This window comes from Amycolatopsis sp. NPDC047767 (assembly GCF_040704195.1).
In the GTDB taxonomy this organism is placed as follows: domain Bacteria; phylum Actinomycetota; class Actinomycetes; order Mycobacteriales; family Pseudonocardiaceae; genus Amycolatopsis.
In genome coordinates this window covers 56,766-166,332 of the sequence record NZ_JBEYSJ010000006.1, presented here as the reverse complement: position 1 = coordinate 166,332, position 109,567 = coordinate 56,766, and the positions used below count along the sequence as shown (strand labels likewise).

Here is a 109,567-nt window from a genome sequence, read left to right as displayed (position 1 = left end):
ATACCGGCACCGGCACCAGATCCGCACTTGCGCCAGGCCCGCACGGGCGTCCGGCCTGCATCGGCATACCGGCACCGGCACCAGATCCGCACTTGCGCCCGGCCCGCACGGGCGTCCGGCCTGCATCGGCATACCGGCACCGGCACCAGATCCGCACTTGCACCAGATTCGCACTTGCGCCAGGCTCGCACGGGCGTCCGGCCTGCACCGGCACGAGGCCCGCACACGGTCCCCGCCGCGCGCACGAGGAGTGGCACCGCAGCGACGTCCCGACTGCTCTCTACCTTTGCTCACGACTCCAGAGAACTCTCGCCTGCAGAACGCAGATCGCTCCCGGCACAACCCCCGCGCGACGGCATAGCCCACCCTCCCCAAGGGGGCTGCCCAGGATTCATTCTATCGGTCGTCGGCGACAAAACCCTGTGCTCAGGCGGAGTTGTCCACAGCAGGCCAGGTCGGTTCGGAGTTGTCCACAGCACCCGATCGTGGAACCTCGACGGGTCGAGTTCGTCGGCCCCGCAGCACGTTGGTGATCCGGGGCGAGCGGGGAAGGCGCGCCTAGCGAACGAGAACACCCTGAGCGAGCGGCCAAAAGCCGTCGATCAAGGTGAGCGCACGAACGACCACCCCGCCATCCTCCGCGAACCACCGACCTCAGCCGATCAAAGCGAACAAAAAGGAAGAGGCGCCCCACCAAGGGACGCCCCTTCCGAACGAACAGAACCGAACGAACAGAACAGATCAGCCGATCGCCGACGTCAACGGGTTGTAGTACCCGCCCCGCTGCCCGGCCGCGGTCGGGTGGTACGACTCGTCCACCGGCCAGGTGAGGCTGTGGAGGTAGTCGCTCGCCGAGGAGCAGATGTTGTGGCCCACGAAAGCCGAGCGCACGTCCACGAACTGGGCACCGGCGGCGGCCGCGCGGGAAGCCAGGACCGAGGCCAGCGTGTCGGCGCCGGAGTTGATCGCGGAGCGCTTGGTGTCGCTCAGGCCGACGCTGCAGGAGCCCGGCACGGTGTAGAAGCGCGGGTAGGACAGCACCACGAGCTTCGCGTTGGGCGCCTTGGACTTCACGGCGCGGTAGACGTTGTCGAGCAGGCTCGGCAGGGTGTTCTGCACGTAGGTCTTGGCGGTGTTGACCCGGTCGATGCAGGTCTGGTCGCTGTTGAGGGTGCAGGTGGTGATCACGTCGGTGAAGCCGGCGTCGTTGCCGCCCACCGTGAGGGTGACCAGGCTGGCGCTGGACGGCATCGAGTTGATCTGGTTGAGCACGTCACCGGTCTTCGCGCCCGAGCAGGCGAGGAAGGTGAACGTGGTGCCGGCGTGGGCGTTGGCCCACAGCTGGCCGTAGGCGTTGGCGCTGCGCTTGCAGCTGCCCGAGCTGCCGTAGCTCCCGGCGCCCACCCCGGAGGAGTAGGAGTCGCCGAGTGCGACGTAGCTCTGTGCAGCGTTGGCGGTGCCCACAATGCCCAGAGAGGCGAGAACAGCGACCCCCAGGGCCGCGCACATCCGGAGGAACGATCGTGAGGTGGGACGGGTGGCTTCAGCCATGGGTCACTCCTGGTCGTGACGGCTCGACGAGGAATACGAATACCAGGTGGAATCCCCACACGACACCCCAGAATCCGCAGGTGACTCCACTTGGCCCAAGCACTAAGTAGGGCCGGAAGTTAGCGCTCGCTAACCGCCCGTCCTACTATGACCGAATGCCGGCGAACCCCACCCCACTCGTGAACGGCGAGAAGGCGAACAGGCGTGAACAGATCATGGCCGCCGCCGCCGAGCTGTTCGCCCACCACGGCTTCCACGGTGTCGGGATCGACGACATCGGCGCGGCCGTCGGCATCTCGGGACCGGCGCTCTACCGCCACTTCCGCAGCAAGGACGCCATCCTCGGCGAGATGCTGAACTCGATCAGCCACTACCTGCTCGAAGGCGGCACCGACCGCGCCGAGACGGGCGGCACGCCGCTCGAGCTCCTCGAAGCGCTGGTGCGTTTCCACGTCGGCTTCGCCCTCGACCACCCGGCGCTGATCACCGTGCAGGAGCGCAACCTCGCGAACCTCACCGACAGTGACCGCAAGCAGGTACGTGCGCTCCAGCGGCAGTACGTCGAGGTGTGGGTGCGCGCGATCCGCGACGCGATCCCCGGCCTCGAAGAGCGCGAAGCCCGCTCGGCGGCACACGCCGTGTTCGGCTTGATCAACTCGACGCCGTACAACCGCCATCTCGGTGACGCAGAGCTGTCCGAACTGCTCTGCCGGCTCGCTCTGGGCGCACTTTCCGCGGCGGGCTGATCACCCGGATTCGGGGTATCCCCACGGAAGCCGGTGCTGGTGTTTGATAGGCACGTGACCCCGGACCGGAGCGAGGACGAGCAGCGGCTCGTGGAGAAGGCGCAGCGCGCGCTCGTCGCCATCAGCCTCGGCGAGGACGCCGAGGCGCTCGAAGAGGTCACCCCGTCGTCCGACGAGCCGCAGGCGCGCTCTGAGGAGACCAAGGAGCTCATGCTGCTGTTGTTCGGCGAGTGCAGCGCCATGGTGTCCACGCTCGGTGACGGCGGCACGGCACCCGTGAAGGTCCAGGTCTTCGACGAGGACGGCGAAGAGGTTTCCATCGACCAGGCCGACCCGCCCGTGCGCACCGCCGTGCGCACGCTGCTCGCCGAGGTGCACGGCAACACCGCCGCCGCGCGCGAGCAGGTGGAGATCGCGCTGGCCAGCGCCGCGCCCAACGAGGTCGACAGCCTCGTGCTCCAAGCGCTGCGCTGGACGATCCGGCTGTCGGTCGAATGCCTCGACCGCGATCTCCCGGTCGCCGACTGGATCTCCGACGCCGTCACCGGCTGAGCCTCGTCTTCCGGACAAACGCCCGCCGCGCTGGCAGGATCACGGCCATGGAACGCGTGCTCGGCATCGGCGGCTACTTCATCCGCGCCTCGGACCCCGCGGCGCTGGGCGCCTGGTACCGCGACTGCCTCGGCCTCGACGCCGACGAAAACGGGGTGTGGCGCCAAGATCCCGGCCCGACGGTCTTCGCGCCCTTCGAGGCCGGCACGGACTACTTCGGCTCGAAGTCGCAGCAGACCATGCTCAACTTCCGCGTCCGCGACCTCGACGCCATGCTCGCCCAGCTGCGCGACAAGGGTGCCGAAGTGGCCGAGGAGACGCAGGAGATGGCCGGCATCGGGCGGTTCGGCTGGGTCACCGACCCGGAGGGCAACCGCATCGAGCTGTGGCAGTCCGCGTGACGCCCGGCCGGCCGCGGTGAACCGGGCGATACTCGGAGAATGACGACGCCCGGAAGCGTCGCCGTGGTCGGCCCCGGAGCGATCGGGACGACCATCGCGGCCGCACTGCACCAGGTCGGCCGCACACCCCGGCTGTACGGCCGCACCGCCCGCGACCGGCTCGAGCTGCACGCTCCGGGGGAGCACCTCGTGGTGCCCGGCCCGGTCCAGGTCGAGGTGACGCCGGACGTCACCCCGGTCGATCTCCTTTTCCTGGCCGTCAAAGCGACCCAGGTGGCGGCAGCCGCGCCCTGGCTGGCCGCGCTGTGCCGGGCCGGCACGATCGTCTGCGTGCTCCAGAACGGCGTCGAGCAGGAAGCCGTCGTCGCGGAACATGCGAACCTCGGCCGGGTGCTGCCCAGCGTCGTGTGGTTCCCGGCGCAGACCCGGGCCGACGGGTCGGTGTGGCTGCGCGCCCCGGCCCGCTTGACCGTGCCCGACACCGAGGCGGGCCGCGCGGTGTCCGAGACGCTGGCCGGGAGCTTGTGCACCGTCGAACCGGTCGCCGAGTTCCGCTCGCTGGCCTGGCGCAAGCTCATGCAGAACGCGCTCGCGGGCCTGATGGCCCTCACCGGCCGGCGCGCCGGCATGTTCGCGCGGGCCGACATCGCTGAGCTCGGGCTCGTGTACCTGCGGGAGTGCCTCGCCGTGGCCCGGGCCGAGGGCGCCGACCTCGATGACGACGTGCCCCGGGAAATCATCGACGCGTTCCGGGCCTACCCGGCGGACATGGGCACGTCGATCCTGGCCGATCGCGAAGCCGGCCGGCCGCTGGAATGGGACGTCCGCAACGGGGTCGTGCTGCGTCGCGGGCGCCACCACGGCATCCCCACACCCGTCAGCGAAATCGTGGTCCCGCTGCTCGCGGCCACCGGAGACGGGCCCGGCTGACGCGAGTGTGAGCCGCGGGACCCTGGGTGGACACTCCGGTTAGCGGTCGCTAACATCCGAAGGGGAGTTAACGACCGCTAACATCTTGGATCACCAACGTCTCGACGGGGAGTCATGGACACGCCGGTACTGAGCAGTTCCGCGGATCCGCGCAGCGACGGGTTCGCCCGCAGCGTCACCTCGCACGGCGAGCTCGTCGAGGACCTGCGCAAGCGCCTGGACACCGCCCGCCTCGGCGGGCCCGAGAAGTCCCGGGCCCGGCACGTCGAGCGCGGCAAGCTGCTGCCGCGCGACCGCGTCGACACGTTGCTGGACCCGGGTTCGCCGTTCCTGGAGCTCTCGCCGCTCGCGGCCAACGGCCTCTACGACGACGAGGCGCCGAGCGCCGGCATCATCACCGGCGTCGGGCGCGTCTCCGGGCGCGAGTGCGTGATCGTGGCCAACGACGCCACCGTCAAGGGCGGCACCTACTACCCGCTCACGGTCAAGAAGCACCTGCGCGCCCAGGAAGTGGCGCTGCACAACAACCTTCCGTGCATCTACCTCGTCGACTCAGGCGGCGCGTTCCTGCCGCACCAGGACGACGTGTTCCCCGACCGCGAGCACTTCGGGCGCATCTTCTACAACCAGGCCACGATGTCCGCACGCGGTATCCCGCAGATCGCCGCCGTGCTCGGCTCGTGCACCGCGGGTGGCGCGTACGTGCCGGCCATGAGCGACGAAGCGGTGATCGTCCGCAACCAGGGCACGATCTTCCTGGGCGGCCCGCCGCTGGTGAAGGCCGCCACGGGTGAGGTCGTCACGGCCGAGGAGCTGGGCGGCGGCGACGTGCACTCGCGCCAGTCCGGCGTCACCGACCACCTCGCCGACGACGACGCCCACGCGCTGCGCATCGTCCGCGACATCGTCTCCACACTCGGCCCGCGCCCGCCGCGGCCGTGGGACGTGCGGCCCGTCGAGGAACCGGCCGTGGACCCGCGAGAGCTCTACGGTGTGGTGCCCACGGACTCGCGCACCCCCTATGACGTGCGCGAGGTGATCGCGCGCGTGGTCGACGGCAGCCGGTTCTCCGAGTTCAAGAAGGAGTACGGCGCCACGCTCGTCACGGGCTTCGCGCACATCCACGGCCACCCGGTGGGCATCATCGCCAACAACGGCGTGCTGTTCGCCGAGTCGGCCATGAAGGGCGCGCACTTCATCGAGCTGTGCGACCGCCGCTCGATTCCCTTGGTGTTCCTGCAGAACATCACCGGGTTCATGGTCGGCAAGGCCTACGAGGCCGGCGGCATCGCGAAGCACGGCGCGAAGATGGTCACCGCCGTCGCGTGCGCGCGGGTGCCGAAGTTCACTGTGATCATCGGCGGCTCGTTCGGCGCCGGCAACTACTCGATGTGCGGGCGGGCGTACTCGCCGCGGTTCCTGTGGATGTGGCCCAACGCGCGGATCTCCGTGATGGGCGGCGAGCAGGCGGCGTCGGTGCTTTCGACGGTCCGCCGCGACGCGATCGAGGCCCGCGGCGGCGAGTGGTCGGCCGAGGACGAGGACGCGTTCAAGGCGCCGATCCGCGAGCAGTACGAGCACCAGGGCAGCCCGTACTACTCCACCGCTCGGCTGTGGGACGACGGCGTGATCGACCCGGCGGACACCCGCACGGTGCTCGGGCTCGCGCTGTCGGCCGCCGCCAACGCACCCCTGCCCGAGGTCAACTACGGCGTCTTCCGGATGTGAGTGAGCATGTCTTCGTTCGACACCGTTCTGGTCGCCAACCGCGGGGAGATCGCGGTCCGCGTCATCCGCTCGCTGCGTGAGCTGGGCATCCGCTCCGTCGCGGTGTACAGCGACGCGGACGCCGACGCCAAGCACGTGCGCGAGGCCGACACCGCGGTGCGCCTCGGCCCGGCCGAGGCGGCGAAAAGCTATTTGTCGATCCCGGCCATCGTCTCCGCGGCTCAGGTGACGGGCGCGCAGGCCGTGCACCCGGGTTACGGCTTCCTCGCCGAGAACGCGGCGTTCGCGCGAGCGTGTGAAGAGGCGGGGCTGGTGTTCATCGGCCCGCCCGTCGCCGCGATCGAGCAGATGGGCGACAAGATCCGGGCCAAGGCCACGGTGTCCGCGGCCGGTGTGCCGGTCGTCCCCGGGGTGTCCGATGTGGACATTCCGGAGGGCGGGTTCGCCGAGGCCGTGGCCGGGGTGGGCTATCCGGTGCTGCTGAAGCCGTCGGCGGGCGGTGGCGGCAAGGGCATGCGGCTCGTGCACGAGGAGTCGGAGCTCGCCGCCGCGATCGAGTCCGCGCGCCGCGAGGCCCGGGGCTCCTTCGGTGACGACACGCTGCTGGTGGAGCGGTTCGTCACCACGCCGCGGCACATCGAGATCCAGGTGCTGGCCGACAAACACGGGAACGTTCTGCACCTCGGCGAACGCGAGTGCAGCCTGCAGCGGCGGCACCAGAAGATCATCGAAGAGGCCCCGTCGGTGCTGCTCGACGAGGCCACACGCCAGAAGATGGGCGCCGCCGCGGCCGAGGCCGCGCGGTCGGTGGGTTACGTCGGCGCGGGCACCGTCGAGTTCATCATGTCCGCGCACGACCCGGACGAGTTCTTCTTCATGGAGATGAACACGCGGCTGCAGGTGGAGCACCCCGTCACGGAGATGGTGACCGGGCTCGACCTCGTGGCGTGGCAGGTCCGCGTGGCCGCCGGTGAGTCGTTGACGGTGAAGCAGGAGGACGTGCGCCTCGAAGGCCACGCCATCGAAGCCCGGGTGTACGCCGAGGACCCCGCGCGCGGCTTCATCCCGACGGGCGGCACGGTGCTGGCCGTGCACGAACCTTCGGGCGACGGCGTGCGCGTGGACTCGTGGATGACCGAGGGCGCGGTGGTCGGGTCGAACTACGACCCGATGCTGGCCAAGGTGATCGCCTACGGTCCCGACCGCGCGGCCGCGTTGCGCAAGCTCGACCGCGCGCTGGCGGACACGGCGTTGCTGGGGCTGGGCACGAACATCGCGTTCCTGCGCAGCCTGCTCGCCGACGAGGACGTGCGCGCGGGCCGGCTCGACACGGAGCTGGTGGACCGGCGGCTGTCGTCGCTGGTGTCGTTGGAGGTGCCCGAAGGGTTCTTCGTGGCGGCGGCGCTCGACCGGCTGCTTTCGTTGCAGCCGAAGGGTCCCGTGGTGGATCCGTGGGACGTGCCCAACGGGTGGCGCATCGGTGGCGGTGGCGGGGTCACGTTCCGGCTGCGGGCCGGCGAGGTCCAGGCCGTGGTCCGCGTGACGGGTTCGACCGTGCAGGTCGACGACAACGAACCGGTCGAGGCCACCGCGACCCGCGTCGGCGATGTGCTGGAAGTCCGGCGGGACAGCGGGATCGAGCGCTACCGCCGCGCCGACGGTCCACAACGGACGGTCTGGCTCGCGCGCGACGGCTTCGGTTTCGCGTTCGCGGACCAGGAAGTGCGCCTGGCCGCCCGCGGTGAGGCCGCGGGCGCCGGGCCGGTGAAGAGCCCGATGCCGGGCACGGTGCTCGTGGTCAAGGTCGCTCAAGGCGACGTCGTCGCGGCCGGCACGCCGTTGCTGGTCGTGGAAGCGATGAAGATGGAACACACCGTGACCGCGCCGATCGACGGCGTGGTGAGCGAGCTTTCGGCGCGCGCGGGCCAGCAGGTGGCGTTGGACGAAACCCTGGCCGTGGTCAGCCCGAACGAGGAGCAACGATGATCGACTTCCGGCTGGACGAAGAGTACGAAGCGCTCCGCAAGACGGTCGAGGACTTCGCGCACAACGAGGTCGCGCCGGTGATCGGGCCGCTGTACGAGAAGGAAGAGTTCCCCTACGAGCTCGTCGCCAAGATGGGCGAGATGGGCCTGTTCGGCCTGCCGTTCGCCGAGGAGTTCGGCGGCATGGGCGGTGACTACTTCGCGCTGTGCCTGGCGCTGGAGGAGCTGGCGCGGGTCGACTCGTCGGTGGCGATCACGCTGGAAGCCGGCGTTTCCCTCGGTGCGATGCCGATCTACCGCTTCGGCACGCAGGAGCAGAAGGAAACCTGGCTGCCCGCGCTGTGCTCCGGCGAGGCCCTCGGCGGTTTCGGCCTCACGGAACCGGGTGGCGGCTCCGACGCCGGCGCCACGCGTACCCGGGCCAAGCTCGACGGCGACCAGTGGGTGATCAACGGCAGCAAGGCGTTCATCACCAACTCCGGTACCGACATCACGCGGCTGGTCACCGTCACGGCCGTCACCGACGTGATGGAGAACGGCCGCAAGGAGATCTCCGCGATCCTCGTGCCCTCGGGCACGCCGGGCTTCGCCGTGGCGCCCAAGTACTCCAAGGTCGGCTGGAACTGCTCGGACACGCACGAGCTGTCCTTCGCCGACGTCCGCGTGCCGGCCGAGAACCTGGTCGGCATCCGCGGCCGCGGCTACGCGCAGTTCCTGTCCATTCTGGACGAAGGCCGCGTCGCGATCGCCGCCCTGAGCGTCGGTCTGGCCCAGGGGTGCGTCGACGAATGCCTCAAGTACGTGAAGGACCGCGTTGCGTTCGGGCACCGCATCGGCGAGTACCAGGCGATCCAGTTCAAGATCGCCGACATGGAGGTGCGCACCCACACCGCGCGCCTCGCGTACTACCAGGCGGCGTCGAAGATGCTGCGCGGCGAACCCTTCAAGAAGGAAGCGTCCATCGCGAAGCTCGTCGCCTCCAACGCCGCCATGGACAACGCCCGCGACGCCACCCAGATCCACGGCGGCTACGGCTTCATGAACGAGTACCCGGTCAGCCGCTTCTACCGCGACGCGAAGATCCTGGAGATCGGCGAGGGGACGAGCGAGGTGCAGCGGATGCTCATCGCTCGTCACCTCGGCGTCGCCGGGTAGCGCTTACCGAGCGGTCAGCACGAAGAACAGGAAACTCGGGCTGATCGTGAGCAGCCGGTAGTCCTCGGGCCACAGCTCGCGGGCTTCCGGTGCGGGCATGGGTTCGCTGAGCACGGAGATCTCGAAGCCCGCCGCGGTGAAGGCCGCGGTCATGGCGTGCAGTGGCCGGATCCAGAACGACATCGGGATGGTTTGCTCACCGAACGTCCAGTCTTCGGTCCACCTGTAGGTTTCGAAGTAGTTGGTCTTGAGGCCGTCCAGGCGCTGCAGCGCGTGGATCGCGAACGGGTGGTCGACCGAGATCAACAGCCGACCGCCCGGTTTGAGGATGCGCTTCAGCTCGGCGAGTGACGGGCCCCAGTCCTCCAGGTAGTGCAGCACGAGGGACGCAATGACGTCGTCGAACGCGTTGTCGGCGTAGGGCAGCGGCTCGGCCAGATCGGCGACGCGCAGGTCGGCTTCGGGGCCGAGGCGGCGGCGGGCCAGCTCCAGCATGCCGGCGCTGAGGTCGAACCCGGACATGATCGCGCCGCGGTCGCGCAGCATCGCGGACAGGGGGCCGGCCCCGCAGCCGGCGTCGAGGATCCGTCTCCCCGCGACGTCTCCGGCGAGCTCCAGCATCGCGGGCTGCTCGTAGTAGGCGTTCTGGATGCCGCCCTCGTTCTGGGCCGCGTATGCCTCGGCGAAGCTGTCGTAGTGGTTGTCCGGCAGGGTGTGGTTGTCCGGGGTCATGCGACCGATCATGGCAGAAAACGCCGGACCGCCGGTCGATCCCCTTTCACCATAACCCGGGTGGCAAGCCGGAAACATCGGTCTTCGGAGCGATGTTTCCGCGCCGCCGAATGATTATTGTGGTCGGCATGTCTGAGGAACTCGCGCTGAACGTCGGCCCGTCCGGAATCGAGCTGGCGTACGAATGCTTCGGTGATCCTGGAATGCCGCCGGTCGTGCTGATCATGGGCGGTGGCGCGCAGATGATCAATTGGCCTGAGGAGTTCTGCCGGGAACTGGTGGACCGCGGCCTGTACGTGATCCGCTTCGACAACCGCGATTCCGGCCGGTCTACGCATTTCGACGACGCGCCCGTGCCGGATTTCGCAGCCGTTCTCGCGGGGGATTTCGCGACGGCGTCCTACACGCTGTCGGATCTCGCGGGTGACACGGTCGGCCTGCTCGATCTGCTCGGGCTGGAAAGCGCGCACCTCGTCGGAGCGTCGCTCGGCGGGATGATCGCGCAGATGGTCGCCATCGAGCACCCCGATCGGGTGCGGACGCTGACGTCGATCATGTCCACGACCGGCGCCCCGGAGGTGGGCGCGCCCGACCCGTCGATCCTGGTCGAGATGGGACAGCCGCCGAGCGAGCGGGAGGCGTTCGTGGCGTGGCAGGTGCGCGCGTCGGGGATCACGGGGTCACCGGGGTTCGAGTTCGACGAGGATGCCATTGCCGAGCGAGCGGGGCGGACGTTCGACCGGGGCTACCCCGCGCTGGGCATGCCGCGGCAGGCCGTCGCCGTGGTGGCGTCGGGCGACCGCACGGACCGGCTGCGGCGGCTGGACGTGCCCACCCTGGTCATCCACGGCGACGCCGACCGCATGTGCGACCTCAGCGGCGGCCGCGCCACGGCGGCGGCCATACCCGGCGCGGAGCTCGTGGTGGTGCCCGGCATGGGGCACAGCCTGCCGCGCGAGTTGTGGGCGGACTTTGCGACGAGGATCGCCGCGCTGGTCAAGACGCGATGACCGCGGCGAGTTCCCGAGGCGCGGTGCGCTGCGCGAAGTGCTGCTGACCGTCCAGCACCCGCACCTGCGCGCCGAGCCGCGCGGCGTAGTGGCGCACACCGTCGGCCATCCGGGCCGGGCTGGCGCCACCCAGCACGAACCGGGCCGGCACGGAGACCTCGGGTAACCCCGCCTCGACGATCGCCGCGTCGTACGCAGTGGTGTGGGCGAGCGCAAGATCTTCTTGCCACTGCGGGGTTTTCCGCATCGACGCGACCACGTCGGCCGGCATCCCCACCGCCTCTGCGCGGAAGGAGGTCAACGCGCCGTCGAGATCACCGGCGTCGACCAGTGCCCGCAGCCGCTGGGCGACACCCGCCGTGACCACTGGTGGCGGCTCATACGCGACCACCCGCCGCACCACGTCCGGCCGCACCGCCGCCGCCCGCAATGCCAGCAGCGCCCCCGACGAATGCCCGGCCACCACGGCATCACCGCCGGCCGCAACCGCCGTGGCGACGACGTCGGCGACCTCGTCCGCCACCTCCGACCCGGCCCGATCGCCGCTGCCCCCACGCCCGCGGCGGTCCAGTGCGTACACCGTGAACTCGTCGCCGAGGAACGGCACCACCGCGCCCCATGCCCTGCGGTCGCCCCCCGGCGCCGCCGACCAGCACCAGTGGTGGGCCGGAGCCGGTGCGTTCGACGGCGAGCCGCACGCCGTCGGGGGAGGTCAGCGTCAAGAGCGCCATAACGTCAGGGTACCTGACGATTAGACTCGACGCATGACGCCACGTCGATCCCTTGCCGAAACCCCCAGCTCAGGCCAGGGTCCGCTGCTCGGTCCGCTCGCGCGCCGGATGACGCGCTGGTTCGAGGACGGCATCCTCACGGAGCTGGCCGCGCGCGGCGAGGCGCGGCTGACGATGACGCAGATCGACATCGTCGCGAAGCTCGACGCCGAGGGCATCACGATCGCGGAGCTGGCGCGTCGCGCGGGGGTGGCGCGGCAGTCGGCGCACCAGGCGGTCGGTGAGCTGACCAGGGCGGGGCTGGTGCGCGTGGACCCGGACCCGGCGTCGGCGCGCAACAAGCTCGTCCGGCCGACGGAGGCCGGCGTCGCGCGGCTGAACTTGGCGCGCGAAGTGCTCGAAGACCTCGAACGCAAACTCGGCGAACGCGTGGGCGCGCGCCGGCTGGAGCAACTGCGGGCCGCACTGGACCTCGACTGGGAGGCCATCGACTGAATCTCTCGAACCGGGCCACCTCCGAGGATTATCGTCAGGTAACCTGACAGCGGAGGTGGGGGTCATGGACGAGGTGCTGGTCGCCGGCGCGGGCCCGGTGGGGCTGCTGGCCGCGATCGAGCTGCGGCGCCGCGACGTGCCGGTGAGGATCGTCGACGCGGCCGCTGGGCCGGCGCGCATCAGCCGCGCGCTGGGCAACCTGGGGCGCACGATGGAGATCTACGACGAGCTCGGCGTGCTCGACGAGCTGCTCGCGAACGGCGTGCGCGTCACGAAGTTCGTGCGGCACCTCGCCGGCCAAGAGCCACTTGCGTACGGCATCGGCTACAGCGAAGTGCCTTCGCGCTTCCCGTTCGTGCTGTTGGTCGACCAGTGCGTCACCGAGCGCGTGCTGCGCGAACGTCTCGCGAAGCTGGGCACGCGCGTCGAATGGTCGACGCGGCTGGAATCCCTGACACAGGACGCCGACGCCGTTCGCACCGTGCTCGTCCGTGACGGCACCAGGGAAACCGTGTCCACGCCGTGGCTCGTCGGCTGCGACGGCGCGCACAGCGTCGTGCGCAAGCAGCTGGGAATCCCGCTGCGCGGCGAGTCCGGCCACACGTGGCTGGTCGTCGACGCGGAGGTCGAGAGCGCTCTCGACCCCGTCGCCATGCACTGGCTTTCGGCCGACGACGCCGCGATGCTCGCGTTCCCCCTGCCCGAGCCGGCGCGCTGGCGCCTGACCGACACCGCGTGGACCGCCGGCGGCGTCGAGACTCCGGGCGCCGTCGCCGAACGCTTCCGCGGCCGCCTCGCCGCGGCGACGGGCGCCCGGGCGCGGGTGCGCATCCGCGACTGGATCAACCCGTTCACCATCCAGCAGCGCGCGGTGCCGGCCATGCGGTCCGGCCGCTGCTTCGTCGCGGGCGACGCCGCCCACGTCCACAGCCCGGCCGGCGGCCAGGGCATGAACACCGGGCTGCAGGACGCGTTCAACCTGGGCTGGAAACTCGCGGCCGTCTGCGCGGGCGAGGCCGGCGTGGCCCTGCTGGACACGTACTCTCGCGAACGCGTCCCGGTCGGTACCGCGCTGCTCGACGCCACCGCGATGATCACCGACTACGTGATGCACGGCGACTTCTCCGATCAGTCCGGAGTGGACGGTGCGGGCCGCGAGATCATCGGTAGCACGCAGGCACTCGCTTCGCGCTACGCCGACAGCCCGCTCACCACGCCCGGTCCGGGAGTTCCGGCACCCGGCGAGCGCGTCACCCGTGTCGATCCTCCAGGTGCGACGACGCCCGGCTGGCGCGACTTCCTCGACCGGCTGCGTGATCCGCGCTGGCTGCTTGTCCACCGCGCCACCGTGCGTCACTCGGCGCTCGGGATGACGGCCTGCCCCGTGGCTGAATCGGTGGCCGATGACCTGCAACTCGACGACGGCTGGCTGCTCGTGCGCCCCGACGGCTACGTCGCCGCCCGTGGCACCGGGACTCCCGCGCGATTCGGGTACGCCGGCGCTTAGTCGATCGCCACTTCCGCCTCGATCTCCACCGGAATGCCGAACGGCAGCTCCGCGAGGCCGACCGCCGAGCGCGCGTGGTCGCCCGCGTCCGCGCCCCACAGCTGCACGATGAGATCGGAGAACCCGTTGACCACGGCGGGGGTGCGGGCGAACCCCGGCGCGGTGTTGACCATGCCGAACACGCGCAGCCACGCCGTGACGCGGTCGAGGTCGCCGAGCGCGAGCTTCAGCGAGCTGAGCACCGCGAGCGCGGTCAGGCGGGCGGCCGCGTACGCCTGCTCCTCGGTGACCTCGGTGACCTCGGCGCCGACCTTGCCGAACGGGCCGGCGAGCGACCCGTCGGGCAGCAGTGGGCCGTGGCCCGAAACGAACGCGCGGTCCCGGAAGACGCGGACCCACGGGAAGGAGAGTGTGACGCCGGGCGGCGGGGTCATCGGCTCCGGCAGCCGGAGGCCGAGCTCGGCCAGGCGGGTTTCGATGTGCACAGCGGCAGCCTACGGACCTGGATAGTAATACCGGTATAGTTATCCGCATGGTGGAGCTGAAGACCGCGACCGAGCTCGCGGTGATGCGGGAGGCGGGCCGCGTGGTGGCCCGGGCGCTGGCGGCCGTGCGGGAGTCCGCGGACATCGGCGTGTCGCTGGCCGAGCTGGACGCCGTTGCCGCGCAAGTGATGGCCGACGCGGGGGCGAAGCCGTCGTTCCTCGGCTACCACCCGAACTGGGCGCCGACGCCGTACCCGGGCGTGATCTGCACGAGCGTGAACGACGCCATCGTCCACGGCATCCCCGGCCGGTACCGCCTGCGCGACGGCGACCTGGTGAGCATCGACTGCGGCGCGGCCATCGACAGCTGGCACGGCGACGCCGCCGTGAGCTTCGTCGTCGGCGCCGAGGACCCGGCCGACCTCGCCCTGATCGCGGCGACGGACCAGGCGCTCGCGGCCGGCATCGCGGCGGCGCAGCCGGGCGCGAAGATGGGTGACATCTCCGCTGCCATCGCCACGATCGGCCGCGCCGCGGGCTACGGCGTCACCGAAGACCACGGCGGCCACGGCATCGGCCGCGCGATGCACGAGGACCCGCCGGTGCCCAACGACGGCCGCCCCGGCCGCGGCCTGCGCCTGCGGCCCGGCCTCGTCCTCGCCCTCGAGCCGATGTTCACCCGCGGCGGCCGCGACGACTACCGGCACGCCGACGACGGCTGGACCGTCCACACCACCGACGGCACCCGCGCGTCGCACTCGGAGCACACCGTCGCGATCACCGAGGCCGGGCCGGTGGTCCTGACGCTGCCCTAGGGGTACAACGTCGGGGATGGGGACGTTCACGATCCGCCCGGGCGAGCCCGGCGACGCCGACACGTTGCTGCGCTTCTTCGACGAGGCCGTCGAGTGGCTGGTGGCGCGCGGCAGCGCCGGGCAGTGGGGTGATCGGCCGTGGAGCGGCATTCCGCACCGGGCCTCGCGCGTGGCCGACATGACGAAGGAGCCGGGCCTGCGCCTCGCGGAGGTGGACGGGGAGCCCGCGGGGGCGCTGATCGTTCAGGACGAATGCCCGAAGCACGTGCCGCCGGCCGGGGAGCGGGAGCTGTACATCGGGCTGCTCATCACGTCGCGCCGGTTCGCGGGGCATCGCGTGGGTGCGCGGCTGCTGGAGTACGCGCTGGCGGAGGCCTGGAAACGCGGCATCGGCCTGGTGCGCGTCGACTGCTGGGCCGGCGGAGACGGCGAGCTGCAGCGCTACTACGAGGGCCAAGGCTTCACGCCGACGGTCCGCTTCGACGTCGACGGCTGGATCGGTCAGGTCTTCGAGCAACGCCCCTGATCGGGGCAGTCGACTGGCGCTCGGCGCCACGCCGGGGCACCATATTGACACGACGCCAACAGTGTTCCGTCTCCGTCGACGCAGGAGGAGCCCCGTCATGGCCAAGCAGCCGTGTTCGCTCGCCGGGAAGGTCATCGTCATCACCGGTGGCGCGCAGGGCATCGGGGCCGCCACGGCCACCGCGCTCAAGCGGCTCGGCGCGCGGGTGGTGCTGGGCGATCTCGACCACGTCCGCGCGGAGAAGACGGCCGGTGAGCTGGGGCCCGAAGCCGTCGCACTGCCGCTGGACGTCACCGACACCCGAGCGTTCACCGAGTTCCTCGACGAGGTCGAACGCCAGGTCGGGCCCATCGACGTGCTGATCAACAACGCCGGCATCATGCCGCTCGCGCCGCTCGACGAGGAGGACGACGCGGCCACGCGCCGGATGCTGGAGATCAACCTGCACGCCGTCATCCACGGCACGCGCGAAGCCGTGAAGCGGATGAAGCCGCGGGGGACCGGGCACATCGTGAACGTCGCTTCGATGGCCGGGAAGTCCGGGTTCCCGGGCGCGGCCACGTACTGCGCGACCAAGCACGCCGTGGTCGGCCTGTCGGAGGCGGTGCACCTGGAGCTGCGCGGCACGGGCGTGTCGGTGTCCTGTGTGATGCCGGCGGTCGTGCGCACGGAGCTGGCGTCGGGGCTCGGCGAGGCGAAGTTCATCAAGTCGGTGGGCCCCGAAGACGTCGCCGCGGCGATCGCGGATGCCCTGAAATACCCGAAGTTCGATGTTTTCGTGCCGAAATCCCTGGATTTCACGGGCCGGATCACGCGGCTGTTCCCGCGTGCGTTCGGCGAATGGTTCGTCCGCGCGCTCGGCGGCGATCAGCTGCTGGCTTCGGCCGCGCATTCCCCGGCCCGGGCGGAATACGAGTCCCGCGCTGCTCAGAGCGCTCCGGCTGCCGACTCGGGGAACTAGCTTCCCGGTCACCGGGCACTGTCCGAAATGGACGTGCTTGCCGGGTGCTTGCAAGTGTGGCGGTGTTGATGCCGCCCGCGGCCCCGGGCAAGATTGCCTCCGAGAGGTCGAGCTCAGGAGGCACGCATGGTTTCACCCACGGCACGGCTGGCCGCAGCGGCGTCGAACGTCGTGGGGAAGGTGCTGCACGGTGGCGTCGCCGACCTGCGCCCGATGCCGCGGGTGCTCATCGACCAGGGTCCGAACCGCTCGTTGTACCGGATGACCCACAGCGGCGCGCCGGTGTCGGGGCCGCCGATCCTGCTCGTGCCGCCGCTGGCCGCGCCCGCGCTGTGCTTCGACCTGCGCCGCGGCTGCAGCCTGATCGAGCACCTCGTGGAGGCCGGGCGCAACGTCTACCTCGTCGACTACGGCAACGTGGCGTTCTCCGACCGGCGCCTCGGCATCGAGCACTGGATCGACGAGGTGCTGCCGCGCGCGATCCGCAAGGTGAGCGAAGACGCGGGTGGTGAGGGCGTGCACCTGGTGTCGTGGTCGCTGGGCGGGATCTTCTCGCTGCTGGTGAACGCCGACCAGCCGGAGCTGCCGATCGAGTCCGTCACCGCCATCGCGTCGCCGGTCGACTTCGCGGCGATCCCGATCGTCGCGCCGTTCCGCCCGCTCGTCGACCTCACCGGCGGTCACCTGCTCACGCCGGTCTACCGCGCGTTCGGCGGCGCACCGTCCTATTTGGTCAGCCGCGTGTTCCGCGCGACGGGCATCAGCAAGGAGATCACGAAACCCATCGCGATCCTCAAGAACCTCGACGACCGCGACTACCTCGCGCAGATCGAGGCCGTGGACCACTTCATGGACAACATGTACGCATACCCGGGCCGCACGTTCGGGCAGCTCTACCACCGCCTGTTCCGTACCAACGACCTCGCCGAGGGCACCGTCGACCTCAACGGGCGCAAGATCAGCCTGGCCGACGTGAAGGCCCCGGTGCTCGTCGTCGCGGGCGAGAACGACACGATCGCCCCGCAGCCTTCGGTGGAACGCGTGGTGCGGCTGCTGGAGAACGCGCCGGAGGTGCGCTTCCGTACCGCACCCGGCGGCCACCTCGGTGTGCTCACCGGGCGCAAGGCGCGGGGCAACACGTGGACTTATCTGGACGAGTTCCTCGACGATCGCATCTGACGGCGTTGGGAAGCGGGCCACCCGGGGACTCCGAGTGGCCCGCTTTGCGTTGCCGTCAGATGGCGGGCGCGGGGCCGCGCTGGGCGGTGATCCACGCGCGGACGTCCTTGTGCAGCAGGCCGCGCAGCGCGAGGGCGGCGAACACGATCGGCAGGATGCCGGTCACGCCGGAACTGATGATGGTCACGATTCCGTTGATCACGACGATCGCCTCGACCACGATCGCCGTGACCCACGGCCACTGCTTGCCCGATTGCAGCGTGATCGCGCAGACGGCGAGGACCACCGCCATCAGGATGTTGATCACGATGATCACGACCAGCAGGCCCGCGACTCCGGTGTCGCCGACCGACGCGGCGGCCGCGGCGACCAGGAGCAGGAGGGAGCCCAGCACGTTGAAGGCGACCTGGATCCACATGAAGATCCGCGCCTGCCCCAGGCCCTTCGGCGGGCCGTAAACCCCAGGGTTCGTCATGCGGGGAAGGCTAGGGCAAAGGTGCGGAAAACGATCGTTCGGAGATCAATCCGATATTCTGCACCTTGGCCGCAAATTGCCGGACGAGTTGGGGAAAAACTCACTTGAGTGCGAAGAGTGCCTTTTGAATGCGCCGAGGGCGCCGCTGTAGCACGCTTCGGCGCCGGCGCCGCTCATGTCCCGCCACGGCACTTCGGAGTTCCTCGGGCACTTCCACGGGTCTACTTCAGCTGCGCCGACGTCTTCCCCAGCACCCGACGAGCCACGATCAGCTGCTGAATCTGCTGCGTCCCCTCGAAAATGTCCAGGATTTCTCAGCCCGATCTTGCCGACCTCGCGATCTTGGCCGTAAACGGCCTCTGAGCTGCGCTGATGCGTCTCGTTAATTCTCGTCGTCTGTCGCTGCTCCCTGGCCTCTGACGGCCTGGAGACGGCCTGGCGACCAGCCACACCTACCCCTGCATCCCGATACGAGGCCAAGCACGCGGCCGGTGGTGCCGGGTCAAGACACGCTTCACCGTCTTGACGCGGTGCTACCGGCCGTTGTCACGATCCGGCGTCGGGATGGAGGTCTCCCACGACGGTGCGTAACGGAGATCGAGTCACGAACGACTGGTCCGTCACTACCGCATGTAGAGGGAGGTCGACGTTGGCTCAGGGGACACGTGTGCCGCCGCCGCGCGGTGCTGCGCCAGGTGCCCCGCTGGCGGCCGCACCGCCCGGCCGGCGGGCGAAGCGGAGCGGCAGCCCGCCGTGTCGGAAGCGGATGCGGCCGCCAAGGCGAGGGGCTACGTAGGCGACAGGCGCGCCGCCAGCGGCGGCGCGCCCTTGATCCTGTAGAGGTAAATTCGGCAGTAGGCGGCGTCTGCTGAACGCAGAGAGGATGGGAATTGAGCAAGGTTCACGTGCGACACATCAAGGCTGCGCTGGTTCGTGACTTCGATCAGCTTATCGACATGTCTGACTATGCGAAGGCTAGCGACGAGCAGCGAGAGAAGGTGTTTTGTAAGAGAGCCTTGGCGGCATTCGCGCTTCAGCGGTTTGCGGATGTTGATCAGGTGCAGGCTGCAAGCTGTGTGGTCGACGGAAGTAATGACAACGGAATCGACGCCATCTACCTCGATCAGGCTAATTAAAAAGTAATAATTGTGCAGTCCAAGTGGGATTCTAATGGTACGGCAACTATAGGGCTGGGTGACTCTAGCAACTTCGTTTCCGGCTTCAAAGACCTAACTGACGAACGGTTTGACAGGTTCAACGATAAAATCGCTCGCCAGAAGGATCTCATAAGTGAAGCTCTAGGGGATCCAAGTGTTCGCTTTGTTCTGGTTGTAGCCACGACAGGTGCAAGTACACTTAACCCTGTCGTTCAGAATGTATTTGACGACACGCTTGAAGAGTTGAATAACCCCATTCCACTGGTGGACTTCCAGGTTCTAGGTCTGACTGAGTTTCATGCGCTGGTTTCTGAAGGGCTAGACGGGGGATCTGTAGACCTATCTGCAACCGTTGAGCACTGGGGAACTGTAACTGAGCCATACGAGGCATTCTATGGTGTAGTCGACGCGAAGACGGTGGGCGATTGGTATGCGTGATACGGAGATAAACTGTTCGCGCAGAATATTCGCGGATCGCTAGGTGCGACTGGGGTAAACAACGACCTTCGGGACACTCTTACTCGGGGGCCTGAGCATTTCTGGTACTTCAATAATGGTATCACTGTTCTTTGTCAAAAGATCGAAAAATCAGCGCGTGGAGCCACCACGCGAAACTATGGAGAATTCTCGCTATTCGGCGCGAGTGTAGTAAATGGTGCGCAGACGGTTGCAAGTATTCACAGGGCGTTGAAGGACTCAGAAGCTGCTGAAAATGCACGCGTATGGATCCGGTTCATCTCACTGGAAGCTTGTCCGCCGGAATTAGCGAAGGAAGTTACAAGGGCAACTAATACTCAGAATTCTGTTGAGGCCAGCGACTTCGTAGCTCTGGACCCTGAGCAAGCTAGGCTGCGTGTAGAGATGCTTCTTTCGTGCAGCAAAATCTATGCGATCAAGCGAGGTGACCAACCGCCAGATCAGGCTACGGGGTGCACGGTTTACGAAGCAACGGTTGCGCTCGCGTGCGCGTATCCGGACCCGTCGTTGGCGGTTCTTGCGAAAAGTGCCGTAGGACGTCTGTGGGAGTCAACGGACAGGGCGCCATATAAATCGCTTTTCAATTCCGGGGTCAGCGCGTTCAGGATTTGGCGTACCGTTGAAGTACTGCGTTCGGTTGATTCTGTGCTGAATCGTTTGCGTTACAGAAAAGAGGGACGAGAAAAGTCTATTGTCGTGCAAGGTAATAGAATAGTTGCACATCTAGTGTTTCATATGCTCGATATGAGCGAGGTGGATGATCCGGATCTCGATTGGTCGAAGATTTTAGACACCGTGCCAAAGCTTACGCTATCGATCGTAAAGATGCTGACTGAACGCGTAGAATCGATGTATGCCAACAACTACATTACTAGCCTGTTCAAGAATGCGTCTAGATGCAAAGACTTGGTTGGCAAGATCACTAAACAACTGGAGGCTTTGCAGTAAGAAAAACGTTGGGTAGCTGTCGCGCAATGGCGCAATACCTGACTTGGCTCAAGATCGCTGATCTTGGGTAGGGTGCTGGCTGTTGAGCTGCGGTTTCGTCGTGTGAACGGCGAAAATCTGCGCACTAAGCGGCCGGTTCTAGGGGTCTGCCCATCGCTTCCCGGTTACGGCTTCAGCGACAAGCCGGCCGCGCCGGGGTGGGGGATCGAGCGGATATCCGACGCGTGGTGCGAGCTGATGGCCCGGCTCGGCTACCGGCGGTTCGGCGCCCAGGGCAGCGACTGGGGCACCAGCATCGCCACGAGCATCGGTCAACGGCAACCCGATCGGGTCGCCGGCATCCATCTCATGCCGCCGCTCGCACCGCCCGATCCGGCCACGTTGGACGACCTCACCGGTGCCGAGCGGGCGGCGCTCGCGACACTGCGGGAGGCGGACGAATGGGGCTCCGGATACTCGGCGCAGCAGTCGACCCGGCCGCAGACGGTCGGCTACGGGCTGGTCGACTCGCCGGCCGCCCTCTGCGCCTGGGTCGTCGAGAAGTTCTGGTCGTGGACCGACTCCGGTGGCGACCTGCATCGGGTTATTACCCGGGATGAGCTGCTCGACAACCTGATGCTCTACTGGCTGCCCGGCACCGGTGCCTCATCCGCCTGGCTGTACTGGGAAAGCCTCCGGCAGGTCAACGAATGGATCTCCGGGTCGGCCGGCGCGCCGGTGACCGTACCCACCGACTGTTCGGTCTTCCCCAAGGAGCTGCAGCGCGCGTCTCGGCGGTGGGCGGAGCGCCGGTTCCCGAACATCCGGTACTGGAACGAGCCCGGCAAGGGCGGCCACTTCGCGGCGTCCGAGCAGCCGGCGTTGTTCGTCGACGAGGTCCGGTCATTCTTCCGGCTGGTCCGCTGATGGTCACCCCTACTCGGTAAGCGGCTGACTAAAGATCAACAAGTGCCCATCGGGTGTTCGTACGTTGAAGTCGCGCATCCCGTAGGGCCGGTCAGCCAGTGGCTCGACGATGTCGGCGCCGCGGGCGCGCAGCTCGTCGTGGCAGGAATCGACGTCGTCGACGACAACCGTCACCCTGGCCGGGCCGACGCTGCTTTCGGCGTACAGGTGGAACTCGGCGGTGTCGCGGATCACGGCCGCGTAGCTAGGTGGGGTCTCCCAGGTGAATATGGTGTCGAATCCGAGCACGTCCGTGAAGTACGACCGCGCTGCCTGCACATCTCGGCACGGCAGCACGGGAACCGCCACCCGCATGACCATTCCGTCACCTTACCTGACTTTGGCTCAAGATCGCTGACCTTGGGTCAGGGTGCCGGCTGTTGAGCTGCGGTTTCGTCGTGTGAACGGCGAAATCTGCGCACTAAGCGGCCGGTTCTAGGCTGTCTCTCGTGGCGTATGTGCGCACGGTGAAGACGGCGTCGGGGGCCAGGGCGGTGCAGATCGTGCACTCCTCGCGTCGCGGGTCGCGGGACATCGAGCACATCGGCTCGGCGCATGACGATGCGGCGTTGGAGGCGCTCAAGGCGGTGGCGAGGCAGCGTCTGGCTGTGGGGCAGCCCGAGCTCGACTTTGGCCCGGACTTCGCGGCGTTGCAGGCCGGCAGTGGTGCTGGTGGTGGGCCGCTTGCGATCACGTCGTCGCGGATGGGGTACCTGTGGGACGCGCTCGGCCACGCCTACCAGCTGTTGGAGTTCGAGGAGGCCGCTGGTGGTGACGAGGTGTTCCGATTACTGGTGCTGGCACGGATCGTCGAGCCGACCAGCAAGCTGGACAGTCTCCGGGTGGTCGAGGAGGCAGGTTTCGACCCGCCGGCGTACGCGACTCTCAAGCGGCGTCTGCCCGCGTTCGCGAAAGAGTCCTGGCGGCAGAAGTCGGCCGCGGCGTGCGCCCGCACCGCTGATCTGGGGCCGGCGTCACTGGTTCTCTACGATGTGTCCACCTTGTACTTCGAGACCGATGCCGGGGACGGGTTCCGTGAGCCCGGGTTCTCCAAAGAACGCCGCCTGGAGCCGCAGATCACGATCGGGCTGCTCACCGACGCAAGCGGGTTTCCGTTGATGGTTAACGCGTTCGAGGGCAATCGGGGCGAGACCACTACGATGCTGCCGACCATCCGTTCTGGACCGTCGAGGACGTCTCCGACTACCTCGGGGTCCCGGTGAAGACGCTCTACCAGTGGAAATGGCGCGGTGAGGGCCCGCCGGTGAAGAAGATCGGTCGGCACCTGCGCTATGACCCGGCCAAGCTGCGCGCCTGGGTCGACGCGGAGGCGGCCTGATGGGGCACATTCAAGACCGTTGGTTTCGCCCCGCGCGGGATGCGGTGACCGGGAAGGTCATCCTCAACGCGCGGGGCAAGCCCGTCATGGAACGGTCCGAGCTGTACGGCGTTGGGCTGCGGTACAAGGTCCGCTACCTCGACCCGGACAACAACGAACGCTCGAAGTCGTTCGCGGACAAGCAAAAGAAGCGCGCTGAGGACTCCCTCATCGGCGTCGAATCCGACAAGCGCGAAGACAAGTACATCGATCCGCGGGCCTCGATGACGACGTTCCGTCAGCAGGCGGAGAGCTGGGTGAAGAGCCAGTCTCCGGACCCGGGCACGCGGTCGACCATCCTCAGTCGACTCGAAAGCCAGATCTACCCCGTCTTCGAGACCAAGAAGGTCGGGCAGATCAAGCCGTCGACCATTCGTGACTGGGTCGGCTCGATGGAAGAGCGGAAGCTCTCGGACAACTATCAGGCGGTCTTGTTCAACACCGTCTCCGGCGTGATGGATTCGGCCGTGGACGACCGCCGGATTCGTGAGAACCCGTGCCACGCGAAGACCGTAAGGCGACCGGTCGCGAGTAGCCCGCCGATCGTCGTATGGCTGGAGGAACGTGTTCAGGCCGTGCGCTCGGGGCTCGCGGACCGGTTCAAGATCGCCGTCCCGCTCGGTGCCGGGTTCGGCCTGCGGCAGGGTGAGATTTCGGGTTTCTCACCCGATGACGTCAACCGGACGGCGATGACCGTGCGGATTCGTCGGCAGATCAAGACGGTCAGGAGTGTGATGATGTTCGCGCTCCCCAAGGGGGGCAAGGAGCGAACTATCCCGCTCTCGGCCGCCATGCTGGCCGAGATCGACGATCACGAGGACCGGTTTTCGTCCGTGGCCGTCACGCTGCCCTGGCAGAGCGCCGACGGCGATCCGGTGACGGCGCGGCTGCTGATGACCGGCGAAGGTGGCCGGCTGTACTCCGGAGACCTGTTCACGAAGGTTGTATGGCACGGAGCGTTCCGGGCTGCCGGGGTCAAGTACCGAGGTCGCGGGGACGGGATGCACGCACTCCGTCACTTCTACGCGTCGACGCTCCAGGCCCGTGCGGTCTCGATCGCGGAACTGGCCGAATACCTTGGGCACACGGACCCGGGCTTCACGCTCCGGACGTACACGCACCTCGTTCCGTCGAGCCACCAGCGGGCGCGGGAGGCCGTCGATGCGGTGTTCGGACAGCCTGCCCTCGATGACGGCCTGGAGGCGGCCTGATCATGAAATCGGTCCCCGCCGACGCGAGAGCCGCCCGGTCGCAGTGCCCCGAAAAGAGCAAGCGATCGGGCGGCTTTCGTTACGTCACAACTACTTCAGCTCGGCGGAGGACTTCCCCAGGATTCGGCGAGCGACGATCAACTGCTGAATCTGCTGCGTCCCCTCGAAGATGTCCAGGATTTTCGCGTCCCGGGCCCACTTCTCCAGCAAGGATTCCTCCGTGTACCCGTAAGCCCCCGCCAGCTCGACGCACTTCAGGGTCACGTCGACGACCGTCCGGCCGGCCTTGGCCTTCGCCATGGAGGCCTGCAGGGAGTTGGGCTTGCGGTTGTCCGCCATCCACGCGGATTGCAGCGTCAGGAGGTAGGCGGATTCGAAGTCGGCCTCCAGTTCGAGCCAGGTGGCGGCGGCCGGGTGCTGCGGGGGGCGGTCGTAGTCGATGGTGACGCCGGCCGAGGTCAGGATGCGGCGGGTTTCCTCCAGCGCGGCGCGGGCGACGCCCACCGCCATGGCCGCGACCAAGGGGCGGGTGTTGTCGAACGTCTGCATGACGCCCGCGAAGCCCTTGGCGGTGTCGATGTCCGGCGTGCCCAGCAGGTTTTCGCGGGGGACGCGGCAGTTCTCGAAGCGCAGCACGGCCGTGTCGGACGCGCGGATGCCCAGTTTGTGTTCCACGCGAACGACTTCGAAGCCCGGGGTGCCCTTCTCGACCACAAAGGACTTGATCGCGGCGCGGCCCTTCGAACGGTCCAAAGTGGCCCAGACGACCACGGCATCCGCGCGCTGGCCCGAAGTCACGAAGATCTTCTCGCCGTTGAGCACGTAGTCGTCGCCGTCGAGGACGGCGGTGGTGGTGATGGCGGCGGAGTCGGAGCCGCAGTCCGGTTCGGTGATGGCCATGGCGGCCCACAGGCCGGAGAACCGTTCGAGCTGCTCGTCCGTCGCGACGGAGCTGATGGCCGCGTTGCCGAGGCCCTGGCGGGGCATGGAAAGCAAGAGCCCGACGTCGCCCCAGCACATTTCGATGGTGCCGAGGACGACGTTGAGGTTGGCGCCGTTGCGGTTGCCCTTGGCGGTGTCCGGAGCGGACCGGCGCACGCCCGCCGCGCCGGCGCCGCCTTCGCCGGAGGAGTTGAGGCCGTCGAGCAGCGCGGCGAACATGTCGAGCTCGGCGGGGTAGGTGTGCTCGGCGCGGTCGTACTTGCGCGAGATCGGCCGGAACACTTCGGCCGCGGCCTGGTACGCCTGGTTGATCAGCGCGCCGGCCTTCTTCGGAACTTCGAGGTTGATCATCGAAAAGCCTTTCTAGAGGAGGACGGCGCCTTCCATCACGCCGATCGCTCGCAAGTCCCGGTACCAGCGCTCCACGGGGTGTTCCTTCACGAAGCCGTGCCCGCCCAGCAGCTGCACGCCCGCGTTGCCGATGCGCATGCCCTTGTCCACGGCCAGCTTGCGCGCCAGCGCGGCCTCCCGCGCGTAGTCCTTGCCCTGCTCGGCCCGCGCCGCCGCGCGCAGCGTGACCAGGCGCAGGCCCTCCAGCTCGATGGCGATGTCGGCGACGGAGAACGCCACCGCCTGCCGGTGGCTGATCGGCTCGCCGAACGCGGTGCGTTCGTTCACGTACGGCACCACGTAGTCGAGCACGGCCTTCGCCGTCCCGGCCGCGAGCGCCGCCCAGCCCAGCCGCGAGAGGCGCACGACCTCGGTGAACACGTCGGCCTTCCCGCCGCCGAGCAACGCACCCGCCGGCAGCGCGACCTTCTCCAGGTGCAGCTTGCCGGTCGCGGCGCCGCGCAGGCCCATCGCGGGCTCGGCCTCCACCGTGACGCCCGCCGACGACGATTCCACGAGGAACAGCGCCGGGCCGCGGCCTTCGAGATCGGCCGAGACGAGGAACAGCTCGGCCTCCGCCGCGCGCGGGACCAGCGACTTCACGCCGTCGAGCTGGTAGCCCTTCGGCGTGCGCTTGGCCTTGGTGGCGGGCTTGAACGGGTCGAACAGCGGCGTGCGCTCCAGCAGCGCCAGCGCCGCGGCCGGCACCTGGTCACCGGCGAACGCGGGCACGTAGTCGGCCTGCTGCTGCTCGTCGCCCCAGGCCACGAGCGCCGTGCTCACCGCGGACGGCGCCAGCACGGCCACGGCCAGCCCCATGTCGCCGTGCGCGAGGGCCTCGGCGACGAGCGCGTTGGTGACCACGGAACGTTCCGTGCCCGCGCCGCCCAGCTCCTCGGGGATGCTCAGGACGCTGATGCCCAGCTCCGCCGCCCGCGTGAGCAGGCCTTCGGGCGCCGCGAGCTTGGCGTCGGCGTCCGCGGCGGCGGGCCGCAGCTGCTCGGCGGCGAACTCGGTGACCGTTTCGGCGATGAGCTGCTGGTCTTCGCTCGGTGTGAGGTCGAACAGCCCGGTGTCGGTCGTCGGTGCGAGCCGCGCGGGTTTGCCCAGCCGTCGCATCGACTTGAACGACCGCGTGGCCGCCCCCGCCGCGCGGAAACCGTTGCGGGTGCCCGCTTTGACCAGGTTCTGCACGGGCCCGCGCAGCCCGGCCCCGTCGATCACGCCGCTCCCGGCCAGCCGGGTGAGCGCGGCCAGGCCGAAGCCCATCGCGTCTCGTTTCCTCGCCGCAGCCATGTGGCCTCTCCCTCAGGTTACCTACTCACGAGTAGGTTAGCACGGGCCGGGCGGCTTCGCGTGGCGGTGCGTCACCGGCGGTGGATCGAACGGCCGAACTGCTGCGCTTCTCCGGTGAATTCGCCCGGTGACGGCAATTGCACTCTTTAGTGTGGAAACGGTTTCATGGTTACCTGGGTCTCGGCACACTTCGATGTGGAATTTTCGCCGGAATGATGTGGGGAGTCATGGCCGTCACTGCCGAAGATCGGACCAAGGTTGTTTTCGAATTGTTCGACGTTGATCACAACGGATACCTCGAGGAGAGCGATTTCGCGGCGATGTCCACCCGCGTGGAGCAGGTGGCGGACGGCTCGAGCGATGCCGCGAAGGCCGCGTTGAGCGCCTCTTTCAGCAAGTGGTGGACCACCGTCGAGCGCGAACTCGATGCCAACCGCGACGGCAAGGTGAGCTACGACGAGTTCACCGCGTGCGTCCTCTCGCCCGAAAAGTTCGACGACACCGTCACCGACTTCGCCGACGCCCTCTCCGCCCTCGGCGACCCCGACGGCGACGGCCTCATCGAACGCCCGCTTTTCACCGCTTTGATGCTCGCCATCGGATTCAACCCGGCCAACGTCGACGCATTGTTTGATTTTTTCCAACCCAATTCCGAAGACCGGATCACCGTCCGCGTCTGGCGCGACGGCATCGTGGAGTACTACCACCCGACGAAATCCGATGTCGCCGGGAACTACCTGGTCCCCTGACGGTCATTGCGGCGGCAGGGGCACCTGCCGCCGCACCCAGGCCATCCGCTCGAACGCGACCAGCCCCAGCACCGCCACGGCCGCGGTGACCACCGCGGCCGCCGCGGGCGCGTGCTCCAGCAGCGGCGTGACCCCGAGCAGCACGGCGGCGAGCACGAGGCGCTGGATGTTCCAGCTGCCGACGTTCCGCCGCCGCAACGCGCTCAGTGCCACGAGGTACAGCGCGAGCCCACCGGTGAGCGTCCACATGGGCACGCCGTGCAGTGCTTCGCCGGGTGTGTGGTGCGCGGTGTCGGACAGGTAGAGGAACGCCTTCTTCAGACCCAGCGCCACGAGCACGATCCCCGCGATCAGGGGCAGGTGCAGGAACGTGTACGAGTCCGTCGCGAGCTTCGTGCGCTCCACGCCTGTCGCTCCCGCAAGCCGGTGCTCGGCGACGCGCGCGACCACGTCGAAGTACGTCCACCACATGCCCGCCGCGAGCGCGATCCCGCACAGCGCGCAGCCGGCGATCAGCCACGTCATGGGCACCGGCCCGATGCCGATCCCGATCGCCACGATCGACTCGCCGAGCGCGATGATCACGATCAGCCCGAACCGCTCCGCGAAATGCGCCGGCGAGTTGAGCCGCCAGCCGGCGGGGCCGGAGAAGTAGACGTTCAGGTAGTCCACGGTCAGCGCGACCACCCACAGCACCAGCTGCCACGGCCCGTTCAGGAACGCCGCCAGCACCAGCAACCCGATGCTCGGCACCAGCCCGCGCAACATCCGCAGCAGCACGCGTTGCAGCTCCGGGTCGTGCCGAGCAGCGCCCAGGTACGCGACCTCGTGCAGCACCCGCACGATCGCGTAACACCCGACGAACAGCAACGGCCCGTCCAGTCCGCCCGGCCGGTCCGTGAACGCTTCGGGCACCGTGAGCGAGAGCAGGAACATCACGCCCATCGCCCCGAACATCGCGAGCCGCGCGATGCCGTGGTCCACATGGATCGTCGTGCCGAGCCACGCGTAGCAGCACCAGCACCACCACAGCGCCGCCAGCACCAACAGCCCCTCGACGACCCCGAGGGGGCTCAGGTGGTCGGCCATCAGCTGGGTCGTCTGCGTGATCGCGTACACGAACACGAGGTCGAAGAACAGCTCGAGCGTCGACACTCGATGTCCCTCGTCCGCCGTGACCAGATGCAGCCTTCGTCCAGTGGGCACTCGGCATGCTCGCACGCCGAAGCGGCAACGGGCAGCGATTTCGCCCAGGACGGATATTTCAGGGGAGCTTCAGGACGTCCCGCGTGCCGGGCGGCGGAGTGGTGGTGCCAGCAGCCCTCACCGCGACTTCCGTCAAGTGGTAGAGGTCGACCCAATACCGGCCGTTCTGGAGCCACGTGGCGCCGGCGGCGAGCCAGACGTTGCTGAAGATCTTGTAGATGAGCCAACCGCCGCCGAGGGCGAGAACCCAGAAGAACGCCAGACCCGGCTTTTGCACCCGGCCGACACCGCCGCTGTTCGCGGTCGGCAACCCGAGAACGATCAGCGCCGTGACGACCCCGGCCCAGAGCGCACTCTTCGGCGTCTCCTGCCGCCATTCGAGCGCCGGCCCTCGTCCGTCCGGGGTCGGCGGGTGACTGCGCGGTTTTCGGTCGACCGGTGTCACGTCGGCGCCCCGAAACTCCGGGGCGCCCGCGGCGGCCGCGGCTCGCCCGTGGAGACGTCCGGCTGTGGAGGCAGCGGGCTCGTCACGGCTGGAAAATACTGGAGAAGAAGTGGCCGACGGCCTTGCCGGCGTTCTCCACGCCGTGGCCGATGTCTTGCGCGGTGTCGCCCGCCCCATGGGAGATCTCGGGCCAGTGGTTCACCACTTCGCCGACCCCGTACGCCACACCCACCCCGATTCCGACCGCCGCCAGAGTCACCGGGCCGCTTGAAAAGGTGCCGCGACGCTCAGCCCCGATCCGCAAATGTCGTGATAGCAAGCGACTTCGCCCAACAAACCGCAAGAACTCACGGAACCGGGCACTCCAGCACCACATGCAACAGAGCCGTCAACTCCGCCTCCAAATTCGCCCGCCCACTCACCCGGCGCGTCCGAGTCAGATCGTTGGCGATCGTCAACGCCGCATGCACCCGGATCTTCGCCTCGCGGGCCGGTAAAGAAGGCGAGATCGTCCCCAGCAAAGCCACCCACTGATCGACATAATCCCGTTGCACCCGAAGCAAATCGGCCTTGTCGCGGTCCGGCATGGTGACGCGGTCGGCGGTGAAGGACACGAGCAGTTCGGGCGTGTGCAGCAACGTGTGGACGTACGAAGCGGCAAGCCGGCGCAACGCCGAGAGTTCGTCCGGTGCCCGCAGCGCCTGTTCGGCAGCGAGGGCCAGCCGGTCCGCAGCCCGGTGACCGATGGCCGCCATCAAAGCCGCTTTGCTCGGAAAGTGCCGGTACACGCTGGGGCCGGCAATGCCGGCCGCGGCGCCGATGTCCTCCATGCTCACGGCGTGGAAGCCGCGTTCGCCGAACAACGCGGTCGCGGCGGCCAGGACCTGTTCGCGGCGGGAAGGTGTGCCGAGGCCGTCCCGCTCAAGCTCCGCGACGCCCCCGGCGGGGAGTGTGCTGTTCAACACAGCGGTGGCCAGCTCCACCAGCAACGGCACGAACCGGCGGCGGGCCACGGTCGTGTGGTGCACGGCCACGCTGCCGAAGACCGACAGCGCTCCCCAGCACAGGAACTCGGCGTCGTCCACGGCGAGGTCGGGGCGGGTGGCCAGGAGGGCCTTCGTCCACGCGTCGAGCACCGCGCCCGAGCGGTGGCGGATCTCGCGGCGCTCGTCGCGGGGCAGGTGGGGGCCCTCCCAGCGCCACAGGGCGGCGATCTCGCGCCGTTCGACGGCCTGCGTGGCCAGGCCCGTGAGCAGCACTTCCAGCTGGTCAGGCGCGCCCGACAGTGCCGAAGCGGTCACCGCCTCCATGTCGTCGATCCCGGCCAGCACGACGTACGCCAGGATCGCCTGCTTGTCCGCGAAGTGGCGGTACAGCGCCGGCCCCGTGACGCCCGCCGCGGCCGCGATGTCGTTGATGCCGACGCCGTGGAAGCCGCGCGCGCGGAACAGCCCGGCGGCGACCGCGGCGAGCTGGGCCTTGCGGTCGCGGGGGCGCGACCCGCGGGCTGGAGTACTCATGGTGAACCGACGATAGCGCTAATCGGAACACGGGCAACCCATTGACACCATCGGGTTCGCCGGGCTTATGTTAATGGGCATTAGCACCCATGGCCCGGTACGCTCGGCCGTGAGATACACCGAAGTGTCCAACCACGCCGCTGCGCGGAGGAGTGTTCAGTGAGTAGCGAGGCCTACATCTACGAGGCGATGCGCACGCCTCGAGGTAAGAACAAGGGCGGTGCCCTCCACGGCACCAAGCCGCTCGACCTGGTGGTCGGGCTGATCGAAGAGCTCAAGGTCCGCCACCCGAACCTCGACCCGAAGGCGATCGACGACATCGTGCTCGGCGTGGTCTCGCCGGTGGGTGAGCAGGGCGCCGACATCGCGCGCACCGCCGCCCTCGTGTCGGGCCTGCCGGAGACGGTCGCGGGCGTGCAGCTCAACCGCTTCTGCGCGTCGGGCCTGGAGGCCACCAACATCGCGGCCCAGAAGGTGCGCTCGGGCTGGGACCAGCTGATCATCGCCGGCGGCGTCGAATCGATGTCGCGCGTGCCGATGGGTTCCGACGGCGGCGCGCTGTTCATGGACCCGACCACGGCGTACGACGAGTACATCGTCCCGCAGGGCATCGGCGCCGACCTGATCGCGACGATGGAGGGCTTCAGCCGCGAGGACGTCGACCGGTTCGCGGTGCGTTCGCAGGAGAAGGCCGAGGCGGCCTGGTCCGGCGGCTACTTCGCGAAGTCCGTGGTGCCCGTGAAGGACCTCAACGGCGTCACGATCCTCGACCACGACGAGCACCGTCGCCCCGGCAGCACCGTCGAGGGCCTGGCGAAGCTCAAGCCCGCGTTCACCACGATCGGTGACATGGGCGGCTTCGACGCCGTCGCGCTGCAGAAGTACCACCAGGTCGAGAAGATCGACCACGTCCACACGGGCGGCAACTCCTCCGGCATCGTCGACGGCGCGGCCATCGTGCTCGTCGGCAGCGAAGAGGTCGGCAAGACCTTCGGCCTCACGCCGAAGGCGCGCATCGTCGCGACCGCCGCCATCGGCTCGGAGCCGACGATCATGCTCACCGGCCCCACGCCGGCCACGCAGAAGGTGCTCAAGACCGCGGGCCTGACCCCGGACGACATCGACCTGTGGGAGCTCAACGAGGCGTTCGCCTCCGTCGTGCTCAAGTGGATGAAGGACCTGCACCTGCCCGAGGAGAAGGTCAACGTCAACGGCGGCGCCATCGCCATGGGCCACCCGCTCGGCGCCACCGGCGCGATGCTGGTCGGCACCGTGGTCGACGAGCTGGAACGCCGCCAGGCGCGCCGCGCCCTGGTGACCCTGTGCATCGGCGGCGGCATGGGCGTCGCGACCATCATCGAGCGGGTGTGAGGATCCAGAATGGCTGAGAGCAAGACCATCCGCTGGGAGAAGGACGCGGACGGCATCGTCACGCTGACGCTGGACGACCCGAACCAGTCGGCCAACACGATGAACTCCGCGTTCCGCGAGTCGCTCGGCGTGACCGTCGACCGGCTGGAGGCGGAGAAGGACGACATCACCGGTGTCGTGATCACGTCGGCGAAGAAGACGTTCTTCGCCGGTGGCGACCTGCGCGACCTGATCCAGGCCAAGCCGGAGCAGGCCGAGGCGTTCACCGCGTCCAGCACGCTGATGAAGTCGCAGATGCGCCGCATCGAGCAGCTGGGCAAGCCGGTCGTCGCGGCGATCAACGGCGCCGCTCTGGGCGGTGGCCTCGAAATCGCGCTGGCGACGCACCACCGCATCGCGGCCGACGCGAAGGGCAGCCAGATCGGCCTGCCCGAGGTCACGCTGGGCCTGCTGCCCGGTGGCGGCGGCGTCGTGCGCACCGTGCGGCTGCTGGGCATTCAGAGCGCGCTGCTGAACGTGCTGCTGCAGGGCACGCGCCACAAGCCGCGCAAGGCGCTGGAGCTGGGCCTGGTCCACGAGGTCGTGGACACCGTCGAGGAGCTGGTGCCCGCCGCCAAGGCGTGGATCAAGGCCAACCCCGAGGGCGGCGTGCAGCCGTGGGACGTCAAGGGCTACAAGATCCCGGGCGGCACCCCGTCGAACCCGAGCTTCGCGGCGAACCTGCCCGCGTTCCCGGCGAATCTGCGCAAGCAGCTCAAGGGCGCGCCCATGCCGGCGCCGCGCGCGATCCTGGCCGCGGCCATCGAGGGCGCGCAGGTCGACTTCGACACCGCGATCCAGGTCGAGACCCGCTACTTCGTCAGCCTGGCCACCGGTCAGGTCTCGAAGAACATGACGAAGGCGTTCTTCTTCGACCTGCAGTCGATCAACTCGGGCGGCTCGCGTCCGGACGGCTTCGAGAAGTACACCGCTCGCAAGGTGGGTGTCCTGGGTGCCGGGATGATGGGCGCGGCGATCGCCTACGTGTCGGCGAAGGCCGGCATCGACGTCGTGCTCAAGGACGTCTCGCAGGAAGCCGCCGACAAGGGCAAGGGTTACGCCGTCAAGCTGGAGGAGAAGGCCCTCTCGCGCGGCAAGACCACGCAGGAGAAGTCCGACGAGCTGCTGGCCCGGATCAAGCCGACCGCCGACGCGGCCGACTTCGCCGGCGTCGACTTCGTGATCGAGGCCGTGTTCGAGAGCGTCGAGCTCAAGCACAAGGTCTTCGGCGAGATCGAGAGCGTCGTCAACTCCGACGCCGTGCTGGGTTCCAACACCTCGACCCTGCCGATCACCACCCTCGCCGAGGGCGTGAAGCGGACCGAGGACTTCATCGGGATCCACTTCTTCTCGCCCGTGGACAAGATGCCGCTGGTCGAGATCATCTGCGGTGAGAAGACCTCGCCCGCGACGCTGGCGAAGGTCTTCGACTACACCCTGCAGATCAAGAAGACCCCGATCGTCGTCAACGACAGCCGCGGCTTCTTCACCTCGCGCGTGATCGGCACGTTCATCAACGAGGCCGTCGCCGCGCTGGGCGAGGGCGTCGAGCCGGCGTCGATCGAGCAGGCGGGTTCGCAGGCCGGCTACCCGGCGCCGCCGCTGCAGCTGATGGACGAGCTCACGCTCACGCTGCCGCGCAAGATCCGCCTCGAAACGAAGAACGCCGTCGAGGCCGCCGGTGGCACCTGGACGCCGCACGCGTCCGAGGCCGTCATCGACCGCATGCTCGACGAGTACGACCGCAAGGGCCGCTCCACCGGCGCCGGCTTCTACGAGTACGACGAGAACGGCAAGCGCACCGGCCTCTGGCCCGGCCTGCGCGACGCCTTCAAGTCCGGCACCGGCGACGTCCCCTTCGAGGACCTCAAGGAGCGCATGCTCTTCGCCGAGGCCCTGGAAACGGTGAAGTGCTTCGACGAGGGCGTGCTCACCACCGTGGCCGACGCCAACATCGGCTCGATCTTCGGCATCGGCTTCCCCGCGTGGACCGGTGGCGTGATCCAGTACATCAACCAGTACGCCGGCGGCCTGCAGGGCTTCGTCGACCGCTCCCGCGAACTGGCCGCGCGCTACGGCGACCACTTCCTGCCGCCGGAGTCGCTGGTGGCGAAGGCCGCCAAGGGTGAGATCTACGAATAAGTTCTAGGCGCTGACCGAGAGGGGCTCTTTCCCGGATTCTTCCGGGGAAGAGCCCCTCTGGCTTTCGCGTACGGAGTCGTGCTCGGGCACCAGATCCAGCCGGATGGTGTAGCCGAGGAAACGGGCGTACATCAGGAACTCGCACAACGCCAAGTCGTGGACGGTCGGGCTGTACTCCAGGCACCAGATGTGGAGGGCGCTGGTGTCGAGGGCGTCGGCGAGATCGGTGCGGGAGCGGCCGGCGGCCATGCGGGCGTGGCGCAACTTCTCTTGCAGGCGACGGGGTTCGGCCATGGCGTCCGCGTCGGGGTCGGGGGTCGTGAAGTCGGTGTGGGGCATGCGTTCGCGCCAGGGCAGGGGGCGTTCGGCGGGGTCGTCCTCCACGATCAGCAGGCGGATGCCGTAGCCGAGTTCGCGGGCGTAGTCGGCGAGCCGGTGCAGACCCTTCGAGTGCGGGGCGCGGAACCACCAGCGGGCGGCGGTGACGCGGTTCGGGAGGCCGGTCATCTCCTGGATGTTCGAGAGAGTCCAGCCGCGGGAGTAGCGGATTTCCTCCAGCCGCGTCCGCGCCACCTCGATCTGCTCGGTCAACGAATCCATTGATGCCCACCCCTGACTTGTTATGATGTCCTGGCCACTAACGGTGACACAAGGTGGGCACCTGGTCAAGACAAGCTTACGAGTGCGACAATAGCCGCATGGTGGATCGCAGAAGCGGCGTACCCGCGTTCAGGCAGGTGGCGGCAGACCTGCGCGAGAAGATCACGGCCGGCCAGTACGCGCCGGGTGAGCAGCTGCCCAGCGAGCGTGAGCTCGTCGACGCTTACGGAGTGTCGCGCCCGACGGTGCGCGAAGCCGTGAACATGTTGCGCTCCGAGGGTTTGGTGACGTCGGAGCACGGCCGCGGCGTGTTCGTGCGGCCGCCGGCGAGCATCCAGCGTATCGGCCGGTCGCGGCTGTCTCGCGAAGCTCGGGAACGCAACCGTGGCGCCTTCCTCGCCGACGCCGCGGCGCGCGGCTTCACTCCGTCCACCTCGGTGAAGATCCGGTTCGAACAAGCCGATGCCCGCGCCGCCGCACACCTTGCGATCGACGAGGGTACCGAGGTCACGGTGAGGGATCGGGTGATGCGTGCCGATGGGCTGGTGGTCCAACTCGCGGTGTCGCGCCTGCCCCGGCAGTTCACGCGCGGCACCGCCATCGAAGAGGTCGACACCGGCTCCGGCGGCGCATACGCCCGGCTCGAAGAAGCCGGCCACACGCTCGGGTCGTTCGTGGAGCACGTTGGCGCCCGGATGCCGACTCCCGACGAAGCGTCGTTGTTGCAGCTCGCCGATGGTGTCCCCGTCATCACCGTCACGAGGGTGGCCTACGGGACCGACGGGACGCCGCTCGAGATGAACGACATGGTGCTGGCCGCGGATCGCTACGAGTTGTCCTACGAGTGGCCCGCTGACTAGACCATTCGGTAGGTGACGGCAGAAATGCCGGGAGCCCTCCCGTGCTGGCATGTGAAACTGGTTCATGACCACGACGACGCCCACCGAGGAGCGCGACCCGCTCGCGTTCGCGGGGTCCGACAAGCTGGTGAAGCTCGTCGGCGCGCTGTACCAACGGCCGCGGATGGGGGATCTGCCGCGGTCGTTGCACGCGGCGAACGTCGAGTGGGAGCCGGGCTACCAGCAGGAACGCGCGGGCCGCAAGGGTTTGCCGATGGTGTGCCTGGTGGGGCCGGCCGAGGGTGTGCTCGAGGAGTTCAAGCGGCGCCTGGGCACGGCGCGGCCCAGCGGCGGCGTGCGGTACGCGTACCTGCCGCTCGACCAGCGCAAAGACGCCGAGGGTCCCGCGACCGAGGCGAGCGTCCACGCGATCCGCGACATCCTGTGGGAAGCGCGCACCGAACTGCTGCGCAGCCCGCGTTCGCGGGGTTCCGGCCTCAGGTTCGGGCTGTTCACGCTCGTCGTGCAGCTGATGGCCGAGAAGCTGCCCGCGTCGGATCCGCCGGAGCGGACGTTGCTGCGGAAGCTGCAGGACAACGGCCTGCTGGTGCGGTTCCGGTCGGCGATCGAGAACGTCGGCAAGGAGCTGGTGCCGTCCAACGACGCGTGGAAGTACCCGTTGCTGGTGCTGCGGTTGCTGACGATGGCGACGTTCCGGCTCGCCGTCACCGGCCGCGTGCCGCTGCTTTCCGGGCGGTACCGGTGGTTCCTGCGCCAGCCGCACCTCGCGCCGGAGATGTCGGGCAGCTTCGTGCGCTTCGCGGTGCGCCTCACCGACGGCGAGTGGCAGCAGGAGTCGCCGGAGTTCGTCGCGCGGCTGCTGGTCAACGCGTTCCTCGAAGACCTGCGCCGCGGCTACCGGCGGCAGTTCTTCCGGCGCCGGCGCATGACCTATCCCGTGCTGCTGCTCGACCACGTCACCACCACCAACGGCGGCTACCGGCTGCTGGAGCTCATCAACGACGTGCGCAACCAGACCGGCCTGTTCGACCCGCTGCTGGTGGTCAGCACGAGCGACGCGCCGCCCCCGGACGACCGGCCGAGCCAGGACCGTCCACGGTGGACCGCGGCCGACGCGGGTGACGCCTACCGCTCGTGGCAGCACGAGCTGCTCCGCGACCGCCGCGCCCGCGACGCCGCCGCGTGGTACCTGCCGATCGGCCTCGACCCGGGCACGCCGGAGCAGCAGAGCCGGGCGCGCAAGCACTTGCAGTCGCTGGGGGACACGTATGTGTTGCGCCGCAGGCAGTCGAGTCCGCCGTGGTGGGCGACGCGGTGGATGCGGCTGGGGGTGCCGCTGCTGATCGTCGCGCTGGTGGCGAGTTTCGTCGGCGTGCGGTACCAGGACTACCGGACCAGTCACTGCGGCACGTCGAGCGAGTGGCTCACGTGGACGGGCACCGAGTGCGTGGGGATCTCCGACGGCTCGTTCTCGGTGTACCAGCCGGCCGACGACACCATCCGGCAGGTGCTTTCCGTGATCACGGACCAGAACCGGCGCGCGGCCGAGCTGCACGGCGCGCACCCGGAACGGCCGTACATCACGCTCGTCGACCTCGAAGCGCTGACGTCGCCCAACGGCACCGCCGAAGGTCTCACCGCCGAACGCGAGTCGCTGGAAGGGGTCGCGGTCGCGCAGCTCCGGCAGCTCACGGCGACGGCGACGGCGACGGCCGAGCCGATCGTGCGCGTGCTCGTGGCGAACGGCGGCCTCGGGATGCGGCAGGGCGTGGCCGTCGCGCGGCAGCTGAGCCGGATGGCCGAGCAGGACCGGAGCATCGTCGGCGTGGTGGGGCTGGACATGAGCAGCCTGCCGACGCAGCAGACCATCCGCGCCCTCGGCGACGCCGGCCTGCCGGTGGTGGCTTCGACGTTGTCGGCCGACGGCCTCGCCGACCAGAACCCGGTGTATTTCCAGGTGGCGCCGCAGAACCGTCGTGAGGCTGCGGTCGCCGCGGCTTTCGCTGCGACCAGGCCGGGTCCGAAGGTCTTGCGCGTGTACTACTCGGACGACGACTCCGACACCTACAGCACCAATTTGCGCGACGACGTCATGAAGTCGTTCGCGGACAAGGGCTTCTCGGTCGAGGCCAGGGCTTTCACGCCCGATGGCGGCCAGCAGGCCCCGTCGTCACACGACCGCTACGGCGAGCGCCTCGTCGGCAACGCCGCCGCGGCCGGCCGGGACACCTGCTCCTACAACGGTTTCGTCCTCTTCGCCGGCCGCGGCGTCCCGGACTTCGGCGACTTCGCCACCGGCGCCGCCCAGTGCGGCAGCACCGCCACGATCATCGGCGACGACGACGTGTCCCGATATGTGGCGGACCAGGTGGCGCGCGAGCAGAACCGGGCGCTGCCGTACTACTACCTGTCCTTCGCCAGCGAACCGGCGACCGACCCGCAAGGCCTGGCGCGGGACTTCTACACCACTTTGGACCGGACGCTGTTCCCGTTCGAGCAAACGGAACGCGGCCGCTCCTTCGACGGCCACGCCGCCCTGTCCTACGACGCCGCCTTGGTGATGATCACGGCGACGGCATATTTGCGCGAGACGTCCGCCGACATCCCCGTGACGCCGGGCGCGGTGTGGCGCGAGATCACCGCCATCCACACCTCCCGCCCCGACGACCACCAGACGAACAAATACATCGAAGGCGTCAGCGGCACCATCGACTACGGCGGCGACATCGGCCGCCACGTCCCGGAAGCCAAGCCCGTGTCCGTACTGCGCGTCGAGGGCGGCGAGGTCGTGCGTGGGCTGCAGGGCTTCTGCGGCATGGCGGCGGGGCGCACGTCGGACGCTTGGTGCCCGGCGGATTCGTGAGAGTTACTCGGAAGGCCAGTAGCGGACCGAGCGCGTAGTCGATCAGGCAGATCATCCGCTGGCGGGCTCCTGGCGGGGTGGTTTCCAGCGGTGCCTGGCGCAGCCGAGTTCAGCGCCTTCGTCGAGCCGCGCGGACTTGAACGTGGGTCGGCGGCCACGGCTCACCGCAGCGGGCGGTACCGGAGATCCACCGCCAGCGCCGGGTCGCCGTCGTGGATGCGGGCCCAGCGGACGGGCGGCGTGCCCGGGCTGTCGAAGAGGCGTACGCCCGAGCCGAGCATCACGGGGGCCAGGTGCACGCGGAACTCGTCGATCAGGCCGAGTTCGAGGCATTGGCGGGCGATGTCCTGGCTGTGGATCTCCAGGTCCTTGCCTTTCGCGGCGGCCAGGCCGATCTCGACGGCCTCGGCCAAACCGCAGTCGAGGAAGGTGATGCCGTCGTCCGGCGCCGCGTCTTCGGGATGGTGGGTGAGCACGAACACCGGGCCGGTCCACGCGCCGCCGTAGGGTTGGCGGCTCGCTTGGCCGGGGAATTGCTGCGCGAGCGCGTCGTAGCCGCGGCGGCCGCCGAGGACGGCGCCGAGGGTGGAGATGGCGTCGTGGTGGGTGGCGGGGTCGACTTTGGTGCCGGCCATCCAGTCCATCGAGTGGCCGGGGCCGGCGGCGAAGCCGTCGAGCGACATCATCAGGTGCCAGCGCACGTTGCCCATGGGGGCCTCCGTTCGTTTTCGGTGTGCCCGTACTGACTGCCGGGCGCCCGAAAACTCATCGGCCGAGCATCCACCTGACGAAGTCGAAGAACTCCTTGGCGTACAAGTGGGGTTCGTCGGCGGCCGCGGCGACCTCGTCGACCCAGCGGTAGACCTCGGCGTAACGCGGGAGCCGATCGGCTTCGTATGCGCGCAACGCGGCGGGGACGTCCGCCTGCGTGAGGTGGTCGGCGAGCACCAGCGCGTCCTCGATGCCCAGGGACGCGCCCGACGTGATGTGCGGGGACACGGCGTGCGCCGAATCGCCGGCGAGGGCGACGTGGGCGGAGACCCAGCGGGACTGCAGGGGCAGCGCCATCACGCGGTTGCTGACCACGCGGTCCTCCGGCGTCGCGTCGATGGCTTCGCGCAGGGGAAACGGCCAGCCGCCGTCGTAGAGGTGGGGGACGCGGGCGAGGGCTTCCTCCTTCGCGGACCGCGTGGTGGGCGGCGAACCCAGCTGCGCGAGGACCCAGAACGCCGTGCCGCCGCCGCTGCGGACCACACCGCCGCGGGTGCGTTCGCGGCCGACGACGAAGCGTTCCACCGTGATCTCCGGGATCGCGCTCTCCGCGACGATCCCGCGCCACGCCAGGTGGCCCGGGTACTCCTGCGCGGCCGAGACGGGGGAGAGCTGCTCGCGGACGCGTGAGTACACGCCGTCGGCGCCGACGAGGAGGTCGGCTTCCTCGGTGGAACCGTCGGCGAACTCCACGGTGACGCCGTCATCGTGGTCCCGGTAGCCGGTCACGCGGGCGCCGGTGCGCAGTTCGTCGGCGCTCAGCGCGGCGGCGAGCAGCTCGTTGAGGCGCTGGCGGGTGACCATGAGGTAGTCGACGTCGGCGAGGTCGCCGTAGTACTCGTCCATGACCTGCCCGGCCGGGTCCTGGTAGCGGATCGCGCTCGGCGCGCCGGCCGCCCGGATGGTGCCACCCACGCCGAGCCGGTCGAACACCGCGAGCGCGTTGGCCCACAGCCCCAGCGCGGCGCCGACCCCGCGGATCTCGGATTCCTGTTCGCACACCAGAGTTTCGAACCCCGCCTGCCGGAGCGCGAGCCCCGTCGTCAGCCCGACGACGCCGCCCCCGGCCACCACAGCTCGTTTTCGCACGCGCCACATCTTCCTCGGGGAATCGGCGCCGTGACAACCCGGAAAAGGTGTCCAGACCTCTCAAGACCTTCCGGAACGGGGCTTACCGGCAGTTCATGAGGCGCGCCCGCACGGCCGCGAGTCAGGTCGGCGGCTGACACGTGGTCTGTCGCCGGGTGGCTTTAGTGGCCCGGCAAGGAATGGTGCTGGCTGCCGGACTGCTGGTCGCGGGCTGCGGGGCGGCACCGGCGCCGACCGGGAACACCGGTGTCGTCGTGCCGGCCACCACGACCTCGGCTCCGAGCAGTTCTGCGTTGCCGGAAAGCACTTCCGCGACGCCGAAGACGACCGATTCGCCCGTTTCGACCACTTCGGTGCCGGCTTACGTCACACCGGAAACCACAGCTGCGAAAACCACGGCTCCGAAAACCACGGCGAAAGCCAAAACCACTCCGAAAACCACCGCGGCGCCGCCGAAAACCAACTCGACTGCCTGCAGCGCCGACTACTACCGCAATTCGTCCGGCGTGTGCGTCCACCGCCCGTCGTCCAACCCCGCCGGTGCGACCGCCAAGTGCAAAGACGGCAGCTACAGCTACAGCCAGCACCGCTCCGGCACCTGCTCCGGCCACGGCGGGGTCCTCACCTGGATCGCCCGCCCCGCGAGCTGATTCCCGGTGCACCTGCGTCAATGGTGGTGCGTCACCGTGGTGTGGTGAGTCGTCGTCGAGTGGGTGGTCGACGAATGCGTCGATCCGCTGCTGTGGCCGCGGATCGCGACGAAGTAGACGATCGCCGCGACGACGATCAGCGCGATGAGGGCCGCGATGGCGATCTTCGCCTTGCTGTAGGGCCGTTGACCCTGCACTTCGCCGGTGCGGCCGTTGACGAGGATCCGCCAGTTCTTGCCGGCGTAGACGTAGGTGGCGACCCAGACCGGGAGCAGCATCAGTTTGAAGGTGACGTCGCGGTGCTGCGTGTTCATCGACTGCACGCGCTGCTCGTCGCCGCCGATGTCGTGGCGGCAGTCGTCCTCGATGACCGGCGTCATGCGGCGCTTCGCTTCCTCGAAGCCGGTTTCGGCCTCGATGTCGTAGCGCAGCGCGAAATGCCCGGCGAGGAACTGCGGCTGATACGGCTCGGCCTGCTCCAGCGGCCACGGCGCGAGCTTGTCGAGCTCTTTGGCCGGCAGCTGGGTACTGCCCGGCACCAGCACGTCGTCGAAGAACCGGGCGACCTGGCCGCCCGCCGGATACCAGCGCGTGTGCCGCACCCGGCGGGTCTTCTGCTGCCCGTTGTCGTAGTAGGTCTCGGTGACCCAGTAGTGCTCGCCGCGCTGTCCGGAGTAGACGGTGTCCGTCTGCGAATCGTAGGTCCAGTGCGGGATGTAGGTGCTCTTGGTGGACTCGGCCGTGCCGACCTTCTTCAGCGCGTTCGGCGCGAACCAGCGCGAGTTCGTCCACTTCTTCAGGTGCGTGCTCACCGCGCCCTTGTCGAACTGGAACGGCAGCACGCCTTCGGGCACGAGCTGCCCGGACGCGTGCGCGTCGATCACCAAGGGGGCACCGCAGAACTGGCACAGACTGGCGGTTTCGTTCGTCTCGGTGGTGGCGCCGCAGCGCTGGCACTTGAAGACGTACTGGCCGATCGTGGCCACCGGTTTGCGGGCCAGGTCGGTCAGCTCGGCGAACGCGATCTCGCGGATCTGCCGGTCGCCCGCCGTGATCTCCTGGCGGTACCCGCAGTACGGGCACTGCATCGACGTCGACCCCGGCGCGAACTCCAGGCGGGCGCCGCAGCCGCCGCACGGGTAGGTGCTCGCGGCCGTGTGTGCCGGCGCGAACGCGGGTGGCGGACCCGACTGCGCGGGACCGCCGGGCACGGGTCCGCCTGGCATTGGTGCGCCCGGCATGGGTCCGCCGGGCATCGGGCCACCCGACATGGGTGCCCCGGGCATCGGTCCGCTCGGCATCGGGCCACCGGACGCCGGTCCGCCGGGCATGGCGCCGTTCGGCATCGGGCCACCCGGCATGGGCGCGCCAGGCATCGGACCACCGGGCATCGGGCTACCGGGCATGGGCCCGCTCGGCATCGGGCCGTGGTGCGGGTAGTTCGGGTTGGTCATGGCGGCTCCCCTCCGCTGGACGAGTCAGGACGGCTCAGGACTGCGGCGGCAGCGGCGGCGGGGTCGCGCCGAACAGCGGCGAGACCTCCGGCACCTGCGCGGCCGGCGTCCATTGCGGCATTCCGGACTTCCACACGAGGGTCTCCCGGGTCAGCGTGCCCGAGGAGATCTGCTGCCCGAGCTGGCTCCGGTCGAACGGGCCGAGCTGCTGACCGTTGGCCCCGACGAACCACTGCTCGGACTGCGGCAGCGGCGGCGGCATCTGCGGCGTCGGCGCGGACGGCGGCTGCTGCTGGTACTGCTGCGGCTGCTGCTGGTACTGGGGCTGTTGGTACTGCTGCGGCTGCTGGTACTGCTGTGGCGCGCCCTGCGGCCCCGCGGCGCGCTGGCCGAGCGCCATGCCGAGGCCGATGCCCAGGCCTTCGCCCGCGCCGCCCTGGTTGTTCGCGGCCGCCTCGATCGCGTTGGCGGACTGGAACTTCGTGTACTGGTCGAGATCGCCGACCACGCCCATCTGGGTCCGCTTGTCCATCGCGGCCTCGACCTCGGGCGGGACCGAGATGTTCTCGATGATGAACTTCGAGATCTCGATGCCGTTGGCGTGCAGTTCGAGGTTGAGCGCGTTGGCGATCGCGCCGCCGATCCGGTCCTGTTGGGTGACCAGGTCGAGCATCGGCACCTTGGCCGCGGCGATGGCGGGGCCGAGCTTGCCGATGATCATCTGCCGGAGGTACTCGGAGACCTCCTCGGTGCGGAACTGCGGGTCGGTGCCCGCGAGCTCCTTGAGCAGCGCGACCGGCTCGACCACGCGCACCGCGTACCCGCCGAACGCGCGGAGCCGGACCATGCCGAACTCCGGGTCGCGCAGGATGATCGGGTTCTGCGTGCCCCACTTGAGGTCGGTGAACTGCCGGGTGCTGACGAAGTAGACCTCGGCCTTGAACGGCGAGTTGAACCCGTACTTCCAGCCCTTGAGCGTGGACATGATCGGCATGTTCTGCGTCTGCAGCGTGTGCATGCCCGGGGCGTAGGCGTCGGCGACCTGGCCCTCGTTGACGAAGACCGCCGCCTGCGATTCGCGGACGGTGAGCTTGGCGCCCATCTTGATCTCGTTCTCGTAGCGCGGGAAACGCCACACGATCGTGTCACGACTGTCGTCGGTCCACTCGATGATGTCGATGAACTCGCCGCGGATCTTGTCGAAAATCCCCACGTACTTGGCCCCCGTCGCCTCCGTCGTTCCGGGCGCTCCCCGGCCCGTCGACACAGTACCGCGCGCCCCGTCCGGACGCGGCCGGATGGGGCGGGCCTGTCGGGCGGCGGACCGCGGTGCCCGAAATCGGTCATCATGAGTGGCGGGAAGCGAGTCCTTCCGGCGGCGGCCGGAACCGCAGGCACACGGGAACGCGGAGGCACGGTGGCGCGCTGGACGACGGGCGAGTCGGTGCTCGCCAGAGGTGCGCGCGTGCTGGAGGCGTTCGACGAGGAGCATCGGGTCCTGACGGTCGCCGAGATCGCGCGGAAGGCGGGCCTGCCGGTGCCGACGGTGCACCGGCTCGTGGCGCAGCTGCTCGAGGTCGGGTTCCTGGAGCGCGCCGAGGACCACCGGGTCCGGATCGGGCTGCACCTGTGGGAGCTGGCCGCGCTGGGGGCCCGCGCGCTGGATCTGCGCGAGGCCGCGATGCCGTACCTGGAGGACGTGCACGTCGCGACCCGGCAGCACACGCAGCTGAGCGTGCTGGAGGGCAAAGACGTGCTCGTGGTCGAGTGGCTGAAGGCCCGCAACGTGCTGAAGGAGCTGATCCTGCACGCCGGACGGCGGGTGCCCGCGCACGTCGTGGCCGCGGGAGCGGTGCTGATGGCGCACGCGGGTGCCGAGCTGAGGGACGAGGTGCTCGCGGGACCGCTGGCGCGGTTCAACGAGAAGACCCCGACCGAGCCGGGTGAGCTACGGCGGCTGTGGGCGTACGCACGCAAGCACGGCTATGTCGTGTGCGACGGGTTCGTGAGCCCACGGGCGGTGAGCGTCGCGGTGCCGGTGACCGGCCGCGACGATGCCGTGGTGGCGGCGATCGGCGTGGTCGCCCCGACGAAGGGCATCCAGCCGATGGCGCTGGTGCCGGCGCTGCTCGCGGCGGCCCACGGGATCGGGCGGGCGTTGCGTTCGCCGGTGCCCGCGAGGCCGACGCGCATGTGGCCGGACCGACCGGCACTCCATTGATCGGAGCCGCCGTTGAGCGGCGGCGTTCCCGGGCGCTTGAGTGGGTTTTCACCACCACGAGCGAGGAGTTCCCATGGACGTCGGCACCGCCTACGGACGCCAGCCCGGTCAGTCCCTGCTGGAGCTGGCCCAGGTCGGACCCGGCACGCCGTACGGCGAGGTTCTGCGCCGCTACTGGCAGCCGATCGCACTGTCGGCCGACGCCACCACGACCCCCCAACGGCTGCGGATCCTCGGCGAGGATCTCGTGCTCTTCCGCACCCGCCGCGGGGCGCCCGGCCTGCTCGCGCCGGACTGCGCGCACCGGGGCGCGTCGCTGTTCTACGGCGGCGTCGAGGAAAACGGCATTCGCTGCTGCTACCACGGCTGGGTCTTCGACACCGAGGGTCACTGTCTCGAGCAGCCGTGCGAACCGGAGCTGGGCCGCCACCGCGACCGGGTGCGCCAGCCGTGGTACCCGCTGAAGGAGTACCACGGGCTCATCTTCGCCTACCTGGGCCCGCCGGATCGCAAACCCGCGTTCCCCGTCTACGACGTGCTGGAGAACCTCGGCGAAGGTGAAGCCGTGTATGCCGACGACAAGAGCTTCGGCGCCGGCGGACCGGCCGAAGTGGACTTCAACTGGCTCCAGCACTGGGAAAACGTGATGGACCCGTTCCACATCCCCATCCTGCACGCGCGCTTCTCCGGCAACCAGTTCATCCCGGAGATGGCGGTGCTGCCCGAATGCACGTTTTCCTGCACCGAGCAGGGCGTGCGCGTCACGGCGCTGCGCGATTTTCCCGGCGGCCGCGTGCTCACGCGGCTGACCGACGTGGTCTTCCCGAACGTCCGGCTGATCCCGGGGCCGCGCCTGCAGGTGCTGGGGCCGACGACGATCGTCGGGTGGGCGGTGCCGTTCGACGACACGCACTTCAAGGTCTTCACGTTGTTCCGGGCCGCCGACCCCGGCTACCTGCGCACCGAGGGCCTGAAGCTGGGCGACGACCAGTTCTGGCACGAGCTCACCAAAGACGAGCACCAGCGCTACCCCGGCGACTACGAGGCACAGAAATCGCAGGGCGCGATCGCCGTGCACTCGCGCGAGTTCCTGACGACGACCGACCAGGGTGTCGCGATGCTGCGGCGCATGATGGCCAAGCAGATCAAGGCGGTCGCCGACGGCCACGACCCGGTCGGTGTCGTACGCGAGGGCGAGACCACGACCTACCACGTCGTGGCCGGAAGCTACTTCGACGGCGTGCCGGCGGAAGCCGGGGCCACCCCGTGACGGAGCTGCGGGTGGTGAGCATGACGTGGGAGGCGGACGGTGTGCTCTCCCTGCTGCTGGCGGATCCCGGCGGTGCGCCCGTGCCCGCGTGGACGCCGGGCGCGCACCTCGACCTCGACCTCGGCCCGGGACTGCGGCGCAGCTATTCGCTGTGCGGTGACCCGGGTGATCTGCGGACGGCGAAGATCGCCGTGTCGCGCGACCCCGCGGGCCGCGGCGGCTCCGAGTTCGTCCACACGCGACTGCGTCCCGGCGCACTGGTGACGGTCTCCGCGCCCAGGAACAACTTCGAGCTGGCCGACGCACCGGCTTACCTGTTCCTGGCGGGCGGGATCGGCATCACGCCGTTGCTGCCGATGATCGCGGAGGTGGCCGCGTCCCGAGCGCGGTGGCGGCTGGTGTACGGCGGCAGGCGGCGCGCGTCGATGGCGTTCCTGGACGTTCTCGAGGGTCTCGGCCCGGCGGTCCTCGTTCGTCCCGAGGACGAGTTCGGGCTGCTGGACCTCGACGAGGCGCTGGAAGAGACCACTTCGGACACTCTCGTCTACTGCTGCGGCCCGGAACCGTTGCTGGCGGCGGTCGAAAAGCGGTGCGCGGAGCACGGGCGGCAGCTGCGGCTGGAACGCTTCGCCGCGCGGCCACCGGGCCCGCCGCGGCCGGCGGGCCCGTTCGAGGTCGTCTGCGCACGCTCGGGGCTGACCGTGACCGTCGGTCCCGGCCGCAGCGTGCTGTCGGTGCTGGAGGAAGCCGGGTTGCCCGTCGCGTACTCCTGCGAGGACGGCATCTGCGGCACCTGCGAAACCGGGGTGCTCGAGGGCGATCTCGACCACCGCGACTCCGTGCTCACCGACGCGGAACGGGAAGCCGGCGACACGATGTTCATCTGCGTGTCCCGCTGCACGTCGCCGCGGCTGGTTCTCGACCTGTAGGAGGAAATCGTGAGCTCACGCCCGATCGCGGTCGTGGAGGTCGACGGCGTGCTCGCGCTGGACGACCCGAAGGTGCCGGTCGTGGAGACGGTCGTCCACGCCTACGGCCACCGCTGGGCCAGGCCGATCAGCATCCCGGTCGGTGCGTCCGCCGTGCTGCGACAGCTGGCCGAGGAGTTCGACGTGGTGTGGGCGAGCTCGTGGTCCCACAACGCCCATCCCGCGTTGCGCGAGGTGCTCGAACTGCCCGCCGAGCCGTGGCCGTTCCTGCCGGTGCAGTTCCGCAAGCTGGGCGCCATCCGCGCCTACGCGGCCGGCCGCCCGTGGGTCTGGATCGACGACGCCATCCACGACCTCGGCCACCTCCCCGATCCACCGGACGGCCTGCTGGTTCCGGTGGACGCGGGCGAGGGGATCGTCTCGGTCGATCCGGCGGCGCTGCGGGAGCAGCTGGCCCGCCTGAGCGCTGTCCCCGGCGGACGGTGACGCGGGCGCGTCATTGCTTTACTGCTCCGGCGGCGACGGTACCTGGCCCTGATCCGCCGTTGACCGGAATGACTGCTCCGTTCAGCCCAATCCGGTAAGTCGGATCAATCACGTACCTCCCGTCGAGGCCGGTCTAAGCGGTAGCGTTCCTTCCGGTACGGCGTACGACTGAACCGGGGGCACAACGTGGCTCAGACAAGCGGACGAGCGATCGTTCCTGTGCTCGCTTCGTGCGGCCTTGTCGCGTCCTTCATGCAGACGTTGGTGGTGCCGCTCATCCCGGCGTTTCCGAAGCTGCTCAACGCATCCGCGACCGACGCGTCGTGGGTCGTCACCGTGACGTTGCTGGCGGGCGCGATCATCACGCCCGTCGCGGGGCGGCTCGGGGACCTCTACGGCAAGCGGCGCGTGCTGCTCGCGAGCCTGGCCGTGCTGGTCGCCGGCTCGGTGATCTCGGCGCTGACGAGCTCGCTGGCGCTGATGGTCGTCGGCCGCGGGTTGCAGGGCTGCGCGATGGGCGTGATCCCACTGGGGATCAGCATCATGCGCGACGAGCTGCCGCCCGAGCGCGTCAGCGGCGCGGTCGCGTTGATGAGCGCGACGCTGGGTGTCGGCGGCGCGATCGGCCTGCCGCTGGCGGCGGTCGTGGCGCAGAACGCCGACTGGCACGTGCTGTTCTGGAGCGCCGCCGCGCTCGGTGTGGTGTGTGCGGCGCTGATCCTGCGCTACGTCGGCGAATCGCCCGTGCACACGCCCGCGCCGTTCGACTACCTGGGCGCGTTCGGCCTGGTCGTCGGGCTGACGTGCCTGCTGTTGCCGATCGTCAAGGGCGGCGAATGGGGCTGGGGCAGCGCCGGCACGCTCGGCAGCGCGGCCGCGGCCGTCGTCGTGCTGCTCGGGTGGGGCTGGTACCAGCTGCGCCGCCGGGACCCGCTCGTGGACCTGCGCGTGTCGGCGCGGCGGCCGGTGCTGTTCACGAACCTGGCGTCGATCCTCGTCGGGTTTTCCATGTACGCCATGGCATTGTCCTTCCCGCAGCTGCTGCAGGCACCGTCGGCCACCGGCTACGGACTCGGCCAGACGATGGTGCAGGCCGGCCTCTGCCTCGCGCCCAACGGCCTGGTCATGATGGCCCTGTCACCTGTCTCCGCGCGCCTGACCAACCGCTACGGCGCACGCGTCACCCTCATGACCGGGTCGATCGTGATCGCGATCGGTTACGTCTTCGCGATCCTGCTGATGGGCAACGTCGTCGAGCTCATCACCGCGTCCGTGATCATCGGTGCGGGCGTCGGCATCGCCTACGCCGCCATGCCCGCGCTCATCATGGGTTCGGTGCCGGTGACGGAAACCGCGTCCGCCAACGGTCTCAACTCCCTCATGCGGTCGGTCGGCACCTCGACGTCCAGCGCGGTGATGGCCACGCTGCTCGCGAGCTTGACCATCACCGTCGGCGGGCTGACCGTCCCTTCGCTCACGGGCTTCCGCACGACGTTCGCGGTGGCGGCCGTCGCCGCGGTGATCGGGCTGGGCCTCACGGCCCTCGTGCCCCGGGTCCGCGCGAAGACGGCCGCCCCGGAACCCGCTGTCGTCTAGGGAAAGAGGGCGGCGCCGTGGTTGTGGGCGTATCCGCGTGCCGGATGTGGCGGCTCAGCCGAGGTTGTTGATGCCGAGGGAGAAGTCGAAGTTCCCCACGCCGTGGCGGGCCAAGCCCATCGTCAACAGGCCCGCTCCCTCCAGCCAGTGGGCCATGCTCAGATCGCCGGTGTCGCGCGGGCGCAGTCCGAGGCTCTCGATGAACGTCGACACGCTCGCCTTGGCCTGCGCATCGTCGCCGGCGAGGAACACGTCCACGGGGCCGCCTTGGGCCAGGACGTGGCGGAAAAGAGTGTTGAAGGCCTTCACGACCCGGGCGCTCGCGGGCGCGGCCTCGGCCACGCTTTGGGCGACGGAGGTGTCGTGGGGGAGCGCCAGCCCGGTGCCGGTGGCGTTGAAGGGGTTGGTGATGTCGACGATGATCTTGCCGGCCAGCGCGTCCCGGAACTCGCGGACGATCGGCACGGCGCTGTCGAACAGCACGGCGAGGAGGACGATGTCGCCGGCCGGGGTGGCACCGAATGTCCCGGCCGTGGTGCCGCCGCCGAGTGTCTTGGCCAGGGCCGCGGATTTGGCCGCGTCGCGGCCGATCACCTCGACGGTGTTGCCGCCCGCCACCGCGAGCGTGCCGATGGTGCGGGCCATGTTTCCCGTACCGATGAGGGTGATGCTGCTCATGAGGTGCGCTCTCTTCTGCGTGGGTCAGATTGCGGTCGCGCCGCCGTCGGTGACGAGTTCCAGGCCGTTGACGTAACTGGAGTCGTCGGAGGCGAGGAACAGCGCGACGGCGGCGATTTCTTCGGGGCGGCCCATCTTTCCGCGGGGGATGAGGGACTCGAATGCGGCTTTGGTGGCCTCGTCGAACAGTTCTTCCTGTTTGGCGGTGGCGACCTGGCCGGGGGTCAGGACGTTGACCCGGATATTGCGGTCGCGCAGTTCGTTGAGCCAGACGCGGGCCCAGGCCTGCTGAACGGCTTTGCTTCCCGCGTAGAGGCTCCAGCCGGGGAACGCGCCGAGTGAGGCGTTGGATCCGGTCATGAAGATCGACCCGTTGTCGTTGATCAGTGGCAGTGCCTTCTGGACGGTGAAAAGGGTGCCGCGCGCGTTGAGCCAGAAGGCGCGGTGGAACTGTTCCTCGGTGATCTCGCCGAGGACGGCGGGTTCACCCGTTCCGGCGCTGGCCCACACCACGTCGATCGAGCCCTTTTCCCGCTTGACGGTGTCGTACAAGCGGTCCAGGTCGGCCAGGTCGGCCGCGTCACCCTGTACGGCGGTGACGTTGCGGCCGATCAGCTTGACGGCGTCGTCCAATGCTTCCTGCCGCCGAGCCTGGATGAAGACGTGCGCGCCTTCCTCGACGAACAGCTTGGCGCCGGCCAGTGCCAAGCCGGTGGATCCGCCGGTGATCACCGCTACCTTGCCGTCGAGCTTTCCCACAGCCACTCCGTTTCAGTTGCCCAGTCGATGTTATGTACACCGATCTGAGTGCTTAACGTAGCGGGCAGGCGCGCGGGATGCAAGCTATGTACACCGGTCGGTACCCAAGTCGGCTACACTGAGCGCGTGACAGAGGTGGAGAAGGGGCCGCGAGGCCTGCGCCGCGGCAGGGGCGCACGAGAGCGCATCGTCAGCGCGTCACAGCAACTGTTCCGCGATCAGGGCATCAACACCACGGGCATGGACCAGCTGTGCGCGGTGGCTGAAGTATCCAAACGCACGCTGTACCAGCACTTCGCCGGCAAGGACGAGCTGATCGCCGAATGCCTGCACCGATTCGATCCCGACATCCTGCCGGAGGTGTTCGACCGCGCCGACCTCACACCGCGCGAACGACTCCTCGCCGTGTTCGAGGTGCACGCGCCCCTGTGCCCCTTCATCCAGGCGGCAGTCGAAATCCCCGACCCGGGCCACCCGGCACGCGTGTACGCCCGCGACTACAAGAAAGCCTTCGCCGCTCGGCTCACCGAAACCGCTCGCGAGGCCGGCGCCACCGACCCCGAGCAACTCGGCGAGCAACTGGCGCTGCTCCTGGACGGCGCCGCGGCCCGCACCCGAGTCCTGAACACCGACGTGTTCACGACCGCCGCGGCCATCGCTGCCGCCCTCATCGACAGCGCCATCCCCGCGACAGCCCGGTGATGACGGCGGCGAGGGCCAACCGTCGAGGGTGAACCGGGTCAGACAAGTCCATCCGTAACTGCCACGCCGTCACCGGGTTCAGCAACACGGCTTGACGCGGGCAACTCGGGGTTCAGAGGAGCGGCGCCACCGCGGCGTCGATCAGGTGCGGTCCCGGCTCCGCCAGCGCCCGGCGGAACTGCTCGGCCAGCTCCTCCGCCGTGGTCGCGCGCGTGGCGGGCACGCCCATGCCCTCGGCCATCTTCGCGAAGTCCATGTCGGGCCGGCTGAGGTCCAGCAGATCCTTGGCCTTCGGCCCGTCCGACGCCGCGCCGACGCGCTGCAGCTCCATGCGCAGGATCGCGTAGGCGTGGTTGTTGAGGATGACCGTGGTGACGTCGAGGTTTTCGCGCGCCTGCGTCCACAGCGCGGAGATCGTGTACATCGCGCTGCCGTCGGACTGCAGGTTGATCACCGGCCGCGACGGCGCGGCGATCGCGGCGCCCGTGGCCACCGGCATGCCGTAGCCGATCGCGCCGCCGGTCAGCGTCAGCACGTCGTGGCGCGGGGCGCCGGCCGTGGCGCCGGGCAGCAGCAGGCCGGACGTGTTGGCCTCGTCGGCGATGATCGCCTGCTCCGGCAGCAGCGCGCCGATCACCTCGACCCAGTTCTGTGCCGTCAGCGGTCCGCTCGGCAACTTCGGCCGCGAAGCCTCCTGCAACACCGGTTCGACGTCGGCGGCGACGATCGCGGCGACGTCGGCCAGTGCGGTCGCCACGTCCTGCCCGACCTCCGCCAGCACGTGGACCTTCGCGCCCTCGGGCACGAGCACGCTCGGCTTGCCGGGGTAGGCGAAGAACGACACCGGCGCGCGCGTGCCGGCCACGATCAGGTGCTTCACGCCGTCGAGCTGGTACATCGCCTGCTCCGACAGGTACCCGAGGCGCTCGATGTTCGGCAGGCCCGCGCCGCGTTCGAGACGCGCCGGGAACGTCTCGACCAATGCCTTGGCGCCCGTCGCGGCGGCGATGCGGCTGGTGGCCAGCAGCCCGGCCTCACGGCAGGCGGGTCCGCCGATGAGCAGCGCCACCGATTCGCCGCTGCGCAGCACCTCGGCGATGTTCTTCACGGTCGTCGCGTCCACCGCCTGCGGCGCGCGCGGCGGGATCGGCGCGCACGTCTCGCCGCCCTCGCCCCACGACGCGTCGGCGGGCAGGATCAGCGTGGCCACCCGGCCCGGCGCGTCCTGCGAAGCCGCGACGGCCGCGGCCGCGTCGGCACCGACGTCCTTGGTGTGCGAAGAGCGGCGCACCCAGCCTTCGAGCGAACCCGCGAGCGCGTCGATGTCCGACTCGAGCGGGGCGTCGTACTGCTTGTGGTAGGTGGCGTGGTCGCCGACGACGTTGACCACCGGCGTGTGCGCGCGGCGCGCGTTGTGCAGGTTGGCCAGCCCGTTGCCGAGCCCCGGGCCGAGGTGCAGCAGGGTCGCGGCGGGCTTCTCGGCGATGCGCGCGTAGCCGTCGGCCGCGCCGGTCACCACGCCCTCGAACAGCCCGAGCACCCCGCGCATCTCCGGCACGGAGTCGAGCGCGGCGACGAAGTGCATCTCCGACGTGCCGGGGTTCGAGAAGCAGACCTCCACCCCGGCGTCGACGAGGGTGCGGATCAGGGACTGGGCGCCGTTCATGCTGCTCACTTTCTGGGTCAGGCTCAGGGCTCAGGAGAAGAGGACACCGGGGTTGAGGATGCCGGCGGGGTCGAAGCCCTGCTTGATCCGCCGCAGCAGCTCGAGCTTCGCCGGGTCTTCGAGTTCCTTGTGGTACTTGGTTTTCGTGCGGCCGAGGCCGTGCTCGCCGGAGATCGCGCCGCCGAGGTCCATGGCACAGGTGAAGATGTCGGTGAGCAGTTTCGTGCGCACCTCGGGGTCTTTGCAGAAGATCGCGAGGTGGACGTTGCCGTCGCCGGCGTGCCCGCAGCCGATCGCGCCGGCGCCCGCGGCCTGTGCCAGCTCGCGCGCCTTCGTGAGGAACGGGGACATCGACGAGCGCGGCACGACCACGTCGATCACGTCGTCGGCGCCCGCGGACTTGGCCGACCAGAACGCCTTTTCCCGCGCCTCGATGAGCTTGCGCGCGGAGCCGCCTTCGAGCACGTACACGTCGATCGCGCCGAGTTCACCCAGCAGCTCGCCGAGCGTCTCGACGTCTTCGGCGAGCCGGCCGGTGTCGCGGTTTTCCAGCGCCACCACCAGATACGCCTGCACCCGGTCGCGGATCGCGTCGGGGACCCCGAGCTCGAGCTTCTCGTTGTAGACGAGCGCGGCCATCGTGAGGTTGTCGATGTACTCGAGGATGTGCGGCGCGAGGCCGCTGGTCACCACCTTCGGCACCGCGGCCATCACCTGGTCGAAGTCGTCGAACGGCGCGAGCACGGTGGCGCCGTGGGGCAGCCGCGGGTGCAGCTTCACCGTTACCTCGGTGGCGAGCGCGAGCGTGCCCTCCGAGCCGACGATCAGCTGCGTGAGGTCGTAGCCCGTGGAGATCTTCGACGTGCGCCCGCCCGTGCGGATGATCTCGCCGGTGGGCAGCACGGCTTGCAGGCCCAGGACGTTGCTGCGGGTCACGCCGTACTTGATCGCGCGCATGCCGCCCGCGTTGGTGCCGACGTTGCCGCCGACGCTCGCGCTCAGCTCCCCGGGGTACACGGGGTAGGTCAGGCCGGCCTCGGCCGTGCGCTGGTCCAGCTCCGCGAGCGTGACACCCGGCTGCACCACCGCGACGTGGTTCACGGTGTCGATTTCGAGGACGGAGTTCATTCGCTCGAACGACACGAGCAGACCGCCTTCGACGGGTCGCGCGGCGGCGGAGAGCCCGGTACCGGAGCCACGCGCGGTCACGGGCAGCCCGGCTTCCGACGCGGCCTTCAGCAGCTCCGCGACTTCCTCGGCGCTGTGCGGCTTCGCGACGTACGCGGGCTTCTGCTGCTGCACGCTGAGCGCTTCGTCGTGGGCGTAGTCGTCGGAGATCGCGTCGCCGACCAGCAGGTTCTCCGCCCCGACGATGTCCGCCAGCCGTGCCGCGACGGTACCCATCAGCTGCCACTCCCTCACGCGCCGGTGCCTGGTTACCGAAGCGTAGTACGTCGCGTGGAGGGCTCGCTATGAAACTTCTTCACGTTCGTCGGAGGGGTGTCGCGAAGGGACCGTTCGCGCCCCTGCGGCGACCGGTGGCCTCGGTGCCGCGTCTCCTTCGCCTGGAAATGAAAAAACGACCATTTCGGCGACGCCCCGCGAGTCGCCGAAAAATGGCCGGAAAGAAAACTGTGCCGCGCCGTTGCGCTCGGCGTGGCAGTTGATTCAGTAAAGCGCTGACCGAGGGGACCGGCCCGCGCCAACAGGCCGGCCCCCGGTGAAACCTTGCCGCCAGATCAGACAAGCCAGCCGAGCACGTGCGCCAGGTGGGCGAGCAGACCCGTGATCAGGTCGTGGCCGTGGTGCGCGTGCTGGATGAACGTGTGCATTGAGGGGCTCCTTGTTCTGATTTGTGTTCAGTTGTGCTCTCGCGAGGAGCGACCGAAGATTTTCACCGCCCTGGCGTGGTGTCAAAAAGCCATTCGCCGGCCGGGCCGGGCGTCACGAATCTTCCCACCATAAACGCGTAAGGCTTTCGTGTTCTGCGGCGGGGTGCCATTGTGGACGGACGGCCACCGTAGGTAGCCGAGAGTCGAGTTGATCACTCTGGGTAGCAGACCTGCGTTGCGACAACCGGGCGTCGTCGTTACCCGAACCGGTGACGGGGCTGCCACGAATGGTGAGTCTCGGAGGTTCACACGCCCGGGTGACGGAGGCGTGGTGTCAACGCCCGCGACGGCCGCGTCAAAGCTTCGTCAACGGCCCGAGTTCCTTGTGCCCGACCGCTTTAGCGTCGCGGGCGAAGGAGGTGTGCCGTGCCCGGACCGCTGCACGTGACCGGCTACCGCAAGGCCGTCGAGGTGATCGACGTGCTCACCGAGGGTGAGACGGGCTTCACCGAACTGCGCAGGCGCACCCGACTGTCGCGTCACTGGCTCACCCGGGTGCTGAGGGTGCTCGCCGCCGAAGGGCTCGTCCGGGGGACCGGTTCGTGGGACGAGCGCCCGGCGCCGGACACGCGGTTCGCGCTCACCGAAGAAGGCCGGTGCCTGGCCGACGAGCTCGCCGACCTCGACGTGTGGACGGCGCTGTACGAGAACTACCTCAACGGCGCCAACTGAGCTGGGGATGCTGGGGACGACGGAGGCCTCCGCGCCCGTCCGGACACCGGACGCGGAGGCCTCCGCCGGCGGGGCTACTCGGCGCGCGCGTACGTGAGCGTCTCGCCTTCGACGCCGCGCAGCCACAGGTCCTGCGCGGCCGCCGCCATCTCGGCGAGGCCCTCTTCGATCGTGGCGAACACGTTGCCCGGCACCCAGCCGGCGTCGCCGTTGATCAGGAGGTTGTTGCGCCCGTAGAAGATCGCGAGGTCCGTGGCGCCCTGGTCGCCGTGGGCCTCGCTGTCGTCGTCGTAGCCGTACGCGGGGTTGCCGATCTCCCACGCCTCGAACCCGAAGTACACGACGTCGCCCGGGATCGGCGTGATGGTCGGGTTTTCGCGGCCCGGCTTGGGGTTCGCGAAGGGCGGCACGAGCGTGTAGACCTCGTTGCGCGCGTACTTCGCGTGGTAGGCCGAGCCGCTCTGCGGCAGCGCGTCCCACACGGCCTGGCAGGTGCGCGGCGCCTCGGCGTCGAGCAGCCGCGCGCGGCAGGAGACGCCGCGCTTGTCGAGCGTGATCGTGATGTAGCGCGCCATTGCTCAGCTCCCCGCGGTGACGGAGGCGACCACGTCGCCCCAGATCTTCAGTGCGTCGTCGACCTGCTCGGCGTTCACGACGAGCGGCGGAACCATGCGGACCACGTTCGAGTAGGCGCCGCAGGTGAGCAGCAGCAGGCCGCTCTTCGACGCAAGCTGCTGGGCGGCCGCGGCCGTCGCGCCGTCGGGCTCGCCGTCGGCGGTGGTGAACTCGGTGCCCACGAGCAGGCCGAGGCCGCGGACGTCGCCGATCACCGGCGTCTTGTCCGCGATCAGCCGCGCGCCTTCGAGCAGCTGACGGCCGCGGTCGGCGGCGTTCTCCACCAGCTTCTCGTCGCGGATCACGTCGAGCGTCGCGATCGCCGCCGCGCACGACACCGCGTTGCCCCCGTACGTGCCGCCCTGCGAACCCGGGTACGCCTTCGCCATCAGCTCCTGCGAAGCGGCGATGCCGGACAGGGGGAAGCCGCTGGCGAGGCCCTTCGCGATGAGGACGACGTCGGGCGTGATGCCGAAGTGGTCGTGGCCCCAGAACTTGCCGGTGCGGCCGAAGCCGGCCTGCACCTCGTCGACCACGAGCACGATGCCGTGGCGGTCGGCGCGCTCGCGCAGGCCGGCCATGAACTCGCTGTTGGCCGGCACGTAGCCGCCCTCGCCGAGCACCGGCTCGACGAAGAACGCGGCGGTCTCGCTCGGCGCGGAGACGGTCTGGAACAGGTAGTCGAGCTCGCGCAATGCGAACTTCGTGGCGGTCTGCTCGTCCCAGCCGTAGTGGAAGGCGTAGGGGAACGGCGCCACGTGCACGCCGCCCATCAGCGGGCCGATGCCGGTGCTGAACCGGGTGCCCGACGTGGTCATGGTGGCCGCCGCGACCGTGCGGCCGTGGAATCCGCCCTGGAACACGATCACGTTGGGGCGCTTGGTCGCCTGGCGCGCGAGGCGCAGTGCGGCTTCGACGGCTTCGCTGCCGGAGTTGGCGTAGAACAGCGAGTCGAGACCCGTCGGCAGCACCTCGCCGAGGCGCTTCGTGAGCTCCAGCAACGGCTTGTGCATCACGGTCGTGTACTGCCCGTGGATGAGCTTGCCGATCTGGTCGCGCGCGGCCTCGACGACGCGCGGGTGGCAGTGGCCGGTACTGGTCACGCCGATCCCCGCGGTGAAGTCGAGGTGACGTTTCCCGTCGACGTCGTAGAGGTACACCCCTTCACCGTGGTCGACCACGACGGGAGTTGCCTGCTTGAGCAGCGGGGAAAGCTCGGCCATGCGGCGCTCCTGGTTCTTGGTGTGAGGTTGCTTGGGAAAGCACGGTAGCGGTTGTCGATTGTTGACAATATCCATAGCATGGCCTCGGGACAACACGGAGGAGCAAGCTGGATGAGCGCGATCACTGAAGCCGGCGTCGTCGGCGCGGTCGACAAGGAACTCTTCATCGGCGGCAAGTGGGTGCCCGCGAAGAGCGGGAAGACCTTCGAGGTGCAGGACCCGTCCACCGGCACCGCCCTGTGCGAGGTGGCCGACGCGGGCGCCGAGGACGGCATGGCGGCCCTCGACGCGGCCGTCGCCGCGCAGGCCGGCTGGGCCGCCGTCGCGCCCCGTGAACGAGGTGAAATTCTTCGCCGGGCCTACGACAAGCTGATCGAGCGCCGTGACGAGCTGGCGCTGCTGATGACCCTCGAGATGGGCAAGCCGCTGGCCGAGGCCGCCGGCGAGATCACCTACGCCGCCGAGTTCTTCCGCTGGTTCGCCGAGGAAGCCGTGCGCATCGACGGCGGGTACGCGACGGCGCCCAACGGCGCCGGCCGCTTCCTGATCACCAAGCAGCCCGTGGGTCCGACGCTGCTGATCACGCCGTGGAACTTCCCGATGGCGATGGGCACGCGCAAGATCGGCCCGGCCGTGGCCGCCGGCTGCACGATGGTGATCAAGCCGGCCGCGCAGACGCCGCTGTCGATGCTCGCGCTGGCGTCGATCCTGGCCGAGGCGGGGCTGCCCGAGGGCGTGCTGAACGTCGTCACGACCACCGACGCGGGTGGCGTGATGGAGCCGCTGATCCGCGACGGACGCGCGCGCAAGCTGTCGTTCACCGGGTCCACCGCGGTGGGGCGCAAGCTGCTGGAGCAGTGCGCGGAGAAGGTGCTGCGCACGTCGATGGAGCTGGGTGGCAACGCGCCGTTCCTGGTCTTCGACGACGCGGACCTCGACGCCGCCGTCGAAGGTGCGATGCAGGCGAAGATGCGCAACATCGGCGAAGCGTGCACGGCGGCCAACCGTTTCTACGTGCAGCGTGGCGTGGCCGAAGAGTTCTCCCGGCGGCTGACCGAGCGCATGCAGGCGCTGGCGATGGGCCGCGGCACCGAGGAGGGCGTGGTCGTCGGCCCGCTGATCGACGAAGCCGCCGTGAACAAGGTGACCGCGCTGGTCAAGGACGCCACCGACCGCGGCGCGCGGGTGCTCACCGGCGGCGCGACCGTGGACGGGCCCGGCCACTTCTACCAGGCCACGGTGCTCACGGACGTGCCGGTCGACGCGCGGATGGCGTCGGAGGAGATCTTCGGGCCGGTCGCGCCGATCACCTCGTTCGACACCGAGGACGAGGCGGTCGCGAAGGCCAACGACACCGAGTACGGCCTGGTGTCGTACGTGTTCACGAACGACGTGAAGCGGGCGCTGCGCGTGTCGGAGCGTCTCGAGGCCGGGATGATCGGGCTGAACCAGGGCATCGTGTCGAACCCGGCGGCGCCGTTCGGCGGCATCAAGCAGTCGGGCCTCGGGCGTGAGGGCGGCACGGTCGGCATCGAGGAGTTCCTCGAGACCAAGTACATCGCGGTGGGCCTGTGAGCGAGTACCGCATCGCGAGCATCCCGGGCGACGGGATCGGCGTCGACGTCACGGTCGAGGCGCGCAAGGTCCTGGACGCGGCCGCTGCTCGGCACGGCTTTTCCTTGCGGTGGACCGAGTTCGACTGGAGCTGCGAGCGCTACACGCAGACCGGCTCGATGATGCCGGACGACGGCGTGGCGCAGCTGGCGGCGTTCGACGGCATCCTGCTGGGTGCCGTCGGGTTCCCTGGCGTACCGGACCACATTTCCTTGTGGGGCTTGCTGATCCCGCTGCGGCGCGCGTTCCAGCAGTACGTGAACCTGCGGCCGGTGCGGCTGCTGCCGGGCACCACATCGGTGCTTTCGGGGCGGACGGCCGAAGAGCTGGAGATGGTGATCGTCCGCGAGAACTCTGAAGGCGAGTACTCGGCGATCGGCGGACGGCACAACTCCGGGCGGCCCGACGAGTTCGTGCTGCAGGAATCCGTGTTCACGCGGGTCGGGGTGGAGCGGATCATCCGGTACGCGTTCGAGCTGGCGCGTACGCGTTCTTCTCGCGTGACGTCGGCGACGAAATCCAACGGGCTGATCCACTCGATGCCGTTCTGGGACGAGATCTTCGCCGAGGTCGCGGCGAAGTACCCGGATGTCGAAAGTGGACAGATGCACGTGGACGCGTTGGCAGCGCGCATGGTTCAGGCGCCCGACCGGCTCGACGTCGTCGTCGGGTCGAACCTCTTCGGCGACATCCTGAGTGACCTGGCGGCCGCCGTCACGGGCGGACTGGGCATGGCACCGTCCGGAAACATCAACCCATCGGGTGAGTTTCCGTCGATGTTCGAAGCGGTCCACGGGAGCGCTCCGGACATCGCCGGGCAGGGCATCGCCAACCCGGTGGCCCAGATCCTGGCGGGCGCGATGCTGCTCGAACACCTGGGCGAAACCGTTGCCGCGCAAGCGATCCGCACGTCCGTCGACGAGGTGCTCACGGCCGGCGCCGAGCTCACCCCCGACCTCGGCGGCACCGCTACCACAACTCGCCTCGGCACGGCGGTGGCCGAAGCGCTCCGCTGATTTTTCGTCGGTGCTCCCCGCTTCACTACTCCTCGACCGACCGGCTCCCGCCGGACCGGTTTCGTCGAGCGAGGGGGAGCACCGATGTGCGAGCAGTGCGAGAACGGGAGAAGACCCGGGGCGAGTTACCTGGCGGAGGTCCTGGAACGGATCCAGGAGTACGGCTGGTGCGTCCAGGGCGTGCTGGGGGCGGGTCCCCGGCCGCCCTGGGCCTACACCGTCGGCCTGACGGCCCACGGGCTGCCGGAGCTGGTGGTCACCGGCCTGCCGCCGCACCCGTCCATCCTGCTGCTCGGCGCCGCCGCCGAACGCTCCTTCGACTCCGGCCCACCGCGGCCCGGCGAGATCTTTTCCTTGCGGGGCATGCCTTCCGTCGAGGTCGTCGCCCTCACGTCACCGTCGGCGCACCTGTCGGTCGCGGTTTCCCTGTACGGCCACGACATCCGCGCGCTCCAGCTCGTCCACGCCGACGAAGCCGGCCGCTTCCCGTGGTCCCCGTCCTACCGCGACGGCCTCGGCGGCCAGCCGGTGCTGGGGACGCGGTCCGATGACTGAGCGAGGATGGCCGCGTCTTCGCGCCGGGCGATTGTGCGGCATGGCAAGAGAATCGGGCTCCGGCAACCGCCGTCGGCGGATCACGGGCGTTCGCGCTGCCGTGGCGGCCGTGCCCCTCAGCCGGTCCGGCGGCTGCCGGTCGAAGGCTCGGCGGGCGTGGCGCCGTCTTGGCCGCGGACTGTCGGGTGCGGCTGTCCGCCGCTCTCGGTTTCTCCTTGCGGCGGCGGGTGAATCCCGGCAACGCGGCGTGCGGCGGCCCGTGAGCCGGGCTGCCGCACGCGGCTCGCGGTCAGGCCGGAGCCGGTGCTTCGCCTTCCTTCAGGCTCGTCCCCGGCACCAGCCGGCCGATCGCGTCGTCCATGTGGGCGTCCAGCAGGTGCAGGGCCGCGTCCGCGTCGCCGGTGCGCAGGGCGTCGATGATGCGCGTGTGCTCGTCCACGCGGTCTTCCACGCCCTGGTAGGTGCTTTGCAGCAGCGTCAGGCACATGCGCGTCTCGATGAGGAGGGTGCGGGCCATGCGCACGAGGCGTTTGCTGCCGGAGGCGTTGATGAGGGCCTCGTGGAAGGCGAGGTCGGCGGCCGACAGCGCGGCGGGGTCGTCGTCGTTCGCGGCGGTGGCCATGTCGGCCACGAACTGCTCCAGGGAGGCCGCGATGAGCTCGCGGTCGCCGCGCAGGGCGCACAGGAGGGCGGCGCGTTCGACGGCCGAGCGGGCGAGGTAGATGTCGAACACGTCGCTCGGTTCGAGGTCGATCACGAACAGGCCGCGGTGGCGCTCGCTGCGGAGCAGGCCTTCGGAGACGAGGTGTTGCATCGCCTCGCGCAGCGGGCCGCGCGAGACCTGGAAGCGGGAGGCGAGGTCGGTCTCGCCGAGCTGGGTGCCGGGAGGCAGCGCGCCGGTCATGATCGCGTCGCGCAGCTGGCGCGCGATCACCGCGGCGGTCGACTCCCGGCTGACCGGTTCGATGTCGGGCAGGACGACCACGGCTCAGCTCCTCACCCGGAACAACGCGCCCAGCGAACGCACCAGGCGCGTGGTGCCGGTGAGCCGCAGGCCTTCCCAGATCGTCACCTGGTTCGCGGTGAGCACGGGCTTGCCCAGCGCCGTCTCGATGGTGTTGATCTCGCCCAGTGTGCGCATCGCGGTGTCCGGCACGAGCACGGCGTCGGCCTCGGGCTGGTCGTTCTCCACGGCCAGGCGCACCACGGCTTCGGGCTCCAGGCGGCCGACCTCGGCGGCGGTGTCGATGCCCGCGCTCGCCATCGTGAGCACCTCGACGCCGCCGGCGGCGAGGAAGTCCACGAACAGGCGCGCCACGTCGTCGGGGTAGCTCGCGGCCACCGCGACCCGCTTCACGCCGAGGGCCTGCGCCGCGTGCACGAAGGCGAACGACGTGCTCGATGCCGGGACCCCGGCCACCGCGGCGAGGCGGTCGGCCTGGTCGCGCGCCCCGTCCCAGCCGTACACGAAGCTGCCGGACGTGCAGGCCCAGATCACCGCGTCGGGCTCGTGCTTGGCGAGCAGAGTGGCACCGTCGGCGAGCCGGGCCTCGCTGCCGAGGTCGAGCAGCTCGGGCACGGCGTGCAGGTCGGTGCCGTAGATGTGCTCGACCGGCAGCCGGATGTCGCCTTCGTCGGCGTCCGATCCGCCGAGCAGCTGCTCGGCGAGCGGGTAGTCGTCCTCGGCCGCATGGTCGGGGTAGATGAAGCCGATCGTGGTCACGAAACCTCCGGGATGAGCAGATTGTCGACAATCTTAGTCAGATGCGTCAAGAGACCTCCCGCAGCCACTTGCCGGGGCCGACGATCGGCAGGTGCATGCGGCGCAGGCACGCCCACATGGTCAGCTGGTTGGCCGTGAGCACGGGCTTGCCCAGCGCGGTCTCGAGGGGCTCGATCAAGTCGAACGTGGGGAGGTTGGTGCAGCTGACGAAGATCGCTTCGGCGTCGCTGTGATCGGCGGCGAGGATGCGCTCGGCGATGGTGCGGTAGCTGACCTTCCAGATGCCGCCGCCCAGGCCGAGGTGGTCGCTGGACACGGTGGTCACGCCGAGCTCGGCGAGGAAGTCGTGGAGCTTGCCGGTGAGGTCGGCGTCGTAGGGGGTGAGCACCGAGATCCGGTGCAGGTCGAGTTGCTGCAGCACCTCGGCCAGCGCCCCCGAGGTCGTCACGGCGTCGGGCGCGCCCGCGTCGCAGATCGCCTTGGTGAGGGAACGCTCGTAGTCGATGCCGTTGACGAAGCTGCCCGACGTGCAGAGGTAGGCGACCACCTCCGGCTCGACGTGAAGCACGTCGCGGGTCGCGGCCGCGAGGTGGCGGCTGTCGCTCACGAGCTGCGCCATCTCCATGCTCACGGGCACGGGCTCGTACGGCGTGCGGGCGAGGTGGAGGGAGACCTCCATCGGCACCCAACGCCAGAGTTCGCGTTCGAGGGCGAGGTCGAACGGCGCGATCACGCCGATGCCGCGCTGTGCGAGCGGGCCCTCGAACGCGAGGAAGTCAAGATCCAAGGCTCAGCCTCCGGAATACGCCTGTGCAGATGACACGTCCGGTGCTCCGGGGGTCGTTCCTCGGATTGTTGACAATCATACGAGCCACTTTTACGGTGTCAATGTGATCGCCTCGGAATTTCCCGTGCTGGCGGTGCTGTGCGGGTCGGCTCCACCACCGGACATGGCCGCTATCGAAGAGGCGGCGGTGGTTCGTTACACCGACGCGCGAGGACTACCCGAAGCGCTTACCGGAGCCCAGGGGCTGTTCGTCTACGATTTCCTCTCCACGGCCGTGCCCGGCGCGTGGCACGCGGCCGGCGACCTGCGCTGGTTGCACATCGCGAGCGCGGGCGTCGACCCGGTGCTGTTCCCGGGGCTGGTCGAGAGCGATGTCGTGCTCACGAACTCGCGGGGCGTCTTCGACGACGCCATCGCGGAGTACGTGCTGGGCGTGGTTCTGGCCTTCGCCAAGGACTTCGCGCGATCGCTGGACCTGCAGCGCGCCGGCACGTGGCAGCACCGCGAGACCGAACGCGTCACCGGCAAAGAGGTGCTCGTGGTCGGCACCGGGCCCATCGGCCGCTCGATCGCACGGCTGCTGCGCGCGGCCGGCCTGCGCGTGTCCGGGGCCGGGCGGCGTCCGCGCACGGGCGACCCCGACTTCGGCACGGTGCACGACTCCGCCGAGCTCACGAAGCACTTGCCGGTGTTCGACTACGTCGTGGCCGTCGCACCGCTGACCGAGCAGACGAAGGGCATGTTCGACGCGGAAGCGTTCGCGGCGATGAAGCCGTCGGCGCGGTTCGTGAACGTCGGGCGCGGCGAGCTGGTGGTCACGTCCGACCTGGTGGCGGCGTTGCGCGGCGGGCAGATCGCGGGCGCGGCCCTCGACGTGTTCGACACCGAGCCGCTGCCGGGCGACAGTCCACTCTGGACAATGCCGGACGTGCTGCTGTCGCCGCACATGTCGGGGGACTTCCTCGGCTGGCGCAGCACCCTGGTAGAGGTGTTCACGGCGAACTTCCGCCGCTGGGTGGCCGGGGAGCCGTTGCGCAACGTCGTGGACAAACGGCTCGGTTACGTGCCGTCGGAATCTCAGGGAGCAGCCGGATGAGCCACCGGGAACTGACCGCCAGCGAATTGGTCGCCGCCTACGCCACCGGGGAGCTTTCGCCGGTGGAGGCGACCGAGGACGCGCTGCAGGCCATCGAAGAACGCGACGGCGAGCTCAACGCCTACTGCCTGGTCGACGCCGACCGCGCGCTGGAACAGGCGAAGGCCGCCGAGATCCGCTGGCGCGACGGCAACCCGATCGGCTGGCTCGACGGCGTGCCCTCGTCGATCAAGGACATGTTCCTCACCGCCGGCTGGCCCACGCGGCGCGGTTCCACGAGCATCCCGGCCGAGGGGCCGTGGGACGTCGACAGCCCCGTGATGGCGCGGATGCGCGAGGCCGGCCTGGTGGTGCTGGGCAAGACGACCACGCCCGAGATCGCGTGGAAGGGCGTGACCGACAGCGCGCTCGCCGGCATCACGCGCAACCCCGTCGACCCGTCGAAGACCGCGGGCGGCTCCAGCGGTGGCAGCGCGGCGGCCGTCGCGGCGGACATGGGTGCGATCTCGGTCGGCACCGACGGCGGTGGCTCGGTGCGGATCCCCGCGTCGTTCTGCGGGATCGTCGGTCTGAAGCCGACCCACGGGCGGATTCCGTTGTACCCCGCGAGCCCGTTCGGCCCGCTGTCGCACGCCGGCCCGATGGCGCGCAGCGTCGACGACACCGCGCTGCTGCTCGACGTGATCGCCACGTCCGACCCGCGCGACCCGGCCGCGCTGGCGCCGCCCGTCAGCACCTACCGCGAGGCCGTGCGGCGTGACGTGCGCGGGCTGATCGCGGCGTTCTCGCCGACGCTCGGCTACGTGGACGTCGACCCGGAGGTCGCGGCGATCGTCGCGGCGGCCGTGAAGGCGCTGGACGACGCGGGGTTGCAGATCGAGGAGGCGGACCCGGGGTTCGAGGACCCGAAGCCGTCGTTCGACATCCTGTGGTCCACCGGCGCGGCGAAGATGCTGGACTCGTTCCCGCCGGGCAGCGAGGACCGCGTCGACCCCGGGCTGCGCCGCGTGTGGGAGCAGGGCAAGACCTACAGCGCGAGCGACTACCTCGACGCCACCGCGGCCCGCGCGGCGCTCGGCATCCTGATGGGCGAGTTCCACACGCGCTACGACGTGCTGATCACCCCGACCATCCCGATCCCGCCGTTCGAGGCCGGGCACGACGTGCCGCCGGGCAGCGGGCTGAGCGAGTGGCCGGAGTGGACGCCGTTCACCTACCCGTTCAACATGACGCAGCAGCCGGCGATCAGTGTCCCGGCCGGACGGACGTCGGCCGGATTGCCGGTGGGGCTGCAGATCGTGGGCCCGCGGCACTCCGACGACCTCGTGCTGGCCGTCGCGAAGCTGCTCGAAGAGGTGCGGCCCTGGGTGGTGCGCTGACCCGACGCACGTTGGGGTGAACTCCGGCCGCGAGCGCCGGAAACTGTGCCAGGGTCTGGCGCGTGCATTCCACGGGCTGGCGATACGAGCAGGCGATCGCCACTGTCGACATGACCGGTCAACCCACCCGCGTGATCGTGGGCCTCATCGAACGCGACGACCGTCTCTCGGCCGCCCTCCGCATCGAGGACGGCCCGACCGCACTGGTGCCGCTCGAAACGGGCGGCGAGCTGCTCAAGGCGCTGCGCCAGACCCTCGAGAGCTGGTGGAAGCTCGACGGCCACCGCGACGTCGCGCCCGAGCCGCGCTCGCCCGGGCTCTGACCACCGGTTACGCGGGCGACCGGAAACACTCATTACCGGAAGCGCACTACCGAAAGTGCTGACCACCGGAAGCGTCCACTGCCGGAAGTGCTCGCTACCGCAAGGGCTCGCCACCGGAGCCGCCGGCTATCGGAAGCGCTGGCGACCGGGGATGCTCACGACCGGAAACGTTCGCCGGCGGACGCGCCCACTGCCGGAAGCGCTCGCTACCGGGGTCGTTGGTCACGGAAGCGTCGACCGGCGGAAGTGCCCACTGCCGGATGCGCCGGCGCCCGGAAACGCCGGCTAGCGGAAGTGCCCACTGCCGGAAACGCCGGCTAGCGGAAGTGCCCACTGCCGGAAACGTTCGCTAGTGGAAGTGCCCACTGTCGGAAACGTTCGCCAGCGGAAGGGCCCACTGTCGGAGACGCCGGCGACCGGAAGCCGCTGGCTACCGGAAGCTCTGACCGGCGGACGCGCCGGCGACCGGAAATGCCAGCCGGGCCAAGCGGTCGCGGCCGGTCGGGGTGAGGCGCAGGGCTCGGCCGGCCGGGCGGCGGCGGACCCAGCCCGCGTCGAGGAGGCCGGTCAGCAGCGCGGCGCCGAGCGCGCCGGCGAGGTGGACGCGGCCCTGGGACCAGTCGAGGCAGGCGCGGACGGCTGGAGCCGCGGTGACGCCGGTGATCCCGAGTGCGGTGAGCAACGGATGGTCGAAGGTGCGCACGGCGTCGGTCTCGCCGGGGCCGAGGGTGTCAACAACGCCGTCGGCTTGCAGGCGGGCCGCGATGGTGACGCCGAGCCGGCCGCCGAGGTGGCCGTAGCAGACGCGGGCCTCGAGCAGCTCGCCCGTCGGCGGGTCCGGCTGCAGGTTCGCGGGCAGCCGCGGAGGCGCGAGCGCGGCGAGGGCCTCCACGAGCTGGGCGACCTCCGGCCCGGCGAGCCGGTGCAGCCGCTGCCGGCCGGACTCCGTCACGTGCACCAGGCCCGCCTCGCACAGCCTGCGCAAGTGCGCGCTCGCCGTGGACGGGGCGATGCCCGCGACCGTCGCGAGGACGCGCGCGGTGTGGGCGTCACCGTCCATGAGCTGCAGCAGCATCGCCGCGCGCGCCGGTTCGCCGATCGCCTGCGCGACGGTCGCGATGTCCGGTCCGGCTGTCATCGGCCGAGGCTAGCCCGCTGACTGTTCGCTGCGGAGCGAACAATGGGTGTGGCAGGCTGCGAGCCATGACCGAGTTCACGACGCCGATCGACGACCGCTGGTTCGAGGACTACCCGCAAGGCGCGGTGTACGAGTTCGGCGAAGCGGTGGTGACCGCGGAAGAGATCGTCGAGTACGCGCGGCGCTTCGACCCGCAGAGCTTCCACACCGACCCGGCGGCGGCCGAGCACGGTCCGTTCGGCGGCCTCGTCGCCAGCGGCTGGCACACGGCGGGCGTGATGATGCGGATGTTCGTGGACCACTTCCTGTCCTCGGTGTCCAGCCTCGGCAGCCCCGGCATGGACGACGTGCGCTGGCCGCGCCCCGTCCGCCCCGGCGACAAGCTCCACGTGCGCGCCACCATCGAGGAAGCGCGCCTGTCGAAGTCCAAGCCGGACCGCGGCCTGCTCCGCACGCACATCGAACTCTTCAACGCCGACGACGAGGTCGTGATGAGCGCCCACGCCATCAACTTCATGGCAGTGCGCCCGAAATAGCCGGTTCACGGCGGATTCAGGCGGCCGGCAGCGCGACCGGTTTGTGCCGCACCAACCCGCGCACCTGGCGGCTGGACAACGCGAGCAGCGTCGCCACCACGATCAGTACGCCGCAGCCCAGCAACACGGGCTCGCGGCCGAGGTGCTCGACCAGCGGTCCCGCCGCGATCTGGCCGATGGGCATGGCCGCGAGGGACCCCAGCATGTCGTAGGAGTACACGCGGGCGAGGCGGTCGGAGGGGATGTTCTCCTGCAGGGCCACGTCCCAGACGACGCTGAACTGCTCCATCGCCAGACCGGCCAGGACCATGGCCGCGAGCAGGGGGATCAGCGCCGGCCAGAGGCCCAGGCTGAGCACCGGCAGCGCCTCCGCCGTCACCAGCAGGACGCCGACGAACATCGCGCGCCGGGGTTGCCAGCGGGCGGCGATGAGGCCGCCGAGCATGGAGCCGGCCGTCTGGACCGCGAGCGCGAGGCCCCAGCCGGTGCGGCCGAAGGTGTCGTCGGCGACGACCGGGCCGATCACGACGAGCGTGCCGAGGCCGGCCGCGTTGACGAAGGCGAACTGCACCACCACGATCCACACCCACGCCCGAGAACGGAACTCGTGCCAGCCGGCGATGAGGTCGGGCGATGGGGTGGCCCGCGGCGATGCGGGCGCCGCGCGGGAGACGGATGCCGCGGTAGGCGAAGGCGGCCGCGAAGAAGAGAAGCGCGTTCACCGCGACCGCCCAGCCCGAGCCGGCCACGGCGACCACGATTCCCGCGGCGCCAGCGCCGGCGACGCGGCCGGTGTTGGTGAGCAGGCGGATCAGGGCGTTGGCTTGGCTCAGCTGGTCGCGCGAAACGGTCTGCGGCGTGATGGCCGCCGCGGCCGGCAGCGAGATCGCGGCCACCGCGCCGTTCACCGCGCTGAGCCCGACCAGGAACGGGATCGACGCGAATCCACAAAGGACACTCACTGCGAGCACACCCTGCGTGACACCGGCAGCCACCTCGGTGCCCTGCATGATCACCGAGCGTGGCAGCCGGTCCGCCAGCACGCCGCCGAACAGCAGCAACGCGATGTTCGCGACCGAGCGCACCCCCACCACGAGCCCGAGGTCGACGGCCGAACCGGTGAGGTCGAGCACGGCGAATGCGAGCGCGACCGGGGCGACGGCGTTGGCGAAGGTGGCGAGGGTCCGTCCGGTGGCGAGCGCGCGGAAACTGCGGCCGCGCAAGGGCTCGAGGAGGCTCACGGTGAGCCACTATCCGATCATCGGGACATTCGGCACAACTCGATATCCGCTGGCCGGGACGCACGCCACAGGTGTGGTGCGTGGCCGTGGCCCGTGTGCTCTCCTGAGGATCATGCGTACGACGATTCTGGGCAGGAGCGGCCTCGAAGTGTCGAGGATCGCCTTCGGCACGTGGCAGCTCGGCGGGCAGTGGGGTTCCTTCGACGAGGACACGGCGATCGCGGCCGTTCGGCACGCGCGCGAGCTCGGCGTGACCCTCTTCGACACCGCGCAGGCCTACGGCGGCGGCGCGGCCGAGCAGCTCCTCGGCAAGGCCCTGCGCAGCGAGCTGGACCACGACCGCGACAGCGTCGTCATCGCGACCAAGGGCGGCACGAAACCGCGCGCCGAACGGGCCCGCGACTCCCGCCGCGAGTGGCTCACACAGGGTGTGGACAACAGCCTGCGCCTGCTCGGCGTCGACCACCTCGACCTCTACCAGATCCACTGGCCCGACCCCGAGACGCCGGCGGCGGAGGTCGCGGCGACGCTGCAGGAGTTCGTCGACGCGGGCAAGGTCCGCCACGTCGGCGTCTCGAACTACAACGCCGCCCAGCTCGCGGCCTTCGACGAGACGCGCCCGGTGGAGACACTGCAGCCGCCGTACCACCTGTTCCGCCGCGGCATCGAGACCGATCCGCTGCCGTACGCGCGGGAACACGACATCGGCGTCCTCGCCTACAGCCCGCTCGGCAGCGGCCTGCTCACCGGCACCTTCACGGCCGACTCCGTCTTCGACGAGTCCGACTGGCGCTCGAAATCCTCGGCGTTCCAAGGGGAAAACCTGCGGCACAACCTGCAGATCGTCGACGAGCTCGCCAAGTTCGCCGCCGAACGGGGCGCGTCGGTCAGCCAGCTCGCGATCGCGTGGACGCTCGCCCAGCCCGGCGTCCACGTCGCCATCGTCGGCGCGCGCAAACCGCGCAACATCGAGGCCAGCGCGGCCGCCGCCGACCTCGATCTGACGCCCGGAGACCTCGCCGAGATCGAGCGCATCACCGCCGGCGCCATCCAGGTCGGCGGTGCCAGCCCGGAGGGCATCGCGTAAGTCCTACTTGACCCCCGTCGCGCCTTCCAGCTCGGCCAGCGCCGTGTCCAGGTGCGTGAGGATCCGCTGCAGGTGCGGCACGCTGCGCCGGCAACCGGTGATGCCGAAGTCGAGGTTGTCGCCGTTGCTGGTCAGCGTGATGTTCAGCGCCTGGCCGTCGAGCAGCACCGACGCCGGGTAGATGCCGTCGAGCGAAGCTCCGTTCCAGTACATCTGCTTGCGCGGGCCCGGGACGTTGGAGATCACCAGGTTGAACGGCGGGCGCGTGTTGTTCACGACGCCCGGGATCGGCGACGCGCCCAGCTGCGCCACGTTGACGCCCGAGAGCAGCAGCGTCTGCAGCGGCGTGAGCTCCGAGAAGAGCTTCTTGCCGTTGGTCATCGACGTGTGGATCGCCGAAAGCCGCAGCGCCGGGTCGGACAGGTCGGTGCCGAGGTTGCACAGCAGCGCGCCGATGTTGTTGCCGCTGGCCTCGCCCGCGTCGGCCTTGCGGCGCAGCGACACGGGCACCATCGCGATCAGCGGCGCGTCGGGCAGGGCGCTCTGCTCGATGAGGTAGTCGCGCAGCGCGCCGGAGCACATGGCGAGCACCACGTCGTTGCGCGAGACGCCGGCGGCGGTCGCCACCGCGCGCACGCGGTCGAGCGACCACGACTGCGCGGCGAACCGGCGCGCACCGCCGATGGGCACGTTCAGCATCGTCTTCGGTGCCTGCATCGGCAGCGTGAGCGTGTGCTCGCGGAACGCTTCCCGCGCCACCTTGGCCGCGGCCGGCGCGATGCCCGCGACCTGGTCGAACGTCTTGCCCGCGAGGTTGAACAACGACGGCTGCGCGTGGCCGTTGCCGTTGCCGTCGGTCCCGTTCTGCCGGCTGCCCCACGGCGGCGGGCAGTCGAGGTCGTTCGGGTCGTCGGACAGCGTGCCCTGCAGGTGGCGCAGCGCGGAGACGCCGTCCATCAGCGAGTGGTGGATCTTCGAGTACATCGCGAACCGGCCGTCCTGCAGGCCCTCGATGAGGTGGATCTCCCACAACGGCCGGTGCCGGTCGAGCAGCGTGCTGTGCCAGCGGGAGGTGACCTCCAGCAGCTCGCGGATGCGGCCCGGCTGCGGCAGCGCGGAGTGTCGGAAGTGGTAGTCGAGCTCGAGCTCCGCGTCGGCGGTCCAGCGCACGTACCCGGCGGTGTTCACGGGCCGGCTCGGGCGGCGCCGGAAGACGCTGCGCATGTTGTCGGTCGCAAGCATCTTCTGGCGAAGATCGCTGAGGTAGTTGCCGTCCGCGGTCTCCGGTTTGCGGAACAGCTGCAGGCCGCCGACGTGCATGGGGTGTTCGCGGGTCTCGACCATCAGGAACATCGAGTCGGTCACGGGCATCAACGGCATTTTCCGACCACCTTCCGCCACGCCGGGGGCATCGGCGCACCCCGGAGCCCGAGTCTACGCACGATGGGCTCTTTCTTGCCCATTACCGCGTAACCGCTGGTGACAAACGGTGTCCGGTGACGACTGTGCGGTGCTTTCCCCGCGGTGGATACAGTGGCAGCCGTGGCAGGACGGACTGGTGCTCAGCATCTGGGCGACGCGCTGAAGGCACTCGGGACCGAAGTCGTGTTCGGGCTTCCCGGTGTGCACAACCTGCCGCTGTGGGAGGCGTTGGCGGAAACGGGAATCCGGATCATCGGTGTCCGGCACGAACAGACCGCCGGGTATGCGGCCGACGGTTATGCCCGCGCCACGGGAAAACTCGGCGTCGCGCTCGTGACGACCGGGCCCGGCGCGGCCAACACGCTCGGCGCCGTGGGCGAGGCGATGGCCTCGGCCGCGCCGGTGCTCGTGGTCGCCACCGACATCCCGTCCACGCTCAAGCGCCCCGGCGTGGTGCGCGGTGTCCTGCACGAAACGTCCGATCAGCAGGCGATGTTCGCGCCCGTGACCAAGGCCGGCTTCACCGTCCACCGCGCCGACCAGATCGGCACCACCGTCCACCGCGCGGCGCGCCTGGCGCTGATGCCGCAGACCGGCCCGGTGTACCTCGGTATCCCGACGGACTACCTGCGGGAGACCACGGAGGCGAGCGGACCGCCGAAGCCGCTGGCCGAGCGGGTGCTCGACCTGCCGGACCTGGCGCGTGCCGCCGATCTCCTGTCCGGCGCCCGGCGTCCGTTGATCTGGGCCGGCGGCGGCGCGTTGCGGGCGGAGGCGGGCGAGGCCATCGGCAAACTCGCCGAACGGCTGGCCGCCCCGGTGGTCACCACGTTCGCCGCGCGCGGGCTGCTGCCGCTCGATCACCCTTGCCTGGCCCCGAATCCGGTGCACGCGCCGGAGGTCGGCGAGCTGTGGGACGAGGCCGACGTGGTGCTCGCCATCGGCACCGACTTCGACGGCCTGATGACGCAGAACTGGCTGATGCCCGCGCCGCCCAAGCTGATCGCGGTGAACGTGGACGCCTTCGATGCGGCGAAGAACTACAAACCGGACATCACGTTGGTGGGTGACGCCCGCCGCGTCGTCGAGTCACTGCGCCCGGCCAGCCGGCCGGGCCTGGACGAGCTGACCGTGCGGCTGGCGTCCATCGGCCGCCGCGTGCGCCAGCGCATCCGCACCGAAGAACCGCAGGCAGCCGACTTCCTGTCCACTTTGGAGGAAGTGCTGCCGGAACCCTCGATGCTGGTCACCGACATGTGCGTGGCCGGCTACTGGATCGGCGGTTTCCACCGCGTGCGCGCACCGCGCAAGCTGGCGTACCCGATGGGCTGGGGCACGCTCGGCTACGGATTCCCCGCGTCGCTCGGCGCCGCCGCAACCGGTTCCGGGCGCGTGGTGTGCGTGACCGGCGACGGCGGTTTCCTCTACGCGGTGGGCGATCTCGCGACGCTCGCGGAGGAGCAGCTGCCCGTGACGGTCGTGGTCGTCGACGACGGCGGCTACGGCATGCTGCGCTACGACCAGGACCAGGAAGGCCTGCCGCACCGCGGGGTCGACTGGGACAGCCCGGACTTCGTCGGCCTGGCGCGGTCGTTCGGGGTGCACGCCGACCGCGTGTCCGGGTTCGGGCGCGCGTTCCGCCGGCTGCTGGGCGAGTTCATCGAGTCGGACGAGCCCAACGTGCTCGTGGTGCGGGCGAAGCTGAAGCCGCCGGTGAACACCTCGCCCCGGTGGCCGCGGAAACCGCGCTGATGACGGGCCTGCGGGTCGGCGTCGACATCGGTGGCACGTTCACGGACCTGTGCGTGCTCGGCGAATCCGGGGTCGTCGCGGTCGGGAAGGTGCTGACCACCCAACGCGAGCCGGCGCTCGCGGTCGCCGAGGGCCTGGCGGAGGTGTTCGCGCGCGCCGGGCTGGACTTCGGCGACGTCGAGCAGCTCGTGCACGGCACCACGCTCGTCACCAACGCGCTGATCGAACGCAAGGGCGCGCGCACGGCGTTGCTCGCCACAGCGGGGTTCCGCGACGTGCTCGAGATGCGCCGCGAACACCGCTACGAGCTCTACGACCTGCGCCTCGAGCTGCCCGAGCCGCTGGTGCCGCGATACCTGCGCTTCGACGTGCCGGAGCGGGTCCTGGCCGATGGGACCGTCCACACGGGACTGGACGAGGAGTACGTCGCACGGCTGGGCCGTGAGCTCGACGCCCGGGGGATCGACGCCGTCGCCGTGTGTTTCCTGCACTCCTTCACCAACCCCGCGCACGAGCGGCGCGCGGCCGAGGTGCTGGCGCGCGTGGCGCCGCGGTTGCGGGTGGCGCTGTCGTCCGAAGTGGTGCCGGAGATACGGGAGTTCGAACGGACGTCGACCACCGTCGCGAACGTCTACGTGCAGGACCTCGCCGAGCGGTACCTGAGGTCAACGCCGATCTGGAACGGCTGATCCGCGCCAACGTCCGCACACCCGAGGAGACCATCGGCGACCTGTACGCGCAGGTCCGCCGGCGCGGAGGAACTTCAGGATCGGCAGCCGCAGGCCCTCCTCGAAGACCTCCGTGGCGTCCGCGGACACGAGCCGGCCCCCGATGTCCGGCGCGTGGCAGCACGACGCGAACCACGCGACCAGCCGGCCACCGGCGAAAACCGGCGTGGCGACGGTGATGTCGTTGATCTGCCCGGCCGTCTGCCCGCGGGCAACGACGTCGGCGCGGCGAGCCTCGTGCGGCTGCTGGACGAGTTCGGGCTGACGTCGCTGGACGACGTCGCCGCCGAGATCATGAACCGCTCCGAACGCGCACTGCGGGAGGCGATCACCGCGTTGCCGGACGGCGTGTACCGCAACGAGCTGGTGACCGACGGCTTCGACGACGAACCGGTCGTGCTGCGTGTCGCGGTGACCGTGGCGGGCGACGAGATCCACGTGGACTTCGCGGGTTCGTCGCCGCAGAGCCGGCGCGGGATCAACGTGGTGCTGAACTACACGCGGGCGTACGCGTCCTTCGCGGTGAAGGCCGCGATCTCGCCGGAGGTGCCGCACAACGCCGGCTCGTTCCGGCCCGTGCACGTGACCGCGCCGGAGGGCTCGGTACTCAACTGCGTGCCGCCGGCGCCCGTCGCGTCGCGGCACCTGATCGGGCATTTCCTGCCGTCGTTGCTGATCGGGGCGCTCCCGGACTGCCCCGTCGCGCCGAGTGCCGACGCGCTGTGGATGACGATCTGGCGTGGCGAGGGCTTCATGTCCACGGTGTTCCAGACTGGCGGCATGGGCGCGCGCGGGTCCCGCGACGGCCTCTCGACCACGGGTTTTCCCAGCGGCCTGCGCTCGACGCCCACCGAGGTGATCGAGACGAGCGCGCCGCTGGTGCAGGGCGTGCGGGAGCTGCGCGTGGACTCGGGTGGCGCCGGGCAGTTCCGCGGCGGGCTGGGCCAGCGAACAACGATGGCGGCCTTGGGCGGGATTGCCTGGAGCGTCAACGGGAACGTCGACCGGGTGCGGGCCGCCGCGTCCGGTGTGGACGGTGGTGCTCCGGGCGCCCTCGGCCGGTTCGGGCTGGCCGGCGGCGCCGACCTCCCCGCCAAGAGCCGCGTGGCCCTGGACCCGCACGCCGAGGTCGACGTCGTCCTCCCCGGTGGCGGCGGCTACGGCGACCCGCGGCGGCGCGCCGTGGCGGACGTCCTGGCCGACGTGGTGGCGGGGTACGTTTCCGCGGAGGCGGCCGAGTCCGTCTACGGCGTGGTGGTGCGCTACACCGGCGCGCCGGACGCGCTGGTCAGGCTGCCCGAGGACTACGAGGTGGCCGAACTTCAAGGGAGGGACTGAACATGGGTCGGTTGGCCGGCAAGGTCGCGGTGATCTTCGGGGGCGCGCGGGGCATCGGCCTCGCCACCGTGAAGGAGTTCCTGGCCGAGGGCGCCGTGGTTTTCGCGAGCGACATCCGCGAACCGGCCGCCCACCTGGACGGCTACCGCCACTCGCTCGTCGACGCCACCGACGAGACCGCGGTCAACGACTTCGTCGCGGGCGTCATCGAGGACGCGGGCCGCATCGACGTGCTGGTGAACAACGTCGGCGCCCACCTCGCCAAACCCCTCACCGAGACGACACTGCAGGACTTCGACACCATCTTCGCCCTCAACGTCCGCACCGCCTTCCTCGGCACGCGCGCCGTCTTGCCCCACATGCTCGCCCAACGCTCCGGCAGCATCATCACGACCTCGTCCAACGGCGGCGTCATGGGCCGCCCCAGCGACCCCGTCTACAACGCGACGAAGCACGCCTTGGTCGGCCTCACGAAGTCCCTCGCCGTCGCCCACGCCCACCAGGGCATCCGCGCCAACACCGTCAACCCGGGCGCCATCGACACCGACATGCTCCGCTCGACCCTCGCCTCCCCGGACGACTTCGAGACCAAGCAACACCAACTCGTCGCCAGCACCCCCGCCGCCCGCGTCGGCGAAGCCACCGAGGTCGCCAAAGCCATCCTCTTCCTGGCCACCGACGAATCCCGCTTCATCAACGGCGCCGTCCTCCCCATCGACGGCGCCAAATCCGCCGGCGCCATGCCCTCGAACCGCTACAGCCTCGACTTCGACCTGGGCGTCCGCTGACCCACGGCCACGGCCACGGCCCCACCCAACCGCCGGCCGCCCACCCAAGCCACCGTGCGCTCGGGCCGCGCAAACCCCACCAACCGCCGCTCACCTACGCGACGAAACCTGCACCCAGCCCCGCCCCGGCACCCCGATCCGAAGCCTCCTTGCGGCCGGCGAGGCGTTGTCAAGGCACGCTTTCCCGCCTTGACAACGCCTCACCGGCCGTCAACACAATCCAGCTTCGGGGTGCACACCTACCGCAACACGCCCTGCGAGGACAAGAACCAACTCCAGCAGAACCAGCCAGCCCTCAGCACGTCACCAAAGCATCAGCCCAATCAGCATGATCCGTGTTATTCCCATCCCCACCATCCGTCACCACAAGATCCAACACCTGCACCCCACCCAGCGGCACATCCAGAACCTGCGCCACCGACCCATGCCGCACCACATCCGTCGAAGCCAACGTCTTCCCATCCCCCCGAACCTCGAACGTCACACTCCCGGTCGCGAACTCATCATCCAGCCCCACAACCGAATGAAACGCCTGACACCCCCCACCCAAATACACCCGCACCAACGAAGGCGCATGCGCCCCCAACCCATCCGAATACACCTGACCGTTGATCGTGATCGGATTCCCGTCACCAGCCTGGTTCTCCCCATTGCTGGTCCCTCGCTCAACCGGACCCCACCCGTTCTCCGTCAGCAGGAACGGCGCCTTCGACATCGCCGTCACCCCAGCCGCGAACGGCGTCACCACCGGTCCACCCGCATCAGCCGACAACGATCGCCGCCCCCAGCCGGTCACGTACGAAGCCTTCGCCGACATCGAAACCTGCGCCCCCGGCTTCACCGGCTTCACCGTCACTGCGCGATCCCAAGACTTCCCCGGCGCCACCACGGGAACGAGCACCTCACCCCGCCCGTCGATCTGCCAACCAGCCGGCGAAGACACCGTCACCCGAGCCGCGGCAAGCGGCGTGCTGCCGTCATTGGTCAGCCGGACATGCGCCGTAAACGGCTTCCCAGCCGGAAAATACGACCCCGCATCAAGCGACAACGTCGCAGCCGGTGCCGCCGCCGGGAACTTCGCCGGCCACACCCGGAACACCGCCGACCCGTGACTCGGCACAGTCGCCCGCAACGTCCCGGCGCTCTCGGTCTCCGCACCACTCCACAGATCCCGCACCCGGAAATCCCGCCCGGACAACCCGATCTCCGACGCGTTACTCGTCATCGTCGCGGCCGAGATCCCGCGGTTGAACAGCACCACCGCGGCCGAACCGTCCGACATCGGCTTCGTCCACACCTCGGTGTCGCCGTCGTCGCGCACCTTGTGACCCTGCACGCCCGCCCAGTCCTGGTCGAGGGCGACGACGTCCTTGTTCGCCAGGATCGCCTTCGTCGCGGCCGGCATGGAGCGGACGTCGTTGCCCGCCAGCAGCGGCGCGTTCATAAGCGACCAGAGCGCGAAGTGCGAGCGGTACTCGGCGTCGGTCATGCCGCCGTTGCCGACCTCGAGCATGTCGGGGTCGTTCCAGCCGCCGGGACCGGAGTACTTCTCGAGCCCCACCTGCTGGTCGAGGATGCCGGTCATGCTGGTCCAGTTGTCGCTGATGTCACCGGTGGTGCGCCACAGCTGCGCGCCGGAGGTCTTGCCCCACAACCACGGCTGGTTCTCGCCCCACTCGCACAGCGCGTAGATCATCGAGCGCCCGGTCTTCTTGATCGCGTCGCCCATCTTCGTGTAGCGCTCGATGGCCGGGCGGCCCTCGTTGTTGCAGTTGTCGTACTTGAGGTAGTCGACGCCCCAGTCGGCGAAGGTCTGCGCGTCGACGTCCTCGTGGTCGAGCGCACCCGGCATCGTCTTCGCGCAGGTCTGCGTGCCGGCGCTGGTGTAGATGCCGAGCTTGAGGCCCTTGGCGTGCACGTAGTCGGCGAGCGCCTTGATGCCGCTCGGGAAGCGTTCGTGGTTGGGCTCGAACTTGCCCTCGGCGTTGCGGTTCTGCTCGGCCCAGCAGTCGTCGATGTTCACGTACTGGTAGCCGGCGTCGCGCAGGCCGCTGCTGACGATCGCGTCGGCGGTCTCGCGGATGAGCTCTTCGTTGATGTTGCAGCCGAACTTGTTCCAGCTGTTCCAGCCCATCGGCGGCAGCGCGCCGGTTTGCTGCTGGACGGCGTTCGGGGCGGCGGGGGCCGCTTCCGCGCTCGCGGTGGTGAGGGCGGTGGCCAGGCCGGTTGTCAGGCACGCAACCGCCAGCAGGCCCACAAGACGACGCATAAATAACCTCCCAGAGTGCGCAACCCAACTCATCAAAGCGGCACATACTCACCCAAAAATCAACAGGAGTGAACGGTTCACGTCAATGGGCCGTTGGTAGGTAATCCGTTGTCCGGGAGGTAGAAAGGAGGCGTAGGTCCGCGACGACGCCCGAGGAGCCGCCCATGCCCGAGGTCCGCCCGCTCGACGGTCTCAAGGTCGTCGACCTCTCCCGGATCCTGGCGGGGCCGTACTGCACGCAGTACCTCGGCGAGATGGGTGCCGACGTCGTCAAGGTCGAGCCGCCCGGCCACGGAGACGACACGCGCCTGTGGGGTCCGCCGTTCGTCGGCGACGAGGCCGTGTACTTCCTCGCGGCCAACCGCAACAAGCGCGGCATCGTGCTCGACCTCAAGTCCGAACGCGGCCGCGAAGCCGTGCGCCGGCTCGTGGCCGACGCGGACGTGCTCGTCGAGAACTTCCGCCCCGGCACGCTGGAGCGGTGGGGCCTGTCGTACGCCTCGCTGTCCGAGCTGAACCCGCGGCTGATCCACGTGTCGATCACGGGTTTCGGCCAGACCGGGCCGTACCGCGACCGGCCGGGCTACGACCTCGTCGCGCAGGCGCTCGGCGGCGTGATGGGGCTGACCGGCGAGCCCGACGGCGCGCCCGCCAAGGTGGGCCTGCCCGTGGCCGACCTCAACGCGGGCACGTGGGCGATCATCGGCGTGCTGATGGCGCTGCAGGCCCGGCACACGACCGGGCGCGGGCAGTACCTCGACGTCTCCCTGCTCGACGCGCAGCTCGCGTGGCACATCTACGCCGCGGGCGCACACTTCTACGACACCCCGCGCCCGCGCCGGATGGGCTCGGCGCACCCGAGCATCGTTCCGTACCAGGCGTACCACGTGTCCGACGGCTGGCTGATCATCGCGGTCGGCAGCGAGAAGCTGTGGCGCAACTTCTGCGGCGTGCTCGGCCTGGACATTGCGGAGGACCCGCGGTTCTCGACCAACGCCGCGCGGTCGGCCCACCGCGACGAGCTCAACGCGTTGCTGGAGGAAGTGCTGGTCACACGCACGGTCGACGAGTGGACGAAGGCGCTGGACGAGGCGAGCATCCCGGCCGCGCCGATCAACGACATCGACGACGTGTACGCCGACCCGTGGACCGCCGCGCGCGACCAGGTCGTGCGGCTGCCGCACCCGACCATCGGCACCTACCTCGGCACGGGTTTCCCGGTGAAGGCCTCGGACACGCAGCCGCGGCCGACGTCGGCGCCGCCCGTGCTGGGCCAGCACACGGCGGAGGTGCTCGCGGAAATCGGGTACTCGGAGGCGGAGATCGCCGAGTTCCTTTCGTTGTGACACAAGGAGGAATACATGGAGAACCCGCTGTGGCACCCGTTCGCGGACATGGGCGCCGTCGACGGCGACCGCTTCGTGATCACGCGCGGCTCGGGCTCGTACGTGTGGGACGACGCCGGCCGCCGCTACTTCGACGCCACGGCTTCGCTCTGGTACGCGAATTTCGGCCACGGACGGCCCGAGATCACCCAGGCCGTGACGGCGCAGCTGGAGAAGCTGGATTCGTACAACCTGTTCGGGTACTACGCGAACGAGCCGGCGCTGGAGCTGGCGTCACGGCTTTCTTCGCTCGCTCCGGTGCCGGGGTCGAAGGTGTTCCTCGGCTCCGGCGGCGGTGATGTCGTCGACACGGCCGTGAAGATCGCGCGGGCGCACTTCGTCCACACTGGACGGCCGGAGAAGACCCACATCATCGGGCGGACGCAGGGGTACCACGGGACGCACGGGTTCGGCACGGCCGTGGGCGGGATTCCCGTCAACGCCGAGGGGTTCGGGCCGATGCCTTCGGGGTTTTCGCATGTGGCGTACGACAGCGTTGCGGCTTTGGAGGCCGAGATCCTGCGGGTGGGGGCGGATCGGGTCGCCGCGTTCTTCTGTGAGCCGGTGATCGGTGCGGGCGGGGTGTTGTTGCCGCCGGAGGGGTATCTCGAGGCCGCGGTGGAGGTTTGCCACCGGTACGGCGTGCTTTTCGTGGCGGACTGCGTGATCGCCGCGTTCGGGCGGTTGGGGACGTGGTTCGGGATCGACCGGTGGGCGGTTCGGCCGGACATGGTGACGACGGCCAAGGGCCTCACCGGGGGGACGATCCCGTTGGCCGCGTTGCTGGTTTCGCCGGAGGTGGCAGCGCCGTTCTTCACTGGTTCCGCCGGGGCGCCGGTTTTGCGGCATGGCGCCACTTACGCCGGGCATCCGGTGGGTTGTGCCGCCGCGTTGGCGACCTTGGACATTTACGAGAAGGACGGGTTGATCCCGCGCGGGCGAGACCTGGAGAAGCCGCTGGCGGACGCGTTGGCTGAAGCGGCTTCGCATCCGCTGGTGGGCGAGGTTCGGGCCGGGCTCGGGTTCCTGGCCGCCGTGGAGCTGTCGGCGGAGGTGCTGGCGGCGGACCCCGGGGCGCCGGGGAAGCTGCAGCGGCTGGTGCGCGACGAGGGTGTTCTGGTGCGGCCGTTGGGGAAGGGGATCGCCATGTCGCCGCCGCTGGTGGCGGGGGACGAGGAGCTGGACCTGCTGGCGGCGGCGATTCCGGCGGCGCTTTCCCGGCTGCAGGGCTAGGTTTCCGTGCGTAGAACCTGGACCGGCCGCCCCCTGCTGCCGGCTCACGGACACCCCGCATCACCCCACATCGACTCGCCTGACCGCAAGATCCTCAGCGAGCCGATCCACAACTTGCCACACCCGGTGGCAAGACCCAGCTCGCTCGGCAAGCCGCTGCGCCGGCTGGCAAGGCTCCATACGTGTGGCAAGGGTTGAGAGGAGTGGCAAGTTTCGTGCCGCTTGCCCGCCGTTGCCGCGGCAACGTGCGACATCCAACGGCAAGTTTCCGCGCTGATGGCCAAGACGCCATGGACACCGCCATGCATCGGGGTATGGCAAGTGCCACCGCCAGTCCACTGCCCCTGCCATGGCAAAGCGCGGCGCCCGCCGGCATGTCTCGCTCTGAGTGGCAAGGAGCTGGGTTAGGTGGCAAGGCGCCGCGAGGAATGGCAAGACGGGCGGCCGATGGCAACGTCTCGCAGGCGTAGCGCGGGCGCGAGGTGAGCCGTAGGTGCTGCTTGCCACTGCCACTGCCAGTGCCGCTGCCGTGGCAAGACTAGGCGTGTGGCGGCGAGGTTCCGCACGGTTTGGCAAGGTGCCGCATCGAGTGGCAAGAGGTCGTGCGGACGGCATGGTGTCGAGACGGTGGCAAGAGCAGTGCGCTTGGCATGTGCCGTTGCTGTGGCGATGTGCACCGTGAGGTGGCGAGATGCCGCGCTGATTGGCGAGACACCTGACGGCATGGCATTGGCCGCGGCGAGTGGCAAGTTCCGCGCGGGTTGGCAAGGCGCCGTGCGGGTGGCATCGATCGGGGTGGCGTGGCAAGTTTCGCCAGGCGCGGCAAAGTGCCGTAGGGGTGGCGTGGGGCGGAGGGACGGAGCGGCAAGTTTCGCCAGGAGTGGCAAGGCGCTGTACGGGATGGCGTGGGTTGCCGCCGAGTGGCAAGTTTCGCGCGGGTTGGCAAGACGCCGTGCGGGGTGGCATCGACCGGAGTGCAGTGGCAAGTTCCGCCCGGCGTGGCAAGGGTGGTCCGAGCGGCAAGGCCGTGGTCACCACGAAGGCTCGGCTGCCCCCACGTCAGCCGAGCCGGAGTCGTGAGGTGGGTGGGGCCGAGGTGGTCGGAAGCGCGGAAAACGAAGCCCAACCCGTCAGCCGATGCAGAATTCGTTGCCCTCCGGGTCCGCCAGGGTGATCCAGCGGTTGGGGCCCTGAGAGCCTCGGTGCAGGAACGTCGCGCCCCGGGCCTGGAGCTTGGCGAATTCCTCCTCCATGTTCTCCGGGCCGCCGACGCGGACGTCGAGGTGGAGTCGGTTCTTCACGGTCTTGCCTTCGGGCACGAGCTGGAACAGGACGCGGCGCGACGTCTCCGGGTGGGAGATCGCCGCGCCTTCGCGCCAGACCAGGGCGCCCCGGTGGATGGTGGTGTCGGACTCCATCGCGTAGCCCTTGGCGATCATCTCGCGGATGAAGGCCTCGTCGCTGGGTTCGACGGTCCAGCCGAGCGTCTCGGCCCACCAGTCGGCCTGGGTGTGCGGTTCCGCGGAGTCCACGGTCACCTGGAAGTCATACGCCATACCGGGACGTTAACGACCGACCCCGACATTTTCGGCAGCTCGGACTCGCCCGGCACGTCGGTGAACGCCCACTTGTCGACGCCGCCGCCCATGATTTCGGCGTAGCGGCGGGCGCCGTCGGCGTTGGCGAAGCGCACCTGCTGGCCGTTGGTGAGGTGGGTGATCTTGACTGCCACGCTGCCTCCAAACGCTGAAAACCGAGAGTGCCGGCCCGCGGAGCTTCCCCCTCCGGGGCCGGCTCGACCAGTAGAACACGTGTTCGAAGGCGCCCGCAAATCGGGTCCCCCTCGTGGGCGACGCATGTCCCCCGGAGGGGTAACACCGCTGGTCAGCGAATCATCGCGAGACGCGGCCAGCGGTCCAGTCCGAGCGCCGCCTCGTGCTCGCGGATGGCGCGCAGCGAAGGTCCCCATGAGGCCGAAGGCAGCTCCCGGAAGCCCAACCGCGCGTAGTACGGAGCGTTCCACGGCACGTCACGAAAGGTCGTCAACGTCAGCGCCGGGAGACCCAGCGAACCGGCCCACGCCCACGCCGTCTCGATCAGCTCCCGGCCCAGCCCCCGCCGCGCGAAAGACGGCAGCACCGACACCTGCTCGACGTGCCCGTTGCCGTCCACGACATCCGCCACCAGGTACGCCGCCACCACACCCGACGCATCCACCACCCAGCACCGCCCGCCGGCCTGGTAAGGCAGCAGCTCCGCCACGGAAAACGGTTCGTCATCCGCGACGGCCGCCATCCCCAGCCCGCGGAACGGCTCCCCGGCCGCGCGTTCGAGTTCGCCCAGCAACGGCAGGTCGGAAGCACGAGCGAGCCGGATCATCCGCCATTCCTACCCGCTACATCGAATACGACGAAACTGCTTTCTTGATGCGCTCGGCATACACCTGCAACGCGCTGATCGCCTCGGCCCGCGCGGCGTCACTGATGCGCGCGGCGGGCCCGACGAGCGAGAGCACACTCGGCCGCGTCCGCCCCGTTTCCACCGGCACCGAACACGCCCACGCGCCGTCCTCGATCTCGCCCCAGCTCTGCGCGTAGCGGTTCGCCAGGGCGAGCTTCAGCTCCTCGCGCACCTCGATCCCGTGCTCGCGCGCGATCTCCGCGACGCGCTGCTCGCGTTCGCCATCGGGCAGCAGGGCGAGCAGCATCTTGCCGGTCGCGCCGGCGCCGAGCGGGATCGAGTGCCCGGGCTGGAACGTGAACCGCATGGCGCGGTCGCATTCGACCCGATCGGTGCACACGGCGAGGTCGCCGAAATGCTGGAACAGCAGGATCGTCTCGCCGAGCTCGCGCGACGCCTCCTCCATGGTCGGACGCGCGATCCGGGCGACGTCGTTGGCCAGCCGCGCCGCGCGCGCGAGCGGCATCACCTGGCTGGTCACGTGGTAGCGGCCCGAGCGCGCCTCTTCGAGCAGCTGCAGTTCCTTCAGCAGCTGCACGTAGCGATAAGTCGTGGCCACCGGGCTGCCGATCACCTCGGCCAGCTCCGCGACGCTCGCCTCCCAGCGGTGCTCGGAGAACGCGAGCAGCACCTGGAGAACCTTGCGCGAACTGCTTGTGCCTGCCGTTCGGCGCGGCCGCTCGGGGCTTGCAGAGCTTGCAGCGATTTCTTCGGAAGGCGGCATTCGAAACCTCTTCGTGGTCTGCGACCAGACTCGCGCGCACGACAAGTGAATAAATTACCACATGCGGAGAACAATCGCGTGCAGTGAATTCACCGGAATGATCACGGCCGGTTATTCGGCCCGTTTCCCGGAGACCAGGAACGGCGTGAGCAACCCCGGCACCGTCGCGTCGGCCAGCGCGAGTCCGGCGCTTTCCCCGACGTCCACCACGTGGTAGCGGCCACGCCCCGCCGCGATCGGCGCGACCACCGTGACGAGGCCGGCGCGCCGCTGGAACCACGAGCGTGCCACGACGATCCCGGTCAGCCCGTCGCGCCGCACCGCGACCGTCGTGCGCGCCAGCGAACCCGAGCGCGTGACGAGGTAGCGGCCGGCCAGCGCGTGGCCCAGCGTGCGGTAACGGTCCCAGCCCACCAGCACCGCGAACGGCACCAGCACCAGCGCGAGCTGCCACGGCCAGTCCGGCAACGCACCGGCCCACGCCAGGAGGAACAGCGCCGCCGCCGGCACCAGCACGCTCGTCAGCGCCCGCGTGATCCGCCGGTTCAACGCCTGCCGCGGGTGCCGCACGAGCGCCGCGCCCGCGACGTCCTCGCCCAGCACCTCACCCGCCACCTCCTGCGCGCGCTCGAGCGGCGCGGGCGGCAGCAGCAGCCCGCCGCCCTTGTCGGCGCCCTTGCCTTCGCGCAGGCCCGCGGCCACCGCCACGCACTTCGCACCGCCGACCATTCGCAGTGGCAACGGTTCTTTCAGCTCGACCCCGCGCAGCCGGTCTTCCTCGATCGACACCGACCGCGTGGTGATGAGGCCCCGCCGGATGTGCAGCGTGCCGCCCGGCTCGCGCGTGAGGCGGAAGTTCCAGAACGACAGCACGTAGCCGCCCACCGAAAGCACCGACACGAGCAGCAGCAGGCCGATCGCCGCCGCGGCCACCGTGAGCCACACGGGTTCCTGCGTCACGCGGTCGGCGAGCTCGCGCAGCGGCCCGTAGCGCACCGGGTCGAGGTTCAGCTCGTGCGCGAAGTGGTAGACGGTGCCGAGCATCGCGCCCACCACCGCGATGCCGGAGAGCGTGAACGGCGCGTACCGCAGCCACTTCCGGTCCACGGCCGCCACCAGCTGCTCCGGCGGCGCCACGACGTCGGCCGGCATGGCTTTCCGGTGCAGCAGCAGGGTCCGCAGCCGTTGCGCTTCCTCGCGGGTGACGGCGTCGAGCACCAGCTCGTCCTTGCCCGGACCCTTCCCGTGCGAGTGCCGTCCGGTGCCGATCCGCACCGCGGCCAGGGAGAACAGCCGGTGTTTGGGCTCCGACACCACGTCGACGGTGCGGATCCGGTCTCGCGGGACGGCCCGCTGCTTGCGCAGCAACAGCCCCGTGCGCCATTCCACCTGCGTGTCCGTGATGCGGTAGCGCGAGGTGAGGCAGTGCGAGATACCGGTGGCGATCGTCAGCGCGGTGAAGGCGAGCCCGATCCACTGCCAGCTGTTGCCCGAGCCCAGCAGCAGCGCGCCGACGAGCACGGGCAGCGACCGCACGAGGTCGAGCACCGGCCGGATCAGCAGCATCCGCAGGTCGAGCCGGTGCCACGGGGCTTCCGCCGTGCCCTCGTACGCCTGCGTGGTCGCCGGCAGCGCCGCGCTCACGTGGCGTCCCCGCGCACGGCCTGCGTGGTGCGCGTCAGCTCGTCGGCCAGCGCGACGGCCCGGTCGTGGTCGAGCCCTGAGATCCGCAGCGGACCCGCGGCCGACGCCGTGGTCACCGTGATCCGCGCCAGCCCGAACAGCTGCTCCAGCGGGCCGCGCTCGATGTCCACGGTCTGGATCCGCGAGATCGGCGCGATCCGCCACTCCTGCTTGAGCCAGCCCGACTGCGTGTACACAGCCTCCGCCGTGACCTCCCACCGGTGCACGCGGTAGCGCCACTGCGGCATCACGAGCAGGTGCAGCGGCCCGAGCACGCAGCAGAGCACAAGGGTCACCGACAGCCACGACGGCGGGTCGTCGCTGGTGGCCACCACCACTGCCTGCACCCCGATCACGACGAGCCAGCCGATCGCCGCCGACGCCGTCCAGTGGCCGATGGCCTTGCGGCTCACCCGGTGCTCGGGTGGCCGAAGGCTGAGGCTCAACGCGGGGGGTTCTTCTGCGGTCACCTGCTCAGCGTGCCTGAACTGTCGTGATCGTGGCCACGACAAGTGTCACTGTGCCCCGATCCGGGGCCCCGGTGAGTGCGTGGCGTTACTATTTCGGCCGCGGGCGGGATGGATTCGCGGTGGCGCCGCGTTACAACCACTTAAGCCTGTGCACGACAGCGATCAGCAGGAGGATTCCGGTGGGATTCGATCCCGAGGAACTGTACGAGGTGGACTCGGACGTCCCCGACCTGGACGGAGCCGTGCTCCTGCACTTCTTCGACGGTTTCATGGACGCGGGCTCCACCGGCAGGCTCGTCACCGACCACCTGACCAACGAGGTCGAGAACCGCGTGATCGCGCGCTTCGATGTCGACCGCCTCATCGACTACCGCTCCCGGCGCCCGCCGATGACCTACGCGGTGGACCACTGGGAGGACTACGAGGCCCCTGAGCTGGCCGTTCGCCTCCTCCACGACACCGACGGCGTGCCCTTCCTGCTGCTGTCCGGCCCCGAGCCCGACCACGAGTGGGAGCGCTTCGCCACGGCCGTGAAGCACCTGGTGGAGCGCTGGGGTGTGCGCCTGACCGTCGGTTTCCACGGCATCCCGATGGGCGCCCCGCACACGCGTCCGCTCGGCGTCACGGCCCACGCCACGCGTGAGAGCCTCATCGGCGGCGACCACCAGCCGCTGCCGAATCGCATGCAGGTGCCCGGGAGCGTGTCGGCGCTGCTGGAGTACCGCCTGGGCGAATGGGGTCACGACGCGATGGGCTTCGCCGCCCACGTGCCCCACTACCTCGCGCAGTCGGCCTACCCGTCGGCGGCGCTGCTGGTGCTGGAGTCCCTCGAGCGCGCCACCGGCCTGCACCTGCCCGACGGTGAGCTGCGCGTCGCCGCGCAGGTCGCGACCGCGGAGATCGACCGCCAGGTCGCCGAGTCCGACGAGGTCGCCGACGTCGTGCGCGCGCTGGAGCGCCAGTACGACACGTTCGTCGAAGCCTCCGGTCGCGACAGCCTGCTGGCCGAGTCGCAGGAGCACATGCCGACGGCCGAGGAGCTCGGTTCGCAGTTCGAGCGGTTCCTGGCCGAGCAGGGTGGGGACTCACCGGATCGCTGACGCGCCGGCGGGTGGTGTTGTGCTCAGTAGCGGGCCCGTCTGCGCCCGGTGCGATACGCGATCGCCGCCGAGCGGACCGTCTGCCAGGCCCACCACATTCGCTTCGTCATGGTCGCCACCATGCCATGATCGGCCCTGGGGGTTTCCGGCAAGCTGCCCGTAGGGGTGCGGCGGGTGACGTTCGGACCACGGGCAGCCACCCCTGCCACTGATCGGTACACAGTGGACGCTTGCCGTTACCCGCCGGTAAACCGGCCGCCTCGAAATGGTGCCCGGTTGTTGTATATCGTCCCGGAATGACCCAGCCGCACCAAGATCGTTTCACGGCAAGGACTTTGGGCGGGGCTCTGCGGCGGAAAGCCGGCCTGGTGCTGCACCGGGTGGCCACCCGTCTGCATGACCCGTACACCGATCAGCTGAACCGGATCCGCGACGAGCTCCGCGAGGAGATCGTCCGCCAGGGTGACCGGTTGCTCGACCGGGTGGTGGAGTTCGAGATCCGCAGCCGCCGCGACATCGTGTACGCCGGTGATCAGGACGCCGCGCTCGAGAGCAACGTGTTCGCCCGCGAGAACCTCGTCGGTGCCCGCCACTTCGGCAGCCCGCCCGAGACGCTGAGGTTCGCGTTGTCGCTGGCCCCGACCGGTGGCATGGCACTCGAGTTCGGCGTCGCGTCGGGCAACACGCTGCGCACCATCGCCGCCGCGCGCGGCGGGGTCGAGGTCTACGGCTTCGACTCCTTCGAAGGCTTGCCCGAGGCCTGGCTCAACGGCATGCCCGCCGGCGCTTTCGCCCGCGACGACCTGCCCGACGTCCCCGGCGCGGAACTCGTCGTCGGCCTCTTCAACGACAGCCTCCCGGGATTCCTGAAGAAGCACCCGGGCCACGTCGACTTCCTCCACGTGGACGGCGACCTCTACAGCTCCGCGAAAACCGTGCTCGACAACGTCGGCCCGCGCCTGCGCCCGGGCAGCATCGTGCACTTCGACGAGTTCTTCAACTTCCCCGGCTGGAAGCGCCACGAGTACCGCGCGTGGATGGAACACGTCGAGAAGACGGGTATCGAGTTCACGTACGAGGCCTATACGTACAACGACAACCAGGTGACGGTGCGGATCACGCACGTGGCGGGGTACGAGGCTCCCGCGCAGGAGGCGGCGGATTCCGCGAGCAGGAAGATCACGCCCTAACGCGGGTAGCAGCCCTGCTCGTTCAGCGGCCCGATCGACGGGAGGACCAGACCGCACAGGTAGCCGTCGACCCAGTGGCCGTTGCCCGCGAGATTGGTGCCCAGGCGCAGGAGCGGGGCAAGCGCTTTCACGCCGCGGGCAAGGGAATCCTGGTTGCGCTGCAACAAGGACGTGAGCTGGTCGAGGCCGGCGAGCGTCGGGGCGAGGGTCTGGTCGTTGTCGGCGACGAGGCCCGACAGCTGGGTGGCGAGGCGCCGCGAGCCGTCGAGCAGGGTGGAGATGGCGGACTCGCGGCGCGCGACCTCGTCGAGCAGGAGGTTGCCGTCGGCGAGCAGGCGCTGCACTTCCGCGTCGCGGTCGACGAGCGTCGAGGACACCGCGCGGGTGTTGGCCAGCAGTGCGGTCAGCTGCGCGTCGCGGGAGGCGATGGTGTCCGACAGGCGGGAGAGGCCACCGAGCGCGGTCCGGACGTCGGCGGGAGTGCCGGCGAACGTCGTGGCGAGCGTGTCGAAGCTGTGCGCGAGCCGCGTGGTGTCGATGTGGTCGACCGTGGCAGAGAGATCGCGGAACGCGTCGAGCACGTCGTAGGGCACGGTGGTGCGCGAGCTCGGGATGGGCACGTCCGGGTCGAGCGAGCCGGCGCCCGCCGGATAGAGCGCGAGGTATTTCTGGCCCAGCACCGTTTTCAGCTTGATGGCGGCGGTGGTGCCGTCGCCGAGCCACGCGTCCTTGACCTTGAACGACACCCGCACGCGAGCACCGTCGAGGGTCACCGCGGACACGCGCCCGACCTCGACGCCGGCGATGCGCACGTCGTTGCCGTCGCGCAGCCCGGCGGCTTCGGTGAACTCGGCGGCGTACGTGGTGCCGTCGCCGATCACGGGCAGATTCCGGGCGTTGAGTGCGGTGACGATGCCGAGGGCGAGCACCGTGAGCCCCACCAGCGCGGTGCGGACGGGGTGGCGGGGACCTCGGGCGGACTGCACAGCGTGAACAGTGCCGCAGCCGCAGTGGTGATGCCAGTCACACAACACCTTCGGTGGACGCCGGTGGGTTCGGCGGAGATCGGCTGCGGGTACTTTTCGTCGAAAGGTTCCCCGGCGGAAGGTGGCGCGGCGTGGCACTCACGCGGGTCTACCGCGACGGCGTGCTGGTCGAAGAGAACTTCCCGGTCGAGCAGGTTTCCGACTACCTGCAGGACCCGGCCACCACCGTCTGGCTCGACTTCTGCGAGCCGACCGAAGACGACCTCGCCTCGATCCGGGAGGAGCTCGGCCTGCACGCGCTGGCCGTCGAGGACGCGGCCGAAGAACACCAGCGGCCCAAGTTCGACCGATACGACACGCATTCCTTCCTCATCGCGTACTCGGCGCACTTCGACGTCGACACCGGCATGGTCACGAAATCGGAGCTCGCCGCGTTCGTCACGAAGCAGGCGCTCGTGACCGTGCGCAAGGACGACGGGTTCGACATCGAGGCCGTGGCGCAGCGGTGGGACGCCTCGGCCGACCTCGCGAAGTCCGGCGTCGCGTTCCTGCTCCACGGCCTGCTCGACTACATCGTCGACGGGCACTTCGACAGCGTGCAGGCGCTCGACGACCAGATCGAGGCGCTGGAGGACCTGGTCTTCGACGAGCGGCCCGATCAGCGTGAGCTGCAACGGCGTTCGTTCCGGCTGCGCAAGAGCCTCACGGCGCTGCGCCGCGTGGTGCTGCCGATGCGCGAGGTCGTGAACACCGTGATGCGGCGCGACCAGCACCTGGTCGACAGCGTGATGATGCCGTACTTCCAGGACGTCTACGACCACGTGCTGCGCGCGTCGGAGTGGACGGAGTCGTTGCGCGACCTGGTGGCGACGGTGCGGGAGACGCAGCTGAACCTGCAGGGCAACCGGCTCAACACGATCATGAAGAAGGTCACCAGCTGGGCCGCGATCATCGCGGTGCCCACGGCGGTGACCGGGTTCTACGGGCAGAACGTGCCGTACCCGGGATTCCAGGCCACGTCCGGGTTCTGGGTGTCCACAGTGGCCATTGTGCTGCTGTCGGTGGGGCTGTACGCGTCGTTCAAGCGCCGCGACTGGCTCTGATCGCGTTTCACCCCGCGCGCACCCGGGTAGGTCCGGAGCGGAAGGGATTTCGCACTTCGGGGAGAACAGGCATGCGTGATTTCAGCGCCGGGCTGCACCCGGCCGCGGACCTGATGATCGAGGAAAACCTGGCGCACCAGGAGGAAGTGCGCCGGAAGGCGACGCTCGCCGTGGCGGCGAACTCGCGCGGCGCCGACGACTGCGCGCTGCTGCTGGACATGCTGGGGCTGCACACGGCGGACAGCCGGCGCGGGGAAGTGGCCTGAGTTCAGCCGGGCCGGCGGAAAGCTTTTCGGGCGCCTCCTGGCTCTCCCTCTCCCGGCAGAGCGTGCACACGAGCTTGCGGCCGATGCACTGGCCCTCGGGGGTCACGAGGTGAGCGACGTGCAACGTGGGGTAGCCGCACCTCTCGCACGGAATCGCGGTGCTCTCGTGGCTGATCAGCACACGGATCGACATCGGGCTCTCCTCTGCCGGGAGTCGGGTCGCGTTCGGCTAACCCGTTTCACCGCAGCTCAGACGCGGCCACGGTGAACGTCACCCGTTTGGGGGATGAGCTTCACCCTGGGTATAACGACAGCCCCGGCTGCGCACTTCTAGGCGCGGTAGACCTCGGCTCCGTCCACGTACGTACGCACCACCCGCGTCGCGCCGATCTCCTGGCGCGGGCTGTCGAACGGGTCACGGTCGAGAACCACCAGGTCGGCGGCCTTTCCGACGGTGAGTGAGCCGGTGACGTCGTCGAGGTGGTTCACCGCGGCGCTGCCCGCGGTGTAGGCGCGCAGGGCGGTCGCGAGTGGTAACGCTTGTTCCGGGCCTAGCGGCGGAGCGGTCGCGCCCGGCAGCGCGCGGTTCACGGCGACGTGGATCGCGGCCAGCGGGTCGGGGCTGCTGACCGGCCAGTCGCTGCCCATGGCGAGCGCGGCGCCGGTGCGCAGGAGGTCGCCGAACGGGTATTGCCAGGCGGCGCGCGGAAAACCGAGGAAGGGCAGTGTGAGCTCGTCCATCTGCGGTTCGTGCGCGGCCCACAGCGCCTGCAGGTTGGCCGTGGCGCCGAGGCGGTGGAAGCGCGGGACGTCGGCCGGGTGCACCACCTGCAGGTGGGCGAGGTGGTGGCGGCGTTCGGAGGTGCCGTTCTCGGCGATGGCCGCTTCGAGCGCGTCGAGGACGTCGCGGACCGCCCGGTCGCCGATGGCGTGGAAGTGCACCTGGAAGCCGGCGGCGTCGAGGGCGGTGGTGACGTCGCGGAGCAGGCCGGGGTCGAGAAAGCCGAGGCCCCGGTCACCGGTCGGGTGGCCGTGGCGATCGAGGTAGGGCTCGAGCATGGCGGCGGTGAACGTCTCGACCACGCCGTCCTGCATCACCTTCACCGACGGCGTGCGGTAATTGCGGCACTGCGCGGCCGTCGCCGCGCGGATCTCGGCGAGGCGCGCGACCTGGTCCGCGACGCCTTCGGGCGGGCACGACCGGTCCCACCACAACGCACCGGTGACCTTCGCGGTCAGGGTGCCGGCGGCGTCGGCGCGCCGGTAGGACTCGTGGACGTTCGACCCGTGGCCCGGCACGGCCACCCACGCGTCCTGCCAGTTCGTGACGCCGTGGGAGTGCAGGTAGCGCTGCGCTTCGGCGAGCGCGGCGTCGAGGTCTTCCTGCGTGTCGGCCGGGGCGACGCGGGCGACGAGATCAGCGGCGCCTTCGTGGAGGAGCCCGGTGGGTTCGCCGTCGGCGTCACGCTCGATGCGGCCGTCGGCGGGGTCGGGGGTGTCGCGGTCGATCCCGGCTCTGGCCAGGGCGGCGGTGCTGACCCAGCTGGAGTGGTGGTCGCGGTTGGGGAGCAGCACCGGGCGATCCCCGACGACGGCGTCGAGCGCGGCGCGGTGCGGGCGGCCGCCGGGGAACGCCTCCATGGCCCAGCCGCCGCCGAGGAGCCATTCCCGGTCGGGGTGGGCGCGGGCGTATTCGCCGATGATGCGGACGTAGGCATCCGCGGTTTCGGTGCCCGAAAGGTCGCAGCGGATCCGTTCGAGCCCGCCCATCACCGGGTGCACGTGGGCGTCGCCGAACCCGGGCAGCAGGAGCCCGCCGGCGAGGTCGACGACGTCGTCGGCTTCGCGCAAGAAGGGTTCCACCGTGCGGTCGCCGCCGACGGCGACGATCCGGCCGCCGGAGACCGCGACGGCCGAGCAGCTCGTGCCCGCGGCATCGGCGGTGAAAACGTGGCCGCCGCGGAACACCGTGGTCGTCATTACTGCACGGTAGCCGGGCGAGTCCACGGAGGACTCCGGGTCGGACGGGGAATTTTCGTTGCCCCTGCGAACCAACTGTGCGCTCCGAAGAGGACCGATCTTGCAACTGACCAGCGAAATGACCACATCCGCGGAAGTGAACGTTTCGTCCGGGATCGTGCCCTGGCCCGCGTTGATCTTGCCCGAAGTTACCCCATCCGGTCGGCCGGAGGGGCCAAATCACCGACCCTTGAGCACACTTCGTGACGCCCCAACCTTCTAACGGAGGAAGGCGTTGGGGCATTCGATGTATCTGCCACTCCGCCGTAACATCTTGTGCAGAGGAGCAGTCGGGTGAAAGCTCGGCTGAGGGGAGGGGTTTCGATGATGAATGCCAACAGGGTGGATGTGGCGGACGACTACCTCACGCGCCAGCAGCGTGCGCTGGCCGAGGCGGTGGAGTCCGACGGGGGTTTCGGCGAGGGAGGCCGCAGCTTCCGGATCGCCGAGCACCTCGCGGCCGAAGGTGGTCTGCACCGTTCCGACGTGATGGCCGCGACGGCGCTTTTCCTGGCCTACACGGCTTTCCAGGAGGGCAACTTCGACGCGGCGCAGGGGTTCGCGCGCCGGTTGCGTGGTCTGGACCCGGACAGCGTGGAGCTCGTGTTCCACCTCATGCGGCTCGAGGTCGGGCGTGAGCAGGGCTGGCTGCCCCGCACGCAGTACGACGACCTGCTGGCCTACGCGTGGCGCGAGAACCGCTTCGACCTGGCGCAGCGCGCCGGCGACATCCAGGCGCGCGACGTCGACCCCGGCGCCGCGCCGGTCGGCTCGTGGGCCGAGCTCGAGCGGACCCTCTGCCCGCTGCTGGCGTGAGGCGCGCCTAGTGCGGTGGTTCCGGCGCGTTGCGCGCCATGAACGTGCCGGCGTCGCCTTGTGACGGGTCCACGAAGACCACGTCGTCGGGGCGCCGCCTCGGCACGTCGACTGACAGCACGACGAGCGGGTGCTCGTCGATCCGCGGGAAGCCGTGGACCTTGGTCTTCTCGAAGTGCAGCAGCAGACCCGGACGGGCCTCGAACTCTTCGCCGTCGAGGTGGAACGTGCCGCGGCCGCTGAGCACGTAGAGGTGCTCGTCGCATTCGGTGTGGTAGTGCAGCGGCAGCTCGCGGTAGATGCGGAAGATCCGCGCGCTCGCGGTGGGTTTGTCCACGAAGTACTCGTCGACCAGCATCGTGTCGGCCGTGTCGGGTAACCGGTCGAGGGCGGCGAGGACGTCGAACACGTTGTCGTTCTGCACGGTCAGCTCCAATCGATGCGGTCGAAGAGCTCTTTCAGCTTGGCACCTCGGCCCACGCTCGTCGCGGAGATCCAGGCGATGCGGCCGCGCAGGTGCGCCCGGAAATCGGGGTGGCCGGCGTGGTTCTGCGCTGCGGGACCGGTCGTGGCGCAGTTGTGGAGGGTGGCGCGGAGGTCGTCGTAGTGGGTGCGAGGGGCCGCGGGCTTGGTGTTGACGACGAGGCCGGCCACCTTCTGCCGCTGGTGCTTGGCGGCGATCGACGTCTTTTCCTCGCGCAGCCGGAAACCCTCGTCCGCGACGATGCTTCGGACGCCCGGGATCAGGCGGTGCAGGGGGAGGGTTGCTTCACCGGAGAAGGCGAGGTCGTCGGCGTAGCGGGTGTAGTTCGCGCCGAGTTTCAGGGCCAGGCCCGAGAGCCTGCGGTCGAGGCGGTGGGTGACGGCGTTCGCGACGGCCGGGGATGAGGGTGCGCCCTGGGGCAGGTGCGGTTTGCCGAGCTGGTCGCGGACTTTCCGGGGCGCGTTCTTGAGGACGTCCGGCGGCGTGGTCGTGGTGACGATTCCGGCCACGGCTTGGGCGACGGCGGGTGGGTAGCCGGCGAGTTCGAGCAGCGAGCGGATCCGGCGGGCGGAGACGGTGGGGAAGAAGTGCTCCAGGTCCATGCGGATGACTTTTTCCTGGCCCGCGTGGGGTTCCGCGCACGTGAGGATGGACCGGCCGGGGTGGAAGCCGTGGGCGGCGTCGTGGACCGGGAGCGCGGCGAGGACGTGCCTTCGGACGCGCCGCTGGAGTTCGGCCAGGCGCGGCTTCGGGCGTTCGATCAGGCGGAGGCCGCCGGCGGCGGTGGGGATCCAGTGGTGGTGGTAGTGGCGGAGGGTGTGGTTGGCGCGGTCGTTCCAGTGGCGGGGGTCGGAGAACCAGGAGAGTTCCCCGGGGGTGAGGTCGAGGGCGCGGGCGCAGTCTTCGAAGGTGGGCCATCGCGCGACTTGCCACCGCCAGACGGGCGGTAGGGGTTCGAGGGGTGCGAACTCCGAAGTGGCTGGTTCTTCCTGCGTGGTCATCTCGGCCGGGTTGGTACGTCGGGGTGGGTTGGCTCGGCTGGTGCGGTCGGCTCGGCCAGGTGGGTCTCGTTGCTCTGGTTGCTCTCGTTGCTCTGGTTGGTCGGCGGCGCGGGGGTGACTCTTTCTCCGTTCATCCGCGCGGTCTTGTACGCGCAGCGTGCCGCGCTCGCGTGGGGCGCAGTGATTTGGTGATGTGGTGCGTTCCGGGGTTGCCCCGGAAGGGGTGGTTCTCCACCGGGCTCACCTCCCGCGTCGCCGGTGGTCGAGTTTAGGGGTGGCTCGGCGTGCTGCGCACACCATTGCGCCCGAGTGGTGGGTGGTGGGCACCCCGATTTTGATGGTGACGACGGTCTGGATCGGCCGGGGGAAGGGTGCGGGGAGGGGTGGCTGGGGGGGTGAGTTGTGTTGCCGGGTGGGGGGTTGAGGAGTGGCAAGGGCCGCGCCGGCCGGGTGGACGTGGAGGTGATGAGGCCATGGTCGAAGTTCGGGTCGCGGTGAGTGCCGCGGAGTTTGAGGGGGCGCGGGAGTGTTGGCGTGCGGCCAATGTTGCGCGCGGGAAGGTGCCTGGGGCGGGGCGGGTGGAGCGGGTGCGGGAGAAGCTGGCGGATCCCGAGGCGCTGGTGCTCGTCGCCGTCGAGGGCGGGGGTGTGGTTGGCATGGTGCTGGCCGAGGCGGGGCGGGCGGAGGATGGGCGGGCGGAGGATGGGCGCGGGCCGGTGGAGCCGGGGTTGTGGCACGTCTCGATGGTGTTCGTGCGGCCCGAGTGCTGGGGTGCCGGCGTGGGGGCGGCGTTGCTGGGGGCGCTGAAGGAACGCGTGGCGGGGCGGGTGCAGGTGTGGACGGGCGTGGGCAATGAGAGGGCGCTCGCGTTGTATCGGAGGGCGGGGTTCGGGGCCAGTGGCCGGCGGCGGGAGATCTTCGGGGTCGGGCAGGTCGTTCACCTGGTGTGGTCCGGTGAGGTGACGCGGGCCACCCGTCGACTGTCTTGACCTCAAGACCTTGCCTATAGCAAGTTTTGCCCTATGCAAGACGATCTCGACCGCCTGGAGCGGCTGACGCGGGTGCTCGTGGCCGTGGCGTGGGACAGTGCGCACGCCGCGCCGCGGGGGGTGACGTTTGCGCAGGTGCGGTTGTTGGTCGTGCTGGCGAGTCTGGGGCGGGTGCCGTGTTCGCGGTTGGCGGCGGCGATGGGCGTGAACGCGTCGTCGGTGACGCGGCTGGCGGACAAGCTCGAGGCGCACGGTTATGTGCGGCGAGGGGAGGACGAGCACCGGCGCACCGTGGTCACCGTCGAGGTCACGAAGGCGGGGCAGGCGGTGGTGGACGACGTCCTGGCGCGGAGGCATGAGGCGCTCGGGGAGCTGCTGGGGCAGCTGGCACCGGCCCAAAGAGAACGGGTGGCGGCGAGCGTCGAGGACTTGCTGGCGGCGGCGGAGAAGGCGCCGCTGGTTCCGTCGGCCGGGCCGGGGCGGCTGTGAGCGCGCCGGGGCGGGCGGCGCACCTGGGGGACTTCAGTGTGCGGCCGCGGATGTTGCTGATCACGGCGTTCGCGCTGTTCGTGGGGGCGGCGAGCGCGGTGGCGGCGTTCGCGTTGCTGAAGCTGATCGGGTTGATCACCAATCTCGTCTTCTACCAGCGCGTCGCGACGGATCTGGTGGCGCCGGGGGCGGTGCACCACCCGTGGTGGCTGGTGGTGCTCGCGCCGGTGGTCGGCGGGCTCGTGATCGGGGTGATGGCGCGGTACGGCTCCGAGAAGATCCGCGGCCACGGCATGCCCGAGGCGATCGAGGCCATCCTCACGGGCGAGAGCCGCGTGGCGCCGCGGGTGGCGGTGCTCAAGCCCGTGTCGGCGGCGGTGAGTATCGGCACCGGGGGACCGTTCGGGGTCGAGGGGCCCATCATCATGACCGGCGGCGCCGTCGGGTCGATCCTGGCGCAGCTGCTGAAACTCAGTGCGGACGAGCGCAAGACGTTGCTCGTCGCGGGGTCCGCGGGTGGCATGGCGGCGACGTTCAACGCGCCGCTCGCCTCGATCCTGCTGGCGGTGGAGCTGCTGCTGTTCGAGTGGCGCCCGCGCAGCTTCGTGCCGGTGACGGCGGCCGTCGCGGTGAGCACCGTGTTGAGGGGCTACCTGCTGGGCACCGGGCCCGTCTTCGGGGTGCAGGCACCGCAAACGGGTCCGCTCGCCGACGGGCTGGCGCTGATCCCCGGCGTCACCGGCGGCCTGCTGGCCATCGGCGCGACGGCGCTCGTCTACTTCGCCGAAGACCTGTTCGCGCGCGTGCCCGTGCACTGGATGTGGTGGCCGGCGATCGGTGGCCTGATCATCGGCGCGGGCGGGCTGATCGAGCCGCACGCGCTGGGCGTGGGCTACGACGTGATCGACCAGCTGCTCACCGGCCAGGCCACCACACAGCTGATCGTCGGCATCCTCGTGGTCAAGACGCTGATCTGGGCGCTCTCGCTGGGCTCCGGCACGTCCGGTGGCGTGCTGGCGCCGGTGTTCATGATCGGCGCCGCGCTAGGGGCGGCCGAGGGGGCGGTGCTGCCGCACTTCGCGGCCGGGTTCTGGGCGACGTGCGGGCTGGCCGCCGTGGTCGGGGGCGTGATGCGCTCGCCGCTCACCGGCATCGTCTTCACGCTCGAGCTCACCCACGCGTGGAGCTACCTGCTGCCGCTCGTGGTCGCGTCCGTCTCGGCGTACGCGTTGTCCGTGTTGCTGCTGAAGCGTTCCGTGCTCACGGAGAAGATCGCGCGGCGGCGCCTGCACCTCACTCGCGAGTACACGACCGACCCGTTGGAGACGTTCTTCGTGCACGAGGTGATGACGCCGGGGCCGGCCGCGCCCGCGCGCGTCACCGCGTTCCCCGACGAGACGTTGCGCGAGGTCGCCAACAAGCTCGCGCTCGGCCACGTCACGCGTGCCCGCGTGGTGGACCGCGAAGAGCCCGAAAAGGTGCTCGGCGTCGTCACGCTCGCGCAGTTGCTGCACGCGCGCAGGCGTGACCTGCACGAGGAGCACCACCGGGAGCGCGTGCTGCCCGTGCGGGTCGTGGTCCCGGACTGACGGCCCCGCGAACGTGCCGATCTTGACAGTGTGAAAATGATCCACGTGGGTTCGCAATCGCGGCGGCGGTGGTCGCCCGGGTGGATCGTGTTCACCGTCGTGCTCGTGCTGATCGCCGTGCCGGCGAGCGTGGTCGGCTACAACACGCTCACGGCGGGCGCGCACGAGGAGGAGCACACCGTCTCGCCCGTCTACTTCGCCGACGTGTCGGCGCTGCCCGTCGCGCCGCCTGCGCCCGTGGTGCAGCCCGGCGGATCGAGCGGCACCTGGCGCATCGACTGCGGCCGCGACGAGGAAGGCCGCCACAACTCCGACAACGTGGTGATCAGCCCCGGCGTGGCCGGTGGGGCGCACCACCTGCACGACTACGTCGGCAACGACTCCACCACCGCGTTCTCCACCGACACTTCCCTCGCCGCCGCCGGCACCACCTGCCAGGCCGGCGACAAGTCGACCTATTACTGGCCCGTGCTGCGCCTGCCGCGCGGCGACGCGCGCCAGACCGTGTTCGGGCGGCTCCTCGTGCCGGACTCGGTGCTGATCGAGTACCAGGGCAGCCCGGTCACCAACGTCGTCCCCATGCCGCGCTTCCTGCGCGCCAACACCGGCAACCCGCATGGGTACACGCAGGGCGGCGTCGGCACCGACCACGTGCAGTGGACGTGCTCCGGCAGCCGCGACCACGTCGGGCGCCAGTACCCGCGCTGCCCGGCCGGCCAGCAGGTCGTGCGGTTGTTCGACTTCCCGAGCTGCTGGAACGGTCGCACCACCGACAGCGCCAACCACAAGTCGCACCTGGTCTTCCCCGCCGCGAACGGCGCGTGCCAGGCCGGCACGTTCGCCGTCCCGCGCCTGCACCTGGAGATCTCCTACACCGTGCCGGCCGGTGCGGAGTACGCGATCGACTCGTTCCCCGAGGAGCTGAACAATCCCGTCTCCGACCACGCCGACTTCATCGACGTGATGCCGGACGCGCTGATGGCGACCGTCGTCGACTGCGTGAACTCGGGTAAGCACTGCTCAGCGTGACGACTGTGGCTTTGGTCACGGTTCGGTATCCGCTGAACTGAACCCCGCTCGCCATCCGTGTGCCCCTCGTGGAGGTGAGGAGATCCCGCACCTTGCGGGACTCGGGAGGGTGGTAGCGGATGGCCGGGTTGAGGACCCGTCATCGCCAGCAGGTCGCCGACGAGGCTCTCGTGCGCTCGCTGTTCGAGGAGCACGGCAAGGCGATGCTGGCGTACGCCACAAGGCTGCTCGGTGATCGAGCAGCGGCGGAAGACGTCGTGCAGGAGGCACTGGTGCGCGCTTGGCGACACCCCGAAAGCCTGGTCAACGGCAAGGGCTCGGTGCGTGGCTGGCTGCTGACCGTGGTGCGGAACCTGGTCACGGACAAGATCCGGGCGCGGGCCGCGCGGCCCACGGAGGTGGCGGAGTCGCCGACCACCGTGCCGGTGGCGCGCGACCACTCCGACCAGGTCGTGGACTCGATGGTGGTGCTCGCGGCGCTGGACGACTTGAGCGCCGAGCACCGCGAAGTGCTGGAACACGTGTACCTGCACGGGCGGACGGTCGGCGAGACCGCCGAGAAACTGGGCATACCACCGGGCACCGTGAAATCGCGCTCGTACTACGGGTTGCGCGCTTTGCGTGAGCAGTTCCGGTCGCAGCGACTGGGAGTGGGGGCCGCGTGATGAACACTTCGCACAGCGACCGGTTCGACCTCGAGGCCTACGTGGCCGGCGAGGCGGGCACGACCGACCAGCCGGACGTCGAGCAGCACCTGACGACCTGCGCGGAGTGCCGGGAGGAGGTGGAGTCATTGCGTGAGATGCAGGAGTTCCTGGGCGCGTTGCCGCCCGAGGCGCTGCTCGACGGGCCGCCGGACGACGCGGACCTGCTGCTGCAACGCACCTTGCGGCAGATCAGGTCGGAGTCGGCGGGTGCCCGCGGCCGGGGCCGGATCCTGGCCGCGTCGGCGGCGGTCGTCGTCGCCGCGGCGGCGCTGGGCGCGGGCGTGCTCGTCGGAAAGTCGGGCGACAGCGGGGCAGGGACGGCCGTCGCCGCGCCGCCGGTGTCCGCGCCGGCCACGGTGGCACCGGGAACCCGCTTCGTGACGGGGGAATCCGCCTCGGGGGCGCGGCTCAACGTCGCCGTCACCCCGGCAGCCGGCTGGGTGCGGCTCAACGCGTCCGTCACCGGCATCCCGGAGGGGCAGAAGTGCCGGCTCGTGGTGGTCGGCAAGGACGGCAGCCGTGAGATCGCCGGCAACTGGCTGGTGTCGGACAAGGCCGCGAGCGACGGCGTGAACCTCGACGGCTCGGCGCTCGTCGACCCGGCGAACGTCGCGTCGGTGCTCGTGGAGAACACCGACGGGCACCAGTACGTGTCGGCCTCGCTGTAGGTTCGTCGCAAGGCGCTGCCCGTTCGTCCAGTGTGGACTGGATGAACGGGCAGCGCCTTTTTGCTGTCCTGGCAAGGAGTTCCTGTTTCAGGCAGATGTGACCGCCATCACGAAACTTCGGTGAACCCTCACGGGGACCACACCCGTGTACCGGTCATCGAAGGCTCGCCATCTCCGGCAGCCGGCTCTGACAGGGAGAAACCCGAAATGTTGCGTACTCGAGTTGCGATGCTCGCCGCCCTGGTGGCGACGGGTGTGGCGGCGCTGACGGCGTGCGGTTCCACCGCCGGCACGCCGAGTGCCGCTCCGGCCGGTGCCGGGGGCGCCGACCTGGCTTCGTCGGTCAACTTCCTGACCGGCACGGCCCAGGAGAACGGTGCACCGCAGAACACCGGCGACTTCGCCGACCCGGCCGACACCAACGCCGCCGAGCAGTGGGTGGAGCTCGACGCCGGTTCCGCGTCCGGCCTGAACCCGGTGGTGCTGAACGGAAAGGGCTTCCTGCTCTACCGCTTCGACAAGGACAGCCCGAAGCCGCCGACGTCCAACTGCAACGGTGACTGCGCCAAGACCTGGCCGCCGGTCACGGTGAAGGCGGGCGGCAAGGTGTTCCTCAACGGCATCGACAAGAACGACGTCGGCTTCGTCAAGCGCCAGGACGGCACGCTGCAGGTCACGATCGGCAACTGGCCGGTGTACAAGTTCAGCGGCGACTCGCAGCCGGGCCAGGCCAAGGGCCAGGGCGTGGGCGGCACGTGGTTCGGCGTCACGCCGGAGGGTGGCAAGGCCCAGACCTCGCAGGAGGGCACCGACCCGACGACCGGTGTCGACTACAAGACCGGTACCGCCAAGGAAAACGGCGCGGACATGACCCAGGGCGACGACTACAAGGGCCCGCGTACCGACGACGCCGCGATGAAGTGGGTCCAGCTGACCCGCGGTTCGGCCGGTGGCCTGAACCCGATCGTCCACGACGGTGCCGGCATGACGCTCTACCGCTTCGACAAGGACAGCCCGAAGCCCCCGACGTCCAACTGCAACGGTGACTGCGCCAAGACCTGGCCGCCGGTGCTTGTGAAGCCGGGTTCGCGCATCTTCGTCAACGGTGTTCCCGCCGCCAAGATCGGCATCCTGACCCGTGCCGACGGTTCCCGCCAGGTCACCATCGGCGGCTGGGCGCTCTACCGCTTCTCCGGCGACAAGAAGCCGGGCGACATCAACGGTGAAGGCGTCGGCGGCACCTGGTTCGCCATCTCGCCGAACGGTGGCAAGGTCCTGCCGAAGGGCGGCGCCCCCGCCTCCAGCGGCCAGGCGGCTCCGCCGGCGTCGTCTTCCTCGACCGCGACCCCGCCGTCCTCGAGCACCACGACTCCTCCCGGTGGCGTGACCCTCGGCAACGGCAGCGCGATCCTCGACAGCGGCATCAACTTCTCCGAGCCCAACGGTTCCTTCGGGGTCTCGGGCCCGGGTTGCGTCGCCAACCCGCAGCCGACGCAGGTCTCCTCGATCCAGCTCAGCGGTGGCCCGGTGAAGCTCTGGAAGGGCCCGAACTGCACCGGCCAGTCGATGGTCATCACGGCCAGCGTGCCCGACCTGAGCAAGATCGGTTTCGACAAGCAGGTCGCCTCGATCCGCTTCGGCGACAAGTGAAGTAACCACTAGCCGAAGAGCCGGGGTGTGCGCCGACGGGGGGTGCACACACCGGCTCTTCCTTTTACGCGATGTGGCGGGAATGGCCGGACCAGAACGGTTCGGCCAGTTTTCGTTTGTCCACTTTGCCCACCGGGGTGAGGGGGAGCTCGGCGGCGAAGTCCACGGTGGACGGTACGAAGTGGTCGCCGCCCAGTGCTTCGCGTACGTGGTGGCGCAGTTCTGCCTCTGTTGCTTTTGCGTGGGTGACGACGACGGCGTGCACCAGCTCCCCCTCGCCGTTCTGCCCGGGCACCGCGAAGACGGCCGCGGCTTTGACGGCGGGGTGCGTGAGCAGGGTGTGCTCTATGGCGGTCGAGGGGACCTTGGTGCCGTGCTCGCCGGTGATGATCACGTCGGCGATGCGGTCGTGGAGGTAGAGGTAACCCTCGTCGTCGAAGTGGCCCAGGTCGCCGGTGGGGAGCCAGCGGTCGGCGATCGGTGGTTCGCCGTGGTAGCCGTCCATCATGGACAGTCCGCGCACGAGGATCTCACCGTTTTCCGCGCGGGCTTCCATGCCCGGGACGATTCGTCCCACGGAGCCGAGTCGGTGGGCTTTCGTGAGTTCTTCCGCGGAGATGCTCGCGATCATCGGCGCTTCGGTCAGGCCGTATCCCTGGCCGACTATCGCGCCGAAGGCGTCGAGCGCCTGGGCGAGCCTGTTGGGCGGAAGCGGGGCGGCGCCGAGTGAGAGGGATTTCAGGCTGGAGACGTCGGTGCTCGCCAGCGCCGGGCTGTCGAGGACCTTGGCCAGCCTGGGCGGCGTGAGGGCGAGCCTGGTGACTCGGTGGGTCTCGATGTCGTTCAGGAGTTCTTCGGCGTCGAAGCTCGTGCGGAGGACCACTTTGTTGCCGCTGAGCAGCGCCCCGAGCGCCGCGGCGTTGCCGGTCATGTGCGTGAGCGGGGCGGTGACGAGGACGGTTTGGGTGCCGTCGGGGGAGAAGATGTGGGCCATGCCGTCGTAGATGCCGGTGTGGCGGATGAGCTTCGGCGCCCCGGTGGTGCCGCCGGTGGGGAAGATCGCGGTGACCCGGTCGGGGAGGGTGTCCGGAGTGGACGGTTCCTTGGTGGCAAGCTCGTCGAGGTCGAGCAGGGTCGCCCCGGTTTTCTCGAGGGCGGCCTGTCGGGCCGGCTTGCTCGCCGACGCCGCGATGAGCAGCACTTCGAGCCCCCGCAACTGCGCGGCGACCTGCGCGAGGATCACTTCGGGCCGGTTGGGCGAGTCGATGGCCACGATGCCGGTCTGGTTGCTGAGGCCGGTGTGGATCCGGCGGAGCGTGTCGGCTGCGGCGCGGTAGGTGGTGGCGCGCCCTTCGTGGTGGAAGAGCACGGTGTCGCCGCCCTGGCCGAGCATGGTGAGGACGCGGGTCAGGAAGAAGCTCACCTGCGGCACGGTAGCCCTATCCGCTCCGGCCCATGCGGTGCAGCAGCGTCGCTTGTGGCGTCGGGCCGGGTGTTCCGTGCGGCGAGGTGAAGAAGCGGTTCTGCTCTCGGCCGAGATGGGGGTTTCGGCGAGGCCGGCGTAGATGGTGTCGAGGTGAGTGGTGATCCGGGTGACGAGGACTTCGTCGGGCCGAGCTTCCCATGGTGCGGGGGTGGGGGCGACGGCACGTTGGAATCCGCGGGGTGGTCCTCTGAAAACTTCCTGGGTGGCAAGGTTTCTAACGAACGGTCGCCTACTGCCACTCGAACGTGTCCGAGTCGGGCAGGCGATCCGACGGAGTTGTCCACACCGAGGCCGAGTTGTGGATAACTCCGCCTCAGCCGGGCTTATGAACGATTTTCGTCGGGGGTGGGCGATAGACTGGACGTGGGACGCCCCCCTGGGAGGGCGGGGGATTTCGGTGGGTCGATTCCGCCGATTCAGGGTTGCCGGAATGGTGTAGACGCGTTCACTGGCGGTGGGTTGGGCATTGGGAACTCGGCCAAGTCGCCGAGTCAACCGTGGTCGTGTGCGCGCGTATTCGCAGATTCCGGACATCACGCACCCTTCGGTCGGAAGGTTTTCGCCGGTCACTCCCAGGGGTTACCGTGGGCGCACTGGAGGGAGTGCCATGAAGCGAGTCGTGCAGGTGGTGGCCGCGGTGGCGGTGGCGGTCGTGACGGTGGGGGCCGTGCCCGGGGCGGCGGGGGCTCGGGAGCTGACGCCGAGGCAGTTGGCGGGGCAGCGGGTCATCTACTCGTACGCCGGGTTGACGCCGCCGGATCAACTGCTGCAGCGGATTCGTGCGGGCGAAGCGGGTGGGGTGATCTTCTTCGGCGAGAACATCTCGTCGAGCGGCCAGATCGCGGGCGTGGTGAAGCAGCTTCGCGACGCGGCGGCGCAGAGCCCGGTGCACGAGCCGTTGCTGTTGATGACCGACCAGGAAGGCGGGCAGGTCCGGCGGCTGCCGGGTGAGCCGACGCTGTCGGAGAAGCAGGTGGGGCAGTCGGCGAACCCGGAGGCGGCGGCGAAGGCGGCCGGGACGGGCGCCGGCAAGAACCTCGCGGGCGTGGGGATGAACGTCAACCTCTCACCGGTGCTCGACGTCTACCGGCAGGCCGGGAATTTCATCGACGAGTACGGCCGCTCGTACTCGAGCGACGCCACCACGGCGGGCAAGCTGGGCCGCGACTTCGTCGCCGCGGAGCAGGCCACGGGCGTCGCGTCGACGGCGAAGCACTTTCCCGGGCTGGGGGCGGCGCCGGCGGGGAGCAACACGGACGTCGCGCCGGTGACGTTGAACGTGCCGCTTCCGGAGCTGCGTACGAAGGACGAAGCGCCGTACGCGGGGACGGCGGCGAAGCTCGTGATGCTGTCGTGGGCCGTGTATCCGGCGCTCGACGCAAGTCACCCGGCGGGCCTCTCGCCGACGGTGGTGCAGAACGAACTGCGCCAGCGCGACGGGTTCCGCGGCGTCACCATCACCGACGCCCTCGAGGCCGGCGCCCTCCAGGCCTACGGTGACACGGGCAACCGCGCGGTGCTGGCGGCGAAGGCGGGCGTCGACCTGATCCTCGCCTCCGGGCGTGACGTCAACCAAGGTGACGCGGCGGCCGACGCCCTGGCCAGGAACCTCGGCGGGATTCCGGACTTCACGGCGTCGGTGGAGCGGATTTCGGCTCTGCGCAAGGGATTGTCCTAGCGTACGGCGAACCGTCGCAGGCCCGGCGTCGTCACGGCGACGGCCGCGACCGCGGCCACGCACAGCAACCCGCCGCTGACGAGTGACGCCAACGCCGACGTCGGCGCCGCCACCAACCCGGCGCGCAGGTTGCCGAGATCCGGCCCCGCCTGTCCGACGATCTGCTCCGCGGCAGCGACGCGGCCGAGCAGCTCGTCGGGCGTGTGCAGCTGAACCACCGTGCTCCGCGAAACCACCGACACCGTGTCCGCCGCACCCGCCAGCGCCAGGAAAACCAGGCCCAGCCACGGATTCGTGGTGAGCCCGAACAGCGTCAGCGCGAGCCCCCAAGCGGCCGACCCGGCCAGCATCACCACCCCCGGCCGCGGCAGGCGGGTGAAGACGCCGGAGAACACCGACGCCGCGACGCCGCCGACGGCGATCGCGGTCAGGAACAGACCGAGGGTGCGCGGGTTGCCGCCGAAGCGTTCGGCGTTGACGAGCGGGAAGAGGCTCATCGGCATGGACAGGACCATCGCGGCGAGGTCCGTGAGCAGCGCACCGCGGACGGCGGGCGTGCGGACGAGGAACGCGAGACCGTCGGAGATGCCGCGCAGGCCGGGGCGCGCGGAGTCGCCGGGTTGCATGGCGGGCAGGCCGAAGGCGCCGTAGAACGCGCAGCCGAACGTCACCGCGTCGACCGCGTAGCAGCCGGTCACGCCGGCCCAGCCGATGAGCACGCCGCCGATCGCCGGGCCCAGCAACATGCAGCCCTGGAAGGAGATCCGGTTGAGCGCGAGCCCGGCGGCGACCTGTTCGCGAGGTAGCAGCCGGGGGATGAACGTGCGCGACGCCGGCCCGGCGCCCGCGACGAAACACGACTGCACCGCGAGGATCGCCAGCACCCCGCCGACGGGGAACCCCGGCACGGCACTCTGCGCGACCAGCAACACCGAGCACGCGGCCTGCGCCACCGTCGTCACCAGGTAGAACCGCCGCCGGTCGACGCGGTCCACGAGCGAGCCCGCGAACAACCCGAACACGACGATCGGGACCGCCTGCGCGAGCCCGACGGCGCCCGTCCACACCGTGCTGCCCGTGCGTTCCCAGACCTGGAACAGCACGGCCACGAGCGTCAGCTGCCCGCCGAGCACCGAGCACGTGCGCCCGATCCACAGGCGCCGGAACTGCGGCGACGTGCGCAACGGCGTCACATCGAGCAGCTGCGCTCTCATTGCCAGGCCTCGTCTTGCCAGGCCTCGTCGCCTTCGAGCTTCTCGGCGATGCGGTCGTGGAAGCTCTTGCGCGCCAACGCTTTCTCGACGTCCACGACCACCTTGCTCAGCGGGTACGGGATCTCGGCCTCGAGGTCGACCAGTGCCGCCTCGGTCGCGCGCCACTCCGCCGCGAGCCGGTCGACGATCGCCTCGGCCTTGGGGGTGAGCACCACCTTCTTGCTGCGCGCGTCGTCGCCCGTGGTGGTGGTGACCAGGCCGGCCTTGCGCATGGCGGCCACCTTCTGGCTCAACGCCGAGTGTGTCCGCTCGACCGACGCCGCCAGCTCGGTGATCGTCATCGGCCCGCGCGCGTGCAGGCGCAGGAGCTCCATGACGAAGCTCGGTTTGAGGCCCTCGATGCCGCGCTCGGTGTAGAGGCGGCCGATGTCGTCGTCCATGGCGTTCTGGAGCAGGCGCATGGGGCGCCAGAGGCTCTGCTCGGTGGGGTCGGTGAACTCGGGCATGAGGGGAGTGTAACAGAACTTATATAAGCGCTGTTGCATCTGGGCCGTTCGAAGGAAAGTGTTCCGGTGACTGGGAAGTCGGCTGATCTGATGTGGCACAAGGGAAAACTCGTGCCGCGAGGCCGGTTCGGAAGTCGATCACGGGGGTAATTTCCTTCGCCGGCAAAGGATTCCCCACCGTGGCCGGCCTGGAGGATGCATGCGTCTTGAGCCGAGGTTCACCCGTCGGGCGGTATTCACAGCGGCGTTCGCCGGGATGGCCGTGAGTGCGTGCGGGGCGGTGTCGCGGCGGGTGCCGGCGGGGGCGCCACCGCAGCCGTCTTCTTCGCCGCCGCCACCTCCGCCACCTCCGCCGAATGTGCTGGCCACGAGCTTGCTCGTCGGCTTCTGCGGTGCGCCGCACGCGAAAGCCCTCGGCGAGATGACCGGTGATCTCGCGGCGGCCGGGCGCGAGCTCGTCGGGCAGGCTGGCGCGTATCGGACGGCGGTGACGCCCGTCGTCGAGCTGATCGCGACGGCCGCCCACCGCACACCCGGGCCCGACGGCAGGTACCGCACCCGCGCGTCCGACAGCACGATCGCCGACTACCTCGCCGAAGCACGGGCGCTCAAGGGTGTGCTGCTACTCGACATCCAGCCCGGCCGGGCGGATTTCCTGCCCGAGGTGCGGGCGTACGAGCGGTGGCTGGCCGAGCCGGACGTCGGCGTCGCGCTCGACCCGGAGTGGGCCGTCGAGCCGGGTGTGGTGCCGGGCGAGAGGTTCGGGCGGACGACGGGCGCCGAACTCGACGGCGTCGCGACGTACCTCGCGCAGCTCGCGCACGACCGTCGGCTGCCGGACAAGATCATGGCGTACCACCAGGTCGCGGCTTCGATCGTCCGCGACGAGGCGGCGCTGCGCCCGCACCCGGGCGTGTCGGTCGTGAAGGTCGTCGACGGCATCGGCAGCGCGGCGGCGAAGAAGGCGACCTGGCGCACGCTCATGGCGGCCAAACCGGAGCACGTGCTGGCCGGTTTCAAGCTGTTCTACGAGGAGGACACCCGCCGCGGCGCCGCGCTGATGACCCCGTCCGAGGTACTCGCGCTCACGCCGAAACCCGCGTACGTCGTGTATGAGTAAGCGCCCCCGATCCGGGTGACACCCACGCGTGTGGTCCTCCGCTCGGCGCCGGGCGGAACGGGCACTCTTGCTGCGGACCCTCCACGACGGGAGCAGCTCGCATGCACGCCTGGTGGCCCCTCGCGACGGTCGCCGCGGTGTTCGCGGCGCTCGCCCTGGTGCACCTCCGCCGCTCGGCCCTGCCGCGCGGCACCGGGCAGCCGGCCGCGGCGCCTTCGCCCCGGCGGCTGCTGTCTCCTGAAGCGCCTGTTGTCGCCGCCCAGCGCGGCCGCGCCCGCCACCGCCTGGAACCGGCCACCCGCTCTCGGCTCGAGGCCGACCCCCTGGCGCGCTACCCCGTGGCACGGCAGCGCCCGGTTCCCAACGCCGTCGCCCAGCGCCCCAGCGGCCCGGCCTCGACGCCGACGCAACCCTTCGCGCTCCCGCAGCCCCGAGCCCGCGACACCGACTCACGCAACTGGCCCGCGGCCGCACCCCCGCGCCCCACCCCGCCGACCCGCCGCCGCACCCGCCCCGGCAAGATCATCCCCGACCCGGCCTGGCCGGGGCCCCCGGTCTCCCGGCCCCGCCCGGCGGCTCCCGATCCGCCCGGACGGGACCGGGAACCGCGCACCCGGCCGAATCGCCGGGACCGCAACCGCCCTGCCGATTGACGTCGGTTTCCCCGCCGCGGCGACCCTGGCTTCGGAGCTGAGCTGCGGCGCTGTGTGCCGCTCCGGCTGTCCGTGTTCGCAAGGGTGTCGCAGGCATCGGGACCGCTTCGACGAATGACCCGGCCACGGCGGCCTGGCTTGGGAACGTCGACTGCGGCGAACCTGGCTTCGGAACACGGCGGGGGAGCTGTCTGCCGTTTTCGTGATTGATGGCGAGTCTCCGGGCCAGCGCACCGAGATCCCGGCGGCGGGAACGGAATCGCTCGCTGTTCAGCGGCCGGTCGGTGGCGTCGTGTTGACGGTCGACCGAGATCAAAACCGGTGCTCTCGGAGATCGCGGTCACCCGGACGGTTGACGGGAGCCGCGGCCGGGTACGTAAGAGGCAGCCCGCCGCTGTGGTCCCTCCCCCCACCTCTGCGGCGGCGGGCGCGGGCCGGGCCTCGACTGCGAGGCCCGGCCCTGCTCCTGTCCTACGTGGACGGAACTGCCGGCTCGCCCGGGCACGTGCCCGTGGCCGTCCGACCGGTGCTGAAGAACTCCACCGCCTTCGAGCCGCACGCCACGAGGTCGAGGGAGCCGTGCGCGCCGTTGTCGACGGTGAGGAGGGAGCCGCCGATCGTGCGGCGCATGTCCCGAGCCCAGGAGGCCGGGGTGGTCGTCTCGGTGCGGTGGCCCACCAGTTGGAGCGGGCTCGAGCCGCGGGTGAGGTGCCAGGGCTGTTGAGGCAGCGGCCATCCCGCGCACCAGTGCTGGTAGCCGGCCATGCCGTGGAACAGCGGTGACGACGCCTGCCGCTGCTGTTCCTCGCGCCACATCGCGGGTTCGCTCGGGTCGGCGCCCTGGTCGTTGCACAGCACGGAAACCTGCATGAGCAAGCCCGCGAAGTGGCTGTCCTCGAGG

Annotated in this window: 103 protein-coding genes and 7 pseudogenes (1 of these 110 running past the window's edge); 64 read left to right on the top strand and 46 right to left on the bottom strand. The window is 69.7% G+C overall.

Annotated features, from left to right (window positions below; genetic code table 11):
- Positions 1–741 precede the first annotated feature (741 nt).
- Complete coding sequence (locus AB0878_RS13710; protein WP_366579962.1) at positions 742–1,509, bottom strand: SGNH/GDSL hydrolase family protein; 768 nt, start codon at positions 1,507–1,509, stop codon at positions 742–744.
- A gap of 197 nt (positions 1,510–1,706) precedes the next feature.
- On the opposite strand from AB0878_RS13710, the gene AB0878_RS13705 reads away from it, so the two are divergent.
- The 7 genes from AB0878_RS13705 (at position 1,707) to AB0878_RS13675 (ending at position 9,048) form a co-directional block, all read left to right on the top strand.
- Positions 1,707–2,297: a TetR/AcrR family transcriptional regulator gene (locus AB0878_RS13705; protein ID WP_285972690.1), complete on the top strand. Its 591-nt coding sequence runs from the start codon at positions 1,707–1,709 to the stop codon at positions 2,295–2,297.
- A gap of 54 nt (positions 2,298–2,351) precedes the next feature.
- Positions 2,352–2,849 (top strand): hypothetical protein, encoded by a 498-nt coding sequence (locus AB0878_RS13700; protein ID WP_364050152.1) that lies wholly within the window; start codon positions 2,352–2,354, stop codon positions 2,847–2,849.
- A 47-nt stretch (positions 2,850–2,896) separates the two neighbouring features.
- Entirely contained in the window at positions 2,897–3,250 is a 354-nt protein-coding gene (locus AB0878_RS13695; protein WP_366579633.1) for a VOC family protein, read from the top strand.
- Between the two features lie 39 nt (positions 3,251–3,289).
- Positions 3,290–4,180, top strand: coding sequence for an oxidoreductase (locus AB0878_RS13690; RefSeq protein ID WP_366579631.1), 891 nt, complete (start codon positions 3,290–3,292; stop codon positions 4,178–4,180).
- Between the two features lie 114 nt (positions 4,181–4,294).
- Positions 4,295–5,908: a carboxyl transferase domain-containing protein gene (locus tag AB0878_RS13685; protein ID WP_366579630.1), complete on the top strand. Its 1,614-nt coding sequence runs from the start codon at positions 4,295–4,297 to the stop codon at positions 5,906–5,908.
- 6 nt (positions 5,909–5,914) lie between these two features.
- Positions 5,915–7,894, top strand: a complete 1,980-nt coding sequence (locus AB0878_RS13680; RefSeq protein WP_366579628.1) for an acetyl-CoA carboxylase biotin carboxylase subunit — start codon at positions 5,915–5,917, stop codon at positions 7,892–7,894.
- Positions 7,891–9,048 carry an acyl-CoA dehydrogenase family protein gene (locus AB0878_RS13675; RefSeq protein ID WP_366579627.1) on the top strand — a complete coding sequence of 386 codons (1,158 nt, stop codon included), beginning with the start codon at positions 7,891–7,893 and terminating at the stop codon, positions 9,046–9,048. Before AB0878_RS13680 ends, AB0878_RS13675 begins: the two co-directional genes overlap by 4 nt.
- Before the next feature lie 3 nt (positions 9,049–9,051).
- Here the strand turns inward: AB0878_RS13675 and AB0878_RS13670 are convergent, their stop codons facing one another.
- On the bottom strand, positions 9,052–9,780 hold the full coding sequence (locus AB0878_RS13670) for a class I SAM-dependent methyltransferase (protein WP_366579626.1): 729 nt from the start codon (positions 9,778–9,780) through the stop codon (positions 9,052–9,054).
- A 128-nt stretch (positions 9,781–9,908) separates the two neighbouring features.
- Here AB0878_RS13670 and AB0878_RS13665 point away from each other — a divergent pair, with 128 nt between their 5' ends.
- Positions 9,909–10,790 (top strand): alpha/beta hydrolase, encoded by an 882-nt coding sequence (locus AB0878_RS13665; protein ID WP_366579624.1) that lies wholly within the window; start codon positions 9,909–9,911, stop codon positions 10,788–10,790.
- Here the strand turns inward: AB0878_RS13665 and AB0878_RS13660 are convergent.
- Positions 10,777–11,418 (bottom strand): annotated as a pseudogene (locus AB0878_RS13660) (alpha/beta fold hydrolase); the annotation flags it as partial. The gene AB0878_RS13665 and the pseudogene AB0878_RS13660 sit on opposite strands and share 14 nt — an antisense overlap.
- Before the next feature lie 136 nt (positions 11,419–11,554).
- On the opposite strand from AB0878_RS13660, the gene AB0878_RS13655 reads away from it, so the two are divergent.
- Both AB0878_RS13655 and AB0878_RS13650 read left to right on the top strand, forming a co-directional pair.
- Positions 11,555–12,016, top strand: coding sequence for a MarR family transcriptional regulator (locus tag AB0878_RS13655; protein ID WP_366579622.1), 462 nt, complete (start codon positions 11,555–11,557; stop codon positions 12,014–12,016).
- A 64-nt stretch (positions 12,017–12,080) separates the two neighbouring features.
- A complete protein-coding gene (locus AB0878_RS13650) occupies positions 12,081–13,523 on the top strand; it encodes an FAD-dependent monooxygenase (RefSeq protein WP_366579620.1) in 1,443 nt (480 codons plus the stop codon).
- Here AB0878_RS13650 and AB0878_RS13645 read toward each other — a convergent pair.
- On the bottom strand, positions 13,520–14,008 hold the full coding sequence (locus AB0878_RS13645; RefSeq protein ID WP_366579619.1) for a RidA family protein: 489 nt from the start codon (positions 14,006–14,008) through the stop codon (positions 13,520–13,522). The two genes, AB0878_RS13650 and AB0878_RS13645, sit on opposite strands and share 4 nt — an antisense overlap.
- Before the next feature lie 47 nt (positions 14,009–14,055).
- Here AB0878_RS13645 and map point away from each other — a divergent pair, with 47 nt between their 5' ends.
- The 4 genes from map (at position 14,056) to AB0878_RS13625 (ending at position 17,489) form a co-directional block, all read left to right on the top strand.
- Entirely contained in the window at positions 14,056–14,823 is a 768-nt protein-coding gene (gene map / locus AB0878_RS13640) for a type I methionyl aminopeptidase (protein ID WP_366579617.1), read from the top strand.
- A 16-nt stretch (positions 14,824–14,839) separates the two neighbouring features.
- A complete protein-coding gene (locus AB0878_RS13635) occupies positions 14,840–15,349 on the top strand; it encodes a GNAT family N-acetyltransferase (RefSeq protein ID WP_366579615.1) in 510 nt (169 codons plus the stop codon).
- Between the two features lie 97 nt (positions 15,350–15,446).
- Entirely contained in the window at positions 15,447–16,310 is an 864-nt protein-coding gene (locus AB0878_RS13630; RefSeq protein ID WP_366579613.1) for an SDR family oxidoreductase, read from the top strand.
- Positions 16,311–16,436: 126 nt separating this feature from the next.
- The gene (locus tag AB0878_RS13625; RefSeq protein WP_366579611.1) at positions 16,437–17,489 is read left to right on the top strand and encodes an alpha/beta fold hydrolase; all 1,053 of its coding nucleotides are present in this window, start codon (positions 16,437–16,439) and stop codon (positions 17,487–17,489) included.
- A gap of 55 nt (positions 17,490–17,544) precedes the next feature.
- Here AB0878_RS13625 and AB0878_RS13620 read toward each other — a convergent pair whose 3' ends face one another.
- Positions 17,545–17,964, bottom strand: coding sequence for a hypothetical protein (locus tag AB0878_RS13620; protein ID WP_366579609.1), 420 nt, complete (start codon positions 17,962–17,964; stop codon positions 17,545–17,547).
- 890 nt (positions 17,965–18,854) lie between these two features.
- Here AB0878_RS13620 and AB0878_RS13615 point away from each other — a divergent pair.
- From AB0878_RS13615 to AB0878_RS13600, 4 genes are all read left to right on the top strand, one after another.
- Positions 18,855–19,100, top strand: a complete 246-nt coding sequence (locus AB0878_RS13615) for a hypothetical protein (RefSeq protein WP_366579607.1) — start codon at positions 18,855–18,857, stop codon at positions 19,098–19,100.
- Positions 19,101–19,112: 12 nt separating this feature from the next.
- Complete coding sequence (locus AB0878_RS13610; protein ID WP_366579606.1) at positions 19,113–19,559, top strand: hypothetical protein; 447 nt, start codon at positions 19,113–19,115, stop codon at positions 19,557–19,559.
- A 12-nt stretch (positions 19,560–19,571) separates the two neighbouring features.
- Positions 19,572–20,546: an AIPR family protein gene (locus AB0878_RS13605; RefSeq protein ID WP_366579960.1), complete on the top strand. Its 975-nt coding sequence runs from the start codon at positions 19,572–19,574 to the stop codon at positions 20,544–20,546.
- A 72-nt stretch (positions 20,547–20,618) separates the two neighbouring features.
- Positions 20,619–21,452 carry an alpha/beta hydrolase gene (locus AB0878_RS13600; RefSeq protein ID WP_366579604.1) on the top strand — a complete coding sequence of 278 codons (834 nt, stop codon included), beginning with the start codon at positions 20,619–20,621 and terminating at the stop codon, positions 21,450–21,452.
- Between the two features lie 9 nt (positions 21,453–21,461).
- Here AB0878_RS13600 and AB0878_RS13595 read toward each other — a convergent pair whose 3' ends face one another.
- Entirely contained in the window at positions 21,462–21,812 is a 351-nt protein-coding gene (locus AB0878_RS13595) for a VOC family protein (protein WP_366579602.1), read from the bottom strand.
- 173 nt (positions 21,813–21,985) lie between these two features.
- Here AB0878_RS13595 and AB0878_RS13590 point away from each other — a divergent pair.
- The 3 genes and pseudogenes from AB0878_RS13590 to AB0878_RS13580 form a co-directional block, all read left to right on the top strand.
- Positions 21,986–22,660 (top strand): annotated as a pseudogene (locus AB0878_RS13590) (IS1634 family transposase); the annotation flags it as partial.
- A gap of 11 nt (positions 22,661–22,671) precedes the next feature.
- Positions 22,672–22,830, top strand: a pseudogene (locus AB0878_RS13585) (helix-turn-helix domain-containing protein); the annotation flags it as partial.
- The gene (locus tag AB0878_RS13580; RefSeq protein ID WP_366579600.1) at positions 22,830–24,080 is read left to right on the top strand and encodes a site-specific integrase; all 1,251 of its coding nucleotides are present in this window, start codon (positions 22,830–22,832) and stop codon (positions 24,078–24,080) included. The pseudogene AB0878_RS13585 and the gene AB0878_RS13580, both read left to right, overlap by 1 nt.
- Before the next feature lie 90 nt (positions 24,081–24,170).
- Here AB0878_RS13580 and AB0878_RS13575 read toward each other — a convergent pair whose 3' ends face one another.
- Complete coding sequence (locus tag AB0878_RS13575; RefSeq protein WP_366579598.1) at positions 24,171–25,373, bottom strand: acyl-CoA dehydrogenase family protein; 1,203 nt, start codon at positions 25,371–25,373, stop codon at positions 24,171–24,173.
- Between the two features lie 12 nt (positions 25,374–25,385).
- Positions 25,386–26,681: an acyl-CoA dehydrogenase family protein gene (locus tag AB0878_RS13570; RefSeq protein WP_366579958.1), complete on the bottom strand. Its 1,296-nt coding sequence runs from the start codon at positions 26,679–26,681 to the stop codon at positions 25,386–25,388.
- A gap of 254 nt (positions 26,682–26,935) precedes the next feature.
- Here AB0878_RS13570 and AB0878_RS13565 point away from each other — a divergent pair, with 254 nt between their 5' ends.
- The gene (locus tag AB0878_RS13565) at positions 26,936–27,457 is read left to right on the top strand and encodes an EF-hand domain-containing protein (RefSeq protein ID WP_366579597.1); all 522 of its coding nucleotides are present in this window, start codon (positions 26,936–26,938) and stop codon (positions 27,455–27,457) included.
- 3 nt (positions 27,458–27,460) lie between these two features.
- Here AB0878_RS13565 and AB0878_RS13560 read toward each other — a convergent pair whose 3' ends face one another.
- The 4 genes from AB0878_RS13560 to AB0878_RS13545 form a co-directional block, all read right to left on the bottom strand.
- Positions 27,461–28,663: a low temperature requirement protein A gene (locus AB0878_RS13560; RefSeq protein ID WP_366579596.1), complete on the bottom strand. Its 1,203-nt coding sequence runs from the start codon at positions 28,661–28,663 to the stop codon at positions 27,461–27,463.
- A 58-nt stretch (positions 28,664–28,721) separates the two neighbouring features.
- Positions 28,722–29,108: a hypothetical protein gene (locus AB0878_RS13555; RefSeq protein ID WP_366579594.1), complete on the bottom strand. Its 387-nt coding sequence runs from the start codon at positions 29,106–29,108 to the stop codon at positions 28,722–28,724.
- An 82-nt stretch (positions 29,109–29,190) separates the two neighbouring features.
- Positions 29,191–29,367, bottom strand: a complete 177-nt coding sequence (locus AB0878_RS13550; protein WP_366579592.1) for a hypothetical protein — start codon at positions 29,365–29,367, stop codon at positions 29,191–29,193.
- Positions 29,368–29,455: 88 nt separating this feature from the next.
- Positions 29,456–30,628 carry a TetR/AcrR family transcriptional regulator gene (locus AB0878_RS13545; RefSeq protein ID WP_366579590.1) on the bottom strand — a complete coding sequence of 391 codons (1,173 nt, stop codon included), beginning with the start codon at positions 30,626–30,628 and terminating at the stop codon, positions 29,456–29,458.
- A 159-nt stretch (positions 30,629–30,787) separates the two neighbouring features.
- Between AB0878_RS13545 and AB0878_RS13540 the strand changes: the two genes are divergently transcribed.
- Positions 30,788–31,999 carry an acetyl-CoA C-acetyltransferase gene (locus AB0878_RS13540; protein WP_360594468.1) on the top strand — a complete coding sequence of 404 codons (1,212 nt, stop codon included), beginning with the start codon at positions 30,788–30,790 and terminating at the stop codon, positions 31,997–31,999.
- Between the two features lie 9 nt (positions 32,000–32,008).
- On the top strand, positions 32,009–34,180 hold the full coding sequence (locus tag AB0878_RS13535) for a 3-hydroxyacyl-CoA dehydrogenase NAD-binding domain-containing protein (RefSeq protein WP_366579588.1): 2,172 nt from the start codon (positions 32,009–32,011) through the stop codon (positions 34,178–34,180).
- A 3-nt stretch (positions 34,181–34,183) separates the two neighbouring features.
- On the opposite strand, the gene AB0878_RS13530 is transcribed toward AB0878_RS13535, so the two are convergent.
- Entirely contained in the window at positions 34,184–34,780 is a 597-nt protein-coding gene (locus AB0878_RS13530) for a hypothetical protein (RefSeq protein WP_366579586.1), read from the bottom strand.
- 98 nt (positions 34,781–34,878) lie between these two features.
- Between AB0878_RS13530 and AB0878_RS13525 the strand changes: the two genes are divergently transcribed.
- Together AB0878_RS13525 and AB0878_RS13520 are read left to right on the top strand one after the other, a co-directional pair.
- A complete protein-coding gene (locus AB0878_RS13525) occupies positions 34,879–35,640 on the top strand; it encodes a GntR family transcriptional regulator (RefSeq protein ID WP_366579956.1) in 762 nt (253 codons plus the stop codon).
- 64 nt (positions 35,641–35,704) lie between these two features.
- Complete coding sequence (locus AB0878_RS13520) at positions 35,705–38,503, top strand: hypothetical protein (RefSeq protein WP_366579584.1); 2,799 nt, start codon at positions 35,705–35,707, stop codon at positions 38,501–38,503.
- A gap of 161 nt (positions 38,504–38,664) precedes the next feature.
- On the opposite strand, the gene AB0878_RS13515 is transcribed toward AB0878_RS13520, so the two are convergent.
- Both AB0878_RS13515 and AB0878_RS13510 read right to left on the bottom strand, forming a co-directional pair.
- On the bottom strand, positions 38,665–39,213 hold the full coding sequence (locus tag AB0878_RS13515; protein ID WP_366579583.1) for a dihydrofolate reductase family protein: 549 nt from the start codon (positions 39,211–39,213) through the stop codon (positions 38,665–38,667).
- A 55-nt stretch (positions 39,214–39,268) separates the two neighbouring features.
- Positions 39,269–40,363 carry an FAD-dependent monooxygenase gene (locus tag AB0878_RS13510; RefSeq protein ID WP_366579581.1) on the bottom strand — a complete coding sequence of 365 codons (1,095 nt, stop codon included), beginning with the start codon at positions 40,361–40,363 and terminating at the stop codon, positions 39,269–39,271.
- 140 nt (positions 40,364–40,503) lie between these two features.
- On the opposite strand from AB0878_RS13510, the gene AB0878_RS13505 reads away from it, so the two are divergent.
- The gene (locus tag AB0878_RS13505) at positions 40,504–41,013 is read left to right on the top strand and encodes a DUF3761 domain-containing protein (protein WP_366579579.1); all 510 of its coding nucleotides are present in this window, start codon (positions 40,504–40,506) and stop codon (positions 41,011–41,013) included.
- Positions 41,014–41,030: 17 nt separating this feature from the next.
- Here the strand turns inward: AB0878_RS13505 and AB0878_RS13500 are convergent, their stop codons facing one another.
- Positions 41,031–42,224 carry a hypothetical protein gene (locus AB0878_RS13500; protein WP_366579577.1) on the bottom strand — a complete coding sequence of 398 codons (1,194 nt, stop codon included), beginning with the start codon at positions 42,222–42,224 and terminating at the stop codon, positions 41,031–41,033.
- A 28-nt stretch (positions 42,225–42,252) separates the two neighbouring features.
- Between AB0878_RS13500 and AB0878_RS13495 the strand changes: the two genes are divergently transcribed.
- Positions 42,253–42,453, top strand: coding sequence for a hypothetical protein (locus AB0878_RS13495; RefSeq protein ID WP_366579575.1), 201 nt, complete (start codon positions 42,253–42,255; stop codon positions 42,451–42,453).
- A gap of 48 nt (positions 42,454–42,501) precedes the next feature.
- Here AB0878_RS13495 and AB0878_RS13490 read toward each other — a convergent pair whose 3' ends face one another.
- Complete coding sequence (locus AB0878_RS13490; RefSeq protein WP_366579573.1) at positions 42,502–43,680, bottom strand: SPFH domain-containing protein; 1,179 nt, start codon at positions 43,678–43,680, stop codon at positions 42,502–42,504.
- Between the two features lie 204 nt (positions 43,681–43,884).
- Here AB0878_RS13490 and AB0878_RS13485 point away from each other — a divergent pair, with 204 nt between their 5' ends.
- From AB0878_RS13485 to AB0878_RS13465, 5 genes are all read left to right on the top strand, one after another.
- The gene (locus AB0878_RS13485; protein ID WP_366579571.1) at positions 43,885–44,688 is read left to right on the top strand and encodes an IclR family transcriptional regulator; all 804 of its coding nucleotides are present in this window, start codon (positions 43,885–43,887) and stop codon (positions 44,686–44,688) included.
- Positions 44,689–44,761: 73 nt separating this feature from the next.
- On the top strand, positions 44,762–45,958 hold the full coding sequence (locus tag AB0878_RS13480) for an aromatic ring-hydroxylating dioxygenase subunit alpha (RefSeq protein ID WP_366579569.1): 1,197 nt from the start codon (positions 44,762–44,764) through the stop codon (positions 45,956–45,958).
- Entirely contained in the window at positions 45,955–46,887 is a 933-nt protein-coding gene (locus AB0878_RS13475; protein ID WP_366579567.1) for a PDR/VanB family oxidoreductase, read from the top strand. The genes AB0878_RS13480 and AB0878_RS13475 overlap by 4 nt, the downstream gene beginning before the upstream one ends.
- Before the next feature lie 9 nt (positions 46,888–46,896).
- Entirely contained in the window at positions 46,897–47,373 is a 477-nt protein-coding gene (locus tag AB0878_RS13470) for a hypothetical protein (RefSeq protein ID WP_366579565.1), read from the top strand.
- Between the two features lie 186 nt (positions 47,374–47,559).
- A complete protein-coding gene (locus tag AB0878_RS13465; RefSeq protein WP_366579563.1) occupies positions 47,560–48,969 on the top strand; it encodes an MFS transporter in 1,410 nt (469 codons plus the stop codon).
- A gap of 54 nt (positions 48,970–49,023) precedes the next feature.
- Here the strand turns inward: AB0878_RS13465 and AB0878_RS13460 are convergent, their stop codons facing one another.
- The gene (locus AB0878_RS13460; RefSeq protein ID WP_366579561.1) at positions 49,024–49,647 is read right to left on the bottom strand and encodes an NAD(P)-binding domain-containing protein; all 624 of its coding nucleotides are present in this window, start codon (positions 49,645–49,647) and stop codon (positions 49,024–49,026) included.
- Positions 49,648–49,671: 24 nt separating this feature from the next.
- Positions 49,672–50,406: an SDR family oxidoreductase gene (locus AB0878_RS13455; protein ID WP_366579559.1), complete on the bottom strand. Its 735-nt coding sequence runs from the start codon at positions 50,404–50,406 to the stop codon at positions 49,672–49,674.
- 126 nt (positions 50,407–50,532) lie between these two features.
- Between AB0878_RS13455 and AB0878_RS13450 the strand changes: the two genes are divergently transcribed.
- Complete coding sequence (locus AB0878_RS13450; RefSeq protein ID WP_366579557.1) at positions 50,533–51,108, top strand: helix-turn-helix domain-containing protein; 576 nt, start codon at positions 50,533–50,535, stop codon at positions 51,106–51,108.
- A gap of 112 nt (positions 51,109–51,220) precedes the next feature.
- On the opposite strand, the gene AB0878_RS13445 is transcribed toward AB0878_RS13450, so the two are convergent.
- Together AB0878_RS13445 and AB0878_RS13440 are read right to left on the bottom strand one after the other, a co-directional pair.
- On the bottom strand, positions 51,221–52,774 hold the full coding sequence (locus AB0878_RS13445; RefSeq protein WP_366579555.1) for an acetolactate synthase large subunit: 1,554 nt from the start codon (positions 52,772–52,774) through the stop codon (positions 51,221–51,223).
- A gap of 30 nt (positions 52,775–52,804) precedes the next feature.
- Positions 52,805–54,178, bottom strand: coding sequence for an FAD-binding oxidoreductase (locus tag AB0878_RS13440; protein ID WP_366579553.1), 1,374 nt, complete (start codon positions 54,176–54,178; stop codon positions 52,805–52,807).
- Between the two features lie 854 nt (positions 54,179–55,032).
- Here AB0878_RS13440 and AB0878_RS13435 point away from each other — a divergent pair.
- Positions 55,033–55,338, top strand: a complete 306-nt coding sequence (locus AB0878_RS13435; RefSeq protein WP_366579551.1) for a winged helix-turn-helix transcriptional regulator — start codon at positions 55,033–55,035, stop codon at positions 55,336–55,338.
- Positions 55,339–55,412: 74 nt separating this feature from the next.
- Here AB0878_RS13435 and AB0878_RS13430 read toward each other — a convergent pair whose 3' ends face one another.
- Together AB0878_RS13430 and AB0878_RS13425 are read right to left on the bottom strand one after the other, a co-directional pair.
- A complete protein-coding gene (locus AB0878_RS13430; RefSeq protein ID WP_364050084.1) occupies positions 55,413–55,913 on the bottom strand; it encodes a DUF3830 family protein in 501 nt (166 codons plus the stop codon).
- Between the two features lie 3 nt (positions 55,914–55,916).
- Positions 55,917–57,176: an aminotransferase class III-fold pyridoxal phosphate-dependent enzyme gene (locus AB0878_RS13425; protein ID WP_366579549.1), complete on the bottom strand. Its 1,260-nt coding sequence runs from the start codon at positions 57,174–57,176 to the stop codon at positions 55,917–55,919.
- A 111-nt stretch (positions 57,177–57,287) separates the two neighbouring features.
- Between AB0878_RS13425 and AB0878_RS13420 the strand changes: the two genes are divergently transcribed.
- The 3 genes from AB0878_RS13420 (at position 57,288) to AB0878_RS13410 (ending at position 60,361) form a co-directional block, all read left to right on the top strand.
- On the top strand, positions 57,288–58,751 hold the full coding sequence (locus AB0878_RS13420; protein WP_366579547.1) for an NAD-dependent succinate-semialdehyde dehydrogenase: 1,464 nt from the start codon (positions 57,288–57,290) through the stop codon (positions 58,749–58,751).
- Entirely contained in the window at positions 58,748–59,806 is a 1,059-nt protein-coding gene (locus AB0878_RS13415) for a tartrate dehydrogenase (RefSeq protein WP_366579545.1), read from the top strand. The genes AB0878_RS13420 and AB0878_RS13415 overlap by 4 nt, the downstream gene beginning before the upstream one ends.
- Before the next feature lie 84 nt (positions 59,807–59,890).
- Positions 59,891–60,361, top strand: a complete 471-nt coding sequence (locus tag AB0878_RS13410) for a DUF4262 domain-containing protein (RefSeq protein WP_366579543.1) — start codon at positions 59,891–59,893, stop codon at positions 60,359–60,361.
- A 289-nt stretch (positions 60,362–60,650) separates the two neighbouring features.
- On the opposite strand, the gene AB0878_RS13405 is transcribed toward AB0878_RS13410, so the two are convergent.
- The 3 genes from AB0878_RS13405 to AB0878_RS13395 are packed head-to-tail and all read right to left on the bottom strand — an operon-like array spanning position 60,651 to position 62,871.
- Positions 60,651–61,346 carry a GntR family transcriptional regulator gene (locus AB0878_RS13405; RefSeq protein WP_366579541.1) on the bottom strand — a complete coding sequence of 232 codons (696 nt, stop codon included), beginning with the start codon at positions 61,344–61,346 and terminating at the stop codon, positions 60,651–60,653.
- Between the two features lie 3 nt (positions 61,347–61,349).
- Entirely contained in the window at positions 61,350–62,084 is a 735-nt protein-coding gene (locus tag AB0878_RS13400; RefSeq protein WP_366579539.1) for a maleate cis-trans isomerase, read from the bottom strand.
- A 46-nt stretch (positions 62,085–62,130) separates the two neighbouring features.
- On the bottom strand, positions 62,131–62,871 hold the full coding sequence (locus AB0878_RS13395) for an Asp/Glu/hydantoin racemase (protein WP_366579537.1): 741 nt from the start codon (positions 62,869–62,871) through the stop codon (positions 62,131–62,133).
- Between the two features lie 103 nt (positions 62,872–62,974).
- Between AB0878_RS13395 and AB0878_RS13390 the strand changes: the two genes are divergently transcribed.
- The 3 genes from AB0878_RS13390 to AB0878_RS13380 all read left to right on the top strand — a co-directional run bounded on the left by AB0878_RS13390 (position 62,975) and on the right by AB0878_RS13380 (position 65,669).
- Entirely contained in the window at positions 62,975–63,967 is a 993-nt protein-coding gene (locus AB0878_RS13390; protein WP_366579536.1) for a D-2-hydroxyacid dehydrogenase, read from the top strand.
- Complete coding sequence (locus AB0878_RS13385; RefSeq protein ID WP_366579534.1) at positions 63,964–65,346, top strand: amidase; 1,383 nt, start codon at positions 63,964–63,966, stop codon at positions 65,344–65,346. Before AB0878_RS13390 ends, AB0878_RS13385 begins: the two co-directional genes overlap by 4 nt.
- A 62-nt stretch (positions 65,347–65,408) precedes the next feature.
- The gene (locus AB0878_RS13380) at positions 65,409–65,669 is read left to right on the top strand and encodes a hypothetical protein (RefSeq protein ID WP_366579532.1); all 261 of its coding nucleotides are present in this window, start codon (positions 65,409–65,411) and stop codon (positions 65,667–65,669) included.
- 430 nt (positions 65,670–66,099) lie between these two features.
- Here the strand turns inward: AB0878_RS13380 and AB0878_RS13375 are convergent, their stop codons facing one another.
- Complete coding sequence (locus AB0878_RS13375; RefSeq protein WP_366579530.1) at positions 66,100–66,807, bottom strand: helix-turn-helix transcriptional regulator; 708 nt, start codon at positions 66,805–66,807, stop codon at positions 66,100–66,102.
- 65 nt (positions 66,808–66,872) lie between these two features.
- On the opposite strand from AB0878_RS13375, the gene AB0878_RS13370 reads away from it, so the two are divergent.
- Positions 66,873–67,343, top strand: a complete 471-nt coding sequence (locus tag AB0878_RS13370) for a MaoC family dehydratase (protein WP_366579528.1) — start codon at positions 66,873–66,875, stop codon at positions 67,341–67,343.
- 16 nt (positions 67,344–67,359) lie between these two features.
- On the opposite strand, the gene AB0878_RS13365 is transcribed toward AB0878_RS13370, so the two are convergent.
- Together AB0878_RS13365 and AB0878_RS13360 are read right to left on the bottom strand one after the other, a co-directional pair.
- Positions 67,360–67,920 (bottom strand): MFS transporter, encoded by a 561-nt coding sequence (locus AB0878_RS13365; protein ID WP_366579980.1) that lies wholly within the window; start codon positions 67,918–67,920, stop codon positions 67,360–67,362.
- A 121-nt stretch (positions 67,921–68,041) separates the two neighbouring features.
- Positions 68,042–68,584: pseudogene (locus AB0878_RS13360) on the bottom strand (MFS transporter); the annotation flags it as partial.
- Between the two features lie 112 nt (positions 68,585–68,696).
- Between AB0878_RS13360 and AB0878_RS13355 the strand changes: the two are divergent.
- A complete protein-coding gene (locus AB0878_RS13355) occupies positions 68,697–69,671 on the top strand; it encodes an aldo/keto reductase (protein WP_366579526.1) in 975 nt (324 codons plus the stop codon).
- A gap of 3 nt (positions 69,672–69,674) precedes the next feature.
- Here the strand turns inward: AB0878_RS13355 and AB0878_RS13350 are convergent, their stop codons facing one another.
- Positions 69,675–71,051, bottom strand: a complete 1,377-nt coding sequence (locus tag AB0878_RS13350; RefSeq protein ID WP_366579524.1) for a wax ester/triacylglycerol synthase family O-acyltransferase — start codon at positions 71,049–71,051, stop codon at positions 69,675–69,677.
- Between the two features lie 162 nt (positions 71,052–71,213).
- Between AB0878_RS13350 and AB0878_RS13345 the strand changes: the two genes are divergently transcribed.
- Both AB0878_RS13345 and AB0878_RS13340 read left to right on the top strand, forming a co-directional pair.
- Entirely contained in the window at positions 71,214–72,845 is a 1,632-nt protein-coding gene (locus AB0878_RS13345; RefSeq protein ID WP_366579522.1) for a thiamine pyrophosphate-binding protein, read from the top strand.
- Positions 72,845–73,510: pseudogene (locus tag AB0878_RS13340) on the top strand (hydantoinase/oxoprolinase N-terminal domain-containing protein); the annotation flags it as partial. The gene AB0878_RS13345 and the pseudogene AB0878_RS13340, both read left to right, overlap by 1 nt.
- 81 nt (positions 73,511–73,591) lie before the next feature.
- Here the strand turns inward: AB0878_RS13340 and AB0878_RS13335 are convergent.
- A pseudogene (locus AB0878_RS13335) lies at positions 73,592–73,777 on the bottom strand (hydantoinase B/oxoprolinase family protein); the annotation flags it as partial.
- Here AB0878_RS13335 and AB0878_RS13330 point away from each other — a divergent pair.
- Together AB0878_RS13330 and AB0878_RS13325 are read left to right on the top strand one after the other, a co-directional pair.
- Positions 73,772–74,911 (top strand): annotated as a pseudogene (locus tag AB0878_RS13330) (hydantoinase B/oxoprolinase family protein); the annotation flags it as partial. The pseudogenes AB0878_RS13335 and AB0878_RS13330 overlap by 6 nt on opposite strands.
- 2 nt (positions 74,912–74,913) lie before the next feature.
- On the top strand, positions 74,914–75,699 hold the full coding sequence (locus AB0878_RS13325; RefSeq protein ID WP_366579520.1) for an SDR family oxidoreductase: 786 nt from the start codon (positions 74,914–74,916) through the stop codon (positions 75,697–75,699).
- Positions 75,700–75,994: 295 nt separating this feature from the next.
- On the opposite strand, the gene AB0878_RS13320 is transcribed toward AB0878_RS13325, so the two are convergent.
- Complete coding sequence (locus AB0878_RS13320; protein ID WP_366579519.1) at positions 75,995–77,968, bottom strand: NPCBM/NEW2 domain-containing protein; 1,974 nt, start codon at positions 77,966–77,968, stop codon at positions 75,995–75,997.
- A gap of 164 nt (positions 77,969–78,132) precedes the next feature.
- On the opposite strand from AB0878_RS13320, the gene AB0878_RS13315 reads away from it, so the two are divergent.
- The gene (locus tag AB0878_RS13315) at positions 78,133–79,314 is read left to right on the top strand and encodes a CoA transferase (protein WP_366579517.1); all 1,182 of its coding nucleotides are present in this window, start codon (positions 78,133–78,135) and stop codon (positions 79,312–79,314) included.
- A 15-nt stretch (positions 79,315–79,329) separates the two neighbouring features.
- On the top strand, positions 79,330–80,586 hold the full coding sequence (locus AB0878_RS13310) for an aminotransferase class III-fold pyridoxal phosphate-dependent enzyme (protein ID WP_366579515.1): 1,257 nt from the start codon (positions 79,330–79,332) through the stop codon (positions 80,584–80,586).
- A gap of 1,130 nt (positions 80,587–81,716) precedes the next feature.
- On the opposite strand, the gene AB0878_RS13305 is transcribed toward AB0878_RS13310, so the two are convergent.
- From AB0878_RS13305 to AB0878_RS13280, 6 genes are all read right to left on the bottom strand, one after another.
- On the bottom strand, positions 81,717–82,142 hold the full coding sequence (locus AB0878_RS13305; RefSeq protein WP_366579513.1) for a VOC family protein: 426 nt from the start codon (positions 82,140–82,142) through the stop codon (positions 81,717–81,719).
- Positions 82,121–82,318 (bottom strand): hypothetical protein, encoded by a 198-nt coding sequence (locus AB0878_RS13300; RefSeq protein ID WP_220243923.1) that lies wholly within the window; start codon positions 82,316–82,318, stop codon positions 82,121–82,123. The genes AB0878_RS13305 and AB0878_RS13300 overlap by 22 nt, the downstream gene beginning before the upstream one ends.
- A gap of 152 nt (positions 82,319–82,470) precedes the next feature.
- Positions 82,471–82,965 carry a GNAT family N-acetyltransferase gene (locus AB0878_RS13295; protein ID WP_366579511.1) on the bottom strand — a complete coding sequence of 165 codons (495 nt, stop codon included), beginning with the start codon at positions 82,963–82,965 and terminating at the stop codon, positions 82,471–82,473.
- A 16-nt stretch (positions 82,966–82,981) separates the two neighbouring features.
- A complete protein-coding gene (locus AB0878_RS13290) occupies positions 82,982–83,677 on the bottom strand; it encodes a helix-turn-helix domain-containing protein (protein WP_366579509.1) in 696 nt (231 codons plus the stop codon).
- Between the two features lie 204 nt (positions 83,678–83,881).
- A complete protein-coding gene (locus AB0878_RS13285; RefSeq protein WP_366579954.1) occupies positions 83,882–85,336 on the bottom strand; it encodes a PH domain-containing protein in 1,455 nt (484 codons plus the stop codon).
- Positions 85,337–85,410: 74 nt separating this feature from the next.
- Positions 85,411–85,923, bottom strand: coding sequence for a PH domain-containing protein (locus AB0878_RS13280; protein WP_366579507.1), 513 nt, complete (start codon positions 85,921–85,923; stop codon positions 85,411–85,413).
- A gap of 179 nt (positions 85,924–86,102) precedes the next feature.
- Here AB0878_RS13280 and AB0878_RS13275 point away from each other — a divergent pair, with 179 nt between their 5' ends.
- Positions 86,103–87,023, top strand: a complete 921-nt coding sequence (locus AB0878_RS13275; protein WP_366579505.1) for a PAC2 family protein — start codon at positions 86,103–86,105, stop codon at positions 87,021–87,023.
- 296 nt (positions 87,024–87,319) lie between these two features.
- A complete protein-coding gene (locus AB0878_RS13270) occupies positions 87,320–88,213 on the top strand; it encodes a class I SAM-dependent methyltransferase (RefSeq protein WP_366579503.1) in 894 nt (297 codons plus the stop codon).
- On the opposite strand, the gene AB0878_RS13265 is transcribed toward AB0878_RS13270, so the two are convergent.
- Positions 88,210–89,199 carry an MCE family protein gene (locus AB0878_RS13265; RefSeq protein WP_366579501.1) on the bottom strand — a complete coding sequence of 330 codons (990 nt, stop codon included), beginning with the start codon at positions 89,197–89,199 and terminating at the stop codon, positions 88,210–88,212. The two genes, AB0878_RS13270 and AB0878_RS13265, sit on opposite strands and share 4 nt — an antisense overlap.
- Positions 89,200–89,330: 131 nt before the next feature.
- Here AB0878_RS13265 and AB0878_RS13260 point away from each other — a divergent pair, with 131 nt between their 5' ends.
- Both AB0878_RS13260 and AB0878_RS13255 read left to right on the top strand, forming a co-directional pair.
- Positions 89,331–90,302 carry a magnesium transporter CorA family protein gene (locus AB0878_RS13260; protein ID WP_366579499.1) on the top strand — a complete coding sequence of 324 codons (972 nt, stop codon included), beginning with the start codon at positions 89,331–89,333 and terminating at the stop codon, positions 90,300–90,302.
- A 71-nt stretch (positions 90,303–90,373) separates the two neighbouring features.
- A complete protein-coding gene (locus tag AB0878_RS13255; protein ID WP_366579498.1) occupies positions 90,374–90,568 on the top strand; it encodes a hypothetical protein in 195 nt (64 codons plus the stop codon).
- A 330-nt stretch (positions 90,569–90,898) separates the two neighbouring features.
- On the opposite strand, the gene AB0878_RS13250 is transcribed toward AB0878_RS13255, so the two are convergent.
- Positions 90,899–92,548, bottom strand: a complete 1,650-nt coding sequence (locus AB0878_RS13250) for an amidohydrolase (protein WP_366579497.1) — start codon at positions 92,546–92,548, stop codon at positions 90,899–90,901.
- A gap of 366 nt (positions 92,549–92,914) precedes the next feature.
- Here AB0878_RS13250 and AB0878_RS13245 point away from each other — a divergent pair, with 366 nt between their 5' ends.
- The gene (locus tag AB0878_RS13245; protein ID WP_366579495.1) at positions 92,915–93,403 is read left to right on the top strand and encodes a hypothetical protein; all 489 of its coding nucleotides are present in this window, start codon (positions 92,915–92,917) and stop codon (positions 93,401–93,403) included.
- A gap of 7 nt (positions 93,404–93,410) precedes the next feature.
- Here the strand turns inward: AB0878_RS13245 and AB0878_RS13240 are convergent, their stop codons facing one another.
- The gene (locus AB0878_RS13240; protein ID WP_366579493.1) at positions 93,411–93,827 is read right to left on the bottom strand and encodes a cupin domain-containing protein; all 417 of its coding nucleotides are present in this window, start codon (positions 93,825–93,827) and stop codon (positions 93,411–93,413) included.
- Positions 93,828–93,829: 2 nt separating this feature from the next.
- Complete coding sequence (locus AB0878_RS13235) at positions 93,830–94,888, bottom strand: reverse transcriptase family protein (protein ID WP_366579491.1); 1,059 nt, start codon at positions 94,886–94,888, stop codon at positions 93,830–93,832.
- A gap of 587 nt (positions 94,889–95,475) precedes the next feature.
- Between AB0878_RS13235 and AB0878_RS13230 the strand changes: the two genes are divergently transcribed.
- From AB0878_RS13230 to AB0878_RS13200, 7 genes are all read left to right on the top strand, one after another.
- Complete coding sequence (locus AB0878_RS13230) at positions 95,476–95,877, top strand: GNAT family N-acetyltransferase (RefSeq protein ID WP_366579490.1); 402 nt, start codon at positions 95,476–95,478, stop codon at positions 95,875–95,877.
- Positions 95,878–95,910: 33 nt separating this feature from the next.
- Positions 95,911–96,366: a MarR family transcriptional regulator gene (locus AB0878_RS13225; protein WP_366579488.1), complete on the top strand. Its 456-nt coding sequence runs from the start codon at positions 95,911–95,913 to the stop codon at positions 96,364–96,366.
- Positions 96,367–96,416: 50 nt separating this feature from the next.
- Positions 96,417–97,955 carry a chloride channel protein gene (locus AB0878_RS13220; RefSeq protein WP_366579486.1) on the top strand — a complete coding sequence of 513 codons (1,539 nt, stop codon included), beginning with the start codon at positions 96,417–96,419 and terminating at the stop codon, positions 97,953–97,955.
- A 45-nt stretch (positions 97,956–98,000) separates the two neighbouring features.
- Positions 98,001–98,984 (top strand): DUF1996 domain-containing protein, encoded by a 984-nt coding sequence (locus tag AB0878_RS13215; protein WP_366579484.1) that lies wholly within the window; start codon positions 98,001–98,003, stop codon positions 98,982–98,984.
- Between the two features lie 119 nt (positions 98,985–99,103).
- A complete protein-coding gene (locus AB0878_RS13210; protein ID WP_366579482.1) occupies positions 99,104–99,649 on the top strand; it encodes a sigma-70 family RNA polymerase sigma factor in 546 nt (181 codons plus the stop codon).
- Positions 99,649–100,359, top strand: a complete 711-nt coding sequence (locus AB0878_RS13205) for a zf-HC2 domain-containing protein (RefSeq protein ID WP_366579480.1) — start codon at positions 99,649–99,651, stop codon at positions 100,357–100,359. Before AB0878_RS13210 ends, AB0878_RS13205 begins: the two co-directional genes overlap by 1 nt.
- Positions 100,360–100,566: 207 nt before the next feature.
- Entirely contained in the window at positions 100,567–102,009 is a 1,443-nt protein-coding gene (locus AB0878_RS13200; protein ID WP_366579478.1) for a hypothetical protein, read from the top strand.
- 64 nt (positions 102,010–102,073) lie between these two features.
- Here the strand turns inward: AB0878_RS13200 and AB0878_RS13195 are convergent, their stop codons facing one another.
- Complete coding sequence (locus AB0878_RS13195; protein WP_366579476.1) at positions 102,074–103,432, bottom strand: AMP-binding protein; 1,359 nt, start codon at positions 103,430–103,432, stop codon at positions 102,074–102,076.
- A gap of 670 nt (positions 103,433–104,102) precedes the next feature.
- Here AB0878_RS13195 and AB0878_RS13190 point away from each other — a divergent pair.
- Positions 104,103–105,173 (top strand): glycoside hydrolase family 3 N-terminal domain-containing protein, encoded by a 1,071-nt coding sequence (locus tag AB0878_RS13190; protein WP_366579474.1) that lies wholly within the window; start codon positions 104,103–104,105, stop codon positions 105,171–105,173.
- Here the strand turns inward: AB0878_RS13190 and AB0878_RS13185 are convergent.
- Both AB0878_RS13185 and AB0878_RS13180 read right to left on the bottom strand, forming a co-directional pair.
- The gene (locus AB0878_RS13185; protein ID WP_366579473.1) at positions 105,170–106,387 is read right to left on the bottom strand and encodes an MFS transporter; all 1,218 of its coding nucleotides are present in this window, start codon (positions 106,385–106,387) and stop codon (positions 105,170–105,172) included. The genes AB0878_RS13190 and AB0878_RS13185 overlap by 4 nt on opposite strands.
- Complete coding sequence (locus AB0878_RS13180) at positions 106,384–106,893, bottom strand: MarR family transcriptional regulator (protein ID WP_366579471.1); 510 nt, start codon at positions 106,891–106,893, stop codon at positions 106,384–106,386. Before AB0878_RS13180 ends, AB0878_RS13185 begins: the two co-directional genes overlap by 4 nt.
- 358 nt (positions 106,894–107,251) lie before the next feature.
- Between AB0878_RS13180 and AB0878_RS13175 the strand changes: the two genes are divergently transcribed.
- Together AB0878_RS13175 and AB0878_RS13170 are read left to right on the top strand one after the other, a co-directional pair.
- Positions 107,252–108,013 carry a hypothetical protein gene (locus AB0878_RS13175; RefSeq protein ID WP_366579470.1) on the top strand — a complete coding sequence of 254 codons (762 nt, stop codon included), beginning with the start codon at positions 107,252–107,254 and terminating at the stop codon, positions 108,011–108,013.
- A 101-nt stretch (positions 108,014–108,114) separates the two neighbouring features.
- On the top strand, positions 108,115–108,666 hold the full coding sequence (locus AB0878_RS13170) for a hypothetical protein (protein ID WP_366579468.1): 552 nt from the start codon (positions 108,115–108,117) through the stop codon (positions 108,664–108,666).
- Positions 108,667–109,137: 471 nt separating this feature from the next.
- Here the strand turns inward: AB0878_RS13170 and AB0878_RS13165 are convergent, their stop codons facing one another.
- Positions 109,138–109,567, bottom strand: partial view of an alpha/beta fold hydrolase gene (locus AB0878_RS13165; protein WP_366579466.1) — the end only. Its footprint extends 1,031 nt past the window's final position; 430 of the gene's 1,461 nt are visible here — the last part of the coding sequence; the start codon falls outside the window, past its right edge — the gene reads right to left on this strand; its stop codon occupies positions 109,138–109,140.

Excerpts from the sequence above, each read along its gene's own strand:
- AB0878_RS13620 (WP_366579609.1), bottom strand. The coding sequence starts at position 17,964 with ATGACGAACCCTGGGGTTTACGGCCCGCCGAAGGGCCTGGGGCAGGCG.
- AB0878_RS13695 (WP_366579633.1), top strand. The coding sequence starts at position 2,897 with ATGGAACGCGTGCTCGGCATCGGCGGCTACTTCATCCGCGCCTCGGAC.
- AB0878_RS13525 (WP_366579956.1), top strand. The coding sequence starts at position 34,879 with ATGGTGGATCGCAGAAGCGGCGTACCCGCGTTCAGGCAGGTGGCGGCA.
- AB0878_RS13515 (WP_366579583.1), bottom strand. The coding sequence starts at position 39,213 with ATGGGCAACGTGCGCTGGCACCTGATGATGTCGCTCGACGGCTTCGCC.
- AB0878_RS13285 (WP_366579954.1), bottom strand. The coding sequence starts at position 85,336 with ATGCTGCTGATCCGGCCGGTGCTCGACCTCGTGCGGTCGCTGCCCGTG.
- AB0878_RS13355 (WP_366579526.1), top strand. The coding sequence starts at position 68,697 with ATGCGTACGACGATTCTGGGCAGGAGCGGCCTCGAAGTGTCGAGGATC.
- AB0878_RS13665 (WP_366579624.1), top strand. The coding sequence starts at position 9,909 with ATGTCTGAGGAACTCGCGCTGAACGTCGGCCCGTCCGGAATCGAGCTG.
- AB0878_RS13595 (WP_366579602.1), bottom strand. The coding sequence starts at position 21,812 with ATGGTCATGCGGGTGGCGGTTCCCGTGCTGCCGTGCCGAGATGTGCAG.
- AB0878_RS13375 (WP_366579530.1), bottom strand. The coding sequence starts at position 66,807 with ATGACAGCCGGACCGGACATCGCGACCGTCGCGCAGGCGATCGGCGAA.
- AB0878_RS13220 (WP_366579486.1), top strand. The coding sequence starts at position 96,417 with ATGTTGCTGATCACGGCGTTCGCGCTGTTCGTGGGGGCGGCGAGCGCG.
- AB0878_RS13580 (WP_366579600.1), top strand. The coding sequence starts at position 22,830 with ATGGGGCACATTCAAGACCGTTGGTTTCGCCCCGCGCGGGATGCGGTG.
- AB0878_RS13685 (WP_366579630.1), top strand. The coding sequence starts at position 4,295 with ATGGACACGCCGGTACTGAGCAGTTCCGCGGATCCGCGCAGCGACGGG.
- AB0878_RS13250 (WP_366579497.1), bottom strand. The coding sequence starts at position 92,548 with ATGACGACCACGGTGTTCCGCGGCGGCCACGTTTTCACCGCCGATGCC.
- AB0878_RS13545 (WP_366579590.1), bottom strand. The coding sequence starts at position 30,628 with ATGAGTACTCCAGCCCGCGGGTCGCGCCCCCGCGACCGCAAGGCCCAG.
- AB0878_RS13185 (WP_366579473.1), bottom strand. The coding sequence starts at position 106,387 with ATGAGAGCGCAGCTGCTCGATGTGACGCCGTTGCGCACGTCGCCGCAG.
- AB0878_RS13445 (WP_366579555.1), bottom strand. The coding sequence starts at position 52,774 with ATGAACGGCGCCCAGTCCCTGATCCGCACCCTCGTCGACGCCGGGGTG.
- AB0878_RS13495 (WP_366579575.1), top strand. The coding sequence starts at position 42,253 with ATGGGTCCGCCGGGCATCGGGCCACCCGACATGGGTGCCCCGGGCATC.
- AB0878_RS13210 (WP_366579482.1), top strand. The coding sequence starts at position 99,104 with ATGGCCGGGTTGAGGACCCGTCATCGCCAGCAGGTCGCCGACGAGGCT.
- AB0878_RS13680 (WP_366579628.1), top strand. The coding sequence starts at position 5,915 with ATGTCTTCGTTCGACACCGTTCTGGTCGCCAACCGCGGGGAGATCGCG.
- AB0878_RS13295 (WP_366579511.1), bottom strand. The coding sequence starts at position 82,965 with ATGATCCGGCTCGCTCGTGCTTCCGACCTGCCGTTGCTGGGCGAACTC.
- AB0878_RS13420 (WP_366579547.1), top strand. The coding sequence starts at position 57,288 with ATGAGCGCGATCACTGAAGCCGGCGTCGTCGGCGCGGTCGACAAGGAA.
- AB0878_RS13170 (WP_366579468.1), top strand. The coding sequence starts at position 108,115 with ATGCACGCCTGGTGGCCCCTCGCGACGGTCGCCGCGGTGTTCGCGGCG.
- AB0878_RS13325 (WP_366579520.1), top strand. The coding sequence starts at position 74,914 with ATGGGTCGGTTGGCCGGCAAGGTCGCGGTGATCTTCGGGGGCGCGCGG.
- AB0878_RS13675 (WP_366579627.1), top strand. The coding sequence starts at position 7,891 with ATGATCGACTTCCGGCTGGACGAAGAGTACGAAGCGCTCCGCAAGACG.
- AB0878_RS13535 (WP_366579588.1), top strand. The coding sequence starts at position 32,009 with ATGGCTGAGAGCAAGACCATCCGCTGGGAGAAGGACGCGGACGGCATC.
- AB0878_RS13655 (WP_366579622.1), top strand. The coding sequence starts at position 11,555 with ATGACGCCACGTCGATCCCTTGCCGAAACCCCCAGCTCAGGCCAGGGT.
- AB0878_RS13350 (WP_366579524.1), bottom strand. The coding sequence starts at position 71,051 with ATGCCGTTGATGCCCGTGACCGACTCGATGTTCCTGATGGTCGAGACC.
- AB0878_RS13255 (WP_366579498.1), top strand. The coding sequence starts at position 90,374 with ATGCGTGATTTCAGCGCCGGGCTGCACCCGGCCGCGGACCTGATGATC.
- AB0878_RS13305 (WP_366579513.1), bottom strand. The coding sequence starts at position 82,142 with ATGGCGTATGACTTCCAGGTGACCGTGGACTCCGCGGAACCGCACACC.
- AB0878_RS13650 (WP_366579620.1), top strand. The coding sequence starts at position 12,081 with ATGGACGAGGTGCTGGTCGCCGGCGCGGGCCCGGTGGGGCTGCTGGCC.
- AB0878_RS13565 (WP_366579597.1), top strand. The coding sequence starts at position 26,936 with ATGGCCGTCACTGCCGAAGATCGGACCAAGGTTGTTTTCGAATTGTTC.
- AB0878_RS13245 (WP_366579495.1), top strand. The coding sequence starts at position 92,915 with ATGAATGCCAACAGGGTGGATGTGGCGGACGACTACCTCACGCGCCAG.
- AB0878_RS13270 (WP_366579503.1), top strand. The coding sequence starts at position 87,320 with ATGACCCAGCCGCACCAAGATCGTTTCACGGCAAGGACTTTGGGCGGG.
- AB0878_RS13705 (WP_285972690.1), top strand. The coding sequence starts at position 1,707 with ATGCCGGCGAACCCCACCCCACTCGTGAACGGCGAGAAGGCGAACAGG.
- AB0878_RS13225 (WP_366579488.1), top strand. The coding sequence starts at position 95,911 with ATGCAAGACGATCTCGACCGCCTGGAGCGGCTGACGCGGGTGCTCGTG.
- AB0878_RS13430 (WP_364050084.1), bottom strand. The coding sequence starts at position 55,913 with ATGGCGCGCTACATCACGATCACGCTCGACAAGCGCGGCGTCTCCTGC.
- map (WP_366579617.1), top strand. The coding sequence starts at position 14,056 with ATGGTGGAGCTGAAGACCGCGACCGAGCTCGCGGTGATGCGGGAGGCG.
- AB0878_RS13310 (WP_366579515.1), top strand. The coding sequence starts at position 79,330 with ATGGAGAACCCGCTGTGGCACCCGTTCGCGGACATGGGCGCCGTCGAC.
- AB0878_RS13630 (WP_366579613.1), top strand. The coding sequence starts at position 15,447 with ATGGCCAAGCAGCCGTGTTCGCTCGCCGGGAAGGTCATCGTCATCACC.
- AB0878_RS13570 (WP_366579958.1), bottom strand. The coding sequence starts at position 26,681 with ATGGGCTTCGGCCTGGCCGCGCTCACCCGGCTGGCCGGGAGCGGCGTG.
- AB0878_RS13530 (WP_366579586.1), bottom strand. The coding sequence starts at position 34,780 with ATGGATTCGTTGACCGAGCAGATCGAGGTGGCGCGGACGCGGCTGGAG.
- AB0878_RS13520 (WP_366579584.1), top strand. The coding sequence starts at position 35,705 with ATGACCACGACGACGCCCACCGAGGAGCGCGACCCGCTCGCGTTCGCG.
- AB0878_RS13320 (WP_366579519.1), bottom strand. The coding sequence starts at position 77,968 with ATGCGTCGTCTTGTGGGCCTGCTGGCGGTTGCGTGCCTGACAACCGGC.
- AB0878_RS13190 (WP_366579474.1), top strand. The coding sequence starts at position 104,103 with ATGAAGCGAGTCGTGCAGGTGGTGGCCGCGGTGGCGGTGGCGGTCGTG.
- AB0878_RS13480 (WP_366579569.1), top strand. The coding sequence starts at position 44,762 with ATGGACGTCGGCACCGCCTACGGACGCCAGCCCGGTCAGTCCCTGCTG.
- AB0878_RS13440 (WP_366579553.1), bottom strand. The coding sequence starts at position 54,178 with ATGGGTACCGTCGCGGCACGGCTGGCGGACATCGTCGGGGCGGAGAAC.
- AB0878_RS13625 (WP_366579611.1), top strand. The coding sequence starts at position 16,437 with ATGGTTTCACCCACGGCACGGCTGGCCGCAGCGGCGTCGAACGTCGTG.
- AB0878_RS13460 (WP_366579561.1), bottom strand. The coding sequence starts at position 49,647 with ATGAGCAGCATCACCCTCATCGGTACGGGAAACATGGCCCGCACCATC.
- AB0878_RS13575 (WP_366579598.1), bottom strand. The coding sequence starts at position 25,373 with ATGATCAACCTCGAAGTTCCGAAGAAGGCCGGCGCGCTGATCAACCAG.
- AB0878_RS13235 (WP_366579491.1), bottom strand. The coding sequence starts at position 94,888 with ATGACCACGCAGGAAGAACCAGCCACTTCGGAGTTCGCACCCCTCGAA.
- AB0878_RS13385 (WP_366579534.1), top strand. The coding sequence starts at position 63,964 with ATGAGCCACCGGGAACTGACCGCCAGCGAATTGGTCGCCGCCTACGCC.
- AB0878_RS13425 (WP_366579549.1), bottom strand. The coding sequence starts at position 57,176 with ATGGCCGAGCTTTCCCCGCTGCTCAAGCAGGCAACTCCCGTCGTGGTC.
- AB0878_RS13200 (WP_366579478.1), top strand. The coding sequence starts at position 100,567 with ATGTTGCGTACTCGAGTTGCGATGCTCGCCGCCCTGGTGGCGACGGGT.
- AB0878_RS13710 (WP_366579962.1), bottom strand. The coding sequence starts at position 1,509 with ATGTGCGCGGCCCTGGGGGTCGCTGTTCTCGCCTCTCTGGGCATTGTG.
- AB0878_RS13315 (WP_366579517.1), top strand. The coding sequence starts at position 78,133 with ATGCCCGAGGTCCGCCCGCTCGACGGTCTCAAGGTCGTCGACCTCTCC.
- AB0878_RS13180 (WP_366579471.1), bottom strand. The coding sequence starts at position 106,893 with ATGCCCGAGTTCACCGACCCCACCGAGCAGAGCCTCTGGCGCCCCATG.
- AB0878_RS13370 (WP_366579528.1), top strand. The coding sequence starts at position 66,873 with ATGACCGAGTTCACGACGCCGATCGACGACCGCTGGTTCGAGGACTAC.
- AB0878_RS13635 (WP_366579615.1), top strand. The coding sequence starts at position 14,840 with ATGGGGACGTTCACGATCCGCCCGGGCGAGCCCGGCGACGCCGACACG.
- AB0878_RS13410 (WP_366579543.1), top strand. The coding sequence starts at position 59,891 with ATGTGCGAGCAGTGCGAGAACGGGAGAAGACCCGGGGCGAGTTACCTG.
- AB0878_RS13670 (WP_366579626.1), bottom strand. The coding sequence starts at position 9,780 with ATGACCCCGGACAACCACACCCTGCCGGACAACCACTACGACAGCTTC.
- AB0878_RS13690 (WP_366579631.1), top strand. The coding sequence starts at position 3,290 with ATGACGACGCCCGGAAGCGTCGCCGTGGTCGGCCCCGGAGCGATCGGG.
- AB0878_RS13205 (WP_366579480.1), top strand. The coding sequence starts at position 99,649 with ATGAACACTTCGCACAGCGACCGGTTCGACCTCGAGGCCTACGTGGCC.